Annotated in this window: 106 protein-coding genes, 1 tRNA gene and 1 other RNA gene (2 of these 108 only partly in view); 73 read left to right on the top strand and 35 right to left on the bottom strand. The window is 73.3% G+C overall.

Going from position 1 to position 113,617, the window contains the following annotated elements; genetic code table 11:
* The 7 genes in view from GA0074696_RS28120 to speB are tightly spaced (at most 58 nt apart) and all read left to right on the top strand, a layout consistent with a single transcriptional unit that may run on beyond the window.
* A protein-coding gene (locus tag GA0074696_RS28120; protein WP_088963874.1) for an ABC transporter substrate-binding protein crosses the window boundary here: on the top strand, window positions 1–895 show its 3' portion. The gene continues 290 nt to the left of window position 1, outside the view; only the last 895 of its 1,185 coding nucleotides appear in the window; the start codon falls outside the window, past its left edge; the stop codon is at window positions 893–895.
* Window positions 896–900: 5 nt separating this feature from the next.
* Entirely contained in the window at window positions 901–2,052 is a 1,152-nt protein-coding gene (locus GA0074696_RS28115) for an ABC transporter ATP-binding protein (RefSeq protein ID WP_088963873.1), read from the top strand.
* A complete protein-coding gene (locus GA0074696_RS28110; protein WP_088963872.1) occupies window positions 2,049–2,963 on the top strand; it encodes an ABC transporter permease in 915 nt (304 codons plus the stop codon). The genes GA0074696_RS28115 and GA0074696_RS28110 overlap by 4 nt, the downstream gene beginning before the upstream one ends.
* A gap of 58 nt (window positions 2,964–3,021) precedes the next feature.
* Window positions 3,022–3,864, top strand: coding sequence for an ABC transporter permease (locus GA0074696_RS28105; RefSeq protein WP_172894488.1), 843 nt, complete (start codon window positions 3,022–3,024; stop codon window positions 3,862–3,864).
* Window positions 3,861–5,282 (top strand): NAD(P)/FAD-dependent oxidoreductase, encoded by a 1,422-nt coding sequence (locus GA0074696_RS28100; protein ID WP_088963870.1) that lies wholly within the window; start codon window positions 3,861–3,863, stop codon window positions 5,280–5,282. Before GA0074696_RS28105 ends, GA0074696_RS28100 begins: the two co-directional genes overlap by 4 nt.
* Entirely contained in the window at window positions 5,282–6,484 is a 1,203-nt protein-coding gene (locus GA0074696_RS28095) for a saccharopine dehydrogenase family protein (protein WP_088963869.1), read from the top strand. Before GA0074696_RS28100 ends, GA0074696_RS28095 begins: the two co-directional genes overlap by 1 nt.
* The gene (gene speB, locus GA0074696_RS28090; protein ID WP_088963868.1) at window positions 6,481–7,494 is read left to right on the top strand and encodes an agmatinase; all 1,014 of its coding nucleotides are present in this window, start codon (window positions 6,481–6,483) and stop codon (window positions 7,492–7,494) included. The genes GA0074696_RS28095 and speB overlap by 4 nt, the downstream gene beginning before the upstream one ends.
* Window positions 7,495–7,647: 153 nt before the next feature.
* Here speB and GA0074696_RS28085 read toward each other — a convergent pair whose 3' ends face one another.
* The 3 genes from GA0074696_RS28085 to GA0074696_RS28075 are packed head-to-tail and all read right to left on the bottom strand — an operon-like array spanning window position 7,648 to window position 10,825.
* Window positions 7,648–7,995 carry a DUF779 domain-containing protein gene (locus GA0074696_RS28085; RefSeq protein ID WP_088963867.1) on the bottom strand — a complete coding sequence of 116 codons (348 nt, stop codon included), beginning with the start codon at window positions 7,993–7,995 and terminating at the stop codon, window positions 7,648–7,650.
* Window positions 7,995–9,500 (bottom strand): aldehyde dehydrogenase, encoded by a 1,506-nt coding sequence (gene adh, locus GA0074696_RS28080; protein WP_088963866.1) that lies wholly within the window; start codon window positions 9,498–9,500, stop codon window positions 7,995–7,997. The genes GA0074696_RS28085 and adh overlap by 1 nt, the downstream gene beginning before the upstream one ends.
* Window positions 9,501–9,538: 38 nt before the next feature.
* Window positions 9,539–10,825: a GAF domain-containing protein gene (locus GA0074696_RS28075; RefSeq protein ID WP_088963865.1), complete on the bottom strand. Its 1,287-nt coding sequence runs from the start codon at window positions 10,823–10,825 to the stop codon at window positions 9,539–9,541.
* Between the two features lie 140 nt (window positions 10,826–10,965).
* On the opposite strand from GA0074696_RS28075, the gene GA0074696_RS28070 reads away from it, so the two are divergent.
* The 3 genes from GA0074696_RS28070 (at window position 10,966) to GA0074696_RS28060 (ending at window position 12,997) form a co-directional block, all read left to right on the top strand.
* Window positions 10,966–11,184, top strand: coding sequence for a hypothetical protein (locus tag GA0074696_RS28070; protein WP_172894486.1), 219 nt, complete (start codon window positions 10,966–10,968; stop codon window positions 11,182–11,184).
* A 124-nt stretch (window positions 11,185–11,308) separates the two neighbouring features.
* A complete protein-coding gene (locus GA0074696_RS28065; protein WP_197700789.1) occupies window positions 11,309–12,178 on the top strand; it encodes an SCO6745 family protein in 870 nt (289 codons plus the stop codon).
* A gap of 138 nt (window positions 12,179–12,316) precedes the next feature.
* Entirely contained in the window at window positions 12,317–12,997 is a 681-nt protein-coding gene (locus GA0074696_RS28060; protein ID WP_231925180.1) for a septal ring lytic transglycosylase RlpA family protein, read from the top strand.
* 104 nt (window positions 12,998–13,101) lie between these two features.
* Here GA0074696_RS28060 and GA0074696_RS28055 read toward each other — a convergent pair whose 3' ends face one another.
* The 5 genes from GA0074696_RS28055 to GA0074696_RS28035 all read right to left on the bottom strand — a co-directional run bounded on the left by GA0074696_RS28055 (window position 13,102) and on the right by GA0074696_RS28035 (window position 18,306).
* Window positions 13,102–14,091, bottom strand: a complete 990-nt coding sequence (locus tag GA0074696_RS28055; protein WP_088964857.1) for an ABC-2 transporter permease — start codon at window positions 14,089–14,091, stop codon at window positions 13,102–13,104.
* Entirely contained in the window at window positions 14,088–14,978 is an 891-nt protein-coding gene (locus GA0074696_RS28050) for an ABC transporter ATP-binding protein (protein WP_088963862.1), read from the bottom strand. The genes GA0074696_RS28055 and GA0074696_RS28050 overlap by 4 nt, the downstream gene beginning before the upstream one ends.
* A gap of 20 nt (window positions 14,979–14,998) precedes the next feature.
* Window positions 14,999–15,406: a GntR family transcriptional regulator gene (locus GA0074696_RS28045; RefSeq protein ID WP_088963861.1), complete on the bottom strand. Its 408-nt coding sequence runs from the start codon at window positions 15,404–15,406 to the stop codon at window positions 14,999–15,001.
* 129 nt (window positions 15,407–15,535) lie between these two features.
* Window positions 15,536–16,807 (bottom strand): 4-aminobutyrate--2-oxoglutarate transaminase, encoded by a 1,272-nt coding sequence (gene gabT / locus GA0074696_RS28040; RefSeq protein WP_088963860.1) that lies wholly within the window; start codon window positions 16,805–16,807, stop codon window positions 15,536–15,538.
* Window positions 16,808–16,869: 62 nt separating this feature from the next.
* On the bottom strand, window positions 16,870–18,306 hold the full coding sequence (locus tag GA0074696_RS28035; RefSeq protein WP_088963859.1) for a gamma-aminobutyraldehyde dehydrogenase: 1,437 nt from the start codon (window positions 18,304–18,306) through the stop codon (window positions 16,870–16,872).
* Window positions 18,307–18,446: 140 nt separating this feature from the next.
* On the opposite strand from GA0074696_RS28035, the gene GA0074696_RS28030 reads away from it, so the two are divergent.
* Window positions 18,447–19,886, top strand: coding sequence for an aldehyde dehydrogenase family protein (locus GA0074696_RS28030; protein WP_088964856.1), 1,440 nt, complete (start codon window positions 18,447–18,449; stop codon window positions 19,884–19,886).
* A 133-nt stretch (window positions 19,887–20,019) separates the two neighbouring features.
* Here the strand turns inward: GA0074696_RS28030 and GA0074696_RS28025 are convergent, their stop codons facing one another.
* Window positions 20,020–21,243 carry an SUKH-3 domain-containing protein gene (locus tag GA0074696_RS28025; RefSeq protein WP_231925500.1) on the bottom strand — a complete coding sequence of 408 codons (1,224 nt, stop codon included), beginning with the start codon at window positions 21,241–21,243 and terminating at the stop codon, window positions 20,020–20,022.
* A gap of 172 nt (window positions 21,244–21,415) precedes the next feature.
* Between GA0074696_RS28025 and GA0074696_RS28020 the strand changes: the two genes are divergently transcribed.
* The 14 genes from GA0074696_RS28020 to ahcY all read left to right on the top strand — a co-directional run bounded on the left by GA0074696_RS28020 (window position 21,416) and on the right by ahcY (window position 36,985).
* Window positions 21,416–21,751: a YbaB/EbfC family nucleoid-associated protein gene (locus GA0074696_RS28020; RefSeq protein WP_231925179.1), complete on the top strand. Its 336-nt coding sequence runs from the start codon at window positions 21,416–21,418 to the stop codon at window positions 21,749–21,751.
* Window positions 21,744–22,088 (top strand): hypothetical protein, encoded by a 345-nt coding sequence (locus tag GA0074696_RS28015; RefSeq protein ID WP_088963857.1) that lies wholly within the window; start codon window positions 21,744–21,746, stop codon window positions 22,086–22,088. Before GA0074696_RS28020 ends, GA0074696_RS28015 begins: the two co-directional genes overlap by 8 nt.
* Before the next feature lie 18 nt (window positions 22,089–22,106).
* Window positions 22,107–26,555 carry a toxin glutamine deamidase domain-containing protein gene (locus tag GA0074696_RS28010; protein ID WP_088963856.1) on the top strand — a complete coding sequence of 1,483 codons (4,449 nt, stop codon included), beginning with the start codon at window positions 22,107–22,109 and terminating at the stop codon, window positions 26,553–26,555.
* Window positions 26,552–26,989, top strand: coding sequence for a hypothetical protein (locus GA0074696_RS28005; RefSeq protein WP_088963855.1), 438 nt, complete (start codon window positions 26,552–26,554; stop codon window positions 26,987–26,989). Before GA0074696_RS28010 ends, GA0074696_RS28005 begins: the two co-directional genes overlap by 4 nt.
* 77 nt (window positions 26,990–27,066) lie before the next feature.
* Window positions 27,067–27,651 (top strand): DinB family protein, encoded by a 585-nt coding sequence (locus GA0074696_RS28000; RefSeq protein WP_088963854.1) that lies wholly within the window; start codon window positions 27,067–27,069, stop codon window positions 27,649–27,651.
* 73 nt (window positions 27,652–27,724) lie between these two features.
* The gene (locus GA0074696_RS27995; RefSeq protein WP_157746133.1) at window positions 27,725–27,922 is read left to right on the top strand and encodes a hypothetical protein; all 198 of its coding nucleotides are present in this window, start codon (window positions 27,725–27,727) and stop codon (window positions 27,920–27,922) included.
* A gap of 143 nt (window positions 27,923–28,065) precedes the next feature.
* Window positions 28,066–28,737 (top strand): deoxyribonuclease V, encoded by a 672-nt coding sequence (gene nfi / locus GA0074696_RS27990; protein ID WP_231925178.1) that lies wholly within the window; start codon window positions 28,066–28,068, stop codon window positions 28,735–28,737.
* A 203-nt stretch (window positions 28,738–28,940) separates the two neighbouring features.
* Window positions 28,941–30,059 carry a hypothetical protein gene (locus GA0074696_RS27985; protein ID WP_088963851.1) on the top strand — a complete coding sequence of 373 codons (1,119 nt, stop codon included), beginning with the start codon at window positions 28,941–28,943 and terminating at the stop codon, window positions 30,057–30,059.
* Window positions 30,060–30,129: 70 nt separating this feature from the next.
* A complete protein-coding gene (locus tag GA0074696_RS27980) occupies window positions 30,130–31,512 on the top strand; it encodes a phosphomannomutase/phosphoglucomutase (RefSeq protein WP_088963850.1) in 1,383 nt (460 codons plus the stop codon).
* Window positions 31,513–31,574: 62 nt separating this feature from the next.
* The gene (locus GA0074696_RS27975) at window positions 31,575–31,760 is read left to right on the top strand and encodes a Trm112 family protein (RefSeq protein ID WP_088963849.1); all 186 of its coding nucleotides are present in this window, start codon (window positions 31,575–31,577) and stop codon (window positions 31,758–31,760) included.
* A complete protein-coding gene (locus GA0074696_RS27970; RefSeq protein ID WP_088963848.1) occupies window positions 31,757–32,953 on the top strand; it encodes an SIS domain-containing protein in 1,197 nt (398 codons plus the stop codon). Before GA0074696_RS27975 ends, GA0074696_RS27970 begins: the two co-directional genes overlap by 4 nt.
* Window positions 32,954–33,026: 73 nt before the next feature.
* Complete coding sequence (locus tag GA0074696_RS27965) at window positions 33,027–34,034, top strand: cation diffusion facilitator family transporter (RefSeq protein WP_088963847.1); 1,008 nt, start codon at window positions 33,027–33,029, stop codon at window positions 34,032–34,034.
* 2 nt (window positions 34,035–34,036) lie between these two features.
* The gene (gene manA / locus GA0074696_RS27960; RefSeq protein WP_088963846.1) at window positions 34,037–35,200 is read left to right on the top strand and encodes a mannose-6-phosphate isomerase, class I; all 1,164 of its coding nucleotides are present in this window, start codon (window positions 34,037–34,039) and stop codon (window positions 35,198–35,200) included.
* 297 nt (window positions 35,201–35,497) lie between these two features.
* Window positions 35,498–36,985, top strand: coding sequence for an adenosylhomocysteinase (ahcY, locus tag GA0074696_RS27955; RefSeq protein WP_088963845.1), 1,488 nt, complete (start codon window positions 35,498–35,500; stop codon window positions 36,983–36,985).
* A gap of 165 nt (window positions 36,986–37,150) precedes the next feature.
* On the opposite strand, the gene GA0074696_RS31275 is transcribed toward ahcY, so the two are convergent.
* Window positions 37,151–37,303, bottom strand: coding sequence for a hypothetical protein (locus GA0074696_RS31275; RefSeq protein ID WP_172894484.1), 153 nt, complete (start codon window positions 37,301–37,303; stop codon window positions 37,151–37,153).
* Window positions 37,304–37,587: 284 nt separating this feature from the next.
* Here GA0074696_RS31275 and efeU point away from each other — a divergent pair, with 284 nt between their 5' ends.
* Genes efeU through efeB form a run of 3 tightly spaced genes read left to right on the top strand, consistent with a single transcriptional unit; the run spans window position 37,588 to window position 41,059 of the window.
* Window positions 37,588–38,559: an iron uptake transporter permease EfeU gene (gene efeU / locus GA0074696_RS27950; protein ID WP_088963844.1), complete on the top strand. Its 972-nt coding sequence runs from the start codon at window positions 37,588–37,590 to the stop codon at window positions 38,557–38,559.
* A 29-nt stretch (window positions 38,560–38,588) separates the two neighbouring features.
* Window positions 38,589–39,722, top strand: coding sequence for an iron uptake system protein EfeO (gene efeO / locus GA0074696_RS27945; protein ID WP_088963843.1), 1,134 nt, complete (start codon window positions 38,589–38,591; stop codon window positions 39,720–39,722).
* A gap of 23 nt (window positions 39,723–39,745) precedes the next feature.
* Window positions 39,746–41,059 carry an iron uptake transporter deferrochelatase/peroxidase subunit gene (gene efeB, locus GA0074696_RS27940; RefSeq protein ID WP_088963842.1) on the top strand — a complete coding sequence of 438 codons (1,314 nt, stop codon included), beginning with the start codon at window positions 39,746–39,748 and terminating at the stop codon, window positions 41,057–41,059.
* Between the two features lie 81 nt (window positions 41,060–41,140).
* Here efeB and GA0074696_RS27935 read toward each other — a convergent pair whose 3' ends face one another.
* Window positions 41,141–42,133 (bottom strand): RDD family protein, encoded by a 993-nt coding sequence (locus GA0074696_RS27935; protein ID WP_231925177.1) that lies wholly within the window; start codon window positions 42,131–42,133, stop codon window positions 41,141–41,143.
* A gap of 41 nt (window positions 42,134–42,174) precedes the next feature.
* Here GA0074696_RS27935 and GA0074696_RS27930 point away from each other — a divergent pair, with 41 nt between their 5' ends.
* Entirely contained in the window at window positions 42,175–43,218 is a 1,044-nt protein-coding gene (locus tag GA0074696_RS27930) for a stage II sporulation protein M (RefSeq protein ID WP_088963841.1), read from the top strand.
* Window positions 43,219–43,269: 51 nt separating this feature from the next.
* Here GA0074696_RS27930 and GA0074696_RS27925 read toward each other — a convergent pair whose 3' ends face one another.
* Genes GA0074696_RS27925 through GA0074696_RS27905 form a run of 5 tightly spaced genes read right to left on the bottom strand, consistent with a single transcriptional unit; the run spans window position 43,270 to window position 48,494 of the window.
* Window positions 43,270–44,580: a DUF58 domain-containing protein gene (locus GA0074696_RS27925; RefSeq protein ID WP_088963840.1), complete on the bottom strand. Its 1,311-nt coding sequence runs from the start codon at window positions 44,578–44,580 to the stop codon at window positions 43,270–43,272.
* On the bottom strand, window positions 44,577–45,569 hold the full coding sequence (locus GA0074696_RS27920; protein WP_088963839.1) for an AAA family ATPase: 993 nt from the start codon (window positions 45,567–45,569) through the stop codon (window positions 44,577–44,579). Before GA0074696_RS27920 ends, GA0074696_RS27925 begins: the two co-directional genes overlap by 4 nt.
* Window positions 45,566–46,975, bottom strand: coding sequence for a DUF4350 domain-containing protein (locus tag GA0074696_RS27915; RefSeq protein ID WP_088963838.1), 1,410 nt, complete (start codon window positions 46,973–46,975; stop codon window positions 45,566–45,568). Before GA0074696_RS27915 ends, GA0074696_RS27920 begins: the two co-directional genes overlap by 4 nt.
* Window positions 46,972–47,646, bottom strand: coding sequence for a DUF4129 domain-containing protein (locus GA0074696_RS27910; RefSeq protein ID WP_088963837.1), 675 nt, complete (start codon window positions 47,644–47,646; stop codon window positions 46,972–46,974). The genes GA0074696_RS27915 and GA0074696_RS27910 overlap by 4 nt, the downstream gene beginning before the upstream one ends.
* Window positions 47,643–48,494 carry a hypothetical protein gene (locus GA0074696_RS27905; protein ID WP_088963836.1) on the bottom strand — a complete coding sequence of 284 codons (852 nt, stop codon included), beginning with the start codon at window positions 48,492–48,494 and terminating at the stop codon, window positions 47,643–47,645. The genes GA0074696_RS27910 and GA0074696_RS27905 overlap by 4 nt, the downstream gene beginning before the upstream one ends.
* Before the next feature lie 225 nt (window positions 48,495–48,719).
* Between GA0074696_RS27905 and mtrA the strand changes: the two genes are divergently transcribed.
* The 5 genes from mtrA (at window position 48,720) to hpf (ending at window position 54,687) form a co-directional block, all read left to right on the top strand.
* The gene (mtrA, locus tag GA0074696_RS27900; protein WP_088963835.1) at window positions 48,720–49,409 is read left to right on the top strand and encodes an MtrAB system response regulator MtrA; all 690 of its coding nucleotides are present in this window, start codon (window positions 48,720–48,722) and stop codon (window positions 49,407–49,409) included.
* 72 nt (window positions 49,410–49,481) lie between these two features.
* Complete coding sequence (gene mtrB / locus GA0074696_RS27895; RefSeq protein WP_231925499.1) at window positions 49,482–51,164, top strand: MtrAB system histidine kinase MtrB; 1,683 nt, start codon at window positions 49,482–49,484, stop codon at window positions 51,162–51,164.
* A 174-nt stretch (window positions 51,165–51,338) separates the two neighbouring features.
* Window positions 51,339–53,102: an LpqB family beta-propeller domain-containing protein gene (locus tag GA0074696_RS27890; protein WP_088964852.1), complete on the top strand. Its 1,764-nt coding sequence runs from the start codon at window positions 51,339–51,341 to the stop codon at window positions 53,100–53,102.
* Between the two features lie 7 nt (window positions 53,103–53,109).
* The gene (locus GA0074696_RS27885; protein WP_088963834.1) at window positions 53,110–53,817 is read left to right on the top strand and encodes a ComF family protein; all 708 of its coding nucleotides are present in this window, start codon (window positions 53,110–53,112) and stop codon (window positions 53,815–53,817) included.
* A 246-nt stretch (window positions 53,818–54,063) separates the two neighbouring features.
* Window positions 54,064–54,687: a ribosome hibernation-promoting factor, HPF/YfiA family gene (gene hpf, locus GA0074696_RS27880; protein ID WP_088963833.1), complete on the top strand. Its 624-nt coding sequence runs from the start codon at window positions 54,064–54,066 to the stop codon at window positions 54,685–54,687.
* Between the two features lie 74 nt (window positions 54,688–54,761).
* On the opposite strand, the gene GA0074696_RS27875 is transcribed toward hpf, so the two are convergent.
* Window positions 54,762–55,871, bottom strand: a complete 1,110-nt coding sequence (locus GA0074696_RS27875) for a GNAT family N-acetyltransferase (protein WP_088963832.1) — start codon at window positions 55,869–55,871, stop codon at window positions 54,762–54,764.
* On the bottom strand, window positions 55,868–57,028 hold the full coding sequence (locus tag GA0074696_RS27870) for a GNAT family N-acetyltransferase (RefSeq protein WP_088963831.1): 1,161 nt from the start codon (window positions 57,026–57,028) through the stop codon (window positions 55,868–55,870). Before GA0074696_RS27870 ends, GA0074696_RS27875 begins: the two co-directional genes overlap by 4 nt.
* 169 nt (window positions 57,029–57,197) lie before the next feature.
* Between GA0074696_RS27870 and secA the strand changes: the two genes are divergently transcribed.
* Window positions 57,198–60,125 carry a preprotein translocase subunit SecA gene (secA, locus tag GA0074696_RS27865; protein WP_088963830.1) on the top strand — a complete coding sequence of 976 codons (2,928 nt, stop codon included), beginning with the start codon at window positions 57,198–57,200 and terminating at the stop codon, window positions 60,123–60,125.
* A gap of 151 nt (window positions 60,126–60,276) precedes the next feature.
* On the opposite strand, the gene GA0074696_RS27860 is transcribed toward secA, so the two are convergent.
* Window positions 60,277–60,861: an Rv3235 family protein gene (locus GA0074696_RS27860; RefSeq protein ID WP_088964851.1), complete on the bottom strand. Its 585-nt coding sequence runs from the start codon at window positions 60,859–60,861 to the stop codon at window positions 60,277–60,279.
* A gap of 104 nt (window positions 60,862–60,965) precedes the next feature.
* A complete protein-coding gene (locus GA0074696_RS27855) occupies window positions 60,966–61,193 on the bottom strand; it encodes a helix-turn-helix domain-containing protein (protein ID WP_088963829.1) in 228 nt (75 codons plus the stop codon).
* Window positions 61,194–61,389: 196 nt separating this feature from the next.
* Here GA0074696_RS27855 and GA0074696_RS27850 point away from each other — a divergent pair, with 196 nt between their 5' ends.
* Complete coding sequence (locus tag GA0074696_RS27850) at window positions 61,390–61,899, top strand: DUF6912 family protein (RefSeq protein WP_088963828.1); 510 nt, start codon at window positions 61,390–61,392, stop codon at window positions 61,897–61,899.
* Window positions 61,900–62,040: 141 nt separating this feature from the next.
* Here the strand turns inward: GA0074696_RS27850 and GA0074696_RS27845 are convergent, their stop codons facing one another.
* Window positions 62,041–63,066 (bottom strand): hypothetical protein, encoded by a 1,026-nt coding sequence (locus tag GA0074696_RS27845; RefSeq protein ID WP_088963827.1) that lies wholly within the window; start codon window positions 63,064–63,066, stop codon window positions 62,041–62,043.
* A gap of 355 nt (window positions 63,067–63,421) precedes the next feature.
* On the opposite strand from GA0074696_RS27845, the gene pruA reads away from it, so the two are divergent.
* The 9 genes from pruA to GA0074696_RS27800 all read left to right on the top strand — a co-directional run bounded on the left by pruA (window position 63,422) and on the right by GA0074696_RS27800 (window position 71,494).
* Window positions 63,422–65,053: an L-glutamate gamma-semialdehyde dehydrogenase gene (gene pruA, locus GA0074696_RS27840; protein WP_088963826.1), complete on the top strand. Its 1,632-nt coding sequence runs from the start codon at window positions 63,422–63,424 to the stop codon at window positions 65,051–65,053.
* 243 nt (window positions 65,054–65,296) lie between these two features.
* Complete coding sequence (locus GA0074696_RS27835) at window positions 65,297–65,812, top strand: PadR family transcriptional regulator (protein ID WP_088963825.1); 516 nt, start codon at window positions 65,297–65,299, stop codon at window positions 65,810–65,812.
* A gap of 64 nt (window positions 65,813–65,876) precedes the next feature.
* Window positions 65,877–66,998 (top strand): peptide chain release factor 2, encoded by a 1,122-nt coding sequence (prfB, locus tag GA0074696_RS27830; protein ID WP_088963824.1) that lies wholly within the window; start codon window positions 65,877–65,879, stop codon window positions 66,996–66,998.
* A gap of 118 nt (window positions 66,999–67,116) precedes the next feature.
* Window positions 67,117–67,797 (top strand): cell division ATP-binding protein FtsE, encoded by a 681-nt coding sequence (gene ftsE / locus GA0074696_RS27825; RefSeq protein WP_088963823.1) that lies wholly within the window; start codon window positions 67,117–67,119, stop codon window positions 67,795–67,797.
* A gap of 70 nt (window positions 67,798–67,867) precedes the next feature.
* Window positions 67,868–68,743, top strand: coding sequence for a permease-like cell division protein FtsX (gene ftsX / locus GA0074696_RS27820; RefSeq protein ID WP_088963822.1), 876 nt, complete (start codon window positions 67,868–67,870; stop codon window positions 68,741–68,743).
* 138 nt (window positions 68,744–68,881) lie between these two features.
* Window positions 68,882–69,361, top strand: coding sequence for an SsrA-binding protein SmpB (smpB, locus tag GA0074696_RS27815; protein ID WP_088964850.1), 480 nt, complete (start codon window positions 68,882–68,884; stop codon window positions 69,359–69,361).
* Between the two features lie 106 nt (window positions 69,362–69,467).
* Window positions 69,468–69,843: a transfer-messenger RNA gene (ssrA, locus tag GA0074696_RS27810) on the top strand.
* A 167-nt stretch (window positions 69,844–70,010) separates the two neighbouring features.
* Entirely contained in the window at window positions 70,011–70,475 is a 465-nt protein-coding gene (locus GA0074696_RS27805; RefSeq protein ID WP_088963821.1) for a hypothetical protein, read from the top strand.
* Between the two features lie 41 nt (window positions 70,476–70,516).
* Window positions 70,517–71,494, top strand: coding sequence for a hypothetical protein (locus tag GA0074696_RS27800; protein ID WP_088963820.1), 978 nt, complete (start codon window positions 70,517–70,519; stop codon window positions 71,492–71,494).
* On the opposite strand, the gene mdlC is transcribed toward GA0074696_RS27800, so the two are convergent.
* Together mdlC and GA0074696_RS27790 are read right to left on the bottom strand one after the other, a co-directional pair.
* Complete coding sequence (gene mdlC, locus GA0074696_RS27795; RefSeq protein WP_088963819.1) at window positions 71,495–73,090, bottom strand: benzoylformate decarboxylase; 1,596 nt, start codon at window positions 73,088–73,090, stop codon at window positions 71,495–71,497.
* 138 nt (window positions 73,091–73,228) lie between these two features.
* Window positions 73,229–74,032, bottom strand: coding sequence for an S-methyl-5'-thioadenosine phosphorylase (locus tag GA0074696_RS27790; RefSeq protein ID WP_088963818.1), 804 nt, complete (start codon window positions 74,030–74,032; stop codon window positions 73,229–73,231).
* 150 nt (window positions 74,033–74,182) lie between these two features.
* Between GA0074696_RS27790 and GA0074696_RS27785 the strand changes: the two genes are divergently transcribed.
* Together GA0074696_RS27785 and GA0074696_RS27780 are read left to right on the top strand one after the other, a co-directional pair.
* On the top strand, window positions 74,183–74,773 hold the full coding sequence (locus GA0074696_RS27785; RefSeq protein WP_088963817.1) for a YqgE/AlgH family protein: 591 nt from the start codon (window positions 74,183–74,185) through the stop codon (window positions 74,771–74,773).
* Between the two features lie 90 nt (window positions 74,774–74,863).
* Window positions 74,864–74,936, top strand: a tRNA-Ala gene (locus GA0074696_RS27780).
* 279 nt (window positions 74,937–75,215) lie between these two features.
* On the opposite strand, the gene GA0074696_RS31540 is transcribed toward GA0074696_RS27780, so the two are convergent.
* Complete coding sequence (locus GA0074696_RS31540; RefSeq protein WP_197700788.1) at window positions 75,216–75,677, bottom strand: hypothetical protein; 462 nt, start codon at window positions 75,675–75,677, stop codon at window positions 75,216–75,218.
* Window positions 75,678–75,863: 186 nt separating this feature from the next.
* Complete coding sequence (locus GA0074696_RS27770; RefSeq protein WP_231925175.1) at window positions 75,864–77,102, bottom strand: CapA family protein; 1,239 nt, start codon at window positions 77,100–77,102, stop codon at window positions 75,864–75,866.
* A 46-nt stretch (window positions 77,103–77,148) separates the two neighbouring features.
* Here GA0074696_RS27770 and GA0074696_RS27765 point away from each other — a divergent pair, with 46 nt between their 5' ends.
* Together GA0074696_RS27765 and GA0074696_RS27760 are read left to right on the top strand one after the other, a co-directional pair.
* Entirely contained in the window at window positions 77,149–77,649 is a 501-nt protein-coding gene (locus tag GA0074696_RS27765; RefSeq protein ID WP_088963814.1) for a GNAT family N-acetyltransferase, read from the top strand.
* A 127-nt stretch (window positions 77,650–77,776) separates the two neighbouring features.
* Complete coding sequence (locus GA0074696_RS27760) at window positions 77,777–78,688, top strand: lytic polysaccharide monooxygenase auxiliary activity family 9 protein (protein ID WP_088963813.1); 912 nt, start codon at window positions 77,777–77,779, stop codon at window positions 78,686–78,688.
* A 65-nt stretch (window positions 78,689–78,753) separates the two neighbouring features.
* Here the strand turns inward: GA0074696_RS27760 and mgrA are convergent, their stop codons facing one another.
* Window positions 78,754–79,743 carry an L-glyceraldehyde 3-phosphate reductase gene (gene mgrA, locus GA0074696_RS27755; protein ID WP_088963812.1) on the bottom strand — a complete coding sequence of 330 codons (990 nt, stop codon included), beginning with the start codon at window positions 79,741–79,743 and terminating at the stop codon, window positions 78,754–78,756.
* Between the two features lie 67 nt (window positions 79,744–79,810).
* Between mgrA and GA0074696_RS27750 the strand changes: the two genes are divergently transcribed.
* The 5 genes from GA0074696_RS27750 (at window position 79,811) to GA0074696_RS27730 (ending at window position 84,493) form a co-directional block, all read left to right on the top strand.
* Window positions 79,811–80,779 carry an aldo/keto reductase gene (locus GA0074696_RS27750; RefSeq protein WP_088963811.1) on the top strand — a complete coding sequence of 323 codons (969 nt, stop codon included), beginning with the start codon at window positions 79,811–79,813 and terminating at the stop codon, window positions 80,777–80,779.
* A gap of 5 nt (window positions 80,780–80,784) precedes the next feature.
* Window positions 80,785–81,282 (top strand): hemerythrin domain-containing protein, encoded by a 498-nt coding sequence (locus GA0074696_RS27745; protein WP_172894482.1) that lies wholly within the window; start codon window positions 80,785–80,787, stop codon window positions 81,280–81,282.
* Between the two features lie 113 nt (window positions 81,283–81,395).
* Complete coding sequence (locus GA0074696_RS32365) at window positions 81,396–82,697, top strand: sensor histidine kinase (protein WP_088963809.1); 1,302 nt, start codon at window positions 81,396–81,398, stop codon at window positions 82,695–82,697.
* Window positions 82,694–83,344 carry a response regulator transcription factor gene (locus GA0074696_RS27735; RefSeq protein WP_088963808.1) on the top strand — a complete coding sequence of 217 codons (651 nt, stop codon included), beginning with the start codon at window positions 82,694–82,696 and terminating at the stop codon, window positions 83,342–83,344. The genes GA0074696_RS32365 and GA0074696_RS27735 overlap by 4 nt, the downstream gene beginning before the upstream one ends.
* 72 nt (window positions 83,345–83,416) lie before the next feature.
* A complete protein-coding gene (locus GA0074696_RS27730; protein ID WP_088963807.1) occupies window positions 83,417–84,493 on the top strand; it encodes a hypothetical protein in 1,077 nt (358 codons plus the stop codon).
* Window positions 84,494–84,503: 10 nt separating this feature from the next.
* Here the strand turns inward: GA0074696_RS27730 and GA0074696_RS27725 are convergent, their stop codons facing one another.
* Window positions 84,504–84,710, bottom strand: coding sequence for a hypothetical protein (locus GA0074696_RS27725; RefSeq protein WP_088963806.1), 207 nt, complete (start codon window positions 84,708–84,710; stop codon window positions 84,504–84,506).
* A 226-nt stretch (window positions 84,711–84,936) separates the two neighbouring features.
* On the opposite strand from GA0074696_RS27725, the gene GA0074696_RS27720 reads away from it, so the two are divergent.
* From GA0074696_RS27720 to GA0074696_RS27705, 4 genes are all read left to right on the top strand, one after another.
* Window positions 84,937–85,179, top strand: coding sequence for a GntR family transcriptional regulator (locus tag GA0074696_RS27720; protein ID WP_231925174.1), 243 nt, complete (start codon window positions 84,937–84,939; stop codon window positions 85,177–85,179).
* Between the two features lie 98 nt (window positions 85,180–85,277).
* Entirely contained in the window at window positions 85,278–86,741 is a 1,464-nt protein-coding gene (locus GA0074696_RS27715) for a magnesium chelatase (RefSeq protein WP_088963804.1), read from the top strand.
* Between the two features lie 2 nt (window positions 86,742–86,743).
* On the top strand, window positions 86,744–88,696 hold the full coding sequence (locus GA0074696_RS27710) for a vWA domain-containing protein (protein WP_088963803.1): 1,953 nt from the start codon (window positions 86,744–86,746) through the stop codon (window positions 88,694–88,696).
* Window positions 88,697–88,766: 70 nt separating this feature from the next.
* On the top strand, window positions 88,767–89,282 hold the full coding sequence (locus GA0074696_RS27705) for a hypothetical protein (protein WP_088963802.1): 516 nt from the start codon (window positions 88,767–88,769) through the stop codon (window positions 89,280–89,282).
* A gap of 109 nt (window positions 89,283–89,391) precedes the next feature.
* On the opposite strand, the gene GA0074696_RS27700 is transcribed toward GA0074696_RS27705, so the two are convergent.
* A complete protein-coding gene (locus GA0074696_RS27700; RefSeq protein WP_088963801.1) occupies window positions 89,392–90,384 on the bottom strand; it encodes a GlxA family transcriptional regulator in 993 nt (330 codons plus the stop codon).
* 1 nt (window position 90,385) lies between these two features.
* On the opposite strand from GA0074696_RS27700, the gene GA0074696_RS27695 reads away from it, so the two are divergent.
* Window positions 90,386–91,735, top strand: a complete 1,350-nt coding sequence (locus GA0074696_RS27695; protein WP_088963800.1) for an MFS transporter — start codon at window positions 90,386–90,388, stop codon at window positions 91,733–91,735.
* Between the two features lie 4 nt (window positions 91,736–91,739).
* Here the strand turns inward: GA0074696_RS27695 and GA0074696_RS27690 are convergent, their stop codons facing one another.
* The 3 genes from GA0074696_RS27690 to GA0074696_RS27680 are packed head-to-tail and all read right to left on the bottom strand — an operon-like array spanning window position 91,740 to window position 93,377.
* Window positions 91,740–92,456, bottom strand: coding sequence for an RICIN domain-containing protein (locus GA0074696_RS27690; RefSeq protein ID WP_088963799.1), 717 nt, complete (start codon window positions 92,454–92,456; stop codon window positions 91,740–91,742).
* Between the two features lie 57 nt (window positions 92,457–92,513).
* Window positions 92,514–92,798 (bottom strand): DUF427 domain-containing protein, encoded by a 285-nt coding sequence (locus tag GA0074696_RS27685; RefSeq protein ID WP_088963798.1) that lies wholly within the window; start codon window positions 92,796–92,798, stop codon window positions 92,514–92,516.
* Window positions 92,799–92,849: 51 nt separating this feature from the next.
* Window positions 92,850–93,377 (bottom strand): aminoacyl-tRNA deacylase, encoded by a 528-nt coding sequence (locus GA0074696_RS27680; RefSeq protein WP_088963797.1) that lies wholly within the window; start codon window positions 93,375–93,377, stop codon window positions 92,850–92,852.
* A 36-nt stretch (window positions 93,378–93,413) separates the two neighbouring features.
* Here GA0074696_RS27680 and GA0074696_RS27675 point away from each other — a divergent pair, with 36 nt between their 5' ends.
* The 4 genes from GA0074696_RS27675 (at window position 93,414) to GA0074696_RS27660 (ending at window position 97,639) form a co-directional block, all read left to right on the top strand.
* The gene (locus GA0074696_RS27675; RefSeq protein ID WP_088963796.1) at window positions 93,414–94,796 is read left to right on the top strand and encodes an FAD-binding oxidoreductase; all 1,383 of its coding nucleotides are present in this window, start codon (window positions 93,414–93,416) and stop codon (window positions 94,794–94,796) included.
* Entirely contained in the window at window positions 94,793–96,139 is a 1,347-nt protein-coding gene (locus GA0074696_RS27670; protein WP_088963795.1) for a class I SAM-dependent methyltransferase, read from the top strand. The genes GA0074696_RS27675 and GA0074696_RS27670 overlap by 4 nt, the downstream gene beginning before the upstream one ends.
* A 92-nt stretch (window positions 96,140–96,231) precedes the next feature.
* Window positions 96,232–96,792: a winged helix-turn-helix domain-containing protein gene (locus tag GA0074696_RS27665; RefSeq protein ID WP_088963794.1), complete on the top strand. Its 561-nt coding sequence runs from the start codon at window positions 96,232–96,234 to the stop codon at window positions 96,790–96,792.
* Window positions 96,785–97,639 carry an SRPBCC family protein gene (locus GA0074696_RS27660; protein WP_088963793.1) on the top strand — a complete coding sequence of 285 codons (855 nt, stop codon included), beginning with the start codon at window positions 96,785–96,787 and terminating at the stop codon, window positions 97,637–97,639. The genes GA0074696_RS27665 and GA0074696_RS27660 overlap by 8 nt, the downstream gene beginning before the upstream one ends.
* A gap of 543 nt (window positions 97,640–98,182) precedes the next feature.
* Here the strand turns inward: GA0074696_RS27660 and GA0074696_RS27655 are convergent.
* Window positions 98,183–99,388: an RNA polymerase sigma factor gene (locus tag GA0074696_RS27655; protein WP_088963792.1), complete on the bottom strand. Its 1,206-nt coding sequence runs from the start codon at window positions 99,386–99,388 to the stop codon at window positions 98,183–98,185.
* 5 nt (window positions 99,389–99,393) lie between these two features.
* On the bottom strand, window positions 99,394–99,726 hold the full coding sequence (locus GA0074696_RS27650) for a YciI family protein (protein WP_088963791.1): 333 nt from the start codon (window positions 99,724–99,726) through the stop codon (window positions 99,394–99,396).
* 188 nt (window positions 99,727–99,914) lie between these two features.
* Between GA0074696_RS27650 and GA0074696_RS27645 the strand changes: the two genes are divergently transcribed.
* From GA0074696_RS27645 to GA0074696_RS27600, 9 genes are all read left to right on the top strand, one after another.
* Entirely contained in the window at window positions 99,915–100,208 is a 294-nt protein-coding gene (locus GA0074696_RS27645; protein WP_088963790.1) for a hypothetical protein, read from the top strand.
* Window positions 100,209–100,249: 41 nt separating this feature from the next.
* Window positions 100,250–100,483, top strand: coding sequence for a zinc-ribbon domain-containing protein (locus tag GA0074696_RS27640; RefSeq protein ID WP_088963789.1), 234 nt, complete (start codon window positions 100,250–100,252; stop codon window positions 100,481–100,483).
* Between the two features lie 268 nt (window positions 100,484–100,751).
* On the top strand, window positions 100,752–102,155 hold the full coding sequence (locus GA0074696_RS27630) for an MFS transporter (protein WP_088963787.1): 1,404 nt from the start codon (window positions 100,752–100,754) through the stop codon (window positions 102,153–102,155).
* Window positions 102,152–103,240: a hypothetical protein gene (locus tag GA0074696_RS27625; protein ID WP_088963786.1), complete on the top strand. Its 1,089-nt coding sequence runs from the start codon at window positions 102,152–102,154 to the stop codon at window positions 103,238–103,240. Before GA0074696_RS27630 ends, GA0074696_RS27625 begins: the two co-directional genes overlap by 4 nt.
* A 49-nt stretch (window positions 103,241–103,289) precedes the next feature.
* Window positions 103,290–104,807: a hypothetical protein gene (locus tag GA0074696_RS27620; protein ID WP_088963785.1), complete on the top strand. Its 1,518-nt coding sequence runs from the start codon at window positions 103,290–103,292 to the stop codon at window positions 104,805–104,807.
* 303 nt (window positions 104,808–105,110) lie between these two features.
* A complete protein-coding gene (locus tag GA0074696_RS27615) occupies window positions 105,111–107,390 on the top strand; it encodes a putative bifunctional diguanylate cyclase/phosphodiesterase (protein ID WP_172894480.1) in 2,280 nt (759 codons plus the stop codon).
* A gap of 147 nt (window positions 107,391–107,537) precedes the next feature.
* Entirely contained in the window at window positions 107,538–108,176 is a 639-nt protein-coding gene (locus tag GA0074696_RS27610; RefSeq protein WP_088963784.1) for a hypothetical protein, read from the top strand.
* A gap of 162 nt (window positions 108,177–108,338) precedes the next feature.
* Complete coding sequence (locus GA0074696_RS27605; RefSeq protein ID WP_088963783.1) at window positions 108,339–109,097, top strand: MerR family transcriptional regulator; 759 nt, start codon at window positions 108,339–108,341, stop codon at window positions 109,095–109,097.
* Between the two features lie 85 nt (window positions 109,098–109,182).
* Entirely contained in the window at window positions 109,183–109,467 is a 285-nt protein-coding gene (locus tag GA0074696_RS27600; RefSeq protein ID WP_088963782.1) for a putative quinol monooxygenase, read from the top strand.
* A 151-nt stretch (window positions 109,468–109,618) separates the two neighbouring features.
* Here the strand turns inward: GA0074696_RS27600 and GA0074696_RS27595 are convergent, their stop codons facing one another.
* The gene (locus tag GA0074696_RS27595) at window positions 109,619–111,142 is read right to left on the bottom strand and encodes a GntT/GntP/DsdX family permease (protein WP_088963781.1); all 1,524 of its coding nucleotides are present in this window, start codon (window positions 111,140–111,142) and stop codon (window positions 109,619–109,621) included.
* A 48-nt stretch (window positions 111,143–111,190) separates the two neighbouring features.
* Window positions 111,191–112,729, bottom strand: a complete 1,539-nt coding sequence (locus GA0074696_RS27590) for a gluconokinase (protein WP_231925173.1) — start codon at window positions 112,727–112,729, stop codon at window positions 111,191–111,193.
* Between the two features lie 349 nt (window positions 112,730–113,078).
* Between GA0074696_RS27590 and GA0074696_RS27585 the strand changes: the two genes are divergently transcribed.
* Window positions 113,079–113,617 carry the 5' end (the start) of a hypothetical protein gene (locus GA0074696_RS27585; protein ID WP_088963779.1) on the top strand. Its footprint extends 589 nt past the window's final position, so 539 of the gene's 1,128 nt are visible here — the first part of the coding sequence; its start codon is at window positions 113,079–113,081; its stop codon lies off the right edge, out of view.

Genomic DNA, 113,617 nt, shown 5'->3' with positions numbered 1-113,617 from the left:
CGACAACAACGAGTTCTTCGGCAAGGTGCAGAACCAGCTCGCGAGCTGCCAGAGCACCGACCGGGACATCATCGTCCTCACCGACTGGATGGCCGCCCGGATGATCCGGCTCGGCTGGATCCAGAAGCTCGACCCGGCGAAGCTGCCGAACGTGGCGGCCAACCTGCTGCCGTCGCTGCTCAACCGGTCCTTCGACCCGGACAACCAGATCGCCATCCCGTGGCAGTCCGGCCTGGCCGGCCTGGCCTACAACGGCAACGTCACCAAGGAGCTCCGCACCGTCGACGAGCTGCTGACCCGCCCCGACCTGAAGGGCAAGGTGACCGCGCTGTCCGAGATGCGCGACACCATGGGCCTGCTGCTCCAGTCCAACGGGCACGACCCGGCCAACTTCACCGGGGCCCAGTTCGACGACGCGCTCAACAAGCTCAAGAAGGCCGTCGACTCCGGGCAGATCCGCAAGTTCACCGGCAACGACTACGCCCCGGACCTCGCCAAGGGCGACATCGCTGCCTGCATCGGCTGGTCCGGCGACGTCATCCAGCTCACCGGCGAGGACGAGAAGATCCAGTTCGTCTCGCCCGACTCCGGCGTGATGCTGTTCAGCGACAACATGATGGTGCCGAACAAGGCCACCCACAAGGCCAACGCCGAAGCGATGATCAACTACTACTACGACCCGGCCGTCGCCGCGCAGCTCGCCGCGTACGTCAACTACATCTGCCCGGTCAAGGGCGCGCAGGCCGAGATGGAGAAGATCGATCCGGAGCTGGCGGCCAACCCGCTGATCTTCCCGGACGAGGCCCTGCTGTCGAAGTCCAAGGTGTTCATGGCCCTGGACGAGAAGCAGGAGAAGGAGTACGAAACGAAGTTCCAGCAGGTCATCGGGGCGTGAGGACGATGGGACACGAGTCACCGGCCGGCGACCTGAGGCTGGCCAACCTCACCAAGCGGTTCGGCGTCTTCACCGCGGTGGACGACCTCAGCCTGACCATCCCGCAGGGCTCGTTCTTCGCCCTGCTCGGGGCGTCCGGCTGCGGCAAGACCACCACCCTGCGGATGATCGCCGGACTGGAGGAACCGACCAGCGGGCAGGTGCTGCTCGGGGACCGGGACATCGCCCGGTTGCGGCCGTACAAGCGGCCGGTGAACACCGTGTTCCAGAGCTACGCGCTCTTCCCGCACCTGAACATCTTCGAGAACGTGGCGTTCGGGCTGCGCCGGCGCGGCATCCGCTCGGTCGATGACGAGGTCATGCGGATGCTGTCGCTGGTGCAGCTCGACGACTACGGCAACCGACGCCCCGCGCAGCTCTCCGGCGGGCAGCAGCAGCGGGTCGCCCTGGCCCGCGCGCTGATCAACCGCCCGCAGGTGCTGCTGCTCGACGAGCCGCTGGGCGCGCTCGACCTGAAGCTGCGGCGGCAGATGCAGATCGAGCTGAAGCGGATCCAGACCGAGGTCGGGATCACCTTCGTGCACGTCACCCACGACCAGGAGGAGGCCATGACCATGGCCGACACGGTCGCGGTGATGAACGCCGGCCGGATCGAGCAGCTCGGCGCACCGGCCGACATCTACGAGTTCCCGGCCACCGCGTTCGTGGCGAACTTCCTCGGCCAGTCCAACCTGCTGGCGGCCGAGGCCGCGGGCACCGCCGGCACCGAGGTGCCGGTCACCGCCCACGGCGCCCGCTTCTCGGTGCCCGCCGACCGCGCCCGCTCCGACCGGGGCGCGGTCTACCTGGGGGTACGCCCGGAGAAGCTGCATCTGGTCGGCTCCGCCGACCAGGTGCCCGGCGGACACCAGCACATCGAGGGTGTGGTCACCGACGCCTCCTACGTGGGCGTCAGCACCCAGTACCTGGTCCGCACCGGCTGGGGGAGCGAGATCTCCGCGTTCGCGGCGAACAGCGGGGCCGGCGGCCAGTTGCCGGTCGGCACCCGGGTGGTGGCGCACTGGCACCCCCGGCACGCCTTCCTGCTGCCCCGCGAGCCGGGCCAGGACGACAGCACCGCCCCGCTGCTCGACGAGCCGGTGGGTGCGGCCTCATGACCGCGTTGGCCCACGTACCGACCCCGTCGGGGCAGGCGGCCGCCGCGCCGCCACCGCCCCGGCGGGGGCGGCACCGGCTGCTGCCCTACCTGCTGCTGCTGCCCGGCGCGGCCTGGCTGTTCGTCTTCTTCGGCCTGCCGCTGCTGCAACTGGCCGCGGCCAGCCTCTACGACCCCAGCGGCTCGCTCTCCACCGGGTACGCGCTGACCTGGGCGTTCGGCAACTACCCGGACGCGCTGCAGGCGTACTGGCCGCAGTTCGCCCGCTCCTTCGGCTACGCCGGGATCGCGCTGGTGCTGGCCCTGCTGATGGGCTACCCGCTGGCGTACGCGATCGCGCAGAAGGCCGGCCGGTGGAAGAACCTGCTGCTGGTCTGCGTGGTCGCCCCGATGTTCACCAGCTTCCTGGTGCGCACCCTGGCCTGGAAGACCATCCTGTCGGACAACGGCGCGCTGGTGGGCCTGCTGCGCGACCTGCACCTGCTCGCGCCCGACGGCCGGCTGCTCGCCACCCCGGTCGCGGTGATCCTCGGCCTGACCTACAACTTCCTGCCGTTCCTGGTGCTGCCGTTGTATGCCAGCCTGGAGCGGCTGGACTACCGGCTGCTGGAGGCGGCGAACGACCTGTACGCCAGCCCGGTGCAGGCGTTCCGCCGGGTCACCCTGCCGCTGTCGATGCCCGGCCTGATCGCCGGCACGCTGCTCTTCTTCATCCCGGCCACCGGCGACTACATCAACGCCGAACTGCTCGGCACCCCGAACGAATACATGATCGGCAACGTCATCGACTCGGCGTTCCTGGTCCGGCTGGACTACCCGCAGGGCGCGGCGCTGTCGTTCCTGCTGATGGCGGCGATCCTCGCGGTGGTCTTCGTCTACCTGCGCCGCGCCGGCACCGAGGAGGTGCTCTGATGAGCGCGAGGAGTGCAGCGGAGCGGAGCCCCGCAGTCGCGAATGGAGGTGGGCTCTGATGAGGCTGTCCCGTTGGCTGGCCGACCGCTGGGTGATGGGCGTGGCCCTGCTGGTGCTCGGCTACCTCTCCCTGCCGATCCTGGTGGTCGCCGGCCTCTCCTTCAACCGCCCGTCCAGCCGGCTGTCGTACGACTTCCACGAGTTCACCCTGGACAACTGGCGGCAGCCCTGCGCGACCGCCGAGATGTGCGACGCGGTGGTCCGCAGCGTGCAGATCGGCTTCATCGCCACGGTGGTGGCCACCGTGCTCGGCACGCTGATGGCGTTCGCGCTGGTCCGGCACCGGTTCCGCGGCCGGACCGGGCTGAACGTGCTGATCTTCCTGCCGATGGCCAGCCCGGAGCTGGTGATGGGCACCTCGCTGCTCGCCCTCTTCGTCTCCGCCGGCGTGCCGCAGGGCTTCTGGACCATCGTCATCGCGCACGTCATGTTCTGCGTGTCGTTCGTGGTGGTGACGGTCAAGGCGCGGCTGGCCGGGATGGACCGGCGGCTGGAGGAGGCCGCGATGGACCTCTACGCCAGCGAGTGGCAGACGTTCCGGCGGATCACCCTGCCGCTGGTGCTGCCCGGCATCGTGGCCGCCGCGCTGCTCGCCTTCTCGCTCAGCTTCGACGACTTCATCATCACGAACTTCAACGCCGGCACCACGGTCACCTTCCCGATGTACGTCTGGGGCGCCGCCCAGCGGGGCATCCCGCCGCAGGTCAACGTGATCGGCACGGCGATGTTCGTGATCGCGCTGCTGCTGGTCGGGGCCAGCTCGCTGCGCGGACGCCGGGCCCGGCGCAGTCACCTCGCGGCCGCCCCGGCGGCCGGCCGGCGGGCGAAGAGCCCGTCATGATCCTCCCGCATACCGGCCGGGCGCTCGCCGAGGCGGCGCCCGTGCCCTACTGGCTCGACCGCCCGGAACGCCCCGACCCGCTGCCGCCGCTGCACGGTACGCACACCGCCGACCTGCTGGTCGTCGGCGGCGGCTACAGCGGCCTGTGGGCGGCGCTGCTCGCCAAGCGGGACGATCCCGCGCGGGACGTGCTGCTGGTCGAGGCGGGCACCTGCGGCTGGGCGGCGTCCGGGCGCAACGGCGGGTTCTGTGCCGCCTCGCTGACCCACGGGCTGGCCAACGGCGTGGACCGCTTCCCCGGCGAGATCGACGAGCTGGAGCGGCTCGGCCGGGAGAACCTGGCCGCGATCGCGGCGACCGTCGAGGCGTACGGGATCGACTGCGAGTTCGAGCGCACCGGCGAGCTGGCGGTGGCGGTCGAGCCGTACCAGCTCGCCGGGCTGGCCGAGGAGGCCGAGCTGGCCCGCCGGTACGGCCACGACGTGCGGCTGCTCGACCGCGACGAGGTGCGCGCGGAGGTGAACTCGCCGACGTACCTCGGTGGGCTGTGGGACGCCGACCGGGTGGCCATGCTGGACCCGGCGAAGCTGGCCTGGGGCCTGCGCCGGGCCTGCCTCGACGAGGGGGTGCGGATCCACGAGCACACCCGGGTGACCGGCCTGCGCCGCGACGGTGCGGCGCTGCGGGCGGCGACCGCCGGCGGGCCGGACGCGGCGCCGGGGGCGGTACGGGCCCGGCAGATGGTGCTCGCCACCAACGCCTTCCCGCCGCTGCTGCGCCGGCTGCGCGCCTGGCTCGTGCCGGTCTACGACTACGCCCTGATGACCGAGCCGCTGACCCCGGCGCAGCGGGACGCGATCGGCTGGCGCAACCGGCAGGGCCTGGCGGACACCGCCAACCAGTTCCACTACTACCGGATCACCGGCGATCAGCGGATCCTCTTCGGCGGCTACGACGCGGTCTACCACTACGGCAACCGGGTCGCCCCGGAGCTGGAGCAGCGACCGGCCACCTTCACCGCCCTCGCCGACCACTTCTTCACCACCTTCCCCCAGCTGGAGGGGGTGCGCTTCAGCCACCGCTGGGGCGGGGTGATCGACACCTGCACCCGGTTCTGCCCGTTCTTCGGCACCGCCTACGACGGCCGGCTGGCGTACGCGGCCGGCTACACCGGGCTCGGCGTCGGCGCGACCCGGTTCGGCGCGCGGGTGATGCTCGACCTGCTGAGCGGCGAGGAAACCCCGCTGACCCGGCTCGACCTGGTCCGCAGCACGCCGCTGCCGTTCCCGCCGGAGCCCGTCCGGGCCGCCGGCATCAACCTCACCCGCTGGTCGCTCGCCCGCGCGGACGCGCGCGAGGGTCGGCGCAACGTCTGGCTCCGTACTCTCGATCGTCTTGGTTTGGGGTTTGATTCCTGATGCGCATCCTGCTCGTCGGCGCCGGTGGCGTCGGCTCCGCCGCTGTCGCCATCGCCGCCCGCCGTTCCTTCTTCGAGACCGTGGTCGTCGCCGACTACGACCTCGGCCGCGCCGAGCGTGCGGTGGCCGGGCACGGTGACCGGTTCGTCGCCGCCAAGGTGGACGCCTCCTCGGCCGACGCGGTCGCGGCGCTCTGCCGGGAGCACCGGATCACCCACGTGCTCAACGCGGTCGACCCGCGCTTCGTCATGCCGATCTTCGACGGCGCCTTCGCCGCCGGGGCCGACTACCTCGACATGGCCATGTCGCTGTCCCACCCGCACCCGTCCCGCCCCTACGCCGAGACCGGGGTGAAGCTCGGCGACGACCAGTTCGCGGTCGCCGACCGGTGGGCGGCGGCCGGCCGGCTGGCGCTCTGCGGCATCGGCATCGAGCCCGGCCTGTCGGACGTCTTCGCCCGCTACGCCGCCGACGAGCTGTTCGACGAGATCGACGAGATCGGCGTCCGCGACGGCGCGAACCTCACCGTCGACGGCTACGACTTCGCGCCGTCGTTCTCGATCTGGACCACCATCGAGGAGTGCCTGAACCCGCCGGTGATCTGGGAGGCCGACCGGGGCTGGTACACCACCGAGCCGTTCAGCGAGCCGGAGGTCTTCGACTTCCCGGAGGGGATCGGCCCGGTCGAGTGCGTCAACGTCGAGCACGAGGAGGTGCTGCTCATCCCGCGCTGGGTGAAGGCGAAGCGGGTGACCTTCAAGTACGGCCTGGGCGACGAGTTCATCGAGGTGCTGAAGGCCCTGCACAAGGTCGGCCTCGACTCGACCGTTCCGGTCTCCGTCCGGGGCGTCGAGGTGTCGCCCCGGGACGTGGTGGCCGCCAGCCTGCCCGACCCGGCCACCCTGGGCGACCGGATGCGCGGCAAGACCTGCGCCGGCACCTGGGTCACCGGCACCGGCAAGGACGGGCGGTCGCGCGAGGTCTACCTCTACCACGTGGTCGACAACGAGTGGTCCATGCGGGAGTACGGCCACCAGGCCGTCGTCTGGCAGACCGCGGTGAACCCGGTGGTGGCCCTGGAACTGCTCGCCACCGGCGCGTGGTCGGGGACCGGGGTGATCGGCCCGGAGGCGCTGCCGCCCCGCCCCTTCCTCGACCTGCTCACCGGGTACGGCTCGCCGTGGGGGATCCAGGAGCGATGAACCGCTACGGCCCGATGTACGGCCCCGACATCACCTTCCTCGGGGTGGACCGCTGCACCCTGGACGACACCGCGTCGTACGCGGACGCCGACGTCGTCATCGTCGGTGCCCCCTTCGACGGCGGCACCTCGCACCGGCCCGGCACCCGCTTCGGCCCGTCCGCCATCCGGCAGGCCTGCTACCTGCCGCACGACGGCTCCCGCCCGTCCCTGGCGATGCGCGTCGACGGGCTGCGCGACCTGCGGGTCTACGACGCGGGCGACGTGGAGATGTTCGCCGGCGACATCGAGCGGTCGCTGGCGTCGCTGGAGGCCGCCGTGTACGCCGTCGCCGCCGCCGGCGCGATCCCGATCGTCCTCGGCGGGGACCACTCCATCGCCCTGCCCGACGCCACCGGGGTCGCCCGGCAGCACGGGCTGGGCCGGGTGTCGCTGGTGCACTTCGACGCGCACGCCGACACCGGACACATCGAGTTCGGTTCGCTGCACGGGCACGGCCAGCCGATGCGCCGGCTCATCGAGTCCGGCGCGGTACGCGGCGACCGGTTCCTCCAGATCGGCCTGCGCGGCTACTGGCCCGACCCGCCCACCCTGGCGTGGATGGCGGCCCAGCGGATGCGCTCCTACGAGATGACCGAGCTGGTGTCGCGCGGGCTCGACACCTGCCTGTCGGAGGCCTTCACGATCGCGACCGACGAGTGCGAGGGGGTGTTCCTCTCCGTCGACGTGGACGTGGTCGACCCGGGCATGGCACCGGGCACCGGCACCCCCGAGCCGGGCGGCCTGACCTCCCGGCAGCTGCTCGACGCGGTCCGCCGGGTCTGCTACGAGCTGCCCGTGGTCGGGGTGGACGTGGTCGAGGTCGCCCCGCCGTACGACCACGCCGACATCACCGCGTACCTGGGCAACCGGGTGGTCCTGGAGGCGCTGTCGGCCATCGCCCGGCGGCGCCGGGACGCGGCCGGCGGGCCGCCGTGGGATCCGCGACAGCCGCTGCTGGACGGCCGCTGACCGGCCCTCCCCGCCGGTGCGGGACAGCGGATCTCCCGGCGACAACGACCACCCGGTCCGCTCGGGGCGGACACACGTGCGGCGGTGATACCTCTGAGGCATCAAGATGCCTCAGAGGTATCACGCTCGCACCGACACCTGCCTCCGGCGTCGTCAGTCGGCCAGCCGGGAGCGGATGAGGAACCGGACCCCGTCGGGCGCCTCCAGCGAGAACCCGCTGCCCCGCCCCGGCACCACGTCGACCGTCAACCTCGTGTGCTTCCACAACTCCCACTGCGCCGACGACATCCAGAACTCGACCGGCTCGGGCACCCCGTCGACGGCGAGCGACGCCAGCAGGACGTCCGACGATCCGGTGCGGAACTCGCCGGCCGGGTAGCACATCGGGGCGCTGCCGTCGCAGCAGCCGCCGGACTGGTGGAACATCAGCGGACCGTGCCGCCCCCGCAGCGACCGGAGCACCTCGGCCGCCGACGGGGTCACCGTCACGGGGTCGGCCATCAGAAGAAGCCGAGCTTCTTGGTGGAGTAGCTGACCAGCAGGTTCTTGGTCTGCTGGTAGTGCTCCAGCATCATCTTGTGGTTCTCCCGCCCGATGCCGGACTGCTTGTACCCGCCGAACGCGGCGTGCGCCGGGTACGCGTGGTAGCAGTTCGTCCAGACCCGCCCGGCCTGGATCGACCGCCCGGCCCGGTACGCGGTGTTCATGTCCCGGGTCCAGACGCCCGCGCCCAGCCCGTACAGGGTGTCGTTGGCGATCTTCACGGCGTCGTCCAGGTCGGCGAAGGAGGTCACCGAGACCACCGGGCCGAAGATCTCCTCCTGGAAGATCCGCATCGAGTTGTCGCCCTCGAAGATGGTTGGCTCGACGTAGTATCCGCCCGACAACTCGCCGCCCAGCTCCGCCCGGGCCCCGCCGGTGAGCACCTTCGCGCCCTCCTGGCGACCGATGTCCAGGTAGGACAGGATCTTCTCCAGTTGGTCGTTGGAGGCCTGCGCGCCGACCATCGTGTCGGTGTCCAGCGGGTGGCCCTGCACGATCCGGCCGGTCCGCTCCACCGCCGCGGCGAGAAAGTCGGAGTAGTGGCCCTGCTGGATCAGCGCCCGGGACGGGCAGGTGCAGACTTCGCCCTGGTTGAGAGCGAACATGGTGAAGCCTTCGAGTGCCTTGTCGTGGAAGTCGTCGTGGGCGGCGCTGACGTCGTCGAAGAAGATGTTCGGGCTCTTGCCGCCCAGCTCCAGGGTGACGGGTTTGATGTTCTCACTGGCGTACTGCATGATCAGCCGCCCGGTGGTGGTCTCGCCGGTGAACGCCACCTTCGCCACCCGGGGCGAGGACGCCAGCGGCTTGCCCGCCTCGACGCCGAAGCCGTTGACGACATTGAGCACGCCCGGCGGGAGCAGGTCGGCGACGAGCGACAGCAGGTGGTGGATCGACGCCGGGGTCTGCTCGGCGGGCTTGAGCACCACCGCGTTGCCGGCGGCCAGCGCCGGGGCGAGCTTCCAGACCGCCATCAGGATCGGGAAGTTCCACGGGATGATCTGCCCGACCACGCCGAGCGGCTCGTGGAAGTGGTACGCCACGGTGTCGTCGTCGATCTCGCCGAGGGTGCCCTCCTGGGCCCGAATCGCCCCGGCGAAGTACCGGAAGTGGTCGATCGCCAGCGGGATGTCGGCGGCCAGCGTCTCGCGTACCGGTTTGCCGTTCTCCCAGGTCTCGGCGATGGCGAGGGATTCCAGGTTCTCCTGCATCCGGTCGGCGATCTTGTTGAGGATCAGCGACCGCTCGGCGACCGAGGTGCGCCCCCAGGCGTCGGCGGCGCCGTGCGCGGCGTCGAGTGCCTTCTCGACGTCCTCGGCGGTGCCCCGGGCCACCTCGCAGAAGGTCTGGCCGGTCACCGGGGTGGGGTTCTCGAAGTACTGCCCACCGTGCGGCTTGACGTACTCGCCGCCGATGAAGTGGTCGTAGCGGGACTGCCAGTGGGTGGGGGCGTCGTAGCGCGTCATGGGTACCTCCGCCGTCCGTCAGGGGTGATGGCGGGACGCTAGTTTCCGCGACGTTGCAGCAACGTTGCGCGCTCCAGGTCGTACTCGGCGCAGAGCTGGCCGATGCGGGCCAGGGCGAGCGGCCGGCGCGGCGCGCCCGGCGGCAACGCCCGCGCCAGGGCCTGCCAGGCGGTGAGGTCGTCGGCGCCGGCGGGCGTCGCGGTCCAGGCCGCGAGCAGCGCCGGGTCGCCGGCGGCCAGCACGGCGGCGCGCAGCTGCCCGTCGACCAGCCGGCGCAGCCGGGCCACTCCAGGCGCGTCGGAGGCGGGCAGCAACGGCCCCGGGTACGCCCGGAGCGCGCCCGCCGCGTCGCCGCGTTCCAGCAGCTCGCCGACGGTACGGAAGTCGGCGCGCACGGTGCCGCGCAGCCGGTACGGGCGGGAGTCGAGCAGTTCGGGGCCGAGCGCGCGGCGCAGCCGGGACAGCTCGGCGCGCAGGGTGACCGGGTGCAGCCGGTCGTCGCCGTAGAGGTCGAGGCCGAGCTGTTCGCCGGTGCGCCCCTCGGGGTGGTCGAGGAGCAGCACCAGCAGTTCGCTGTGCCGGCGGCCGAGCCGGATCCGCCGCCCGCCGACGCGCAGCTCGGCCTCGTCCCGGCCGAGGGCGGCCACCGAGATGACGTCGGGTTCGGCCGGCGCGGCGCTGGCCAGGAACGCCTCGGCGGCCCGCGCGGTGGCCCGGACCAGGGCGAGGCTCTGCGGGGTGGCCAGGTGGTCGCCGCCGGTGATGTCGATGGCGCCGAGCAGCCGGCCGGTGGGGTCGTGGATGGGTGCCGCAGCGCAGGTCCAGCGCTGCACCGGGCGGACGAAGTGTTCGGTGGCGAAGATCTGCACGCTGTGGTCGACGGCGAGGGCGGTGCCGGGGGCGTTGGTGCCCGCGTGGGCCTCGTCCCAGCGGGCGCCGGGGACGAAGTTCATCCGTTCGGCGTGCCGGAGCACCCCCGGATGCCCCTCCACCCAGAGCAGCCGCCCGCCCGCGTCGCAGACCGCCATCAGGTGCGCGCCGTCGTCGGCGATGCCGCCGAGCAGGTCGCGGAAGAGCGGCAGCACCCGGGCGAGGGGGTGGCCGGCGCGGTAGCTCTCCAGCGCGTCGTCGGTGAGGTCGACCGGGGCGGTGGCCTCCGGGTCGAGCAGGGCGCCGACCGACCGCCGCCAGGACTCGGCGACCACGTCGCGGACCCGGGGCGGCAGGTCACCGGCGGTGAGGAACGCTTCGTGGGCGGCACCGACCTGCGCGATCCGCTCGGCCGGATCGGCACCGAATTCCAGGGCGAGCCACGGGTCGGCCATCGGCGACCTCCTCGCGCCCATCGTGACGCAGCCCACCCCTGATCGCCAATACCCGGTTGCCGCGCCGATCGACGCCGCTCATCCTGGTGCCTCGGTCGTCGCCGGCAGGGCGCGGCGTCGGGAGTGGAGAAGGGGCGGTCGTGATGGTCGGGACGAGGGAACGGATGCTGGTGCAGCTCCAGCTGGTCAGCGGCGACCGCCACCTGGTGGCCTGGGTGCGCGACGACCGCCGGGTACGCGTCGGCGTGGAGCTGTCGTTGCGCGACCACGCCGAGCCGGACCGGTTCTGGCGGGTGGTCGCCAAGGGTGAGCCGCGTCCGGCCGGCGAGATCCACCGCGGCTGGCACAACGACATCTGACCTTCCGCGTGGTCCCGGGTTCTCCCGGGCCCCCGCCTTTGCTCGAAACTTGTCATTGACAAGTTGGTCGACCCGACGCAAACTTGACGACGACAAGATGAGCGGTCCGGTCGGGGAGGTCGGGATGGAACCCATGATGGTGCGGCGGTTGTGGCAGCTGGTCGAGCCCGTGCACGCGCTGGTCTACTACGCGCCGGAGCTGACCGAGGAGGCCGCGGCGCTCGGCCTGGCAACCGACGAGCGGTGGCCCGGCTACTTCGCCCTGCGCTCCGCCCCGCTGGGCGCCGCCGGCCCCGAACTGGTGACGGCCACCTACTACAGCTTCAGCCCCCGGATGGTCGCCGAGTACGTCCCGGCGATCTGGTCGGTCGCCGACCCGGCCAAGGTGCTCGACGCGCGCCTGTCCGGCGTGGACCGCGCGCTGCGTGCCCTGCTCGGCGACCGGGTCGACTCACCCGAGCTGGCCGAGGCGGCCGCACTGGCCCGGCGGGCCGCCGAGGCCGCCGACCTGGCCGGGCGTCCGCTGGCCGCCGCGAACGCCGACCTGCCCTGGCCGGACGCCCCGCACCTGGCGCTCTGGCAGGCCGCCACCGTCCTGCGCGAGCACCGCGGCGACGGGCACGTGGCCGCGCTGCTCACCGCCGGCCTCGACCCGACCGAGGCGCTGGTCTCCTTCGCCGCCGTGGGCGCCGCGCCGGTCGAGGTCTTCGCCAGTCGCCGCTGGTCGGCCCAGGAGTGGGCCGCCGCCCGGGACCGGCTCGCCGGCCGCGGCCTGGTGGACGCCGACGGCGTGGCCACCGACGCCGGGCGCCGGCTGCGCGACGAGGTGGAGCGGCGTACGGACGAGCTGGCCGCCGCCCCGTGGCGGGCCCTCGGCCCGGCCGTCGGGCGGCTCGCCCAACTCCTCGCGCCGGTCACCGGGGCGGTGGTCGCCAGCGGGATGCTCCCGGCGCGGAGCACGCTCGGAATCCGCCGGGACGCGCCCGCTTCGTGACCATCGGTGTCGGCGCCGGTGTCACCGCGTCACCAAATCGCCGTTCCGGAAACTCTCCTGCCAGACCCGCTGAACCGCGCAGCGCTCCCATGCCGTACCAGGCGGCGTACGGAGATCACCGGACGACGGGAGACAAAGGTGCAGCGCAAGCATGTGTTGGCGGCAGGGGTGGCGGTGGTCGCCGCGGCGGTGGTGGCGGTCGGGACCGGGTTCGGCTTCGCCGACACCACCCCCGCCCGGCAGAGCGCCTGCCAGGGCTCGGTGACGTTCTCGGCCGAGGGCGGAGCGCCCGCCGCGACCAGCGACCGGTTCCCGGTGGGCACTCGGCTGCGGGTGACCAACCTGGACAACAACCGGGCGGCGACCGTGACGGTGACCGGCCCGTCCGGGAGCTGCGTGCTGCTCAACGCCGCCGCCATGGAGCTGGTCCGGGAACCGGGCAAGAACGTGATTCGGCGCAACCTGGTGGAGCGTCTGGACGGTGCCGCCGCGCAGCCCGGGGGAGCGGCCCAGCCGGGCGGTCAGACCCGGCCGGGCAGCGCGCAGCCGCCGGCGCAGCCGGGTGGCGCGCCCGCGGCGAGTGTCTGCGCCGGTGCGATCACCTTCTCCGCCGAGGCCGGGGCGCCCGCCGCGACCAGCGGCCAGTTCCCGGTCGGGACCCGGCTGCGGGTGACCAACCTGGACAACAGCAAGGTGGTGACGGTGACGGTGACCGGCCCGTCGGGCAGTTGCGTGCTGCTCAACGCCGCCGCGATGGAGGCGATCCGGGAGCCCGGCAAGAACCTGGTCCGCCGCAACACGGTCGAACTGCTCCGCTGACCCGCCGGCCCGCTGGTGCGAAGCGGGCCGGATGAGTGGAACACCATGGGTGTCACGCGGAGGGTGTGACACCCATGGTGTTCCACCGGGGGCCCGGGCGGCGATCAGGCGATGCGGCGGACGCGGCGGACGGCCAGGTAGAGCAGGAGTGCGGCGAGGGCGACGAAGATGCCGGTCTCGATGCCCTGGAACAGCCAGAACCTGTCCGCCGGCTGGTAGAGCTGCCAGTTGTACGCGCCCGGCTGGAGGCCCAGCTCGGCACCGCAGGCTCGACCCTCCGGCCCCTTACCGCCGGGCGGGCACATGATCCGGGTGTCCTCGGCCATCATCGTCCCGTCGGGGTTGCGGATGCCCTGGCTGAGGATCCAGTCGCCGCGGCTCATGGCGGCCTCCGTGACCCCCTCGATCGGGAAGGTGAGGGTGCGGGCGGGCTGGTAGTGCGGGCGGGCCAGGACCGCCACCGCCGCCCGTACGCCGATGAACCCGGCCAGCGTGATGCCCATGGCGGGCAGCATCCGTTTCCACACGGTGCCGGCGAAGATGCCCAGCGCCACGGCGAAGAGGGTGTATCCGATCGGGACGACGCCCTGCAGGTCGAAGACGATCATGCCTAGCCGGCCCTCGTACGCGACCTGGGTGAGCGGTTCGACCCACCACGACATGCCCAGCCCGTAGCAGACCGCGAGGACCATCACGGCCCCGCCGACCAGCCCGAACTTCACCAACGCCCACCGGGTCCGGCCGACGCCCTGGGTCCAGACGAACCGGTGCGTGCCGTGCTCCACCTCGCGGGCGACCAGCGGGGCGCCCCAGAACAGGCCGACCAGCACCGGCAGGGTGAGCAGCAGCACGGCCACCAGGTTCAGGCTGCCGTACCGGTTGGTGAAGCGGCGGAAGCCCGCGTCGCAGGTCTCCCGGGTCGCCGCCGCCACGTCGGTGCCGGCGAGCTGGCGTACGCAGTCCGCCAGCCCGAGGTCGGCGAAGGTGTGCCGCATCGACAGGCCGATCGGCACCATCAGGGCGGCGAGCGCCGCGAACCCCAGCAGGGTGAAGAACGCCTGCTTGCGGTGTTGCCGCCAGGTCAGCCAGATCATGCCGGCACCCCCCACTCGCTGTGACTGGTCTGCGCGGCGCCGTCGGCAAGGTAGGCCAGGACGACGTCCTCCAGGCCGACCTCGCGTGCCGTCCAGGCGGGATCGGTGACCGGACCGTCGGTGCGGACCAGCAGCGTGGACTGCCGGTCGGTGTGACTGGCCCGGACCACCTCGGCGACGCCGCCGATCGGGCCGTCGTCGTGCCGTGGGCCGACCAGCTGCCGGTGCCCGGCCACCAGGTCGTCGACCGAGCCGGCGAGCTGCACCTGGGCGGCGTTGAGCACGATCAGGTAGTCGCAGACCCGTTCCAGGTCGGCCAGCAGGTGCGAGGAGAGCAGCACGGTGGTGCCGGCGTCCGCGACGCTGCCCATCAGCGACTGGAGGAACTCCCGGCGGGCCAGCGGGTCGAGGCTGGCCACCGGCTCGTCGAGCAGCAGCAGCCGGGGTTGCTTGGCCAGCGCCAGGGCGAGTGCCACCTGGGCTCGTTGCCCGCCGGAGAGTTTGCCGACCGGTCGGTCCGGCGGTATGCCGAGCTGGGCCAGCCGCTTCCGGGCGAGCTCGGCGTCCCACCGCCGGTTCAGTTTGCCGCCCGCGGTGACCAGTTCGGCGGCGGTGAAGTCCCGGTACAGCGGGGTGTCCTGTGCGACGAACCCGATGTCGGCCAGGCCCTCCGTGTCGCCGTACGGCGACCTGCCGAACACCCGTACCGCGCCCGCGTCGGGCTTGAGCAGCCCGACGGCCAGGTGCAGCAGCGTGCTCTTGCCCGCACCGTTCGGCCCGACCAGTGCGGCGATCCGGCCGGCCGGCAGGTGCAGCGAGCAGTCCCGCAACGCCCAGGTTCTGCCGTACCGCTTGCCCAGCCGGTCGGCTTCCAAGACCACGTCCATCCTCTGTCCTCTCATTCCGCTCACGCGGGCTCCTTCTGCGGGGCATCGTCGGCGAGGGTGGCTCGTAGCGTGGTCTCCACCAGGGCGACGACGTCCTCGGCCGTGAGGCCGGCGGCCTGCGCCCGGTGCAGCCATGCGACCAGGTCTTCGCGTAGCTCGGCCTGATTGGGCAGGGAGGCGCCGGCGAGGGTGCGTCGGACGAAGGTGCCCACCCCGGGGCGCCCCTCGACCAGTCCCTCGATCTCCAGCTCTCGGTACGCCTTGAGCACGGTGTTCGGGTTGATCGCCAGCGACTGCGCGACGTCGCGGACCTTCGGCAGTTGGTCGCCGGGTGTCAGCAGCCCGACCCGCAGAGCCTGTCTGACCTGCTGAACCAGCTGCATGTACGTGTTCACCTTGGACCGGCCGTCCAGCACGAACTCGATCACCCAAGCAACCCTTCCATTGTCCTACGACAGTAGGACTATAGGACAGGATTGGGCGTCCGGTGGACCCGTGACACGAAAAAGCGCCACGGGTGTCGTCGACACCCGTGGCGCTCTTTGCCAGACGGTGGCTCAGCCGAAGGCGGCGTCCAGGATGTCCAGACCCCGGGCCAACTCGTCGTCGGAGATGACCAGCGGCGGGAGGAAGCGCAGCACGTTGCCGTAGGTGCCGCAGGTCAGGGTGAGCAGGCCGGCGGCGTGGCAGGCCGCCGAGATCGCCGCCGCGGCGGCCGGGTCCGGGACGAGGGTGCCGGGCTGCACCAGCTCCACCGCGAGCATCGCGCCCCGGCCGCGTACCTCGGCGATGCGCGGGTCACGCTCGGCGATGGTGCGCAGCCGCGCGGCCATCACCGTCTCGATCCGCTGCGCCGCGCAGGTCAGGTCCAGCTCCCGCATGGTCTCGATGCTGGCCAGCGCTGCCGCGCAGGCGATCGGGTTGCCGCCGTAGGTGCCGCCGAGGCCACCGACGTGCACCGCGTCCATCAGCTCCGCCCGGCCGGTCACCGCCGCCAGCGGCAGCCCGCCGGCGATGCCCTTGGCCAGGGTGATCAGATCCGGCACGACCTCCTCGTGCTCGCAGGCGAACCACTGCCCGGTCCGGCAGAACCCGGTCTGGATCTCGTCGGCGACGAAGACCACCCCGGCCGCCGTCGCCCACTCGCGCAGCGCCGGCAGGAACCCCGCCGCGGGTACGACGAAGCCGCCCTCGCCCTGGATCGGCTCGATCAGCAGCGCGGCGACGTTCTCCGCGCCGACCTGCTTCTCCACCATCTCGATGGCCCGGGCCGCCGCCTCGGCCCCGGAGAGGCCCCCGTCGCGCAGCGGGTACGACATCGGCACCCGGTAGATCTCCCCGGCGAACGGCCCGAACCGGTGCTTGTACGGCATGTTCTTCGCGGTCAGCGCCATGGTCAGGTTGGTCCGACCGTGGTACGCGTGGTCGAAGACCACCACCGCCGGTCGCCCGGTGGCGTGCCGGGCGATCTTCACGGCGTTCTCCACCGCCTCGGCGCCGGAGTTGAACAGCGCCGAGCGCTTCTCGAAGTCCCCCGGGGTGATCGCGTTGAGCTGCTCGCAGACCGCCACGTACGACTCGTACGGCGCGACCATGAAGCAGGTGTGGGTGAAGCGTTCGACCTGCGCCTTCACCGCCTCGACCACCCGGGGCGCGGAGTTGCCCACGTTGGCGACCGCGATGCCCGCCGCGAAGTCGATCCACTGCCGGCCCTCGACGTCGGTGATGGTGCCGCCGCCAGCATGGTCCACGTAGGACGAGATGGTGCTGCCGACGCCGCGGGCCACCGCCGCGCCGCGCCGCTTGTGCAGTTCCTCTGACGACGTCACTGGGCCGCCTTTCGTTCGCGACTGCGGGGCTCGCAAACCCGACTCACTCTCGCGCTCACTGGTCAGCCCTCGATGTTGTGCATGACGTGCTTGATCCGGGTGTAGTCCTCCAGGCTGTAGACCGAGAGGTCCTTGCCGTGCCCGGAATGCTTGAAGCCGCCGTGCGGCATTTCGGAGACGAACGGGATGTGGGTGTTCACCCAGACGCAGCCGAAGTCGAGCCGGCGGGTCATCCGCATCGCCCGGCCGTGGTCCCTCGTCCAGACCGAGGCGGACAGGCCGTAGTCGACGCCGTTGGCCCAGCGCACCGCCTCGTCCTCGTCGGAGAAGCGCTGCACGGTGATGACCGGGCCGAACACCTCGTCCTGGATGATCTCGTCGGCCTGCCGTACCCCGGAGACGACGGTCGGGGCGTAGAAGTAGCCGCGCTCGCCGAGCCGGGAGCCACCCGTCTCCACGCTGGCGTGGTCCGGCAGCCGCTCGACGAAGCCGCTGACCCGGGCCAGCTGGTTGGCGTTGTTCAGCGGGCCGTAGAGCACGTCCTCGTCGTCCGGCGCGCCGGTCTTCGTGTTGCGGGCCTGCTCGGCGAGCGCCGCGACGAAGTCGTCGTACACGCGAGGGCCGGCCAGCACCCGGGTGGCGGCGGTGCAGTCCTGGCCGGCGTTGAAGTAGCCGCCGACCGCGATCGCCTCGGCCGCCGCCGCGACGTCCGCGTCGTCGAAGAGCACCACCGGGGCCTTGCCGCCCAGCTCCAGGTGGGTCCGCTTGAGGTCCGGCGCGGCCGCGGAGGCGACCTCCATGCCCGCGCGGGTCGAGCCGGTGATCGACACCAGCTGCGGGGTCGGGTGCGAGACGAGGGTACGACCGGTGTCGCGGTCGCCGCAGACCACGTTGAACACGCCCGGCGGGAAGAACTCCGAGGCGATCTCGGCCAGCAGCAGCGTCGACACCGGGGTGGTGTCGGACGGCTTGAGCACCACCGTGTTGCCGGCGGCGAGCGCCGGGGCGATCTTCCAGACCGCCATCATCAGCGGGTAGTTCCAGGGCGTCACCTGGGCGCAGACGCCGATCGGCTCGCGCCGCACGTACGAGGTGTGCCCGGCCATGTACTCGCCGGCCGAGCGGCCTTCGAGCAGGCGGGCGGCACCGGCGAAGAAACGGAACTGGTCGACCGCCGGCGGCAGTTCCTCGTCGGCGGTGAGCTGGCGCGGCTTGCCGGTGTTGCGCACCTCCGCGTCGACCAGCTCGGCGGCGCGGGCCTCGACGGCGTCGGCGAGCTTGAGCATCGCCTTCTGCCGCTCGCCGGGGGTGGTGTCCCGCCAGGTCTCGAAGGCGGTGGCGGCGGCCTTCATCGCCGCGTCCACGTCCGCCGCACCGGAGACGGGGGCCTGGGCGAAGACCTCACCGGTGCACGGGTCGATCAGGTCGGCGTACCCGCCGTCCGCCGGTTCGACGTACTGGCCGTTGACGAAGTTGCGCAGCTGCTGCTGGTCGCTCATGGGGATGTCTCCGAGGGGTGGCCGGGAGTCTGGTCGCGGAGGTATTCGGAATCTCGCTGCCATCTTCGCTACTGAATTCGCGGCAGACAAGGCCTGTGGCGACTGTTTCCGTGCGGGCGGTCGTCGTCTACGCTGCCGACGTGGAGCCGAGAGCCTTCTATGTCGCCGGTCGCCCCGTCCACGGCGAGGGCGAGCTGACCGTCACCCACCCGTACGACGGCCGGACGGTGGGGCGTACCACGCTCGCCACGGCCGACCAGGTCGAGGCCGCCGTCGCGGCGGCGGCCGGCGTGGCGGCGCAGGCCGCGGCCCTGCCCGCGCACGTGCGGGCGGCGGCCCTGGACCACGTCTCCCGGCGGCTGGCGGAGCGGGCCGAGGAGGTCGCGGCGCTGATCACCGCCGAGAACGGCAAGCCGGTCAAGTGGGCGCGGGCCGAGGTGGGGCGCGCGGTGTCGACGTTCCGCTGGGCGGCGGAGGAGGCGCGGCGCTTCTCCGGCGAGTTGCAGCGCCTGGACACCGACCCGGCGGCGACCGGGCGGATCGCCCTGGTGCGCCGGGTGCCCCGTGGCCCCGTGCTGGGGATCGCGCCGTTCAACTTCCCGCTGAACCTGGTGGCGCACAAGGTCGCCCCGGCGATCGCGGTGGGCGCGCCGATCATCGTGAAGCCGGCCCCGGCGACGCCGCTGTCGGCGCTGCTGCTCGGGGAGATCCTGGCCGAGACCGAGCTGCCCGAGGGCATGTTCTCGGTGCTGCCGCTGCCCAACGAGCGGGCCGCCGAGCTGGTCGCCGACCCGCGCCTGCCGGTGGTGTCGTTCACCGGCTCCGGCCCGGTGGGCGCGGCGATCCGCCGGTCCGCGCCGGAGAAGCACGTGACGTTGGAGCTGGGCGGCAACGCGGCGGCGGTGATCTGCGAGGACTGGGCCGCCGACGAGGACCTGACCTTCGCCGCGCACCGGATCGCGATGTTCTCCAACTACCAGGCCGGGCAGTCGTGCATCGCCGTGCAGCGGGTCTTCGTGCACGAGTGGCTGTACGACGGCTTCCTGCCCCGGCTGGTCGCGTCGGTGCAGGAACTGCGGGTGGGCGACCCTGCCTCCGGGTTGACCGACGTCGGGCCGCTGGTCTCGGTGGAGGCGGCGCAGCGGGTGGAGGCGTGGGTGGACGAGGCGGTCATGGCCGGGGCCACCATCGAGGTGGGCGGCCGGCGCGACGGCGCCACCTACCCGCCGACCGTGCTCTCCGGCGTGCCCGCCGACGCGAAGGTCTGCACCGAGGAGGTCTTCGGGCCGGTCCTGGTGGTCGCGCGGGCCACCGACGACCGCGCCGCGTTCGCCGCTGTCAACGACTCGGCGTACGGGTTGCAGGCGGGGGTGTTCACCCACCGCCTGGACGTGGCGTTCGAGGCCGCGCGGGTGCTGGAGGTCGGCGGGGTGATCGTCGGGGACGTGCCGTCTTATCGCGCAGACCAGATGCCGTACGGGGGCGTCAAGGGGAGTGGCGTGGGGCGTGAGGGGCTGCGCAGCGCGATGGAGGACTACACCGAGCCGCGGGTGATGGTGCTGACCGGCGTGGCGCTCTAGCCGGTGTCAGCCGGCTTGGCGCGGTGCCGGCCGGGCGTGTCGGTGCCGGAAGCGGTCACCTCGTTGAGCGGTATGCCTGTCAGGCATATTTATGCCTCTCAGGTATATCGCTCAGCCGGCATATGCCCGCCGCTCACCAGGTGCCGTCGTCGCGGACCCGGGCCGGGGCCAGGCCGAGCAGCAGCGTGGTGAGCGCGGCGTCGATGTCGTCGCCGAGGAACCACTCGCCGGCCTGATCCAGGGCGAAGATCCGGCCGTGCTCGTCCACCGCGAGGATGCTGTCCTGCCGTTCGGAGCCGATCGGGAACAGTCGAACGCCGAGGACGGCACCGAAGTCGGCGAGGGTGTCGGCGGTGTGCGCCGCATGGAGTGGATCGATGCCGAACCAGGAAATCCACACCTCTCGTCCCGGGCCGCGACGGCCGGACGTCAGGCCCGGAAACCGCGTGAGTGCTTCCTGAGCAGCCGGAAGGTCCGGATGGCCGCTGACTCGCTCCTGTGTCTCAAGGATCGCGATCCGCGCGATGTCTGCGTCTCCGCGGCCGGGCCGCCAACCGCCATCCACAAGCGCACTCGCCACCTCAGCTGGGAAGCGGCCCGGCTCCGGTGAGGTGTGCGTCTCCGGTCGCAACTCCCGCGTGTATGCCAGATCCGACCACCCGACCACTGCGAAGTGAACCAGGAAGTTCAGGCAGAAATCGCATGCTCGATCGGCCGGACCGGCGGCCGGATCTCCTGGTTCCCGCACGCGGAAAATCTGGAACGGGGATTCGAAGAGAAGCAGCTCCGCCTCCCGCATCGTCAGCGGAGCCTCGCCCGCTGCGGCGCGTCGGTGGTCGTACTCGTGGAGGACGTCGGAGACGACGATCAGCTCGGCGTGGCGGTCGCCGCCCCGCACCAGGTGCCCGGCCGGCAGGTCGTCCAGGTACGCGCGGACCAGCGGGTGGTGGTGCAGCTCGACGTCGCCCTTGGCGCCGTGGCCGAGGTACGTGCGGCCCTCGACGGTGAGGTGGGCGACCGTGGCCGGCGTCGGCAGCCGCCGGATCTCGCGGAGCAGCTGGCTGGCCGGGTCGACCGTGCGTGGCGCCGGGCCACCGGTGGGGCGACTGCGCCGGTACATCTGCTCGACCGCGGCGACCGGCACCCGCGGCCAGGTGGAGACCTCGCCGGTCTCCTTGTCCACCACGGTCGTGGGCAGGTCACCCGGCACGGTGTCGATGTCGGGGCTTACGACCGAGCGGATCACATACCCCAGGTCGAACTCGTCGATCCTCGGGCGGCACTCGTAGCCGAGGCGCTGCGAGTCGCGGCGAGCCCACACCGTGGCGAGTTGCTCGGCCTGCTGGCGATCGATCACGAGCTGAAAACTACCGGACCCCCACGACTTCGTGGCACCCGGTATGGTTCGCCTGACTGAACGTGACCGGGGGAGGGTGGCGTTGGCCGAAAGTGTCGACCGGGAGGCCAATCGCGCGCTCCGGGCGCGGTTCGACGAGGTGTACGGGCAGTACCGGCGGCTTCGGTCCGGTTTGGACGAACTGCAGACCAAGCTGGCGGAGCTGCGGATCACCGAACGCTCCGACGACGGTCAGGTGACCGCCACCGTGGGAGCCCGGGGCGAGTTGATCGCCGTGGAGCTCAGTCCGGCCGTTTACCACGCCCGGGACGCGAGAGATCTGAGCCGGAAGATCACCACGACGGTCCACCGGGCCACCGCTGCCGCCGTCGCCGCCACCCAGGAGTTGGTTGCCGGTTACCTGCCGGCGGGGTCCGGCTCGGTGGACTTCATCCGCAGCGGTGACTTCGGTGCGCTGCTCGGCCGGGCCGACGCGGCCCTTCAGGGCGAAGGGGAACGGCGTGGCTGAGGGGCAGCTCTGGCTCGACCCGGACCGGGCCCGGCGGGGCGGCACCGACCTCCACCTTGCCGGCGAGGCGGTCGGCACCCGACGTGAGCAGGTCGGCGGTCGCATCGCGGCGGCGAGCGCCCAGCGCCCATGGGGTCGCGACGACATCGGCGCCGCGTTCGAGAAGAGCTACCGCGGTTACGAGGAGACGCTGCTGCGCGCCTGGGAGGGGGTCGGCCGGGCGTTGGCCGGGCTCGGTGCCGACGTCGTGGCGTCCGTCGACGCCACAGTGGAGACCGACGCCGCGAGCGGCCGGCGCCTCGACGGGGTGTCCGGCCAGCACGACTACCGGCGCTGACCTGCGGAGGACCGAGCCGTGAGCCTGCTGCCCAGCCCGATCCCGCACCCGCTCGAATACAGCCCCTGGGACCTGCCGGGCTGGGTCTACGAGGCACTCGACTGGGTCATCGGGGTGGAGTGGCCGGAGGGGGACGAACGCGCCGTCTGGGACCTCGCCGACCAGTGGTACGGCGTCGCCGCGGCGCTCGCCGGTCCGCGCGACGACGCGATCACCGCCGCGGCCGAGGTGCGCAGTGGGTACGGCGGCATCGGCCTGGTGGCCGAGGCGTTCGACACCGCCTGGCGGCGGGTTGCCGAAGGCGACGAGGCGCCCCTGCCCGTCCTGCTCGCGGTCAGCGGCGACCTCGGCCGGCTGGTCGAGGAGTGCGGCTGCGACATCGAGGGCGCCAAGCTCGAGGTCTGGATCGAGTTGGGCATCCTCGTCGTCGAGCTGCTGGCGATCGCCGTGGCCAGCGTGGTGACCGCCGGTGCCGCGTCACCCGCCGTGGGGGCGGCGACCACCGCCAGCCGGCTGGTGGTCCAGCAGATCTTCAAGCGGCTGCTGGCCCAACTCGCGAAGAAGGAACTGAAGCAGGGCCTCAAGGAGGCCGGGGAGCGGGCCGCCAAGGAGGTGGCCCGGGGCGGCATGCGTGGGCTGGGCAAGCGCGCCGCCAGGGGCGGGCTGGAGGAGGCGGCCGAGGAGTCCGGGATCAGCCTCGCCACGCAGGCGTACCAGAATTCCACCGGACGTCGCCACGGCCTGGACCTGGCCGACCTCGGCACGTCGGCGGTCGGTGGGCTCGCCGGCGGCGCGGTGGCACCGCTGGCGGGGCTCGGCCGGCACGCCCACGGTCGCGGCGCGCGGATCGCCGAACACTTCGGGCGGGAGATGACCGGCGAGACCCTCGCCGAGGGCGCGGCGGGCCTGGCCACCGGCCAGGGCGTCCTGTCGCTGGAGGACGCCGCGCGGGCGGCCGTCTCCGGTGCCACCGGTTCGGCGACCGGCCAGGTCGACGCCGCGGTGCGCGCCCGCGTCGACGGGCAGTTGAGTGCGCTCGCCGCGCCGCTCCCGCCGATGGAGTTGCCCCTCGTGTCGCCGGCCGTGGCTGCGGGCGACCTCCCCTCGCCCCGCGACGGCTCGTCTGCCGAGGCGGACGCTTCGGCGTTGTCCGGTGGCTCCGGACCGGGCGCGGCGCTTGCCGCCCCCCTCGCGGACGCCGCTCCGCCGGCGCCCCCGCCGGATCGGGAGGCCGTGGCGGCGGGCCGGGGAGACACAGTTCCGGCTGCGGAGGGCGGGTCGGCGTCGGGTCCCGGGGTGTCAGTGGCCGTGACCGCGGATACCGACGCCGCCGCGTCGACTCAGGCGGCCCACGGACCGGCGTCGGGCAGCCCCACGCTCTCGTCGGTCACCACGGAACGCCCGCCGTCGCCACAGGTTGGCGATGTGCCTGCCACCGCGGCTCACTCCACCACCACACCGACGGCTGCCAACCCGGCGACCTCCACCCCGGTGACCACCGGCCCCGTGACGACCTCCGCCACCACGGCGATGCCCACCACCGTGACGAGATCGGGCACTGTGACGTCGTCCGCGACCGTGACGACGTCCGGCTCTGTGACGTCGCACGCCACCGTGACGTCGTCCGGCACTGCGGCGGTCGGCACGGCGACCAGCGTCCCTCCAGCCAGTGGGAACGGGCCTGCCTCGGCGCACCCGCCGGTGGCCGCCGCTCACGGCAGCCCTCCGACCGCCACTCCGCCACAGGTGCAGCGGCCCGGCTCGGTAGGTGCGGATCCATCGCCTCGGCAGGGTCCAGGGACACCACACCAGGACGGTGACGTCGGCACACCGAACCGGTTCCCGTCGCTGGAGGCGCTGGCCCCGGCGACCTCACCACTTCCCGAGGCGCAACCGTCGCCCGTTCCATTGGGACCGGCCACTGGACTGCCACGCCCGAGGACGCCCGAGTGGTACGCCGCGAATTGGGCGGCCGAGCGGGAAGCTCTGGAGCGATGCCGCTACCAGGGCTACTTCGAGTCACAGCGAGCCTGGTACGAGGACAAGCGGCGGTTCGACGCGGCCAGCCGCCGTAAGGATGTGGCTCGGACCCACGAGGAAAGAGCACGCCGGTCTGCTCGTCGCGCGATCGAGTTGCAGCGCGAGGGTCGCGTCGAAATGGCGGACTGGTTCCAGCGGCTTGCGAACCAGGACCAGCGTGACGCTTTCGACGAGCAGGATCTGGCCGATGACATTCTGGCCGGCAGGGTCGTGCCGGACGAGGTCTTCATCGACAACCCGGCCGACTTCCAGCGGATCAACGACGACGTCGCCGACCTGGCCCTCGGTGCGGTCGAGACGAGCGACCGGTCGGCGCTGACCGGTGCCGACGACGACCCGCCGCCGATCGACCGTTCCCGCCGGTACGGGCAGTGGGGTGGGCTGCGCCCGCCGCTGGCACTGCACCAGACCGACCTCGAACGGCAGATGCCCCGCCACCCCGACGGCAGCGTCGTGCGGACCGCCGATCCCCGGCAGGGCGGGTGGTTCGCGCTCGCCAACGACGGCGGGCCGCAGGCCGACCCCACGCGCGGCATCAACTGCCTCGACTGCACGCTGTCGCTCTTCGAGACCTGGGTACACGGCCGGCCGCGGGTCTCCGCGCCGCGTACCTTCGACGGCTACGCCGCGGGTGACATCCGCTGTCTGATCATGGGCGAGAAGAACGGCCCGCGGCGGGTGGAGCAGGTCACCGGCGGGCGTTTCCAGAAGCTGGTGGGCCGACGGGAAGGGGCGACGGACAGTCCGACCCTGCACGACGCGGTCGACCGTGGCTTCGAGAACCTGCGCGTCCAGCTGAAGATCGGCGGCCACGGCAGCTACGCGTTCCTCATCACCGAGTGGGAGAACGGCGGGTCCCACGCCTGGGTCGCCCTCAACCAGAACGGCACCATCCTCTACCTCGACCCGCAGAGCGGCGCAGTCCACGACCAGCCCCTCTACCGCCATCAGGGTGTCGCCGACCCGGACAACGTCATCAGCGTCGACGCCCTCGTGCTCGGCGGTGACGGCCGGCCGATGCCGCTGGGTGGGCTGGCCCGGGGACGGTTCAGCGTCCTCCCCGATCTGCCCGACTATCCGTCGACGCCGGAGGACGAGGCCGGGTACCGCGACCCGTACCTGAACCGCCTCCACCTGCTCGACGGTCCGGGCATCGCTTCCCCTGGAAACGGTCCTCCGGCAAACGGCGTGCCACCTGCCGCGCCCGACCCTCCGCCGGATCCCGATGAGCCGCCCGGCGAAGCGGAAGAACTGCGGCGAGCACGTCAACTCGCGTACCGCGAGCGCCAGGCTGCCGGGCTGCCGGCTCGTGAGGTCGTCGCGGTGAGCGCCGGTCTCGACGCGGTGTTCGAAGCAGGCGTCACCCCTGCCGAGGTGGCCGCCCAGCTCGAGGGTCCGACGCTTCGGCGGCTCGCCCCGCACCTCGACGAGGCGGCGGCCCACGACGTGGCGCGGTTGCTCGCCGATCCGCGAGTTGCTCGCATGCTCGACGAAACGTGGCAGACGCCCCCGTACGGCGAGCCGATGCTCGCCGAGACGCTGGCTAGGCAGTTGACGCAGCATCCGGATCTGGCTCGGATGGTCCTGGCCACGCCGGAGCTCGCGAACTCGCTGACGGCGCGTCCGCTGACGCTGCACCACCTCGCGGCCGATCAGCGGGCCATCGACGTCCTGGGGTCAGTGCTCGACGACATCTCCGCGACGGGGCGGGCACGTGGCACCTCTACTGCGTCGTCCGTACATGCGACGCCACTGACTACTGAGCAGCGGCAGATCTCAGAAGCCATCAAGGCCCGTAAGCAACCCGTGTACCAGTCCGACTTCGATCTGTCGAGGCAGCACGATGAAGAATATCGGCTGGCGTACCTCAAGAACCTCTACCAGGCTGCCGAGGTGGCGCAGCGCGAGTTGAATCAGGTCGCCTCGTCCCTGGCGGCTGGCAATGGCCGCCCTGGCTGGCGGCGCCAACGCAAGGGCTATCGCCGTGTTCTGGACAAACTCATTGAGTACGATAACGACGCATCCAAGTTGAAGGACCTGGCCGCAGCCAAGGTGCAATTTGATCGCCTGGAAGACGTATACGCAGCGCTTGCTGCGTTGGGCCGGCGCACCGACGCTGTGGTGCTTAACATCAAGGATCGTTTCATCAAGCCCCTGACGAGCGGATATCGCGATGTGCTGCTCAGCTTGCGGATGTCCAACGGCCACGTCGCCGAACTGCGCCTGCATCTTGCCGCAATGGACGATGTTGCGGTGTGGGAGCATCCTCTTTACGAGGTTCGGCGAGACCTGGAGGCGATTGCCGAGGCTGAGGGTCGCGAGCTGACAGCCGCAGAGGTTCGGATCATGGACGGTTTGCTCTGCAGGGAGCGGGAAGCCTTCTGGTCGGCACTGAACCGGGGCGAAAGTGAGAGTGGACGGCGTTGAGACGGGCAGAGGGTCTTGAGCTCCCAGCATTCTTCAACTACTACGACACGCCGGTGAAGGTCGTCGGTACCCCTGATGGCGGCATGCTCGCTTGGAAGTTGGTCAGAGAGACCGGCGGCTGGCAGTCGGCGGACCGGCTGATTGACAAGATTTTGTTGGTGGGCGGCGATGGCGTGGAGGCTCTGAGTCGCAGTGAGTTCATAGAGTTGACCGAGTACGAGAGGGGGCGTTATCTCAGGGGAAGTGGCCCGGTCTTCGCACTCTATGAAACCGTCAGCGCTATTACCGACGCATTGGCCCGAGAGCGGAGGTATCCGACTCCCGAGGAGACAGCCCTGATCCGCGGGATCCATCAGAAGACCTTCGTCATGTTCGAGGAAGAGCTCCAGCGCGCGGGCGAGGAAGGTGCCGATCCCTTGCTTACGGACAGTTGATGAGGGTTGCGGAGAAGCGTCTTTCGTAGCTCCAGAATTCTCTTGCCACCCGCGCGCAGGTGGGTCAGGGTCGCGACATGACGGACCCTCACGCCGACGCCCCCGCTGACCTCCCCACCCGCTCCTTCGGCTGGTCGGACATGTTCCTCAAGCCCGAGGACGACCCCCGGTCCGACGGTGGCTTCGACGACGAGCGCAGCATCCTGGTCGGCTACCTGCGTGATCACCGGCTGACCCTGGAACTCAAGTGCGCCGACCTCGACGCCGAGGCGCTGGCCCGGCGTAGCGTGCCGCCGTCGACGATGTCGCTGCTCGGCCTGGTCCGGCACATGGCCGAGGTGGAGCGGGGCTGGTTCCGCCGCACCATGGCCGGCGAGGACGCGCCGCGGATCTGGTGCACCGAGGAGGAGCCCGACGCCGACTTCGACGGCGCGGTCGCCGATCCGAAGGTCGTCGAGGAGGCGTGGGCGGCGTGGCGTGCGGAGGTCGCCTACGCCGAGCGGTTCGTTGACGAGGCTGCCGACCTGGGCGTCAAGGGGCACCGGGGTGACCTGAGCATCTCGCTGCGCCAGCTGCTGGTGCACATGATCGAGGAGTACGCCCGCCACAACGGCCACGCCGACTTCCTTCGCGAGCGCATCGACGGCCGCGTCGGTCAGTGACCTGGACGAGCGGTGCGGGCGGCCCGCTCAGCAGGCACGGCAGCGGGTTGTGAGATCCACATAGGCTCGGGTCATGACGAACTCCGGCATGTCCCAGCGGCAGTCGACGGCATGGGCCAGCGGCCTTCTGCTGGGCCTCGTCATCGGCCTGGCCCTCTTCCGGGACACTGGCGGGGTGGCCTTCGGCGTCGCGATCGGTGTCGCCTTCGCGGTCGCCTTCGGTGGCACCCGTACGGACGAGCGGCCGGACGCGGCCGACAGCGGCGAATAGGGACGGCCGCCGGTTCCCGCCACACGGTGTGAGTCTGGGTGATCCACATCATGTGCGCGATGTTGCGGTGTCCGTGGCTGGGGACACCGCAACGTCGCGCAAGTGGAGTCGATGACGACCAGCGGGGACGGAGAGAGGCGCCGGTGCAGGTGGACACGCCGAGGACGGTCGCGGAGGCGGTGGCCGTACAGGATCGGTTGCGGCCGCTGGCGGACCTGGTCGGGCCCGGCCCCAGCCGGCCCGCGACGGTGGCCGGCCTCGACGTCGCGTACGCGGAGAGCGGTGACCTGCTCGCGGCGGCCGTCACCGTGCTCGACGCCGCGACCCTGGCGGTGGTCGACCGGTCGGTCAGCGTGGGCCGGCCCGCCTTCGACTACGTGCCGGGGCTGTTCGCCTTCCGTGAGCTGCCGGCGTTGCTGGCTGCCCTCGACGGGCTGACGGTGCAGCCGGAGCTGCTGCTCTGCGACGGGCACGGGCTGGCTCACCCGCGCCGGTTCGGGCTCGCCTGTCACCTGGGGGTGGTGACCGGGCTGCCGGCGATCGGGGTCGGCAAGACGCGGCTGGTCGGCGAATCGGCGGAGCCGGGGCTGCGGCGCGGTGACAGTACGCCGCTGGTCGACGGGGGCGAGACCGTCGGGCGGGTGCTGCGGACCCGGGACGGCGTCAAGCCGGTCTTCGTCAGCGTCGGGCACCGGATGAGCCTCGACAACGCCGTCGAGCAGGTGCTCGCGCTCACGCCGCGCTACCGGCTGCCGGAGACCACTCGCACCGCCGACCGGCTCTGCCGCGACGCCCTGGCCGCCGCCCGCACCTGACTCTGCGCGACAACCCTGCCGGCTCCCCACCGTCATCGCGATCGCCCCAGCCGCACCCCGGCAGAGAAGGCGACCGGCGTGATCCGGGACACGGTCGGCAGGGTAATGCGGCACACATCTGGAGCGCTCGATGGCGAGAGCACCCCCCGACCCGGTAGTAGCCTGACGCCGGACTTCAGCGGGGGAGAGACGGTGAGGTGGAGATGTCCGTGCGTCGGCAGTTCGTACGGCTGGTGACGGCTGCTGCGCTGCTCGGCGGCCTGCTCGTCGTCGGCGCCGCCCCCGCGTACGCCGACTCCGACCGGGTCGGGGTCCACGCGGCGAGCAGCTTCAGCGCGGGTGGTTCCGCGGGCGGCGTCTCGATGGAGGTGCGCAAGCGCACGGAGGGTTGCGTGTTGCTGCGCAGTTCGCTCGGGTTGCAACTGACCGGGTTGAATCCGGACCAGGTGCGGGTACAGGTGAACATCGGCGGCCGCTGGTTCCCGGTGCCGGTCTCCGGCGGCGGTGGCAGCGTCGCCACCGGCCGTACCTCGCCGGTGAATGCCACGTTGTGCAAGGGGAAGAGCATCACCGTTCGCTACCGGGTCGCGTTCGTCGCGGGCGCGCCGGCGGGCAGGTTGGAGGTGGTCGGCGAGGCGACGACCGCCGTCGGCCGGTTGATCGGCCGGGGCGCCGACACCTCCCGGGTGGGCGGCAGCCTCGCCGGGAGCCCGTCGACCCGCAAGCCCACCCCGACGCCCACCCCGAGCGCGACCGGGACCCCGGCCGCCGTCACGGACGAGCCGACCCAGGCCGTCCTCGCCGCCCCGACCACCGGCCAGGCCGTCGCCGCTGCCGAAGAGTCCTCCGGAGGATCCATGATCATGTGGTTCGGCATCGCCCTGGTAGCCATCGGCGCCGGGTTGATCGCTCTGCTCATCCGCAACAACCGCAAGGACCGCGGGCCCGCCGACGAGCAGGCGTACCCGGCCGTCCCGCTGCCCCGCAGCTCCGGTCCGACCACCTACCGCTCCGGCGGCGGGGTGCCGGGCGCGACCCCCGCGCCGAACCCCCAGGTGTACGGCCAGCAGCCCGCCCCCGCGCGCCCCAGCGGCCTGTACGGCGGCGCCGGCGCGTACCCGACCGTCCCGTCCACCCCCCGCCCGTCCGGCGGGGTGTACGGCGCGCCGACCTCGGCCCCGCCGGCCGCCACGCCCCCGGCGCCGCAGCGACCCGCCACGCCGCCGGCCGCCACGCCCCCGGTGCCGCAGCGACCCGCCACGCCGCCGGCCGCCCCGCCCGACGGTGAGGCGACCACCTTCATGCCCCGCCTCCCCGGCTAGGACGGGGCGGACCCGGTCGCTCCGTTAGGCTCAGGTTCGTTGACGACCTGCTGTCGAGGAGTGAATCCCGGTGTCTGACCTGTCCCAGATCGTGAAGGCGTACGACGTCCGGGGGACGGTGCCGGACCAGTGGGACGAGCGCACCGCCGAGGCGCTCGGGGCGGCCTTCACGCAGGTGCTCAACGACAGCGGCGAACCGGGCGACGCGGTGCTGATCGCGCACGACATGCGGGCCACCGGCCCCGCCCTGGCGAGCGCCTTCGCCACCGGCGTGCGCGCCGAGGGCCGTACGGTGATCGAGCTGGGGCTGGGCTCCACCGACATGCTCTACTACGCCTCAGGCGCGCTGGGCCTGCCCGGCGCGATGTTCACCGCCAGCCACAACCCGGCGCAGTACAACGGCATCAAGATGTGTCGCTCCGGCGCCCGTCCGATCGGGCAGGACAGCGGCCTGGCCGACATCCGGGACCGGGCGCAGGCGCTGCTCGACGCCGGTGAGCGGGTGGCCGGCGAGCAGCCCGCTCCGGCCCGGCGGCGCGACCTGCTGCCGGACTACGCCGCCCACCTGCGCAAGCTGGTCGACCTGTCGAGCATCCGGCCGCTGAAGGTGGTCGTCGACGCGGGGAACGGGATGGGCGGCTACACCGTGCCCACCGTGCTCGGCGAGGCCGCCCTGCCGGCCCTGCCGCTGGAGATCGTGCCGCTCTACTTCGAGCTGGACGGGACCTTCCCCAACCACGAGGCCAACCCGCTCGACCCGAAGAACCTGGTCGACCTCCAGCGCGCGGTGGTGGCGCACAGCGCCGACATCGGGCTCGCCTTCGACGGCGACGCCGACCGCTGCTTCGTGGTCGACGAGCGCGGCGAGCCGGTCTCCCCTTCCGCGATCACCGCCCTGGTGGCGGCCCGGGAACTGGCCAAGCATCCCGGCTCCACGGTGATCCACAACCTGATCACCTCCCGCGCGGTGCCGGAGATCATCCGCGAGCACGGCGGCCAGCCGGTGGTGACCCGGGTCGGCCACTCGTTCATCAAGGCCGAGATGGCCCGCACCAACGCCGTCTTCGGCGGCGAGCACTCCGCGCACTACTACTTCCGGGACTTCTGGTTCGCCGACACCGGCATGCTCGCCGCCATGCACACCCTGGCCGCCCTCGGCGAGCAGTCCCAGCCGCTGTCGATCCTGGCCAGCATCTACGAGCGGTACGCCGCCTCCGGTGAGATCAACTCCACGGTGGCCGACCAGGCGGCGAAGGTCGCCGAGGTGCGCGCCGCGTACCCGGACGCGGAGGTCGACGAGCTGGACGGCCTCACCCTGCGCTTCCCGGACGGGGCCTGGTTCAACCTGCGCCCCTCCAACACCGAGCCGCTGCTGCGGCTCAACGTGGAGGGCCCGACCGAGGAGCGGATGATCGCGCTGCGCGACGAGGTGCTGGAGCGCGTTCGCCGATAAGATCGCCTGCGCCGGTCGGCACCGCCGACCGGCGAGACCGCACACGTGGAAGGAGCCGCACCGTGGCCCTGGACCCGCAGTTGCTCGAGATCCTCGCCTGCCCGGACACACACCACGCCCCGCTGGACTACGACGCGCAGGCGCAGACCCTCACCTGCACCGAGTGCGGTCGCGTCTTCGAGGTACGCGACGACGTACCGGTGCTGCTGCTGGACGAGGCGCGCGGCGGCCCCGAGGCGCAGCGGTGATGGACGGTACGGCCGGGGTCAGCGGCCGGCGGGTGGCCGACGAGTCGGTGCTGGACAACCCGGACACCTTCAGCGAGCAGGACCCGGGCGGCATGCTGCGGTTCACCGCCTCGGCCGGCGCCCAGGTGCGCGAGTCGGCCGCCCTGGCCGCCGAGGCCAACCTGTCGCTGCTGGAGGACGACCTTCGCCCCCGGGCGGTCGTCATCGCCGGCATCGGCACCGCCGGGCGTACCGGTGACGTACTCGCCACGGTCGCCGGGCCGCGCTGCCCGGTGCCGGTCATCCCGCACCGCAGCGCCGGCGTGCCCGGCTGGGTCGGCGCGGCCGACGTGGTGATCGCGGTCAGCGCCTCCGGTCGCAGCCCCGAGGCGCTCGGCGCCGCCGAGGCCGCGCACCGCCGGGGTGCCCGGCTGGTCGCGGTGGGCGCGCCCGACTCGCAGCTCCAGGCGGTCGCCGAGCGGGCCCGCGCCCCGTTCATCCCGGTGCCCCGGCGCGCGCCCGCTCGGGCGAGTCTCTGGGCGCTCACCGTGCCGGTTCTGCTCGCCGCCCGTACGCTCGGCCTGGTGAAGGTCAACGAGGCGGATCTGGCGGAGACCGCGGCCCGGCTGGACGCCGACGCCGACCGGTGCCGTCCCACCGCCGAGTCCTTCGTCAACCCGGCGAAGTCGCTGGCCCTCGGGCTGGCCGGGTCCATCCCGATCGTCTGGGGGTCGTCCCCGCTGGCCACCGTCGCGGCCCGGCGCTTCGGCGACACGCTGTCGGCCAACGCCCGCTACCCGGTGGTCACCGGGGCGCTCGGCGAGGCCGGCCGGGGGCGCGTCGGCCTGCTCGACGGCGTCTTCGGCGGCCTGGTCGAGTCGGCGCGGGACATCTTCGCCGACCGGGACGAGGCCGAGGGCGACCCGACCCGACTGCGGCTGGTGCTGCTGCGCGACGGCGGGCTCAACGCCGAGGACGACACCGACGAGCCGCTCGCCGTCGAGGAGCGCCGCGCCGCGGCCGTGCAGACCCTCGCCGAGCAGCGCGGGGTGCGCTGCGACGTGGTGACCGCCGAGGGCGGCTCCGCGCTGGAGCGGCTCGCCTCGCTCGTGGCCGTACCCGACTTCGCCTCGGTCTACCTGGCACTGGCCCACGGCCTGGACCCGATGGCGGTCCCGGCGATCACCGAAATGAAGGAGCTGTCGAACCAGTGAGCGAACGCAAGGGGCGAACCGTCCTGCTCAGCGGCGTGGCGACCGATGTCGCGCAGCGGAATGGGGCGGGAGCGTGAGCGCGAACGGCGGAACCAAGGCGGTCGTCGCCGCCCTGCTGGCCAACGTGGGCATCGCCGTCACCAAGTTCATCGCGTTCCTCCTGACGGGTTCCTCGTCGATGCTGGCGGAGTCGATCCACTCGGTCGCCGACTCCGGCAACCAGGGCCTGCTGCTGCTGGGCGGCAAGCGAGCCAAGCGCGAGGCCACCCCGCAGCACCCCTTCGGGTACGGCCGGGAGCGCTACGTCTACGCGTTCATCGTCTCGATCGTGCTGTTCAGCGTCGGTGGTCTCTTCGCGCTCTACGAGGCGTACCACAAGTGGCACGACAAGGAGGGCATCCACGAGTACCAGTGGGTGCCGGTCGCCGTGCTGGTGATCGCGATCATCATGGAGTCGTTCTCCTTCCGGACCGCCATCAATGAGTCCAACCACATCCGGGGAAACCAGTCCTGGGTGAAGTTCGTCCGCCGGGCCAAGGCCCCCGAGCTGCCGGTGGTGCTGCTGGAGGACCTCGGCGCGCTGATCGGTCTGGTCTTCGCGCTCTTCGGCGTCGGCATGACGCTGATCACCGGCAACGGCGAGTGGGACGCGGCCGGCACCGCCATGATCGGCGTGCTGCTGGTGACGATCGCGATCATCCTCGCCATCGAGACCAAGAGCCTGCTGCTCGGTGAGGGCGTCGAGCCGCCGGATCTGGCGAAGATCGAGCAGGCGGTCACCGGCGGTCCCGAGGTCGAGCGGATCATCCACATGAAGACGCTCTACCTCGGCCCCGAGGAGCTGCTGGTCGCGGCGAAGATCGGCGTGCCGCCCTGTGACAGCGCCGAGGAGCTGGCCCGCGGCATCAACGCCGTCGAGGCGCGGATCCGCGCGGCCGTGCCGATCGCTCGGGTGATCTACCTGGAGCCGGACGTCTACAGCGCCGCCGCCGACCGCGCCGGCACCGGTGCGGCCTCGCACACCGCCGTACCCGGGCCGGAGGCTGAGCCCGGCGAGGCGTCCGGGCGGGCCGGAGGCTGAGCATGGAGCTGCTGCACGGCTCGATCCGCGACTACGCCTGGGGGTCCCGCTCGGCCATCGCCGAGTTGCAGGGGCGCCCGGTGCCCAGCGACGGGCCGGAGGCGGAGCTGTGGCTGGGCGCCCACCCGGGCGCCCCGGCCACGGTCGACCGCGGCGGCGAGCGGACGAGCCTGGTCGACCTGGTCGCCGCAGAGCCGGGCCACTGGCTGGGCGATCAGGTGGTCGACCGGTTCGGCACCCGGCTGCCGTTCCTGCTGAAGGTGCTCGCCGCCGACGCCCCGCTGAGTCTGCAGGCCCACCCCGATTCGGAGCAGGCCCAGGCCGGGTACATCGCCGACGGCGCGCGCGTCCAGGGGCGGCGCAACTACGTCGACCCGTACCACAAGCCGGAGCTGCTGGTCGCGCTCGCGCCGATGGAGGCGCTCTGCGGGTTCCGCGACCCGGCGGACTCGGCGGACGTGCTCGCCGCGTTCGGCGTACCCGCACTGGAGCCGGTGGTGGCCGCGCTGCGCACCGGGCCCACGGGCCTGCGGGACGCCGTGCGCCTGCTGTTGACCTGGCCGGCGGCGCAGCGCGCCGGGCTGGTCGACGCGGTGGTGGCGGCGCGCGTCGCCGGCCCGGACGCCGAACTGGCCCGGTCGCTGGCGGCCGACTACCCGGGTGACCCGGGGGTGCTGGTGGCGTTGCTGCTCAACCACGTGCGGCTGGCGCCGGGGGAGGCGATCTGGATGCCGGCCGGCAACCTGCACGCCTACCTGCGCGGCACCGGGGTGGAGATCATGGCGGCCAGCGACAACGTGCTGCGCGGCGGGCTCACGCCGAAGCACGTCGACGTCGACGAGCTGCTGCGGGTGCTGCGCTTCGAGGTGCTGGCCGAGCCGGTGGTCATGGCGCGGCCGGTGGCGCCGGGCGTGGTCTGCTGGCCGGTGCCGGTCGAGGACTTCGCCCTGCACCGGGTGACGGTGGACGCGGCCACGCCGGACGTGCGGTTGCCGCTGCCCGGGCCCCGGGTGGTGCTCTGCCGGGCCGGCCGGGTCTCGGTGGACGACGGGACCGGCCCGGTCACCCTCGCTCCCGGCCAGGCCGCCGTCGGGCCGGCCGCGGCGGGCCCGCTGGTCTTCACCGGCACGGGTGAGGCGTTCGTCGCCACCGCCGGCCTCCGCTGACGCCTTGTCGAGCTGACTCCCGGCCCGCGCGCCCGCGACACGAGTCCGACTTTTCCGAAATAGCTTGACTCGCCTCTGGCGCAGTGTGACTCTATGGGTACGCAGCGTTGTCGCGACGAAGGTCCGGTAGCGCGCGGGGAACCAAACCGGGGGGATGCACGGGGCGGCCGGCACGTGGACGGAAAGTCTGTCCATCACCGACCGCCCCGTGCGCTGTCTCCGGCGGCCGCCCGTGCGGGGCTGGGCCATGCGCGTAAGGTGGAAGGTCGTGCAGCACACCGTTCGACAGGAGCTTCCATGACCAGCACCCTCCCGGCGTCCACCAGTGGCGCGCGGCCGAGCACCCTCGCCGAGGGCGACTACAAGGTGGCGGATCTGTCGCTCGCCGAGTTCGGGCGCAAGGAGATCCGGCTCGCCGAGCACGAGATGCCCGGCCTGATGGCGATCCGCCGCGAGTTCGCCGGCGCCCAGCCGCTCGCCGGCGCCCGGGTCACCGGCTCGCTGCACATGACCATCCAGACGGCCGTCCTGATCGAGACCCTGGTCGCGCTCGGCGCGCAGGTCCGCTGGGCGTCCTGCAACATCTTCTCCACCCAGGACCACGCCGCCGCCGCGATCGTCGTCGGCCCGGACGGCACCCCCGAGGCCCCGGCCGGCGTACCGGTGTACGCCTGGAAGGGCGAGAGCCTGGAGGAGTACTGGTGGTGCACCGAGCAGGTGCTCGCCTGGCCCGACGGCGCCGGCCCGAACATGATCCTCGACGACGGTGGTGACGCCACCCTGCTCGTCCACAAGGGCGTCGAGTTCGAGAAGGCCGGGGTCGTCCCGCCGGTCGAGTCCGCCGACTCCGAGGAGTACGCGGTCATCCTCGGGCTGCTGCACCGCTCGCTCGCCGAGGACGGCCAGCGCTGGACCCGGATCGCCGCCGCCATCAAGGGCGTGACCGAGGAGACCACCACCGGCGTGCACCGGCTCTACGAGATGCACCGCGCCGGCACCCTGCTCTTCCCGGCCATCAACGTCAACGACTCGGTGACCAAGAGCAAGTTCGACAACAAGTACGGCTGCCGCCACTCGCTCATCGACGGCATCAACCGGGCCACCGACGTCCTCATCGGCGGCAAGATGGCGGTCGTCATGGGCTACGGCGACGTGGGCAAGGGCTGCGCCGAGTCGCTGCGCGGCCAGGGCGCCCGGGTCGTGGTGACCGAGGTCGACCCGATCTGCGCGCTGCAGGCGGCGATGGACGGCTACCAGGTCGCCACCCTGGACGACGTGGTCGAGCAGGCCGACATCTTCATCACCGCGACCGGCTGCTTCGACGTCATCACCAACGAGCACATGGCCCGGATGAAGCACCAGGCCATCGTCGGCAACATCGGCCACTTCGACAACGAGATCGACATGGCCGGTCTGGCCAAGCGCTCGGACGTCACGCGGGAGAACATCAAGCCGCAGGTCGACCTCTGGAAGTTCGACGACGGCCACGCCATCATCGTGCTCTCCGAGGGCCGCCTGCTGAACCTGGGCAACGCCACCGGCCACCCGAGCTTCGTGATGTCGAACTCGTTCGCCAACCAGACGATCGCCCAGATCGAGCTGTTCACCAAGACCGACGAGTACCCGGTCGGCGTGTACGTGCTGCCGAAGCACCTGGACGAGAAGGTCGCCCGGCTGCACCTGGGGGCGCTGGGCGCCAAGCTCAGCCAGCTCACCAAGGAGCAGGCCGCCTACCTCGGTGTCGCCATCGAGGGCCCGTTCAAGCCGGAGCACTACCGCTACTGAGTTCCGCCTCGACGAGGACCGGGTCGGCCGCCGCGCGGCCGGCCCGGTCCTTTTCGCGTACGCCCACGGCCGGGTCCCCCCGGCGCTCCGCGCCGGCTCCCGCCGCCCCCGTCCCCCCTCCCGCCCGCTGCGGGATGGCGCTCGGCGCTGGGGCGTGGTGGGGGGTCAGTGTGGGGTGCGGCGGGTGGGTCGGATCCAGGTCCAGACGCACCAGGCCAGCCAGGCCAGTGACACGGCGGCGGCCAGCGGGCGCAGCCGCAGCTCGCTGAGCACCACGACCAGCGCCAGCACCGCGAGCCAGGGCAGCAGGCCCCTCACGGTCGGCGTCCGGTGGCGTGCGGCCGAGCGGTGGTGGACCGCCGCCGGTGTGCGGGGTCGGCGGCCGCCGGCGCGGGGGCGGAAGGCCCTGGCGGCGGTGGATCGGCCGGCGTGCTGGTGGAAGTGATCAAGGAGACCTCGTCCCGTCCGTGAACGTCCGGCCGATCCTGTCACGGGACGCACAGGTGAACTCGTGGCGATCGACTTGACGGCACCCCGGGAGCAGGAGGAAGGTAAGTCTGCCCTAAGTTAACTGAGGCAACCCTCATCAACTCGGAGTGTCGATGTTCGCCACGTACCTGATCGGCCTGCGTGAGGGCCTGGAAGCGACCCTGGTGGTCAGCATCCTGGTCGCCTTCCTGGTGAAGTCGCAGCGCCGGGACCGGCTGCCCCAGGTGTGGGCCGGCGTCGGTCTGGCCGTGGTGCTGTCGGTGCTCTTCGGCTGGTTGATCGAGTACACCTCCACCTCGCTGCTCGCCCGCTCGGAGGACCGCGAGCTGTTCGAGGCGGTGACCTCCGTCGCGGCCGTGGTCTTCGTGACCTGGATGATCTTCTGGATGCGCAAGGCCGCCCGGACGATCGCCGGCGAGCTGCGGGGCAAGCTCACCGAGGCGCTGGCGGTCGGCTCGCTCGCGGTGGCCGGCATGAGCTTCCTCGCGGTGATCCGGGAGGGGCTGGAGACCGCCCTGATCTTCTACTCCGCCGCCCGGGGCGCGGCCGGGGACAGCGGCCCGCTGCTGGCGCTGATCGGCGGCATCGCCACCGCCGTGGTGATCGGCGTCCTGCTCTACGCCAGCGCGCTGCGGATCAACCTGTCGAAGTTCTTCACCTGGACCGGCGCGCTGCTCATCCTCGTCGCCGCCGGCATCCTCAAGTACGGCGTGCACGACTTCCAGGAGGCCGGCGTCCTGCCCGGCCTGAACGACCTGGCCTTCGACATCACCTCGGTGCTCGACCCGAGCACCTGGTACGCCGCCCTGCTCGCCGGGATGTTCAACATCACCGCCACCCCGAGCGTGCTCGAGATGGTCGCCTGGGTCGCCTACGCCGTGCCGGTGCTGTTCCTCTTCCTCCGCAAGCCGTCGACCGCCGGCAGGCCCACCGCCCCGGCCGCGACGCCGACTCCGCCCACGACCACCCCGACCGGCGAAGCGACCCCGGCCGGCGAAGCCGCCCCGGACACTGACGCCGCCCCGGCCGGGACGCCCGCCGGGTCCGACACCGACCGCCCGGCCTCCGCGCCGCAGCGCGCCTGAACCCACCTGCTCCGAGGAGACAAGAACTGATGCGTACCACCCGCTTCCTGGTGCTCGCCGCCGCCGGCGTGCTGGCCGTCACCGGTGTGACCGCCTGCAGTGACGGCAAGGAGCAGGACGGCGCGAAGGGCGCCGACGCGGTGAAGGTCAAGGCCAGCGACACCGCCTGCGAGGTCGACGTCACCGCCCTCGACGCCGGCCAGGCGACCTTCACCATCACCAACTCCGGCAGCAAGGTCAACGAGTTCTACGTGTACGCCGCCGGTGACCGGGTGATGGGCGAGGTGGAGAACATCGCCCCGGGGCTCAGCCGCGAGCTGCGCGTCGAGCTGCCGGCCGGGACGTACGAGACGGCGTGCAAGCCGGGGATGAGCGGCCGGGGCATCCGGGGCGCGCTGAAGGTCAGCGGCACCGCCGCGACCGTCGCGCCGGACGCCGCGCTGGCCCAGGCCACGGCCAGCTACCAGCGGTACGTGGCCAGCCAGACCGGCGCCCTGCTGACCAGGACCGAGGAGTTCGTCGCCGCGGTCAAGGCCGGCGACGTGGCCAAGGCCAAGGCGCTCTACCCGGTCGCCCGCACCTACTGGGAGCGGATCGAGCCGGTGGCGGAGATCTTCGGCGACCTCGACCCCAAGATCGACGGCCGTGAGGAGGTCATCGAGGAGGGCATGGAGTTCACCGGCTTCCACCGGATCGAGAAGGACCTCTGGCAGTCCGGCGACATCAGCAAGGACGGCCCGATCGCCGACCGGCTGCTCGCCGACGTCAAGGAGATCGTGGCCAAGGCCAACGCCGAGAAGCTCAACCCGCTCCAGCTCGCCAACGGCGCCAAGGAGCTCCTCGACGAGGTCGCCAGCGGCAAGATCACCGGCGAGGAGGACCGCTACTCGCACACCGACCTCTGGGACTTCAGCGCCAACCTGGAGGGTTCGAAGGCCGCGATCGCCGCGCTGCGCCCGGCCCTGGAGCAGCGCTCGCCCGAACTGGTCACCCAGCTCGACACGGAGTTCGCCAACGTCGAGAAGGCGCTCGGCCAGCACCGGGCCGGTGACGGCTGGAAGCTGCACACCGAACTGAGCAAGGCGCAGCTCAAGGAGCTGTCCGACAGCATCAACGCCCTCGCCGAGCCGATCAGCAAGGTCGCCGCCGTCGTCGCCCGATGACGGCCGGTCCCACAGGAGAACTGATGAGCGAGCAGAGCAGCGCGTCCACCACGTCCACCGAGGCTCCCCGGGGCGGGCTGTCCCGGCGGCGGGCCATCACCCTCGCCGGGGTCGGGGTCGCCGGGGTGGCCGGCGTCGCCGCCGGCGCCGGCGCGCTGCTCCGCGACGCCGACCAGGCGGTGGCCGGCGACGTGGCGGCCGGCGCGGTGCCGTTCCACGGCGAGCACCAGGCCGGCATCACCACCCCCGCCCAGGACCGGCTGCACTTCGTCGCGTTCGACGTGATCACCAAGGACCGGGCCCGGCTGGTGGCGCTGCTCCAGGAGTGGACGGCCGCCGCGGCCCGGATGACCACCGGCCGGGACGCCGGGGTGATCGGCGCGGTCGACGGCATGCCGGAGGCCCCGCCGGACGACACCGGCGAGGCGCTCGGCCTGCCGCCGTCGCAGCTCACCCTCACCATCGGCTTCGGCCCGACGCTGTTCCGGGACGCGCAGGGCCGGGACCGGTTCGGCATCGCCGACCGGCGCCCCGCCGCCCTGGCCGACCTGCCGCACTTCGCCGGGGACGCGCTGCGCCCGGAGATCTCCGGCGGCGACCTCTGCGTCCAGGCCTGCGCCAACGACCCGCAGGTGGCGGTGCACGCCATCCGCAACCTGGCCCGGATCGGCATGGGCGTGGTCAGCGTCCGCTGGTCGCAGCTGGGCTTCGGGCGTACCTCGTCGACCTCGCGGGACCAGGCGACGCCGCGCAACCTCTTCGGCTTCAAGGACGGCACCGCCAACCTCAAGGCCGAGGACGCCGGGCTGCTGCGCGAGCAGCTCTGGGCCCAGCCCGGTGACGGACCGGACTGGATGACCGGCGGGTCGTACCTGGTCACCCGGAAGATCCGGATGCAGGTCGAGACCTGGGACCGCACCTCGCTGGTCGAGCAGGAGCAGATCGTCGGGCGAACCAAGGGCGTCGGCGCGCCGCTGGGCCGCCGGGACGAGTTCGACGAGCCCGACTTCGCCGCCAAGGGCGACGACGGGGCGGCGGTGATCGCCGACACCGCGCACGTGCGGCTCGCCCACCCGAGCCGCAACAACGGCGCCCGGCTGCTGCGTCGGGGCTACAACTTCGTGGACGGCTCCGACGGCCTGGGCCGCCTCGACGCCGGGCTCTTCTTCATGGCGTACCAGCGGGACCCGCGCAAGCAGTTCGTGCCGATCCAGACCCAGCTGGCGCGCAACGACGCGATGAACGAGTACCTGCGGCACGTCTCCAGCGCGCTCTTCGCCTGCCCGCCCGGCGTCCGGGACGCCGCCGACTGGTGGGGCCGCTCGCTCTTCAGCTGACCGTTCCCGCCGCCGTCCGGCCGAGCGGGCCATCGGTGCCCGTAGCCGGTCGTGCCGGCGTCGCGGGCCGGTGACCCGCCGTCAGGCCGGGGGTGCCGGCGGGCCCGACGCGGGTCGGGGGGCCGGGACCGCCGGCCGGAGGCCGGCCGCGGTGGCGTCCGCGATCGCCCCGACGGGTACGGCGGGTGCGGCCGGGGCCGGTGACAGCTCGGGCCAGAGGCTGGCGGTGAGCGTGCGGGCCCGACGCAGCCGCAGCGCCCCACGGCGGTTCCGTTCGGCCAGCACGGCGGCGAGCAGCAGCGGCTCCGGTACGCGGGCCGGCGGGGGCGGCGTCGTCACCGCGGCCACCTCGCTCCACAGTGCCCGCGCCAGCAGGGTCCGCGACGGCTCGGCGAACCGGTGCGCCCGGGTCAGGTACTGCCGTAGGGCCAGGGCCAGCGGGTCGTCCAGCCGGGTCAGGTCCAGGCTGACCGCCCAGCCGGTCAGCGGCGGAATGATCATCGGTGCCGCCAGCCAGGGCTGCTGGGTGCGGGTGTGCACCACCATCGTGCCGGCCACCAGGTCGCCCAGGCGCCGGCCGCGCCGGTCGCTGAGCATCACCGCCACTCCGGCGACCCAGCTCAGCAGCGGCAGCACCAGACCGGGCCACTCCACCGCAACCCCGACCAGCGCCCGGCTCAGCGACTGCCGTACCCCGACCGGGCCGCCGTCGGCACTGACCACCCGCAGCCCGACGGCCATCTTGCCCGGCGTACGGCCGTGGTTGAAGCGTTCGAAGAGCACCGGGTAGCCGACCAGCAGCAGCACCAGGAAGACGGTCGCCAGCGCGCTCATCAACGCCTCGTCGACGCCCGGCAGCGCGTTCAGCGCCAGGCCCGCCAGCGCCATCCCGAGCAGCACCACCAGCACCAGCTGGACCGCGACGTCCAGCAACAGCGCCAGCACCCGGGAGCCCAGCCGGGCCGCCCGCACGTCCAACTCGACGGCCTCGCCGCTGACCAGGCCGGCGTCGGCGCCCGTCGGGGAACGGTCGACCGCGCCGATCGCGGCGGGCACCGGTGGTTGCGCTCTCACCCGCACAGTGAACACTATGAGCGCCGGACGGGGGAGGACGAGTGGATCTCGACGCGTACGTCGCCGAGCACCAACACGAGTGGCGGCGGCTGGAACAGCTCTGCGACCGGCGTCGGCTGGACGCCGACGAGGTCGACGAGCTGGTGGCGCTCTACCAGCGCGCCGCCACCCACCTGTCCGCGCTGCGCAGCCGCTCACCCGACCCGGGTCTGGTCAGCCGGCTCTCCCAGCTGGTGCTGCGCGCCCGGGCCCGGGTGACCGGGCGGCGCGGCGCGTCCTGGTCCGCGGTGGCCCGGTTCCTCACCGTCGCCTTCCCGGGTGCCGTCTACCGCGCCTGGCCGTGGTGGTGCGCGGTGGCGACCGGGTTCAGCCTGCTCAGCGGCTTCCTCATCTGGTACGTCGCGGGCCACCCCGACACCGCCGCGGCGTTCATCGGCCCGCAGGCGGCGGCCGACCTGGTCGAGTCGGGCTTCGCCGGCTACTACACCGAGTTCTCCGCGCCGACCTTCGCCTTCCACCTGTGGACCCACAACGCCTGGATCGCCGCCCAGTGCCTGGCGTCCGGCGTGCTGGTGGTGCCGGTGTTCTACCTGCTCTGGCAGAACGCGCTCAACGTCGGCGTGGTCGGCGGCGTGATGGTCTCCTACGGCCGGGCCGACGTCTTCTTCGGACTGATCACCCCGCACGGCCTGCTGGAACTGACCGGGGTCTTCGTCGCCGCGGGGGTGGGCCTGCGGACGGCGTGGGCGTGGATCTCCCCGCCGGCGCACCTGACCCGGGGCCGGGCCGTCGCCGAGGCGGGCCGCTCGGCCATCCTGGTCGCCGTCGGCCTGGTCGGGCTCTTCGCGGTCTCCGCGCTCCTGGAGGCCTTCGTCACCCCGGCGCCGGTGCCGATCGCGCTGCGCGTGGCGCTCGGGGCCACGGTCTGGCTGGGCTTCCTCGGGTACGTCGTGGTCCTCGGCCGGCGGGCGGTCGCCGCCGAGTCGGTCGCCGCCGACCCCTGGCTGGCCGAACTCTGGCCCTCCACCGACCCCGCCCGCGCCTGGCACCCCCCGACCCCTACCGCCGACCCCGCCGGTCGCTGACCTGACCCACACCACCCGGACCGCACCGAGCGCCGGCAGCGCCGGGTGGGGTCACAGTTGGCCGAGGGCCTTGAGGCGGAGGTAGGTGTCGGCGACCGCGGGGGCGAGGCGGTCCGCCGGGGCGTCCACCACGGTCACGCCGTACCGGGCGAGGGCGGCGCGCACCCGGTCCCGCTCGGCCAGCGCCCGCCAGCCCGCCGCCGCCGCGTAGGCGTCCTCGGGCCGGGTCGGCGCGGCGGTGGTCAGCCGGGTGAGTACCGGGTCGTGCACGGCGGCCACCACCACCCGGTGCCGGGCGGCCAGCCGGGGCAGCACCGGCAGCAGGCCCTCGCCCAGCGCGCCGGCCTCCAGGGCGGTGAAGAGCACCACCAGGCTGCGCTGCCGCTCCCGGCGGAGGATCTCCCCGACGATCAGCTCGAAGTCCGTCTCCACCAGCGCCGGTTGCAGCGGCGCCAGCGTGGTCACCAGCCGGCCGAGCAGGGCGGGGCGTCCGCTGCCGGTGACCGTGGCCCGGATCGCGGCGTCCGCGGCGATCAGGTCGACCCGGTCGCCGGCCCGGGCGGCGAGCGCGGTGAGCAGCAGCGCCGCGTCGATCGCGGTGTCCAGCCGGGGCTCGTCGCCGACGCGTACCGCCGAGGTGCGGCCGGTGTCCAGCACGCAGACCAGCCGGCGGTCCCGCTCCGGCCGCCAGGTGCGGACCAGCACGTCGGCCCGCCGGGCACTGGCCCGCCAGTCGATCGAGCGGACGTCGTCGCCGACCACGTACTCGCGCAGGGTGTCGAACTCGGTGCCCTGGCCGCGTCCCCGGGTGACCTGCATGCCGTCGATCACCCGCAGCCGGGAGAGCTTCTCCGGCAGGTGCCGCCGGGAGTCGAAGCGTGGCAGCACCCGCAGCGCCCAGGCCGGGGTGACCGGCCGCCCGGCGCGCTGCCGGAAGGCCAGCCCCAGCGGGCCGAGCGAGCGCACCGCCAGGGCCACCGCGGGCCGGTCGCCGCGCCGGGTCGGGGTGAGCCGGCTGGGCAGCAGCGCGTCGCCGCCCGCCGGTACCGGCACGACCCGCTCCGGCGGTACGTCCGGCCGGGCCCCCGCCGAGGGCACCCAGGCGTCGCGGACCTGGGCGCGCAGCGTACGGCCGGAGGTGTTGGTCAGGCGCAGCGCGACGGTGGCGGTGCCGCCGAGCCGGACGGTCCGGTCGCCCTCGCGGGTGGCGGTGACCGTGTGCAGCGGCGCGGCCAGCGCCCAGTCCAGGGCGCAGAGCAGCAGCACCGCGCCGGTCATCACGACCACCCCGAGGAACGGGTCCGGCCACGCCGGCAGGGTCAGCGCGCCCGCCAGCAGCAGGACGGCCGCCCGCCAGGTCATCGCGGCGTCGGCACGGTGGCGAGCACCGTGTCCAGCACCGCGTCCACGCCGACGCCCTCCAGCTCCACCTCGGGGCGCAGCCGCAGCCGGTGCCGCAGCGTCGGCCGGGCGGTGGCCTTGACGTCGTCCGGGGTGACGTGGTCGCGCCCGGCCAGCCAGGCCCACGCCTTCGCGGTGTTGAGCAGGGCCGTCGCGCCCCGGGGCGAGGCGCCCAGCTCCAGCGCCGGGGTGGCCCGGGTGGCCCGGCACAGGTCCACGATGTAGCCGAGGACGGCCTCGGCGACGTACACCCGGCCGACCGCCTCCCGGGCGGCGGCCAGGTCGGCGGCGGTGGCGACCGGTCGTACGCCGGCGGCGGCCAGGTTCCGCGGGTCGAAGCCGGCGTGGTGGGCCCGCAGCACGCCCAGCTCCTCGTCCCGGGTGGGCAGCGGCACGGTGAGCTTCAGCAGGAAACGGTCCAGCTGCGCCTCCGGCAGCGGGTACGTGCCCTCGTACTCGATGGGGTTCTGGGTGGCGGCGACGATGAACGGGTCGGGCAGCGGCCGGCGGGCGCCCTCGACGGAGACCTGCCGCTCCTCCATGACCTCCAGCAGCGCCGACTGGGTCTTCGGCGGGGTCCGGTTGATCTCGTCGGCGAGCAGCAGGTTGGTGAAGACCGGCCCCTCCCGGAAGGTGAAGGCGGCGGTGTGCGGGTCGAAGATCAGCGACCCGGTGACGTCGCCCGGCATCAGGTCGGGGGTGAACTGCACCCGCTTGGAATCCAGGTCCAGCGCCGCGGCGACCGTCCGGATCAGCAGCGTCTTGGCCACTCCCGGTACGCCCTCCAGCAGCACGTGTCCCCGGCAGAGCAGCGCGATCACCAGCCCGGTGACCACGGCGTCCTGCCCGACGACCGCCTTGGCCACCTCGGCGCGCAGCCGGTGCAGGGCGGCACGGGCGTCGTCCGCGTCGGCGGTCGCGGTCGCGGCGGATGCGACGGGGTGGGTCACCGGAGGTCTCCTTCGGTCGGGTGGTCGGGGGGTGCCGCGACCGTACGGGTCACCCGGTCCAGCGACCGGGCCAGTGCCAGCAGTTCGGCGTCGGAGGACGGCTCCCCGCCGTACAGCAGCTCGTACGCCTCGTCGGTGCTGCCACCGGTCCGCGCGGCGACCAGCGCGGCCACCTCCGCGGGCGGGCTGGTGGCGGGCAGGTTGAGCCGGGTGGCGAGCCGGTCGAGCGCGGCGGCGCGCAGCGTCTCGGCGGCCGGGCCACGGGCGCGGGCGCGCTGGTAGAGCCGCGCCCGGCCGAGGACCGTCTCGGCGGAGCGCACCCGCACCGGCAGCGGCTCGGCGACCGGCGGGCCGAGCCGGCGGGCCCGCCAGAGCACCACCAGCAGCGCCGCCAGCGCGAGCTGCACCAGCAGCGCCCAGAACCAGGCGGGGAACGCCGCCCAGAGCGGGTTTTGCCGGTCCGGCGGTTGGGCCTGCCCCTGGTCCTGGTCGTCGTCGGCGGACGGGTCGCCGGAGTCGCCGGAGTCGCCCGGGTAGCCGTCGCCGGGCTGCCCGCCGTTGCCGTCACCGCCGCCGTAGGTGGTCGAGCCGCCGGGGGTGGGCGACCAGGCGGGTTCGCCGCTGCTGCCGGTGCCGAAGTGCGGGGGCGGGGCGGGGCCGTCCAGGTCGAGCCAGACCACCCGGCCGTGGCCGCCGAGCAGCCCGGTGGCCAGCGCCTGGTTGCCCCACTCGCCGATCCGGTCGTTGCGGAACGGGTCGCCGGCGCCGATCACCACCACGTCGGCCGCCCAGGCCAGGTGCACCAGCCCGCCGGAGTAGCAGGTGTGCAGGGGGGCCGCGAAATCGGCCCGCGGGGCGTACCGCTGAAGCTGGGCGGCGGCGGTGCCGGCCCGGGCGGCCTCGGGCAGCGGGCAGGGCACCCCGTCGGCGTCCGGGGCGACGGCCCGGGTGGCCCAGCGTCGGTCGGCCCGCACCACCGGCAGGTCCACCGACTCCAGTACCCGCAGGGACGGGTCGACCAGGACGAGCCGGCGGCCGGCCGGCAGCTCGCCCAGCGCGCCGACGGTGTCCGGGTGCAGCAGCTCCGGCGCCGGCACGAAGAGCGTCGCCGGCCCGTTGTCGAGCGCCAGCAGGGCGCGCAGGGTGTCCGTCTCCCGCTGCACGGTGACGCCCTGCCCGCGCAGCGCCTCGGCCAGCCGGCTGCCGCCGTCGTCGCCGGTCGCCACCGGGGAGAGGTAGCCCCGCTCGGTGGCGTCGGGCTGGTCGACCGAGTGGGTGACCACGGTGATCGTGAGCAGCGCGGCGGCCAGCGCGAACGGGATCACCAGCCGGGGCCAGCGGCGTCGCCGCCGGGGCGGGGGCGGGGCGGTCGAGGGGGCGGCCGGCGGTGCGGCGGTGGCGGTCATCGCGGCTCCTCCGGAGCGCCGGCGAGCACCCGGTCCAGTTCGTCGGCGAGCTCCCGCATCCGCCGGTCGTGTTCGGCGGAGGCGGTACGCCGGGCGTACCAGAGCTCGGAGAAGATCGTGCCCGCCGCGCGGAGCGTCGGGTCGACCGGGGGCCGGTTGCGGGCCGCCGCCTCGGTCAGCTCGGTGACGGTCATGCCGGGGCGCTGCTCGACCGCCCCGGTGGCGACCAGCCGGCGGACCATGCCGCGCAGCCGTTCCCGTACCGCCTCGGCGAAGCGGCCCTCGGCGGCCAGCCGGTCGGCCAGGGAGAGCGCCGGCCCGGGGGCCGGTGCCGCGTCGCCCGCCCGGGGCCGGGGCAGCTCCGGGGTCTCGGCAGCGGGCCGGGTCCGGCGGCGTCGCCGCCAGCGGGGCAGCCGGAAGCGGAGCCGGGGCAGCCGGAAGCGGAATCGGGGTAGCCGGAAGCGGAGTCGCGGCAGCCGGAGACGGAGTCCGGGCAGCCGGAGGCGGCGTCGGCGGAGCCGGGGCAGCCGGCGCGGCACCCACGCCGGCCAGTGGTACCAGGCCAGCGCGGCCAACCCGGCGGCCAGCAGGAGCAGCAGCGCCGCCAGCGGCAGCGGCAGCAGGTCGCCGAGCGCGGCGGTTGCCTCGGTCCACCAGCGGCTGAAGCTCATCGGTCGGCCGCCAGCAGGACGGGCTCGGCGAGGCCGGCCGGGGAGCGGGCGAGCCGGATGTCGAGGCCCTCGGTGCGCATCCGGTTGTCCAGGTGGATCACCGCGTCCAGGCAGGCCAGCGCCGGGTAGGCGACGGTGTTCACGCCGGCCCAGACCGTGATGGCGGCGACCTGGGCCAGGGCCGGGTCGCCGAGATCGATCAGGTCGAGGGAGTCGAGCCCGGTGAGGACGCCCAGGCCGAGGCCGACCCGCAGGATCCACCAGCCGAGGTAGCCGAGCAGCCGGACGGCGCCGGCCTGCCCGCCGCCGCGCGCGGCGAGCCGCGCCGCGCGGCCGACCGCCCGCTCCACCGGCACCCGGTCCACCGCCAGCGCGGCCGCGACGGAGCCGAACAGGGCGTACGCGAAGAACCAGAGGGGGCCCATCAGGCCGGCGAGCATGACGACGAGGCCGACCAGGAGCGCGAGGAGCAGGGTGGCGCCGTAGCGGGCATTCCGGGGCCGGAGCAGCTCGCGTACGCCGGCGCGGCGGCCGAGCAGGGCGGCGCCGGCGGCCCGGGCGGCCGGGTTGCCGAGCAGGGTGACGATCGCCGCCTCGCTCGCCGCGCCCACGGCCAGCAGGAACCACAGCGCGGCGATCCCGTCGCCGCCCAGCAGCCAGCTCGGCGGTTCGACGCCGGCGGCCAGCCGCAGCGGGTGGAGCAGGAGCTGCTCGCCGACGGCGAACAGGGCGCCCAGCGGGAGCAGCAGCCGGCCCTGGGTACGCAGCAGCAGCACGGCCGAGTCGAGCAGCTCGCCGACGGTGAGCGGGCGCCTCGGGAGCACGGCGGTCGGGCCGACGTCGGGCACGCGTACTCCTGCTCCTGACGGGTCTCGGTGGCGGGCGGCGGGCCACCCGGGGGATCATGGTGACACGGCCCGTCCGATCGGGTGGACCCGCACGCCGCGCGGCCCTCGCGGATGACCTTCGGCGGCGATCTTCCGCGTGGGACGTGCGGTGACACCACCCACGGCAGTACCGTGCCGGGTGACGCCGATCCCACCGAACTGAACGGGGATGGAAACATAAATCCCATGAGAGCCCGGGTACTGGTGGTCGACGACGACCCCGCGCTCGCCGAGATGCTCGGCATCGTCCTGCGCAGCGAGGGTTTCCTGCCCTCGTTCGTCGCCGACGGGGAACGGGCGTTGGCCGCGTTCCGGGACAATCGACCCGACATCGTGCTGCTCGACCTGATGTTGCCCGGTATGAGCGGTATCGACGTGGCCCGGGCGATCCGCACCGAATCCGGCGTGCCGATCGTGATGCTGACCGCCAAGAGCGACACCGTCGACGTGGTCCTCGGCCTGGAGTCCGGCGCCGACGACTACGTGGTCAAGCCGTTCAAGCCCAAGGAGCTGGTCGCCCGGATGCGGGCCCGGCTGCGCCGCGGCGAGGACGTCGCCCCGGAGATGTTGACGATCGGGCCGCCCGGCAACCAGATCACCATCGACGTGCCGGCGCACACGGTCAGCCGGGACAGCGAGGAGGTGAAGCTGACGCCGCTGGAGTTCGACCTGCTGGTCGCGCTCGCCCGCAAGCCGCGCCAGGTCTTCACCCGCGAGGTGCTGCTGGAGCAGGTCTGGGGCTACCGGCACGCCGCCGACACCCGGCTGGTGAACGTGCACGTGCAGCGGCTGCGCGCCAAGATCGAGCCGGACCCGGAGCGCCCGGAAATCATCCTCACCGTTCGGGGCGTGGGCTACAAGGCGGGTACCGGATAGCCTGGTCGCACCGTGACCAGTTCCCCGACCCCCCACTCCCGGACCCCCGCCGGCTGGCGACCCGCCGCGCGGGTGCTCTGCCGTGCCCTGGTGGTTCAGGGCCTCGGCCTGCACCAGACCTGGCGCCGGTCGTTGCAGGTGCGGGTGGTCACCATCACGCTGGTGGCCTCCAGCCTGCTGGTCGGCGGCTTCGCCTACCTGATCGCCGACAAGATCACCAACATCCTGGTGGAGAACGCCCAGACCGACGTGCTGCTGCGGCTGCGCAGCGGCAGCGACTACTCGGCGAAGCAGTTCAACCTCTACAGCCAGCCGCAGGAGGCCCAGCTCCAGGACACCATCGAGGGCACGGTCAACTACCTGGCCGGGGGCGACCCGCAGCAGACCAGCGGGGTGGTCGTGGCGATCACCGCGGACAGCTACGCGGGGATCATCGGCACCCGGACCTCGCCGGCGACGGATGTCCGGCCGCTGATCAGCCGGGAGCTGCGGGCCGCCGTCGCGGACGGCAAGGTCGCCCACCAGATCCGCACCGGCCGGCTCGGCGGCCCGACGACCAAGTACCTGGTGTACGGCTCGCCGGTGCCGACCCGCTTCGGCCAGCTGGAGCTCTACTACCTGGTGCCGCTGACCCGACAGGACGCCACCGCCGCCGACGCCCGGGCCACCGTGCTCGCCACCGGGGTGGCCCTGGTGCTGCTGCTCGGCCTGCTCGCCGCCCTGGTCACCCGCCTCGTGGTGACCCCGGTACGGGTGGCCGCCCGGACCGCCCAGCGACTCTCCGCCGGCCTGCTCGACCAGCGGATGGTGGTCAACGGCGAGGACGACCTGGCCCTGCTGGCCGCCTCGTTCAACCAGATGGCGACCAACCTGCAACGGCAGATCCTCCGGCTGGAGGAGATGTCCCGGCTGCAGCGCCGGTTCACCTCGGACGTGTCGCACGAGCTGCGTACCCCGCTCACCACCGTCCGGATGGCCGCCGACCTGATCTTCGCCGAGCGCGACGAGTTCGACCCGGCCGTCGCCCGCAGCGCCGAGCTGCTCCAGGCCGAGCTGGACCGGTTCGAGGAGCTGCTCACCGACCTGCTGGAGATCAGCCGCTTCGACGCCGGCTTCGCCATGCTCGACGCCGAGCCGACCGACCTGGTGCCGGTGGTGCACCGGGTCGCCGACCGGCTGGCCGGCCTGGCCGAGCGGGCCGGCGTGCCGATCCACCTCGATGTGCCGACCACGCCGGTCATCGCCGAGGTCGACCCCCGCCGGGTCGAGCGGGTGCTGCGCAACCTGGTCGGCAACGCGGTCGAGCACGGCGAGGCGAAGCCGGTGCTGATCACCCTCGGCATGGACCAGACCGCCGTCGCGATCACGGTGCGCGACCACGGCGTCGGGCTCAAGCCGGGGGAGGAGAAGTTGGTCTTCAACCGCTTCTGGCGGGCCGACCCGTCCCGCGCCCGGCAGACCGGCGGGACGGGCCTGGGCCTGTCGATCAGCCTGGAGGACGCCCGGCTGCACGGCGGCTGGCTGGAGGCGTGGGGCGCGCCCGGGCAGGGCGCCCAGTTCCGGCTCACCCTGCCGGCCCGCGCCGGGGACCGACTCACCACCTCGCCGCTGCGGCTGGTGCCGGCCGACGCCGCGCTGCCCTTCGGCGGCCCCCGCCCCGGCGAGCTGCTGGCGATCGGCCCCGTCGGCGAGGGCACCCTGGCCATCGGGCCGGCCCCGGCCGCCGGCGACGACCGGGCGGAGGTGCGTTCGTGAGCGCGAGGAGTGAGCCGGTTTTGCGAGCCCCGCAGTCGCGAGCCGAGGTGACGCCGTGAGCGCGAGGAGTGAGCCGGTTTTGCGAGCCCCGCAGTCGCGAGCCGAGGTGACGCCGTGAGCGCGGCGCCGCGCGGGCGGACGCTGGCCGGGGCGCTCTGCGCCGCGCTGCTGGCCATGGCCGGCTGCGGCATCCCGGAGCACACCGAGGTGCAGGTGGACGGGTCCGGGCCGGCGGTGGCGGCAGGCTCGTCCAGCTTCCGCCGCAGCGAGCCGCCCGCCCGCGCGGCCGCCGGCAACGACCGGGAGACCTTCGTCCGCAACTTCCTCTCCGCGGCGGCGGGCGAGCCGGACCGGGCGTACGCGCGGGTCAAGCAGTTCATCGCGCCGGAGAACAAGAGCCGCCTCCAGGACAAGCAGGGCAGCGAGGTCGCGGTCAACGTGGTCCGGCTGACCGAGCGCCCGGTGATCACCGAGAACGCCAACGGGCTGTTCTTCGTGCTCCTGCGGGTGCAGCAGATCGGCGTGCTGCGGTCCAACGGCGTCCTGGCGCCACCGCTGGCGACCGAGCGGGATTACCGGTTCACCCTGCGCGGCGCCGTCTCGCCCGGGCAGCAGGGCACCGAGGAGGCCGGCCTCTTCGTCACCGACCCGCCGAACGTGCTGCTGCTCAGCGAGGGGGCGCTGCGGGAGTACTACCAGACCAGGGCGGTCTACTTCTGGAACTCCGACCAGACCCGCCTGGTCGCCGACCAGCGATACCTGCCGCTGGCGGTGCCGGACGAGCGACGGGTCAGCGAGGTGGTCAAGTGGCTGCTCGCCGGCCCGTCGGAGTGGCTGCGTCCGGCTGCCCGCCCCCTGCCGGACCGCACCGCGCTGATCAACAACGCGATCGAGACGGACGGCCGCTGGGAGGTCACCCTCGAACTGCCGGGTGACGACAACCGCAAGCTGGGCAGGATCGGCATCCAGCTCGCCTGGTCGCTGCCGGAGCTGGACGGCCAGCTCCAGCTCACCACCCGCAACCAGTCCCGGGTGGCGATCGCGGACCTCGAGCAGCACCGCCTGGCGCACCCGCTCTACCCGGTCGACGACACCCCGCAGCGGTTCACCGTCTACGACGGCGCGGTCCACGCGCTGAGCTTCCCGGGCGAGGCCAGCGGGGTGGTGCCGCTCCTGCCGGCCGACAACCGCAACGTCGTCTCGGCCGGGCTCAGCCGGGTCGAGGACAGGACTTTCGCCGCCCTGGTGGTCAGTGCCCCGGGCGGCCGGCAGCGGCTGGCCGTCGGATCCGGCACCGACACGGTCGAGGGCGTCCACCGGGGCACCCAGACCTTCGGCGCGATCGGGCGCCCGGTGTGGCTGCGCTCGCTCGACCCCGGCCAGCCGTACGGGCTGGTGGTCGCGGACGGCCAGCTCTACCGCTTCGACGACCGGGCCCGGACGGTTCCGGTGCCGTTGACCGCCCTCGGCCGGGTGACGGCGGTGGCCGGCTCACTGGACGGGCACCGGCTCGCGCTGGTGATCGGGGGCAAGCTCCACCTGGCGGCGGTGAACCTGGCCGGCGGCCTGGTCTCGGTCGGCCCGGCCCGCGCGGTGGCCACCTCGCTGCGCGACCTGTCCGCGGTCGACTGGGCGGCGGAGAACACCCTGGTCGTGGCCGGTACGGCGGACCGTTCGGCGGTCTACTACGTGAGCACCGACGGCGCGCTGGAGACCGCGCTGGTGGCCGACGTGGGCGCCCGGGTGACGCACCTGGCCGCGTACCCGACGAACCCGGTGGTGCCGCTGCCCAGCGCGCTGATCATGTACGAGGCGAACGGGGTCGCCTACCGGTATCCCTCGCCGGACACCATCCGGCGCGACCAGGTGCTGGAGGTGACGCCGCCACCGGCCGGCGTCCGCCCGGGCAGCCCGACCGCCCCCTTCTTCCTGTACTGAGGGTGTCGTGCGGGCGGTCGGCGGGCTCTGGGCGGACCTGACCGACCTGGTGCTGCCGAGCGGGTGCGCGGGCTGCCGGCGGACCGGTTCGGCGAGCCGGCGGGGGTTCTGCCCGGCCTGCGCCGACGCGCTCCAGGCGCTGTGTCCCGCCCCGGTACGCCCCACCCCCGCCCCGCCCGACCTGCCGCCCTGCCACGCCCTCGGCCCGTACGCCGGGCCGTTGCGGGAGGCGCTGCTGACGTACAAGGAACGGGGCCGGCACGGCCTGGCCGGGCCGTTGGGCGCGCTGCTGGCCGAGGTCGTGGCTGACGCGGTGGAGCCGGCGCGACCGGTGCTGCTGGTGCCGGTGCCGGACACCGCGGCGGCGGCCCGGTCCCGCTACGGCGATCACCTGGGGCGGTTGACCCGGCACGCGGCCCGGCGGCTGCGCGGGGCGGGTTGGGACGTGCGGACGGCCCGGCCGCTGCGGGCGCTGCCCCGGGCCGATTCGGTGGCGCTGGACAGCGCCGGGCGGGCCGCCGCGGCGGCGTCGGCGTTCCGGGCCCGCGCGGGCCGGGGTGGGCGCGAAGCCGCCGGCCGGAGCGTGGTGGTGCTCGACGACATCCTCACCACCGGGGCGACCCTGGCCGCGGTCGCCCGCGCATTGCGGGGCCTGGGAATAACGCCAAACGTCGCGGCGGTGCTCGCCGCAACGCAAAAACGGCGCCATTGGTGACGCTTCGTGTTTCCGTTTCACCCCATGGTGTATGAGGTGTGAAATCTCAGAGCGTCTTCGACAACTGGGGGTGACTGCCGGCCGAACAGGAGTTAGCGTTTTCCTGTCGGGGGTAGGAGGTTTCAAACCCACCCCCGACGGTGGAAGGAGGCGTAGCCGTACCTGACCGGTCGACGCCGCAGGGATGCTCCCAGGGTCGGTCGACCGGAATGAAGATCAGACGACCATCCGAAAAAGGGAGGTCACGTGGACATCGTGGTCAAGGGCCGAAACGTCGAAGTGCCGGACCATTACCGGGTGCACGTAGCTGAGAAACTCGCAAAAATCGAACGCTACGACCACAAGCTCATCCGAGTCGACGTGGAGTTGTTCCACGAACGCAATCCCCGCCAGTCCGACACCTGCCAACGCGTGGAGATCACCTGTGTCTCCCGGGGGCCGGTGATCCGGGCGGAGGCCTGCACGAACGACTTCTACAGCGCGCTCGACGCGGCCATCGCCAAGCTGGACACCCGGCTGCGCCGGGCGGCAGACCGCCGCCGTGTGCACCGGGGCCGGCACGCGCCGCTCTCCGTCGCCGCCGCCACCGCCGACCTGCCGGTGGCCGAGCTGGCCGCCCCGTCCGGCGGTACGGCCACCGCGGTGGCCGAACGGGTCGAGGAGCCCGTCGACGAGTACGACGACCAGCCATGGCACATCGCCCGGGCCAAGGTGCACCCCGCCGAGCCGATGACCGTGGACGACGCCCTGTTCCAGATGGAACTGGTGGGGCACGACTTCTACCTGTTCCACGACAAGGAAAGCGGCCGGCCGAGCGTCGTCTACCGGCGGCACGCGTACGACTACGGCATCATCTCGCTCGACATCTGAGCCCTGTCCACCCCTCGCAACCGGTCACGGAGCCGGGTGGTCCGCCCATCCCGGCTCCGGTGGCCGGCGCGCGCTCAACGCGGGTCGTCGGCTAGCAGCGCGTAGAGCACGATGTCCGCCCGGACTCCGTCCCGGCCGGGGAGCCGACCCCGCATCAGCCCCTCCCGTAGGAACCCGGCCCGCTCCAGCACCCGCTGGGAGCCGACGTTCTCCGGCGCGGTACCGGCCCAGAGCCGGGCCAGTCCGACCGGCCCGAACGCCCACTCGGCGAGGAGCCGCACCGCCCGGGTGGCCAGCCCCCGGCCGCGCGCCTCGGGCAGCAGGCTGTAGCCGAGCATCGCCTGGCCGGTGGCCGGCTCGTCGTAGATCATCGCGCAGCCGCCGGCCAGTTCCCCGGTGCGCGCGTCGCAGAGCGCGACGTCGGCCGAGCTGCCGACCAGCCATTCGCTCTCCGCGACGGCGCAGCGCCGCGCGATCCCCGCCCGGGTCGGCGGGACCTGCCGTACCCGGCTCGCCACCACCTCGGGCAGCGTGTGCAGCCGGTACAGCGCGTCGGTGTCCGCCGGGGTGAGCCGGCGCAGCGTCACCACGTCGTCGGTGAGCCGGCCGTCGGGCAGGTCCGGCAGCGCCCGGGGCGTCGGGCCGGCGGGGTCGTCGGCGAGGCGTACCCAGGCCCACAGGTCGTGCCGCCCGCCGCCGCGCGTCGGGTTCGCGCCCCGGCGGACCCCCTCGTACCGGAAGCCGGCGGCGAGCGCCACCCGCATGCTCGCCGCGTTCTCCTCGTGGGTGAGCAGTTCCAGCCGGGCGGCGCCGGCGGCGAAGGCGTACCCGGCCAGCGCCCGGGTGGCGGCGGTGGCCACGCCCCGGCCGCGAGCCCACGGCGCCACCCAGTAGCCGATCTCCGCCTGGCCCCGCGCCGGGACCGGCTGGCTGAGCCCGATCCCGCCGAGCAACCGGTCGGAGGCCGGGTCGGCGATCGCGTACGCGGCGCCACCGGTGGCCCAGGCGGCCGGCGCGCCCTCGGTGATCCACCACCGGGCGCTCTGCTCGGTGTACGGGTCGGGCATGCCGGAGATGAACCGTCGGGTGAGCGGGTCGGCGCAGGCGGTGGCGGTGTCCGCGACGTCGTCGAGCCGGAACGGGCGCAGCCGGACCTCGTGGGACTCGACGATCTCGGGGGTCACGAGGTCAGGTCCTCGGCGAGCAGCGCGGCCACCCAGGCGTCGCCCCGGCCGCCGTCGCGGCCGGTCAGTCGGGCCCGGGCGGTGCCCTCGAACGAGAACCCCGCCTTCTCCGCCACCCGACGGGAGGCGGTGTTGCCGACCAGCGCCAGCCACTCGATCCGGGCCAGGCCCAGGGTGGTGAAACCCCAGGCGGCCAGTGCGGCCACGGCGGCGGGCAGGTAGCCCCGGCCCCGGGCGTGCGGGGCGGTCATGAAGCCGACGTTGCCGCCGAGCGGGTCGGGGCCGAGGCGCAGGTCGACCGAGGCCACGTACCGGTCGTCGGAGTCGGCAACGGTGTAGTACGCCCCGGTGCCCCGGGCCCAGGCCGCCTCGGCGAAGTCCCGCAGGAAGCCCTCGGCGTGCTCCCGCTCGTACGGGTGCGGCACGGTGGTCCAGCGGACCGTGTCGGGGTCGCGGCAGGTCTCGACGACGGCGTCGAGGTCGCGTTCCTCCATCGAGCGCAGCCGCAGCTCGGTGTCGCCCGCTGTGGCGAAGAGGACGGGCTGCGGCCGACCGAAGACGGCGGCCCGGCGGGCGTCGAGGGTGTCCGGGCCGGCCGGCCCGGGTTCTCCCGGCGCGGGCACCTCGCCGGGCAGCAGCGAGCCGATCCAGCCGGCCGTCCGGCCGCCCTCGGCCGGGTGGGCCAGCCGCAGCTCGCCGGAGACCCGGAAGCCGGCGCGCAGCGCGACCAGCCGGGAGTAGTGGTTGCCGACCTCGGCCTGCCAGACCAGCCGGCGCAGCTTCAGCGCGTCGAACGCCCAGCGGGCGACCGCCCGGGTGGCCCGCACGGTGACACCCCGCCCGCGCGCCCAGGGCGCGGTCCAGTAGCCGATCTCGGCGGAGTCCAGGCCCCGGTCGATCGAGACGAGGCCGCAGGAGCCGAGCAGCTCGCCGGTGCCGGCGTCGCAGACCGCGAACGGGGCTCCGGTGCCCTCGACCCAGGCCGTCGCGGCGATGCCGGTGACGAACCCGTGGGCGTGTTCCGGCAGGTACGGGCGCGGTACGGTGGTCCAGCGCTGGATGTCCGGGTCCTGGCAGGCGCGGTGCACGGCGTCCGCGTCGGTGGCCCGCCAGGGGCGCAGCAGCAGGCCGTCCTCGATGATCTCCACGGGCTCCATCCGAGTCATCGTGCCGGATCGTTCGCGGTGGGCGTAACCGGATAACCGCCGGTGGCGGCACTGCCTGCGCGATATGTCGGGTTCGCCGGGCCGGACCGCCGCCACCAGTGACCATCGCGCCGACGGAGCGCCTACGATGGTTCGAGACTGTCTAGGGGAGCGTTGATCCGTGTCGATTCTGGAAAAGGTCCTTAGCGCGGGCGAGGGCCGTATGGTGCGCCGGCTCAAGGCCATCGCCGCCGCCGTCAACTCGATCGAGGACGACTACGTCGACCTCACCGACGACGAGCTGCGCGGCCTGACCGAGCAGTACAAGGAGCGGCTCGCCGACGGTGAGACTCTCGACGACCTGCTGCCCGAGGCGTTCGCCACGGTGCGCGAGGCGGCTGCCCGGGTGCTCGGCCAGCGGCCGTACGACGTCCAGGTGATGGGTGGCGCGGCGCTGCACTTCGGCAACATCGCCGAGATGAAGACCGGTGAGGGCAAGACCCTGACCTCGGTCATGGCGGTCTACCTGAACGCGCTCTCCGGCAAGGGCGTGCACGTGATCACGGTCAACGACTACCTGGCCCAGCGCGACGCCGCCTGGATGGGCCGGGTGCACGAGTTCCTCGGGCTGACCGTCGGCGTGGTGCTGCCCAACCGGCCGAGCAGCGAGCACCGCGCCGCGTACGAGTGCGACATCACCTACGGCACCAACAACGAGTTCGGCTTCGACTACCTGCGCGACAACATGGCCTGGTCGAAGGATGAGCTGGTGCAGCGCGGCCACAACTTCGCCGTGGTCGACGAGGTCGACTCGATCCTCATCGACGAGGCCCGGACCCCGCTGATCATTTCCGGCCCGGCCGAGCACTCCGCCCGCTGGTACCAGGAGTTCGCCGGCGTGGTGGCCCGGATGCAGCCGGGCACCGACGGCGAGGGCGACTACGAGGTCGACTACGCCAAGCGGACGATCGCGGTCACCGAGCGCGGCGTGGCCAAGGTCGAGGACCGGCTCGGCATCGACAACCTCTACGAGTCGGTGAACACCCCGCTGGTCGGCTACCTGAACAACGCGATCAAGGCCAAGGAGCTCTACAAGCGCGACAAGGACTACATCCTCAGCGACGGCGAGGTCCTGATCGTCGACGAGTTCACCGGCCGCATCCTGCACGGTCGTCGCTACAACGAGGGCATGCACCAGGCGATCGAGGCCAAGGAGGGGGTGGAGATCAAGCAGGAGAACCAGACCCTGGCCACCATCACCCTCCAGAACTACTTCCGCCTCTACGAGAAGCTCTCCGGCATGACCGGCACCGCCCAGACCGAGGCGAGCGAGTTCAACAAGGTCTACAAGGTCGGCGTCGTGACCATTCCGACGCACCGGCCGATGGTCCGCCTCGATCGGGCCGACGTCATCTACAAGACCGAGCGGGCCAAGTTCAATGCGGTCATCGAGGACATCGCCGAGCGGCACCAGGCCGGCCAGCCGGTGCTGGTCGGCACCGTGTCGGTGGAGAACTCGGAGATCCTCTCCCAGCTGCTGCGCCGCCGCGGCATCCCACACTCGGTGCTGAACGCGAAGTTCCACGCCCGGGAGGCGGAGATCGTCGCCCAGGCCGGCCGCAAGGGCGCGGTCACCGTCGCCACCAACATGGCTGGCCGTGGCACCGACATCCTGCTCGGCGGCAACCCCGAATTCCTCGCCGCCAGCGAGCTGCGCCAGCGCGGCCTCGACCCGCTGGAGAACGACGAGGAGTACGCCAAGGCGATGGAGGAGGTCCTCCCCGCCTGGAAGCAGGCCTGCGAGGCCGAGGCCGAGGAGGTCGCCGAGGCCGGTGGCCTCTACGTGCTCGGCACCGAGCGGCACGAGTCCCGCCGGATCGACAACCAGCTGCGCGGTCGGGCCGGCCGGCAGGGTGACCCGGGCGAGTCCCGCTTCTACCTGTCGCTGCAGGACGAGCTGATGAAGCGCTTCCGCGCGGGTGCGGTCGAGGCGGTGATGGAGCGCTTCAACATCCCGGAGGACGTGCCGATCGAGTCGAAGATGGTCACCCGCCAGATCAAGAGCGCCCAGGCGCAGATCGAGGGCCAGAACGCCGAGATCCGCAAGAACGTCCTCAAGTACGACGAGGTGCTCAACAGGCAGCGCCAGGTGATCTACGCCGAGCGGCTGCGGGTGCTCAACGGCGAGGACCTCTCCGACCAGGTCCGCAACATGATCGACGACGTGATCACCGCGTACGTCACCGGCGCCACCAGCGACGGCTACGCCGAGGACTGGGACCTGGAGCAGCTCTGGTCCAGCCTCAAGCAGCTCTACCCGGTGGGCATCACCATCGAGGAGATGGAGGAGGAGGCCGGCGGCGCCCGCGCGGGCATCGACGCCGACTTCCTGCTGGCCCGCCTCAAGGAGGACGCGCACACCGCGTACGACCGGCGTGAGGAGCAGCTCGGCGAGGAGGCGGTACGCCAGCTGGAGCGGATGGTGCTGCTCCAGGTGATCGACCGCAAGTGGCGCGAGCACCTCTACGAGATGGACTACCTCCAGGAGGGCATCAGCCTCCGGGCGTACGCCCAGCGCGACCCGGTCATCGAGTACCAGCGCGAGGGCTTCGACATGTTCGCCACCATGATGGACGGCATCAAGGAGGAGACGGTCGGCTTCCTCTACAACCTGGAGGTGCAGGTCCAGGAGCCGGAGCCGGAGGCCGAGGAGGTCCAGCTGCTGGAGAAGCCGGTCGAGATCCGGGCCAAGGGTCTCAACCGCGCGCCGCAGCAGCAGGGCCTGCAGTACTCCGCGCCCGCCGTCGACGGCGAGGCCGGCCGGGGCACCCCGGTCATCGAGCACCCGGAGCAGCAGGCGCCCGCCCTGGGCGTCGGTCGTTCGGAGACTCCGGCCCGTCCGGCGGCGCCGGGGGCGTCCGGCACTCCGCGTCGTCCGGCGGCCACCGGGGCGAGCGGTCAGGCCGTCGCGGCCAGCACCGCCCGCCGCGGGTCGGTGCCGGCGGAGCGTGCCGAGGGCGGCAACGGCCCGTCCCGCAACGCGCCCTGCCCGTGCGGCTCCGGCCGCAAGTACAAGCGCTGCCACGGCGCGCCCAACGGCGGCGCCTGATCCTGACGCGGGGCCCCCGCCCCGCCGAGTCGGTACGACGAGAGCCGCAGTCCTTCGGGACTGCGGCTCTCGCCGTCCTGCCGCCCGTCCGGCGGATCCTCGTGAGATGCCGACGGACCCGACGGCGGGCCGGCGAAGGCGGGCGAGGTGGTCAGAGCACCTGGAGGGCGGTGCAGAGCCAGCCGCCCCGGCGGTGTTCGAGGCGTACCGCCAGGGCCCAGGTGCGGCCGGCTCCGCCCAGCACCGCGGCCGCCTCGACGGCCGCCGACCGTGGCTCGCACACCCGGAGCCGGCGCAGGTGCACCACCGGCCGGCTCGCCCGACGCCGGTGCCGGCCGGTGCGGGCCGACGCCCGGGCCAGCTGCTCGGTGACCTCGGCGGCCCGGCCGGGCTCGACCAGGGACCGGAGCTGCCCGGGCGGGCGGTAGCCGTTGAGGATCTCCAGGAAGGTGGCGACGAACCGCTGGGCGGCACGGCCGGCCTCGGGCGTCGCCGTGGCGAGGGCGCCGGGCGGCGGGCCGGAGCGGGGCCGGGGCGGCCCGGGGTGGGAGTCGTGCCGCCGGCCGGGCGGGCGGCCGGCGGGCTGGTGCGCGGCACCGAAGAGGTCGAGGGCGAGCTGGCCGCTGGGGCAGGGCCAGAGATCCGGCGACTCGTCGACGTAGGGCGGATCGCTGACCGGGGCCGGGCGCAGCCGGATCGGGGGCCGGGAGGGGCCGGGACGACGGGAGTCGGTCATGTCGTTCACCTCTGATCGTTGCGTTTGCCTTCGTTTGCCTCCGGCACGCTTCGATACTCGGGCATGGCAGTGTCCGCCGTCAATGGCGTTCAGCGTCGGGACGGCTACTCGGTGTCGCGGTCGGCGAGCGGGTTGCCGCGTACCCACTCGGCGGTTTCGGTGTACTTGCGCTGGATGTACTCCTCCAGTTGGGCGCGCTCGACGCGCCACTGGCCGCGCCCACCGATCTTGATCGCCGGCAGCTCTCCGCTGCGCACCATGTGGTAGACCTGCGAGTCCGACACGTTCAACTCGGTGGCCACGTCGGAGAGCAGGAGAAACCTCGGCTCCACGGATACCCCCGGTGTTGGCGTCGTTTGCCTCAGTTTGCCACCGCCGGCCGGGCCCGCCCAGCACCCACCCGGCCGGCGGTGCGGTGCGGCAACTTCCACCGGGCCGGTGCGGGGTGTATGACGGTCTCGGCGTACGGCATGATCGGCGCCCGGACCGGCGGACCCGCCGGTCCGCGAACGATCGGGGGATACGACGGTGAGCGACGAGCTGGTCCGGGTGTACGTCCCGGCGACGGTGCCGATGCTGGCCCGGCTGCGGGAGCAGGGGCTGTCGGCCGACCAGGCGCACGCCGTCACCCCCGCCCTGCGCGAGTGGTACGCCGAGGGCGACGAGGAGGAGCTGGAGTACGTCGCGTTCACCCGCGCCGCCCAGGACGCCCTCCAGCTGCTGCGGCAGGATCCGGCCGCGCCGCGGCGCCGGGTGGTGGTCTCGGTGGACCTGCCCCCGTCGGCGGTCGGCCGGGGCGACGGTGACCTCGGCTCCAGCACCGTGCGGCTCGACCAGCCGGTGCCGGTGCGGTCGGTGGCCGCGCTGCACGTGGACGGCGCGGACGCGGTGGACGACGTGGCCGCCGCCGTCGAGGTGGTCGCCGAGGCTCTGGCGGGCGACCCGGACGCCCAGTTCACCGTCGACAGCGCCGAGGACCACGAGCTGGAGTGGTACGACCCCTCCGAGCTGGACCTGCTGCTCCGCGCCGCCTCCTGATCCGGCCCGCCGGCGCACTCGGGCCGCCTTTGCGGCATGTCGCGGTGTTCCAGGCGGCTGACACCGCAACTCGCCGCAAACGGAGTGGATCACGTCCACCGGCCGAGCGGGCGAGCGGGCGAGGACGAGCCTCAGCCGGCCTCAGTCGTCGACCGGGTCCGGCTCGTCGTCGTCGTGGGGCGCCGGGCCGAGGGTGCGGCCGAAGGCGACGAGCGCGGTCAGCGCGCCGACGAACAGCACCCAGATGCCGTTGTCGACGCGGGAGGTGCCAAGGCTGGTCTGGGCGACCGCGTCCGCCTCGCTCAGCGCGCCGGCCAGGTCGAGCAGGGTCCGGCCACCGATCCGGATGATCACCTCGGCGAGCAGCAGGAGCAGGCCCGGTCCGGCCCCGGCGACCAGGTACGCCGGCCAGCGCAGCGCCGGCGTCGCCGGGTCGCGGCGCAGCGCCCGGCGGCGGGCCCAGGTCAGGTAGCCGAAGGCGAGCAGGCCGGCGAGCAGGCCGGCGAGCAGCGACTCGGTGCGGGAGACCCACTTGGCGGCGCTGAGCAGCGACACCTGGGAGCCGTCGGCGCCGAAGAGGTCGAACAGCGGGTCGCGGGCGCGGCTGAACGCCACCACGAAGACCAGCGTGCCCAGGGCGGCGGTGACCACGGCGCCGACCGGGGCGGCGTCGCGGGCTCCGGCCAGTGCCCCGCCGATGATGGCCGCGGCGGCGCTGGTGCCCGCGATGGTGTTGGTGGTCGCGTTGTCGGCGTAGGTCAGGTTGATCGCGAGGGCGGCGGCGAGCCCGACCAGCAGGCCGGTGCCGACCGCCACCACGAAGCGCAGGGTGGCCCGGTCGACGCCCCGCCGGGCCAGCAGTCCGGTCACCGCCAGGGCGACGGCGGCCCCGGCCACCAGGGCGGCCGAGATGACCCCGGGCAGGGCGAAGGCGGAGAGGCTGATCGCGGTGAGGCCGGCCGCCGCCGAGCTGATCGCCTCGCGGGTCGACCAGAGCATCGCCGCCAGCCACCCGACCGCCAGCAGGGCCAGCACGGGTGCGCCCGGGGCACGCGCCGGGCGGGGGGCCTCGGCCACCGGCGCCACCTGGTCGGCCTGGTCGGCCGGGTCGGTGGTGTCCGGCCGGTCCGACTCCGCGGCCGTCGAGCTGCCGGGCTGCTTGCTCATCGTGTCCCCTTCGACGGGCGCCCGACCGCAGCGGCGGGCCGGGGCAGGTCACCGGCCATCCAGCGTACGCGCCCGGCCCGGCCGGCTCCGCGCGCCCGCGCCCGCACCGCCGGCCTGCTTTCCTTCGGCCGAAAGGGCCGTTCGGGTACGGATCACCGCCCGGCCCGCACCCGCACTTCTCGATCTATGGTTTTGGGCCGGGCGGGGCGCGATCGGCGGGGAGCGGGCGTGGGAGAATCGCCGGAGGTCCCGCCGCCGCGACGCCCCACCCGCGCGGTGCCCGGCGTCCGGCCGTCCGGTCGGTGCCCGCGGGTCCGATTTCGCCACCGCCGTCGAGATCGCACAGGAGCCTGTGATGGACGCCGTGTTCTCCGTACCCGAGCCGCGCAACGAGCCGGTACGCACCTACGAGCCGGGCAGCGCCGACCGGGAGCGCCTGCAGCGGCGGCTGACCGAACTCGCCGCCGAGCGGATCGACCTGCCGATGACGATCGCCGGCGAGCAGCGGATGGCCGGCGGTGAGTCGATCGACGTGGTCCAGCCGCACAAGCACGCCCACGTGCTCGGCGTCACCGGCCACGCCACCCACGACGACGCCCGCGCCGCCGTGAAGGCCGCCAAGGACGCCGCGCCGATGTGGCGCGCGCTGCCGTTCGAGGAGCGGGCCGCGATCTTCCTGCGCGCCGCCGAGCTGCTCGCCGGCCCCTGGCGGGACACCCTGAACGCCGCCACCATGCTCGGCCAGTCCAAGACCGCCGTCCAGGCGGAGATCGACTCGGCCTGCGAGTTCATCGACTTCCTCCGGTTCAACGTGCACTTCGCCCGGCGGCTGCTCGAGGAGCAGCCGATGTCGTCGCCCGGGGTGTGGAACCGCTTCGACCACCGCCCGCTGGAGGGCTTCGTCTACGCGGTCACCCCGTTCAACTTCACCGCGATCGCCGGCAACCTGCCCTCGGCGCCGGCCCTGCTCGGCAACACCGTGGTCTGGAAGCCGGGCCCGACCCAGCAGTTCGCCGCGCACTTCACCATGCGGCTGTTCGAGGCGGCCGGCCTGCCGCCCGGCGTGATCAACATGGTCACCGGGCGCGGCGAGGAGGTCTCCGACGTCGTGCTCGCCGACCCGGACCTGGCCGGCATCCACTTCACCGGCTCCACCAAGGTCTTCCAGCACCTGTGGCGGACCGTCGGCGAGAACATCGCCGGCTACCGGGGCTACCCGCGGCTGGTCGGCGAGACCGGCGGCAAGGACTTCGTGGTCGCGCACCCCAGCGCCGACGTCGACGCCCTGCACACCGCGCTGATCCGGGGCGCCTACGAGTACCAGGGCCAGAAGTGCTCGGCCGCCTCGCGGGCGTACGTGCCGCGTTCACTGTGGGAGGGCGGCGGGCTGCGCGACCGGCTGGCCGCCACCACGGACTCGCTGACCTACGGCGACGTCACCGACTTCGGCAACTTCGGCGGCGCGGTGATCGACGAGAAGGCGTTCAGCCGGCACACCGCCGCGCTGGAGCTGATCTCCGGCGACGACACCTGCCTGATCCTCGCCGGCGGCACCGCCGACGACTCGGTCGGCTACTTCGTCCGGCCCACCCTCTTCGAGTGCAGCGACGCCGCGCACGAGACGTTCACCACCGAGTACTTCGGTCCGATCCTCGGCGTGCACGTGTTCGACGACGCCCGCTTCGACGACGCGGTCGCCCAGGCCGAGTCGATCGCGCCGTACGCGCTGACCGGTTCGATCTTCGCCAACGACCGCCGGGTGGTCGAGGCGGTCGCCGAGCGGATGCGGTACGCGGCCGGCAACTTCTACATCAACGACAAGCCGACCGGCGCGGTGGTCGGGCAGCAGCCGTTCGGCGGCGCCCGGGCCAGCGGCACCAACGACAAGGCGGGCTCCTGGCTCAACCTGGTCCGCTGGCTGTCGCCGCGGACGATCAAGGAGACGTTCGTGCCGCCGACCGACCACACGTACCCGCACATGGGCTGAACCGGCGACGGCCGCCGGTGGCGCGCGCAGCGTCACCGGTGGCCCGGCCGGCCCGCGGGCGGGTCGCCGGCTGCGCGGCGGAGCCCGACCGGCCGTCCGGTGGGGCCCGGACACCCTCCGGCCGGTAGGCATCGATAGTCCTGGCACCACTGTCGTCCGCCGACAGTGCACATTGGAAATCCTCCCGGGTGGCAAATCCGGAAATCCTGGACGCTGCGACGGCAAAGTGGCAGCTTAGAGGGCATGGCGGAATCCGGAGTCAACCCCACCGCGGCAGCTCTGCTGGGGCTGCTGCACGAGGGCCCGATGACTGGCGGCCAGCTGATGGCCGCCGCTGAGCGCCGACTGGCGCCGTACTGGTCGATGACCCGCAGTCAGGTCTACCGCGAGTTGCCGGTGCTGGCCGAGCGGGGTTTCGTGCGGCTGGGCAAGCCCGGGCCGCGGATGAGCCAGCCGTACGCGATCACCGCCAGCGGGAAACGGACATTTTCCCGCTGGTTGGCGGAGAACCCGGGTCGGGACACCATCCGCAACCCGATCGCCCTGCGGATCGCGTTCGGCGACCTGCACTCGGCCAGCCAGCTGAAGAACCTCTACGCCTCGGCCAACGAATACCACACCGAGGCCCTGGCGCACGTGCGCGAGCAGGTGAAGAACGCCAAGAAGGAGGGCGACACCTACGACGCCAGCGCGCTGGAGTTCGCCGTCGCCTACCACAAGGCGGCGCTTTCCTGGCTCAAGACCGCCCCGGTCGGCTGATCATCTGCCCGGGTCGGCGGTGTGACGTGAGCGGACCGCCGCACGCACAGTACGCTTGTCTGTCGTGACCGCTGCCGATTACGCCGAACAGCTCAAGGAACTCGACGCCACCCTGCGCAACATCGAGGCCGTGCTCAACCTCGACCGCCTGCACGAGGAGAAGGCCCGGCTCGAGGAGCAGGCGTCCGCGCCCGACCTGTGGGACGACCAGGCGAAGGCGCAGCAGGTGACCTCGCAGCTGTCCTACGTCAACGGCGAGATCAGCAAGCTGGGCAGCCTCCGCTCCCGGCTCGACGACGCCGGGGTCCTGCTGGAGCTGGCCGAGGCCGAATCCGACCCGGGGGTGCTCTCCGAGGTCGAGACGGAGATCGGTGGGCTGCGCAAGGCCATCCAGGACATGGAGGTCCGCACCCTGCTCTCCGGCGAGTACGACTCCCGGGAGGCGCTGGTCGCCATCCGGGCCGGCGCCGGCGGGGTGGACGCGGCCGACTTCGCCGAGATGCTGCTGCGGATGTACCTGCGCTGGGCCGAGCGGCACGGCTACCCGACCGAGGTCTACGAGACCTCGTACGCGGAGGAGGCCGGCCTGAAGTCCGCCACCTTCACCGTCAAGGTCCCGTACGCCTACGGCACGCTGAGCGTCGAGTCGGGCACCCACCGGCTGGTCCGGATCAGCCCCTTCGACAACCAGGGCCGCCGGCAGACCAGCTTCGCCGGTGTCGAGGTGCTGCCGGTGGTGGAGCAGACCGACAGCATCGAGATTCCCGAGAACGAGATGCGGATCGACGTCTACCGCTCCTCCGGCCCCGGTGGGCAGAGCGTCAACACCACCGACTCGGCGGTCCGGCTCACCCACATCCCGACCGGCATCGTGGTGACCTGCCAGAACGAGAAGTCCCAGCTGCAGAACAAGGCCTCCGCGCTGCGGGTGCTCCAGGCCCGGCTGCTGGAGCGCAAGCGGCAGGAGGAGCAGGCCAAGATGCAGGGCCTGAAGACCGAGGCCGCCGGCTCGTGGGGCGACCAGATGCGCTCGTACGTCCTGCACCCGTATCAGATGGTGAAGGATCTCCGAACCGAGCAGGAGACCGGCAATCCGTCCTCGGTCTTCGACGGGGACCTGGACAGCTTCATCGAGGCCGGCATCCGCTGGCGCAAGCAGCAGCAGCTCGCCAACGACGCTGCGTGATCAAGCGGCGGCGGAGCGCGTCGTCGATCTCCTGGTGGGAGGGGTAATCGATGACGCGCCTCGCACAGGTGGGGCGTAGGACTTGGCTCAGCGGTTACACCGCGTAGACTCACCACCCGTGATTCAGCTTGAGCAAGTGACGAAGACGTACCCGAAGGCGTCCCGGCCTTCGCTCGACAACGTGTCCGTCTCGATCGAGAAGGGCGAGTTCGTCTTCTTCATCGGTCCATCCGGCTCCGGCAAGTCCACCATCATCAAGATGCTGCTCCACGAGGTCAGCCCAAACAAGGGCCGGGTCGTCGTGAACGGCAGGGACGTCACCGCGATGCGCTCCTGGAAGCGACCCCACTTCCGGCGCTCGATCGGCTGCGTCTTCCAGGACTTCCGGCTGCTGCCGAACCGCACCGCCTACGAGAACGTGGCGTTCGCTCTCGAGGTGATCGGCAAGACCAAGGCGGTCGCCCGCCGGGTCGTGCCCGAGGTGCTGGAGCTGGTGGGGCTCGGTGGCAAGGAGCACCGCTACCCGCATGAGCTCTCCGGTGGTGAGCAGCAGCGGGTGGCCGTCGCCCGGGCGTTCGTGAACCGTCCGCTGATCCTGCTGGCGGACGAGCCGACCGGAAACCTCGACCCGGACACCTCGATCGAGATCATGCGCCTGCTGGACCGGATCAACCGCACCGGCACGACCGTCGTGATGGTCACCCACGACTCCAACATCGTGAACCAGATGCGCCGTCGCGTCGTCGAGATCGAGAGCGGCCGCATCGTGCGCGACCAGGCCCGCGGCGTCTACGGGTGAGCCGGCGCTCCACCCCTGCCGTACACCCTGACGACGAACACCTCATGCCGGAGAGCCGGAGGAACACCCGATGCGGATGAAATACGTCCTGTCCGAGGTACTGGTCGGACTGTGGCGCAACGTCACCATGACCATCGCCATGATCATCACCATGGCGGTGTCGCTGTTCATGCTGGGCGGAGCCGGCCTGCTGTACCAGAAGGTCGGCGACATGAAGGACCTCTACTACGAGAACGTCGAGGTCTCGATCTTCCTGGCGACCGACGTCAGCGAGCAGCAGCGCAACGACCTGGACGCCAAGCTCAAGAGCGACCCCCTGATCAAGGAGGTCCTCTACGTCAACAAGGACGAGGCGTACAAGCGGTTCCAGGAGATGTACCAGGACGCCCCGGACCTGGTGAACGCCGTCAAGGCGGACCAGCTGCCCGAGTCGTTCCGGCTCAAGCTGGTGAACCCGGAGCAGTACAAGAACATCTACGACCAGTACAAGGACGCCGAGGGGGTCGACGAGATCGTCGACCAGAGCCGGCTGCTGGACAAGGTCTTCGGCGTCCTCACCGGCATCCAGACCTTCGCGCTGGTCATCGCGGTGTTCATGGCCGCCGCCGCGCTGCTCCTGGTGGCGAACACCATCCAGGTCGCCGCGTACAGCAAGCGGCGTGAGGTCGCGGTCATGAAGCTCGTCGGCGCGTCCAACTGGTTCATCCAGGCGCCGTTCGTGCTGGAGGCGGTGGTCGCCGGTGTGATCGGTTCGTTCCTCGCGCTGGTGTTCATGGCGCTCGGGAAGTACTTCGGCGGCAGCGGCTCGCTGTCCGCCCTGGAGGGCCTGATCACGCCGGTCTCGTGGGGCGACATCCTGCTGATGTTCCCGATCATGGCGGGCGTCGGCGCCCTGTTCAGCGCGATCACCGGCTGGATCACGCTTCGCTTCTACCTGCGGGTCTAGTTACCCGCCGGCTCCGCCGAGGGCCCTTCCGCGCCGGAATAAACGGCGCGGGAGGGTCCTTGTCATTCGGGTAGCATGATCTCCGCCCCGCGGCCGGTCGCACCGGTCGTGGGTTCACCGGGAAAGGGGGTGGCGCCGATGCCACGGGAAAAGGGTCGCAAGGTGGTCGCCTCCAACAAGAAGGCGCGCCACGACTACGCCATCCTCGACACGTACGAGGCGGGCATGGCGCTGACCGGCACCGAGGTCAAGTCGCTGCGGGCCGGTCGGGCCTCCCTGGTCGACGCGTTCGCCCAGGAGCGCAACGGCGAGCTCTACCTGCACGGCATGCACATTCCGGAGTACACCCAGGGCACCTGGACCAACCACGAGCCCCGGCGTACCCGCAAGCTGCTGCTCAACCGGCTGGAGATCGACCGGCTGATCGGCAAGACCCGCGAGGGCGGGTTGACCATGGTGCCGTTGCAGGTCTACTTCTCCGACGGCTGGGCGAAGGTGGAGATCGCCCTGGCCAAGGGTAAGAAGTCGTACGACAAGCGGCAGGACCTCGCCAAGCGGGACGCCGACCGGGAGATCGCCCGGGTGGCCGGCCGGCGCGGCAAGGGCATGGACGACTGATCTGTCGCCTTTGTCCGAGTCGGTGAATCCGGCCCGGGGCTCGGGATGAAACCCGTTGCGGCAGGCGTTAGTCTTGTACGAAGCCGCCGGAAGGGCGGCCCACCGAGGGGGTGACTGGTTTCGACTTCGTACGTTGCGGCAGGGGAAGCGAGCCGAGGAAGCCGACGTCGTCTCGAGAATCGTTCGTCGGAAACCAATAAGCGCCAAGAACAATCGCGCTGACTTCGCTCTCGCCGCCTGAGGCGAGTAGTGAGTCTGTCGGCCTGGGAACGCCTTCGTCCCAGTCAGCCGGCATCAGCTAGGAGGCTGGCCAATCGGACCCGGTCGCGGGGTCCGTGCGGCGAGATCAATCAGCGACTGGGCCCGTCACACCAACTTGCTCGCGTGAGCGGTGGGGCCGAGTAGAGGCATAGCGAGCTGCGCTCGGAGAAGCCCTGACAAACCGGCGAAGGACCCGGGTTCGATTCCCGGCACCTCCACCACCTCATGTGCGCCCCGGTCCATCGGACCGGGGCGCACAGTCGTCTCCGGGCTACTTCTGAGGCCGTTGGGACCGATGGGGCCAATGAGGCTTTCCAGCCCCCTGGACAGCGCCCGAACAGGGGTTCACCATCGCTGTACGCGGTAGCACGCAGCGCGGGAGGTGCCCATGGCCACCGGTCCGATCCAGCAGCCGTCCGTCGCCCCGCCGGCGGTCCGCCCGCCCGCAGCGCGCGGGCCCAGCCCGCCCGGCGACCTGCCCGCCCTGGCCCGGGCGCTCGCCGTACCGCCGGGGGAGCCGCGCTGGCGGGAACGGGTCATCGTCCACCTCGCCCCGGTCCGCCGGGGCTTCGCCGAACACGTCCGGATCACCGAGGGCCCGGCCGGCCTCTACGCGGAGGTGCTCGCCCAGGCGCCCCGGCTGCACCGCGGCGTCCGGCTGCTCACCCGGGAGCACGCGGCCATCGTCGCGGCGCTGGCCGACCTCCAGCGGACCGTGGAACGGCCCGGGGTGTGCGCCGAGGAGCTGCGCCGGCGCACCGACGACCTGCTGCGGGCGCTGTCCCGGCACCGGCAGCGCGGCGCGGACCTGCTCTGGCAGGCGTATCAGACGGACCTCGGCGGGGAGACCTGACCGGCGGGAACCGGCCCGTGCCGGGCGGCGTCCAAGTGCGTATGCGTCGACTCCTCGCCCTGCTGGGCCTGCCCCTGGTGGTCACCGCGGCCGGCTGCGCGCCGGCCGGCTCCGACCCGGCCGGGCCGACCGCCGGCGGCAGCCCGTCCGCCGGCGGTTCGTCGGCGAGTGCCCCGGACCACCGATGGGAGGCCTTCGACCAGCGGGCCGCCGAGGTCGCGGGGGCGTGGCGCCCCGACCCGGTCTGGTCGACAGGGTACGTGCCGTTGCAGCACGCGACCGTGCTCACCGGCGATCCGGGCTTCAACGCCCACACGAAGGCGGCGTTCCAGGCCGGGTGGTACTCAGACCAGGTCGAGCTGCCGGCCAACCGACCGGCCGCCGGCACGATCCGGTTCCCCGACGGCACGATGACCGTGCCGCTGCTCAGCGCGGCGGAAGCGTACCGGCAGCTCGACCAGGGGGACCCGCCACCGTGCGAGGGCCGGCCCAAGGTCCCCGGGCCGACCGTCGAGCCCGGCCCCGACGGGTCGGTCGGCAGCCCGGTCGCCACGGCCTGCATCCCGCTCACCGTCACGGCGGTGAAGCTCGGCACCGCTTCGGTGCGGACCAGCCGGGGCGTGGCCGACGTGCCGGCCTGGCTCTTCACAGTGGAGGAGTTGACCGCGCCGGTGGCCCGGCTCGCCGTTGCGCCGAGCGCCGTGACCGCGCCGAAGGACCCGCAGCCGCCGACCGGCCCCGCGCCCGGAGACATCGTCGGCGCGGTCGACCTGGTCGCCGTCGAGGACGCCCGCCTGACGGTGCGGCTCGGCGTCGGCGCCTGCGACACCGGGATCACCCCGCTGGTCCAGGAGCGCCCGGACGTGGTCGTCGTGGGTGGTCGGGTCATCCGGTCCACCGGCGCCTGCATCGCCATGTTGAAGCTGGAGCCGGTCACCGTGACGCTCAAGGCGCCGCTCGGCGCCCGCCCGGTGCTGGACGTGGTGAGCGGTGCGCCGCTGCTGCTCGACGGGCGGTGACTACAGGATCCTCGGCAGCTCGCCGCTGATCGGCGCCGGGAGCACCGTCGGGCCCTCCGCGCGCAGCGCGTCGGCCAGCGCGGCGGGCAGCTCGTCCGGCGTGCCGACGACCCTGGTGGCGCAGCCGTACCCCTGGGCGATCGCGGTGATGTCCAGGCCGGGCAGCTCCAGCCCGGGCACGCCGGGGGTGTGCTTCAGCTCGGCGAACGACTTGAGGATGGCGTACTGCCGGTTGACCGGCACCAGCACGACCACCGGCAGGCGCAGCCGGGCGGCGGTCCAGAGCGCCTGCACCGAGTAGTGGAACGAGCCGTCGCCGATCACCGCGACCACCGGCCGACCGCGACCGGTGTCCCGCTCGGCGAGGGCGATGCCGACCGCCGCCGGCAGGCCGTACCCGAGCCCGCCGCTGGCCATGGTGAAGTACGACGCCGGCCGGACCATCGGCAGCCGGCGGCGCAGCGCGGCCAGGTTGGACGGTGACTCCTGGACCAGCACCCCGTCGGTGGGCCAGCAGGCGGCCAGCGCGGCGAAGAGCGTGTCCGCGTCCGGCGGGTCGGCCGGCTCCGGCGGCTCCACGGCCGGCCGGGGCTCCGGCGCCGGTCGGTCGGCCGCCGGCAGCACATCGAGCAGCGCGGCGAGGGTCAGCCCGGCGTCGCCGAGCAGGCTGTCGCCGACCGGCGCCCGGGCGGCCTCGTCCGGGTCGTCGGTGACGTGCAGCAGCCGGGTGCCGTCGGGCAGGTGCGCGCCGGGGACGTGCGGGTAGTACCGGAACACCGGGGCGCCGACGACCAGCACCGTGTCGTGCCCGCGCAGCTTCTCCGCCAGCGGCGCGATGGCGAACGGCAGCACCCCCCGGTAGTGCGGGTGCCGCTCCGGGAACGTGGCCCGCTCGGGCGCCGGGGCGGACCAGACCGGGGCGGCCAGCCGCTCGGCGACCGCCACCGCCAGCGGCCAGGCCGCGGCCCGGTCCACCGCCGCGCCGAGCACCAGCACCGGGGAGCGGCTGGCGGCCAGCAGCGCGGCGAACTCCCGCAGCCGCCGAGGGTCGGGCCCGAACCGGGTCGCCACGGTACGCACCTGGGGCGGCGGGTCCGCCGGCTGGTCCCAGTCGTCCAGCGGCAGGGAGAGGAAGACCGGCCCGGCCGGCGGCTGGGCGGCGCTCGCGTACGCCCGCATGAACGCCGCCGGGACGTCCTGCGCGCGGACCGGCTCGTAGCTCCACTTCACGTACGGCTGGGGCAGCTCGGTCGGTGCCCGGCTGGTCAGTCGGGGCTCCGTCAACAGCATCTCCCGGCTCTGCTGGCCGGCGGAGACGATCAACGGCGTGCGGTTGTGCCAGGCGGTGACGAGGTTGCCCATGCCGTTGCCGGTGCCCGGCGCGGTGTGCAGGTTGACGTGCGCCGGGCGGCCGGTCGCCTGCGCGTACCCGTCGGCCATCGCCACCGCGGATGCCTCCTGCAGGGCGTGCACGTAGCGAAAGTCCGCCGGGAAGTCCCGCAGGAACGGTTGCTCGGTGGAGCCGGGGTTGCCGAAGACGGTGGTCAGGCCGAGGGCGCGGAGCAGCTCGTACGTGGTGTCCCGGACGGTCGCCATCGCCCCCCGCCTCCCTGTCCCGGCGCGTGCCGGCGCCCGCCCTGACAGAGGTCCCCGACCTGCCGAATCTATCGGGGGAAGGCGGACAAGTCGGGCGCTTTCCCGCTCACCGGGCTCGGCGCACCCGGCCGGGGACGGTCAGGGCAGCGGGAAGGGGGTCTTGATGCCGTCCAGGGCGTGCCCGCACGGGCAGTCCCGGTCGGTCGGCAGCGCGCCCACCGCGTCCAGCAGCACCCCGCGCAGCCGGTCGGTGTTCTCGGCGAAGACCCGGAACACCTCCTCCTGGGTGACCGACTCGCCGGCCTGCACGCCGGCGTCCAGGTCGGTGACGAGCGCGATCGAGGTGTAGCAGAGGGCCAGCTCGCGGGCGAGCACCGCCTCCGGGTGGCCGGTCATGTTGACCACCGTGCCGCCCATCGAGGCGTACCAGCGGGACTCGGCGCGGGTGGAGAAGCGCGGACCCTCGACCACCACCACCGTGCCGCCGTCCACCGCCGCCACGTCCCGGCCGGCCGCGGCGGCCAGCAGCGTACGCCGCCCGACCGGGCAGTACGGGTCGCCGAACGGCACGTGCACCGCACCCCGGTCGTAGTAGGTCTGAGCCCGGCCGCTGGTCCGGTCGATCAGCTGGTCGGGGACCACGAAGGTACCCGGGCCCAGCTCCGGACGCAGACCGCCCACCGCGCACGGGGCGACGACCTGTCGTACCCCGAGCGACCGCAGCGCCCACAGATTCGCCCGGTACGGGATCAGGTGCGGCGGGTAGCGGTGGTCGCGGCCGTGCCGGGGGAGGAAGGCCACCGGCCGCCCGCCCACCTCCGCGAGGGTGATCGGGTCCGAGGGCGCCCCGTACGGCGTCTCGACCACGTGCTCGGTGGCGCCGTCCAGGAGCGCGTAGAGCCCCGACCCGCCGATCACCGCGATGTCCGCCGTCGGCCCCATCGACCCTCCCTCGTTTCCGCTCGATCACCCGCCGGTCAGACCTTAGCCACCGCCCCGGGCGCAGGCTATGGTGCCAGGCATGGCGGTGACAGCGCGGATGGCCGACGGCAACCGGTTCCACGACCCGGCGCGCGGCTGACGGTGTCCGAAATGCAGGAGGAGGGACGGGCGATCGGCGGTCGAGCCATGGAGTCGATGACCGGGCGGCTGCTGGTCGCCACCCCGGCCCTCAAGGATCCGAACTTCGACCGCACGGTGGTGCTGCTGGTCGCCCACGAGGCCGGCGGGGCGCTCGGCGTGGTGCTCAACCGGGCGACCGAGGTGCCGGTCGCCGACGTGCTGGGTGACTGGAGCGACCTGGCCCGGCACCCCGCTGTGCTGTTCGAAGGCGGCCCGGTGCAGCCGGACTCGGCGATCTGCCTCGCCCGGATGCGGCACCCGATGCGCCGGCTGAAGGGCTTCCAGCAGATCTCCGGCGCGGTGGGCACCGTCGACCTGTCGGCCGACCCGGAGAAGCTGCGCGACGGCATCGGCGGCATCCGGGTCTTCGCCGGTTACTCGGGGTGGGGGTCGGGCCAGTTGGAGCAGGAGATCGCGGACGGCTCCTGGTTCGTCTTCGACGCGCTGCCGGGCGACGCCTTCGTCGACCGGCCGGACGACCTGTGGCCGATGGTGCTGCGGAGGCAGGGCGGAATGATGGCGGCGGTCGCCCACTTCCCGCCCGACGTGGCACTGAACTAGCCGCGGCGGGGTGGTGACCCCGCGAGATGACCATGCCGGGCGGCGTGTGTATAGTTCTCTGCGTGCCCGGGACATCGGGGACGACAGCAAGGGGCCGTGGCGCAGCTGGTAGCGCACCACACTGGCAGTGTGGGGGTCAGGGGTTCGAGTCCCCTCGGCTCCACCCTTGAGACCAGGGCGTTCGTCAGAGATGACGGGCGCCCTTCGTCGTATCCGATGCGAGAAGTAGCCGACCTTACCGGCCCGCGCCCCACAGCGCGCTCTCCATCGCACCAACGGCCTGCACGAGCTGGGTGGGCACGACGTGACGTCGATCTGCCAGTGACCGACGAGTTCCATGAGCACCCTGGCCGGCAAGCCCGGGCGAGCAGCAGCGTGGCCGCCGTGTGCCGCAGGTCACCGGACGTGGCCGAGGCGGTGCCGCCCCGGCACCGGCGGACCGTCAGCGGTTGGTCTTGCGGGCCGTGCGCCGGTTGCCGAAGGACTCCATGGTGGTGGCCTTCCTCGCCGGCGCCGGGGTGGCCGTGGTCGTCCGCGCGCGGGCAGCCGCGGCCTTCTTCGCCGGCGCCTTCTTCGTCGCCGCCCTCGTTCCGGGTGCCTTCATCGCGGGGGCTGCCTTCTTGGCGGCGGGCGCCTTCTTGGCGGCGGCCGCCTTGGCGGTCGGGGTGCGGGTCGGGCCGGCCGTCGCGGAGGTCGCCTTCTTCCGGGCCACCCGCGCCGTCGTCGGGGTGGGCTTCTCACCCGGGCTCTTGGCCACGCTCGCCCCGGTGGCCCGCTTCGTGGCGGCCGCGACCTTCTTCGCCGCCGCCTTGCGGTTCATCGGGGCCTTGCTGGCCCCGGTGGCCTTCCGGGCGCTGGTGGGCCTGGCGGTGGCCCCGGTCGTGCTTCGTCGAGCGTCGGCCATCGTCGCTCCTCCTCGGGTGTCCTGGCGAGGCCCGCACCGACGGTGCCGCTGACGGGACGGGCCGGTCCAGCCGGGTCGAGCCGACCGGCCCGCTCGGCGCTCGTGTCTTCCCCCACCCCCGGCACCCAAACTCTCCCTACGGCGGGGACCGGCTCGGCCTACCGACCGGGCTCTCCACAAGGGGGGTCAGCGGGCGATCTGCAGGCCGTCGTTGATGCCCCCACGGGCGTCGAGGTAGCCGCTGATCCGGTCGATGGCGGCCCGGTACGTCTCTCGCCGCCGGTCGACGGCCGGGAGCCGGGCGAGGTCGAGGACCCGGATGGTGGGCTTGAGGGAGAGCCAGATGGGGATTGCCTCGGCCCGGGTGACGGTCCATCGGCGGTCGGCCTGTTCGGTGAAGGTGAACTTGGCCAGGACGCCTTCGCGGTTGGCGTCCTTGGGAAAGTCGTGCCGGGCGAGGGTGTTGCCGACGCCGTAGGTGATCCACTTGCCGCCGACCTTCTCGAAGGGCTGCACGACGTGGGCGTGGTGTCCGATGATCAGGTCGATGTCCGGGTCGCCGATCAACTCGTTGGCCCAGCGCACCTGGTCCCGGTCGGGGGTGTGTTCCATTTCGGTGCCCCAGTGGACGGACAGGACGATGATCTGCGCGCCGGCCTTGCGGGTTGCTGCGGCGGCCTTTTTGATGGCGGGCACGTCGATGCGGTTGGCCAGCCATGGTTTGTCCGGTGGCGGCGGGTGGCCGTTGAAGTGCGCAGCCCAGGACAGGTGCCCGATCTTGACGCCCTTCACCTGGTAGATGGTGGGGGTGGCCTGTGCGGCGCTGCTACGGAAGGTGCCGGTGTGCTTCAGCCCGGCGGCGTCGAGCGCGTCGAGGTTGGCGTAGACGCCCTGCTCGCCCTGGTCGAAGGAGTGGTTGCTGGCCGTCGAACAGGTGTCGTAGCCGGCGGTTCTGATGGCCGGTCCCAGGTCGGTGGGGGCGCGGAACCGGGGAAAGTCCGCCGGCGCACCGGGACCCATGGGCGCTTCCAGGTGGCAGATGGCCAGGTCGGCGGACTCGACCGCGGGCCGGATGGGGGCGAATATCGGGTCGAAGTCGTAACCTGGCCGACCGGCCTTGACCGCGTCGGCGCCGGCCTGCTGCCAGGTGGGTGGGTGCACCAGGATGTCGCCCGAGCCCAGGATGGTGACCTGCCGAGCCCCCGCCGGAGCCGTCGACGTGACGGTGCCGGCCAACCGGTCGTGGATCGTCTCTTCACGGGCTGCCCCGGCCGCGGTAGGCGAGGCCACCAGCGCGGCGACGAGCAGCATGCGGATGACGGAAAGGCGCACGCCCGGCTCTTCCCGATCAGCGGCGGATGATGCCGCACCGCCGCCGACGGAGGTGGCCGCCGGCCGACAGGGCCGGTCGGCACACCTCGTCACCGGATACCGGGTTGCCCGCTCCCCGCACCCACGGCATCCTCCCCGCATGATCGAGATCGAGACGCGGGTGCTCAGCGAGGGCGACTGGAAGATGTGGCGGGAGCTGCGGCTCGCCGCGCTGGCGGAGGCGGCGTACGCGTTCGGCTCCCGGCTGGCGGACTGGCAGGGCGAGGGCGACCGCGAGGAACGCTGGCGCGGTCGGCTGGCCATCCCTGGCTCGTACAACATCATCGGGATGCTCGACGGGCAGCCCGTCGGAATGGCCAGCGGGGTGCCGACCGCTCAGGACGGCGTCGTCGAGCTGATCTCGATGTATGTGGCGCCGGTGGGACGTGGCCGGAGCGTGGGCGACCACCTCGTCCGGGCGGTCGAGCAGTGGGCTCGGCTGGTGGGCGCGGAGACCCTGCGCCTGGCCGTGGTGGAGGGCAACCGGAACGCCTGGGCGCTCTACCGGCGCAACGGCTTCCGTGACACCGGTGAGCTGGGCGACCTCATGCCCGACGGCGTGCGCCGTGAGCACATCATGGCCAAGGCTCTCGTGGCCTGACCGTCGGCATGCCGGGGCTGGCTAGTCCAGGTTGGAATGGCGATGGCGGACCGTGATCCCCGGCACCCCCGGCCGCCGGTCGAACCTTTGGCGTCTCCCGCCCGTACCAGTGCTCGGGAGGTCCATCATGACCGTACGCCGAGTGCTCGCCGTCCTCGCGGCCGTCGCCGCGAGCGTCCTGCCGACCGCGACCCCCGCCGCCGCGCACGGCGCGCCCACCAGCCCGCTGAGCCGGTCCGCGGCCTGCGGCCCGGAAGGCCCGCACGCCGCGACTCCGGCCTGCCGGGCCGCCGTCCGGGCCGGAGCGGCGGTACGGGAGTGGGACAACATCCGGGTCTTCGGCGTCAACGGCCGGGACCGGGAGCGGATCCCGGACGGGGAGCTGTGCAGCGGCGGGCTGTCGGCGTACCGGGGGTTGGACCTGCCGCGCACCGACTGGCCCGCGACGGAGCTGACCGCCGGGGCCAAGTTCACCTTCCGCTACCGGGGGACCATCCCGCACAAGGGCACCTTCCGGCTCTACGCCACGCGCCCCGGCTACGACCCGCAGAGCGCGCTGACCTGGACGGACCTCTCGCCGCGCCCGTTCCTGACGATGACCGACCCGCCGCTGCGCAACGGGTCGTACCAGCTGGCGGGCCGGCTGCCGGCTGGGCTGACCGGGCGGCACCTCATCTACACCGTGTGGCAGAACTCCGACACCCCGGACAGCTACTACTCCTGCTCCGATGTGGTGTTCCGGGACGCCGAGCGGGCCACGCCCACCGCAGCGGCCAGCCCGGCCGTCGCGCCGCGCGCCGCCAGCACGGCCGTGCCCGGGTTCACCGCGGCGCCGGTGCCGGGCGATCCGGGCGTACCCGTGGCGTCGGTGACCCGCCTCGGCGGTGACAGCCTCCGGCTGGTGGTCGGCGCGGCGGCGGCGGTCACCGTGCTGCTCGCCGCGCTGGTCGCCATGCGGTTGCGCCGGGCCGGCACCGTTCCGACCGGCCGCGCCTGCGACGTGCGCAACCACCGCGCCGGCCGCCGCCGCATCTGGTGACCCCCATGCCGCCGCGCCCCGGCCGCGCCACCTGAGGTGGACGGCGGCCGGGGCGCCTGGGCGGCTCAGCCGAGCAGGCCGTCGATCTCGGCCAGCTCCTCGGCGGTGAAGTCGAGGTTCTGCACCGCGGCGACGTTCCCCTCCAACTGGGCCACGCTGCTCGCGCCGATGATCAGGCTGGTCATCCGCGGGTCACGCAGCGCCCAGGCGAGGGCGAGCTGGGCGAGGGTCTGCCCCCGCCGCTCGGCCACCCGGCCCAGGCCGCGGATGGTGGCCAGCTTCTCCTCGGTCAGGTCGCTCTCGTTGAGGAAGACGCTGGTGCGCACCCGCGAGTCCTCGGGAATGCCGGCGAGGTAGCGGTCGGTGAGCAGGCCCTGGGCCAGCGGGCTGTACGCGATGCAGCCCGCGCCGGCCTCCGCCAGCGTGTCGAGCAGGCCGTCGTCCTCGGTCCACCGGTTCAACATCGAGTACGACGGCTGGTTGATCAGCAGGGGTGTGCCCAGGTCACGCAGGATCGCCGCGGCCCGGGCGGTCTGCTCCGAGTCGTAGTTGGAGATGCCGACGTAGAGCGCCTTGCCGGAGCGGACGACGGCGTCGAGCGCGCCCATCGTCTCCTCCAGCGGGGTGTCCGGGTCGAACCGGTGCGAGTAGAAGATGTCGACGTAGTCCAGCCCCATCCGGCGCAGCGACTGGTCCAGCGAGGAGACCAGGTACTTGCGGGAGCCCCACTCGCCGTACGGGCCGGGCCACATCAGGTAGCCGGCCTTGGTGGAGACGATCAACTCGTCCCGGTAGGGCTTGAGGTCGGTCGCCAGCAGCCGGCCGAAGGCCTCCTCCGCCGCGCCGGGCGGCGGGCCGTAGTTGTTGGCCAGGTCGAAGTGGGTGACCCCGAGGTCGAACGCGCGTCGGACGATGTCCCGCTGCCGCTCGAAGGGCCGGTCCGGCCCGAAGTTGTGCCACAGGCCGAGCGAGATGACGGGCAGCCGCAGCCCACTGCGCCCGGTCCGTCGGTAGGTCATCGAGTCGTAACGCTGATCAGCGGCGAGGTAGGTCACGACGCCGACCCTATCCGCGTCCCGGAACGGGCGTGCCGTCCCGGTCTGCGGGGGTAGCTTCGAGCCCATGCGCTTCGTCCCGCTCGACACCCCCAAGCCCATCTCCAAGATCGGTCTCGGTACCTGGCAGTTCGGCTCCAAGGAGTGGGGCTACGGCCCCGACTACGAGCGCCGGGCGGCGGACATCGTGCGGCGGGCGCTCGACCTGGGGGTCACCCTCTTCGACACCGCCGAGCTGTACGGCTTCGGCCGCAGCGAGCGGATCCTCGGGGCCGCTCTCGGCGCCGACCGGGAGAAGGTCGTGGTGGCCAGCAAGATCTTCCCGATCCTGCCGGTCGCCCCGGTGGTGCAGCAGCGGGCGGTCGCCTCGGCGGCCCGCCTCGGCGTGCAGGGCATCGACCTCTACCAGGTGCACCAGCCCAACCCGGTGGTCGCCGACACCACCACCATGCGCGGCATGCGCGCGTTGCAGGACGTCGGCCTGGTCGCCGAGGTCGGCGTCAGCAACTACAGCCTGCGCCGCTGGCGGTTCGCCGAGGCCGCGCTGGGCCGGCGGGTGCTGAGCAACCAGGTCCGCTACAGCATGATCGACCGGGGCCCGGAGGAGGACCTGATCCCGTACGCGGAGCAGGCCGGCCGGATCGTCATCGCGTACAGCCCGCTCGCGCAGGGCTTCCTCTCCGGGCGGTACGACGCGAAGCACCCGCCGAGCGGGGCGGTGCGCCGGGCCAACCCGTACTTCCTGCCGGAGAACCTGGAACGCGGCACCGCCCTGATCATGACGCTGCGCGAGGTGGCCGACGCGCACGACGCCACCCCCAGCCAGATCGCGCTGGCCTATCTGCTGCACCACCCCAACGTGGTGGCCATCCCCGGCGCGTCCGGTGTGGAGCAGATGGAGCGCAACGCGGCCGCCGCCGAGATCGACCTCGGCGCCGACGAGTACGCCGCCCTGGTCACCGCCGCCCGGCAGTTCCGGCCGGTAACCGGCCTGGCCGCGGTGCCGAGGCTGATCCGCGCCCGAGTGGGAAAGTGAGCATCATGGACGACATTACCGCGCTGATCCTGGACGACCACGCCGCCTTCCGGCGCGGCTTCGCCCGGCTCGACGACGCCCGCGACGAGACCGAACTCCTCGCCGTCTGGGAGGCGCTCGCCCTGCACCTGGACATCCACGCCGAGGCGGAGGAGACGATCCTCTATCCGCACCTGGTGCGGCACGGCGACGACGGCGAGGACGAGACGACCGACGCCATCGGCGACCACAACGAGATCCGCGACGCCATCGCGGAGTCGAAGCTGCACCCGGTGGGCTCCGACCAGTGGTGGGCGGCGGTGTGGAAGGCCCGCCGGGAGAACAGCGAGCACCTCGCCGAGGAGGAGGACGGGGCGCTGCCGGACTTCCGCCGGCACGTCGGCGTCGAACTCCGCGCCGAGCTGGGCGCGCGCTGGCTGACCTTCTACGGCGAGCACAAGAACGGCCGCAACCTGACCTTCGACGACAAGGACCCGCAGAAGTACGTGCAGGAGCACCGCTGAGCCGGCGGCGGACGGGACACCGCCGCGCCCGGTGATCCGCCTGCGACGAGGCGGCGCCGGAATCCCCGACACGGGGGAGTCGGCACGGCGTGCCGGGGCGGGAGAATGGCCCGGTGACTCCCCGGGCGCTGATCGCGCCGCTGGTCCGGGCGAGCACCTGTCGCCGTGGCGTGTTCCTCCTGCTCGGCGGGGTGCTGGCCCTGCCGTACGCGCTGCTGGCCGGCACCTTCGTCCAGCTCCTCACCCGCGGTGAGGTGCCCCGGCTGTTGGTCTTCGCGCTGATGGTGGTCGCCGCCGTCATCGGCGCGGTGCCGTTCTTCCTCGACGGCAGCCGGACGCTGGAGATCGCCGCCGCCCGCGCCCTGCTCGGTGTGCCGCTGCCGGAGCCCGCCGCCGGGCACCCGGCCGACCGGGAGACTCGGCTGCGCGCCGCGCTCTGGATCGCCCTGCACATGACCGTCGGCGGGACGGTGATGTTCGCGCTGATCAGCGCCCTGCCGATGGCGTTGTCGTTCATCGCGCAGCAGTTCGGCGTCGGCACCCAGCTGGCCGCCCAGGAGAGCTGGGGCCCGCTCGACGGGCGGGACACCGGCTGGCTCACCCTCACCGGGGTGCTGATGCTGCTCGGCCTCGGCTACGCGGTCGCCGGGCTGGGTACGCTCGCCGCCTCGATGGCGCCGGCGCTGCTCGGCCCCTCGGCGGCCGAGCAGCTCGCCGCCCTGGCGGCGCGGGCGGCCCGGCTCGCCGAGCGCAACCGGCTGGCCCGGGAACTGCACGACTCGGTGGGTCACGCGCTGACCGTGGCCACCCTCCAGGCCGGCGCGGCCCGCCAGCTCCTCGACGACGACCCGGAGTTCGCCCGGCGGGCGCTCGCCGCGATCGAGGAGACCAGCCGGCACGCGATGGACGACCTCGACCACGTGCTGGGCCTGCTCCGGGAGACCGAGGACGCCGCCCGCGCCCCGGCCAACACCGCCCCGCAGCGGACCCTGGCCCAGCTCGACCGGCTCGTCGCGGACACCCGGGCGGCCGGGCTGCGGGTGGACGCGCGGATCGACGGGGAGTTGGCGGAGCTGCCCCCGGCGGTGTCCCGGGAGGGCTACCGGATCGTGCAGGAGGGGCTGACCAACGCCGCCCGGTACGGCCGCGGCCCGGTGCGCCTGCGGGTGGACGTACCCGGGGAGGCGACGGTGCCCGATCCTCGCGGGCCGTCGGACGCGCCGAGGCGGCGGTGGTTGGCGATCGAGCTGGAGAACGTGCTGGGCGGCGCGGCGCGGCCGGGACGCGGCGGCCGGGGCCTGGACGGCATGCGGGAACGGGTGCTGCTGCTCGGCGGGCGGATCACCGCCGGTCCGGAGGATGGTCACTGGCGGGTCCGGGTGCGGCTGCCGGTGCCGAGGGGGGAGGCGCGGTGAGCACGGACGTGCTGATCGTCGACGACGACGAGCTGATCCGGGTCGGGCTGCGGGCGATCATCGACGCCCAGCCGGACCTGCGGGTGGTGGGGGAGGCCGCCGACGGCGCCGAGGTGCCGCCGCTGGTCGCGAAACTGCGGCCCCGGGTGGTGCTGATGGACGTGCGGATGCCCGCCATCGACGGCATCCAGGCCACCCGGCTGCTGCTGGCCGCCTCCGCCGACCCGCCCCGCGTCCTCGTGGTCACCACCTTCGAGAACGACGAGTACGTCTACGAGGCGCTGCGCGCCGGCGCGAGCGGTTTCCTGCTCAAGCGGGCCCGCCCGGCGGAGGTGGTCAGCGCCGTCCGGGCGGTCGCCGCCGGTGACTCGCTGCTCTTCCCGGCCGCGATCCGCCGCCTCGCCGGAGCGTACGGGGGGCGGGGCGGGGACCGGCTGCGCGCGGCCCGGCTGACCGAGCGGGAGGCGGAGGTGCTGCGGTTGATGACCACCGGGCTCTCCAACCCGGAGATCGCCGGGCAGCTCGTGGTCGGGGTGGAGACGGTCAAGACGCACGTCGGCAACGTGCTGGCCAAGCTCGGCGTGCGGGACCGCACCCAGGCCGTGATCGCCGCGTACGAGTCGGATTTCGTCGTCCCCACCGGCTGATCCCCCCGCCGGGGGAGCGGGTTCGTCACCGCTCGGGAGGGCGGCGCCGGCGCCGCCGCCGAGGCTGAGAGCATGACGACGACCACTGTTCCCACCCACCGTCCGGCCTCCCGCCGGCCCGACCGGCTCGCCCCGCTGGCCGCCGGCTGGCTCGGACTCTGGGGCGTACTCGCCCTGCTCTGCACGCTGACCGGCGCCGGCTACCCGTTCGGCGCGAACGACCAGGACGGCGGCGGGGCGAACCTGCTCCGGTTGGTTCCCGTCGACGTCGCGCCGCCGCTCTTCGCCGGGACGCTGCTGGTCGCCGCGGTCGCCGCCCTCGCGATGAGCAGCCAGGGCGCCCGTACCGCCGGCCCGCTGCGCGCGCTGCTGCTCGGCTACGGCTGGACGGTCGCCTTCGTCCTGGCCGTGGTGGTGCCCGATGCGCGGGTGCTGGTGATCCTCGGCTACGCGCCGATGCTGATCCTCGGCGCCCCGTTCGGCTGGCCGCCGGTCGACTACGCCGACGTCTTCACCTGGTCGCTCGGCGTCAAGGTGGCCGCCATGGCGGGCGGAGTGCTGCTGGCCGGGGCGCTGCTGGTCTGGCAGCGGCGGACCGCCGACGCCTGCGTGGCCTGCGGCCGGGGCGGTGCCGACCGGGGCTGGACCACCCGGGCGGCCGCCGCCCGCTGGGGACGCTGGGCCGCCGGGACCGCCGCGGCCATCCCCTTCGCGTACGCTTTGACCCGGTTCGCCTGGGCGGCCGGCATCCCGCTCGGCATCTCGCCCGAGCTGCTGGACGACATGCAAGAGACCGGACAGGTCTGGGCCGGCGCCGGGCTGGGCGCCTTCGCCACCGTGGGCGCGGTCCTCACCCTCGGGCTGGTGCAGAGCTGGGGCGAGCGGTTCCCGCGCTGGATGGTCGGTCTGGCCGGCCGGCCGGTGCCCGTGAAGCTCGCGGTCGTCCCGGCCACCCTGGTCGCGCTCGCGGTCACCGCGGCCACTCTCGGCCTGGTCACCACGCCCGAGTTCTGGCGGCTCGGCGGCGGCTTCACCATGGCCAGCGCGCCGATGCTGCTCTGGCCGTTCTGGGGCGCCGCGCTCGGCGGCGCCACGTACGCGTACCACCTGCGCCGCCGGGGCGGCTGCGCCCGCTGCGGTCGAAAGTAGGAGCCGCAGCTCATCGCTTCTGAAACATCACCGAGGCAACGTCGGCCATCATCCCTAGAGCCCAATCAAGCTGTGGGCAGTTGTCCCGATCTCGGCACTCCAGGCAACCACCTGCTCGCCACGGAATGTCCAGTGCCCGAGTCCAGTGGGCGTCGATGATCCTCATCATCGCGAACAGTTCGTCTGCCGACGTGATGTCGCCGTCATCCATCGGCATGGTCGGGCACCCTCCGCACTAGATGAGTAGGCACGCCCAAGGGGGGCAGAGCCAGTGCGTCCGTGCTCCCCTTGGGCGGCTTCGTGGCCCGGCTCACCGCTTGCCGAACGAAGGAACCTGGCCACATCCGCAACCTTAGAGACCTTTAGTACCTAAGGCAATGTTGGTCTTGAAGCGGGGTGAGCGGCGTGATCCGATGGATGGGCCGAACGAAGGAACCTCCCGCATGCCCATACCAACCGGCGGATACCGCGAGGTAGCCGAAGACCTCGCGGCCCGCATCAAGACCGGCGAGTACGCGCCGGGCGAACGTCTGCCGACCTACAAAGAGCTTGCGGACCTCTACAAGGTCAGCGTGACCACCGTGCAAAGAGCAATCATTGTTCTCCAGACTCAGGGGTTGGTGGTTGGGCTACAGGGTCGCGGTCTGTGGGTTGCCGAGGAGCTACCGCGCCGATCTCCTTCTTGATCAACCTTTTTTGAAGGTTGCATCAACCGAAGCCGACAACACCCGTACGACACTTCTTCACGGGCGACGAGAGCAGGTTCAGCGGACAGCGCGCTAGCGTGGGTCGGGTGACTGCGCCAAACCAGGTTCTCCCGGTCCCGCCCGCCGACCTGCCGGGCACGCTCGGCGAGCTGCGCGCGGCCGGGCACCGGCACCGCACCGTCAAGCAGGAGCTCCGCGACAATCTCCTCGCCCGGATGCGTTCCGGCGAGGATCGCTTCCCCGGCATCGTCGGCTACGACGACACCGTCCTCCCCGAGGTCGAGCGGGCCCTGCTCGCCGGCCACGACATGGTGCTGCTCGGCGAGCGCGGCCAGGGCAAGACCCGACTGATCCGCTCGCTGGTGGCGCTGCTCGACGAGTGGACCCCGGTGATTCCCGGCTCCGTGCTCAACGAGCACCCGATGCACCCGCTCACCCCGGCCTCCCGCGCGCTGGTCGCCGAGGCCGGCGACGATCTGGCGGTCGGCTGGCTGCACCGCTCGATGCGCTACGGCGAGAAGCTGGCCACCCCGGACACCAGCGTCGGCGACCTGATCGGCGACGTCGACCCGATCCGGCTGGCCCAGGGCCGTACCCTCGGCGACCCGGAGACCATCCACTTCGGACTGGTGCCGCGCACCAACCGGGGGATCTTCGCGGTGAACGAGCTGCCCGACCTGGCCGAGCGGATCCAGGTGGCGCTGCTCAACGTGCTGGAGGAGCGGGACATCCAGGTCCGCGGCTACCAGCTGCGGCTGCCGCTGGACCTGTTCCTGGTGGCCAGCGCCAACCCGGAGGACTACACCAACCGGGGCCGGATCATCACGCCGCTCAAGGACCGCTTCGGCGCGGAGGTCCGCACCCACTACCCCGTCGACCTGGAGCTGGAGCTGGCGCTGATCCGGCAGGAGGCCGAGCTGGTCGCCGAGGTGCCGGAGCACGTGCTGGAGGTGCTCGCCCGGTTCGCCCGCGCCGTGCGGGAGTCGCCGTCGGTGGACCCGCGCTCCGGCGTCTCCGCCCGCTTCGCGATCGCCGCCGCCGAGACGGTCGCCGCCGCCGCGCTGCGCCGATCCGGCCTGCTCGCCGCCGGTCCCGCCGCCCACGGGGTACGCCCCGAGGCCCCGGTCGCGCGGGTCGGCGACGCGGTGTCGGTCACCTCGACCCTGCGCGGCAAGGTCGAGTTCGAGAGCGGCGAGGAGGGGCGCGAGATCGAGATCCTGGCCCACCTGCTGCGCACCGCCACCGCCGAGACGTTCCGGGCCCGGCTGGCCGGGCTGGACCTGTCCGGCTTCACCGGCCTGGTCGCCGAGGGCACCGCGATCGAGACCGGTGAGCTGGTCTCCTCGGCCGAGCTGCTGCGCCAGGTCGGCACCGTGCCGGGCCTGGCCAAGGCGCTGGACCGGCTCGGGCTGGGTGACGCGCCCACCCCGGAGGAGGCCGCCGCCGGGATCGAGTTCGTCCTGGAGGGGCTGCACCTGACCCGCCGACTCGGCAAGGACGTCACCGAGTCGGGCCGTACCGTCTACGGCGGCCGGGGCTGAGCGTGGCCGGCAACCGGTTCCGGTACGGCCAGTGGCGCGGCGGGCCCGACCCGCTCGCCCCGCCGTACGACGTCCGGGCCGCGGTGGACGCCGTCGGCGCGGAGGTGCTGGCCGGCGGCAGCCTGCGGGACGCGCTGCGCGACCTGCTGCGCCGGGGCCCGCAGGGGCGCGGCGGCCTGGACGACCTGGCCGCCCGGGCCCGCCGGCTGCGCCGGGAGGCGCTGCGCCGGGGCGACCTGGACGGGGCGGTGACCCGCTCCCGGGCGCTGCTCGACCAGGCGCTGGCGGCGGAACGCGACGAGCTGCGCGGGCGCGCCGACGACGACGCCCGCTTCGCCGAGGCGGTGCTGGACAACCTGCCCCGCTCCACCGCCCGCGCGGTGCAGGAGCTGGCCGGCTACGAGTGGGCCAGCGACGAGGCACGGCAGACGTACCAGCGGATCCTCGACGGGCTCCGCGGTGAGGTGCTGGAGCAGCGTTTCGCCGGGCTGCGCGACGCGGCGCGGGCCGCCGGCGACCCGGCGGTGCAGCGGCAGCTGGCCGAGATGATGCGCGACCTCAACGACCTGCTGGCCCGGCACGCCCGTTCCGAGGACACCACCGACGCGTTCGCCGAGTTCATGCGCCGGCACGGGGAGTTCTTCCCGGAGCAGCCGAAGGACGTCGACGAGCTGGTCGACGTGCTGGCCCGCCGGGCGGCGGCCGGGGAGCGGCTGATGCGGTCGCTGTCGGACCGGCAGCGCGAGGAGCTGGCCGGGCTGATGCGCCAGTCCCTCGGCGACCGGCTGGCCGGCGAGCTGTCCGCGCTGGACGGGCACCTGCGGGCGCTGCGCCCCGACCTGAACTGGCAGCGCGGCGAGCGGGTCCGCGGCGACCAGCCGCTCGGCTACGGCGAGGCGGCCGGCGCGCTCGACGAGATCGGCGAGCTGGACGACCTGCTCGACTCCCTCGACCAGGAGCACCCCGGCGCGACCCTCGACGACGTGGACGTCGAGGCGGTGGCCCGGACGCTGGGCCGCGAGGCCGCCGCCGACGTCCGCCGGCTGCGGGAGCTGGAGCGGGAACTGCGCCGGCAGGGCTGGGTGAGCCGGGACGCCGACGGGCTCACCCTGAGCCCGAAGGCGCTGCGCCGGCTCGCCGGTACCGCGCTGCGGCGGGTCTTCGCCGACCTCACGGCCGGGCCGCGCGGCCAGCACGACCTGCGCTCGGCGGGCGCGGCCGGCGAGGTCAGCGGGGCGTCCCGGCCCTGGGAGTACGGCGACGAGCAGCCGCTGGACGTGGTCCGCACCCTCACCCGGGCGGTCCGGCGGGCCGGCCCCACGGTGCCGGTCCAGCTCGACGTCTCCGACTTCGAGGTGGTGGAGACCGAGCGCCGGGCCTCGGCGGCGGTGGCGCTCTGCGTCGACCTGTCGTACTCGATGATCTCGCAGGGGCGCTGGGGCCCGATGAAGCAGACGGCGCTGGCGTTGTCGCACCTGGTGGCGACCCGCTTCCCGCAGGACGCCCTGGAGATCGTGGGCTTCGGCCGGGAGGCGCTGACGCTGACCCAGCAGGAGTTGGCCGCGGTGGAGCCGGACATGCAGCAGGGCACCAACCTCCAGCACGCGCTGCGGCTGGCCGGGCGGCACCTGCGCCGGCACCCCGGCGCGGAGCCGGTGGTGCTGGTGGTCACGGACGGGGAGCCGACCGCTCACCTCGACCCGGAGGACGGGGAGGCGCTGTTCCACTGGCCGCCGCTGCCGGAGACGATCGAGGCGACCATCCGCGAGGTGGACAAGCTGACCCGCTACGGCGCCACGCTGAACCTCTTCATGCTCGGCGACGATCCGGGGCTGCGCCGCTTCGTCGACGCGGTGGCCCGCCGTTCGAAGGGCCGGATGTTCACCCCCGACCTCGACGACCTCGGCGAGTACGTCGTCTCCGACTACCTGCGCGCCCGGCGGGGCCGGCGCTGAACCGCCCGTCCGGGTGATCCCGGTGCGGTAACGCCCCGGTCCGCGCCGGTCGGCGGGGTTGACTGGGGACGTGGAGAGCGCGAGGCTGCGGCGGAGCTACGACGAACTGCTCGCCGAGGTGGAGGCGGGCGGCTTCGGCGAGCCGCCGTACGGACAGCTGACCGCCGAGCAGATCGTGGCCCACCTGGCGGCCAACGACGAGCTGATGAGCGAGGCCACCGAGGCGGTCCTCGCCGGCTCGCCCTTCGCCTACTACGACCTGGAGACCATCCACCGCCCCCAGGTGGATGCGCTGGTCGTCGACTGCGGCGGGCTGGACGGGCTGGCCACCCTGCTGCGGGCCACCAGCCAGAAGCTCTGCGCCCTGGTGGACCGGCTCGGCCCGGCGGCGGACACTCCGGTCGACACCCACCTGCGGGAGGGCTTCGACCTGGTCGTCGACGACACCCTGCCGTGGTCGCGCACCCTGGACCTGCACGCCCGCGTCCACCTGCCGAAACACCTCGCGCAGCTCCGGGTCCTGCGGACACCGCCGGGGGCGCCCACCGTCGACCGGCCGACCGTCGACCGGTCGATCGGGTCATGAGCCAGCCGGCGCGGTGAGCCGGCGCGGGGCGGGCCCGCGTAGAGCGGCCCGCCGCCCCACCCTGACCCCGCCGTCCGCGCCCTCCTCGCCCGCGGCGCGGGAACGCGGATCAGGGGTGCCGGTGAAACGCCCGGCGGTACGCGCTCGGCGCGACGCCGATGCGCTGGCGGAGCTGCTGGCGCAGGGCGGCGGCGGTGCCGAAGCCGCAGCGGTGGGCCACCTGGTCGACGGTCAGGTCGGTGGTCTCCAGCAGCAGCCGGGCGTGGTCGGTGCGCTCCTGGAGCAGCCACTGGGCGGGGCTCAGCCCGGTCTCGGAGCGGAAGTGTCGGGTGAAGGTGCGCACGCTCATCCGCGCGTGCTCGGCCAGGTCGCGCAGGGTGACCGGCTCGTGCAGCCGTTGCCGGGCCCACTCCCGGGTGCCGGCGGTGCCGGTCCCCGCCCGGTGGGGCACCGGCCGCTCGATGTACTGGGCCTGGCCGCCGTCGCGCCACGGCGGCACCACGCAGCGCCGCGCCGAGCGGTTCGCCACCTCGCTGCCGTGGTCGGTGCGGATGACGTGCAGGCACAGGTCGAGGCCGGCGGCCACCCCGGCCGAGGTGAGCACGTCGTCGGAGTCGATGAAGAGCACGTCGGGGTCCAGGTCGACCGCCGGGTGCAGCCGGCGGAACTCCTCCGCGTACGCCCAGTGGGTGGTGGCCCGCCGGCCGTCGAGCAGCCCGGCGGCGGCCAGCACGAACGCGCCGGTGCAGATCGACATGATCCGGGCACCCCGCTCGTGGGCCGTCCGCAGCGCCGCCGCCACCTCGGGGTCGAGGACGCCGTCGGTCAGCGCCGGACCGCCGTGGATGCCGGGTACGACCACCGTGTCGGCGGCCTCGACCAGTTCGAGCCCGTGGTCGGGTAGCACCTGGTACCCGGCGGTGCTGCGCACCGGGCGGCCCCCCGGCGTGCAGGCGTCGACCGTGTAGAGCGGCTGCAGGTCCTTGGTGCGGGCGGTGCCGAAGACCTGGGAGGGGGTACCGAGGTCGAGGCCGACCACCTGGTCGATGGCGAGCACCGCCACCCGGTGCGGGACGATCGTCATGGCCCGATTATTGCGCATGATGGCTTTCCGGCCACTCGTCGGCCGCGGGCCCGCCGTCGAGACTCGTATCGTGAACCGAACCCGCCGTCTCCACCCCGCCTGGCTGGTCGCCGCCGTCGCGTTCGTCGCGCTGGTCGGCGCCGCCGGCTTCCGGGCCACCCCCTCGGTCCTGCTGCACCCGCTGCACGCCGAGTTCGGCTGGCCGCTGGCCACCGTCTCCGCCGCCGTCTCGGTCAACCTGCTGCTCTACGGGCTGACCGCGCCGTTCGCCGCCGCGCTGATGGACCGGTTCGGCGTCCGGCGGGTGGTGGCCGGCGCGCTGGCGCTGGTGGCGGCCGGCAGCGGCCTGACGGTGTTCATGACGGCCAGCTGGCAGCTGATCCTCTGCTGGGGGGTGCTCGTCGGGCTGGGCACCGGCTCGATGGCGCTCGCCTTCGTGGCCACGGTCACCGGGCGCTGGTTCGTCCGCCGTCGCGGGCTGGTCACCGGGGTGCTGACCGCCGGCGGGGCGGCCGGGCAACTGGTCTTCCTGCCGCTGCTCGCCGTGCTGGTCCGCGACCACGGGTGGCGCACGGCGGCGCTCGTCGTCGCCGGGGCGGCGCTGGCGGTCGTACCGCTGGTGGCCTGGCTGCTCCGGGAACACCCGGCGGATCTCGGCCTGCCCGCCTACGGCGCGGCGGAGGTGGTGCCGCCCGCGCCGACGACCGGCGGCGCCGCCTCCCGGGCGGTCGGCGCGCTGGCCTCGGCCGCGCGGACCCGGCCGTTCTGGCTGCTCGCCGGCGGGTTCGCGATCTGCGGCGCGACCACCAACGGGCTGGTCGGCACGCACTTCGTGCCGGCCGCACACGACCACGGGATGCCGGAGACCAGCGCCGCGGGGCTGCTCGCCCTGGTCGGACTTTTCGACATCGTCGGCACCATCGCCTCCGGCTGGCTCACCGACCGGGTGGACAGCCGGCTGCTGCTCGGCGCCTACTACGCGCTGCGCGGCGGGTCGCTGCTGGTGCTGCCCGGCCTCTTCGCCGGCACGGCCGAGCCGAGCATGCTGGTCTTCATCATCTTCTACGGCCTGGACTGGGTGGCCACCGTGCCGCCGACCGTCGCGCTGTGCCGGGAGTACTTCGGCGCGGCGGGCGCGGTGGTCTTCGGCTGGGTCTTCGCCGCCCACCAGTTCGGCGCGGCGATCGCCGCGACCGGGGCGGGCCTGGTCCGCGACCGCCTTGGCGACTACGCCATGGCCTGGTACGTCGCCGGGGCGCTGTCGATCGGCGCGGCCGGGCTCTCGCTGCTGCTGCGCCGCCGGGAACCGGTGCCGGTGCCGGTGCCCGTGGTGGCGCCGCCGGCCCGGGCCTGGAGCTACCGGGGCTGAGGGGTCAGCCCACCGTCCACTGCTGCTGGGCGGCGCCGGTGCAGGGGACCTGACGGATCTCGTCGCCGGCCTCGGTGCCGCCGTCCTCGACCTCGGCGCACTTGCCGGAGTGCACCGCCACCAGCAGCACCGGGCCGGTGCCGACCGGGGTCAGCCGCCACTGCTGGTTGGCCTGCCCGTGGCACGGATACTGCTGGAGCTTCGCGCCGTCGTCGCCGCTGCCGCCCTCCACGTCCAGGCACTGGCCGTGCGCCGCGTTGGTGAGGGTGACCAGGTCCGGGGCGACCGGGTTGGCGACCCACTGCTGTTCCGGCCCGCCGGTGCAGGCGGCCAGCTCGGCGGCGGCCTTCTCGTCGTCGCCGTCGGTGCCGACGCAGAGGCCGGAGGCCACCGCCCGGAACACCTTCGGCCCGGCCACCGGTGCGGGCGGGGTGGTGGGCGCGGCGGTCGGCGAGGGCGCGGCGGGGGTGGTCGCGGCCGGCTCGGTGACCTCCGGCGACGGCGGCTGAGCCGGAGGCGCGGAGGCGGCCGCCGCCGGCACCACCGGCTGGTCGCCGCCGCCGAGCACGCCGGTGGCGAAGAAGACCCCCACCAGTACGCCGACCAGCCCGGCGGCCAGCGCGAACCGCATCAGCGGGTCCCGGGGCAGCCCGGGTCGGGCGGCCCGGCGGGCGCCGTAGACGGTGCCGGCCGGGTCGTGGTGTTCGTCGGGGACGGACATGAGGGAATCCTGACCCACCGGACCGGTCGATGGCCACCCGGCCCGGCCGGCGGTGACTCAGTCGACGACCGTGACGTCCTTCCAGAACGCCACCCGGTCGCGCACCATCTCGGCGTCGGGCTTCGGGTCCGGGTAGTACCAGACGGCGTCGGCGCTGGTCCGGCCGTCGTGCTCGAGGGTGTAGTAGGAGGCGGTGCCCTTCCACGGGCAGAACGTGTGGGTCGCGGACTCCCGGATCAGGTCGTCGCGCAGGGCGCTGCGGGGGAAGTAGTGGTTGCCCTCCACCAGGACGGTGTCGTCGCTCTCGGCGATCACCAGGTCGTTCCAGACGGCTTTCGGCATGGGTCCACGCTATGCCGTCCGCCCCCGGACCGACCACCGGTCGGCGGCGGGTCAGCGGGTCGGATCCGGGTCGGTCACGTCGGCGACCGTCGCCCCGAGCGTGGTGATCGCCGCGTCGGCGTCCAGCGCGACGGCGACGCCGTGCTCGCCCGCGCCGAGGGTGATCTCCCGGGCGCGCAGCCGCTCGTCGGCGACGACCGGCCAGGCGGTGGTCGCGCCGAACGGGGTGATCGTGCCGCGTTCGTAGCCGGTGGCGTCGCGGGCCGCCGCCGCAGCGGGCATCGAGAGCCGGTTGACGCCGAGCAGCGCGCGCAGCTTGGGCCAGGAGATCACCCGGTCGCCCGGGGTGAGCACGAAGAGATGGTCGTCCGGGCCGCGGCGGACCACGATCGTCTTCACCACGTCCGGCACCGCGACGCCGCGGGCGGCGGCGGCCTCGGCGAGGCTGCGCACCGGCCCGTGCCGGATCACCCGGTACGGCAGACCGGCGGCGTCCAGGGCGGCAAGGGCGGGCGACGGCACGTCCGCCACCGTAACGGGATCGTCCGATGGTGGTGGCGAAAAGGCCACCGTGGACATCCCACGCGCGGGCCGTTCGGCGCGTAAGGTGATCTCATGCGCGCGCTGCGTGATCATGAGCTGGCGGTGGACACGTTGCGGCGGTCGTACGCCGCGGTGCCCCTCGGGGAACCCGTCCGCCTCGCCAAACGCACCTCGAATCTGTTCCGCCCCCGGGCGGCCACCAGTTCACCGGGCCTGGACGTGTCCGGGCTGGACGGCGTGCTGTCGGTCGACCCCCGGGCCGGTACCGCCGACGTGCAGGGCATGTGCACGTACGAGGATCTGGTCGACGCCACCCTCCCGCACGGACTGATGCCGCTGGTCGTGCCGCAGTTGCGCACGATCACCCTGGGCGGCGCGGTCACCGGCCTGGGCATCGAGTCCACCTCGTTCCGCAACGGCCTGCCGCACGAGTCGGTGACCGAGATGGACGTGCTCACCGGCGCGGGCGAGATCCTCACCGCCCGCCCGGAGGGCGAGCACGCCGACCTCTTCGCCGCCTTCCCCAACTCGTTGGGCAGCCTCGGCTACGCCACCCGGCTGCGCATCGAGCTCCAGCCCGTACGCCACGCCGTGGCGCTGCGCAACGTGCGCTTCAGCCGGCTCGAGGAGCTGACCGAGGCGATCGCCGACGTGGTCGTCAAGGGCGAGTGGGAGGGGCAGCCCGTCGACGCGATGGACGGGGTGATGTTCAGCCCCGGCGAGGCGTACCTGACCCTGGGCACCTTCACCGACGACGCGCCGCAGCTCAGCGACTACACCGGCCAGGAGATCTACTACCGGTCGCTGCGCCGGCGCACCCGCGACGCGCTGACCTCCCACGACTACCTCTGGCGCTGGGACACCGACTGGTTCTGGTGCTCGGCGGCGTTCGGGGTGCAGCACCCGGTGGTCCGCCGGCTCTGGCCGGCCCGGTGGCGGCGCAGCGACTTCTACCACCGGCTCGTCCGGCTGGAACACCGGCACCAGGTCGCCGCGCGAATCGACCGCTGGCGCGGGCGCCCGGCCCGCGAGCGGGTGGTGCAGGACGTCGAGATCCCGCTGGCGGCCACCGCCGACTTCCTCCGCTGGTTCGCCGCCAACGTGGGCATGAACCCGGTCTGGCTCTGCCCGCTGCGGTTGCGCGAGCCGACCGGGCCGGGCTCGGCACGGTCCTGGCCGCTGTATCCGCTCCGGCCGGGGCAGACCTACGTCAACATCGGTTTCTGGGGAAGTGTGCCGATCGCCGACGGTGCGGCCGACGGCGACGTGAACCGCTCGATCGAGCGGGCGGTGTCCGACATGGGTGGTCACAAGTCCCTCTACTCGGACGCGTACTACGACCGGGCGGCCTTCGACCGGCTCTACGGCGGGGAGACCTGGCGCGCCGTGAAGGACCGCTACGACCCGGATCACCGGCTCACCGGACTCTACGAGAAGGCGGTTGCACGAAGATGAGCCTGACCGACCGAGAACAGGGGGCGAGCAGTTCCCCCGCCACACCACCGCCGGCCGGGGGCCGGCGCGGCGGCCCCACCGTCGCCGACGTCGTCCGGGCGCTGACCACCGGTGAGCTGCCGGTGCGGGTCACCGGGTACGACGGCAGCGCGATCGGCCCGGCCGACAGCGGGATCACCCTGTCCATCTGCTCCGAGCGTGGTCTGACGTACCTGCTCACCGCCCCCGGTGACCTGGGCATGGCGCGGGCGTACGTCAGCGGCGACCTCCAGTTGCACGGAGTGCACCCCGGCGACCCGTACGAGGCGTTGCGGGTGCTCAAGGACGAGCTGCGGGTGCGTACCCCGTCGCTGGCCGAGGGGCTGGCGCTGGTGCGCGGGCTGGGCTGGGAGCGGCTGCTGCCCCCGCCGCCCCCGCCGCAGGAGGCGCAGCCGCGCTGGCGGCGGGTGATGAACGGGCTGCGCCACTCCCGCCTGCGGGACAGCACTGCCATCTCACACCACTACGACGTCTCGAACGCCTTCTACGAGAAGGTGCTCGGTCCGTCCATGACGTACACCTGCGCGGTGTTCCACAGCCCGGGCGACACGCTGGAGCAGGCCCAGGCGGCCAAGTACGACCTGGTCGCCGGCAAGCTGGCGCTCAAGCCGGGGATGCGGCTGCTCGACGTGGGCTGCGGCTGGGGCGGCATGGTCCGGCACGCCGCCCGGGAGTACGGCGTGAAGGCGCTCGGCGTCACGCTGTCCCGGGAGCAGGCGCGGTGGGCGCAGGCGGCGATCGAGCGGGAGGGGCTGACCGAGCTGGCCGAGGTGCGCCACCTGGACTACCGGGACGCCCCGCGGCAGCAGTTCGACGTGGTCTCCTCGATCGGGCTGACCGAGCACATCGGGGTGCGCAACTACCCGGCGTACTTCGGGGCGCTGCGCGACCGGCTGCGGCCGGACGGCCGGCTGCTCAACCACTGCATCACCCGGGCCGACAACCGGGCCCCGCACCGCTCCGGCGCCTTCATCGACCGGTACGTCTTCCCGGACGGCGAACTGGCCGGGCCGGGCCGGCTGATCAGTGAGATCCACGACGTGGGGCTGGAGGTGCACCACGAGGAGAACCTGCGGCAGCACTACGCGCTGACGCTGGCCGCCTGGTGCCGCAACCTCGTCGAGAACTGGGACTTCTGCGTCTCGGAGGTGGGGCAGGGCACGGCACGGGTGTGGGGCCTCTACATGGCCGGGTCCCGGCTGGCCTTCGAGACCAACGGGATCCAGCTGCACCAGGTGCTGGCCACCCGCAACGGGCCGGCCGGGGAGACGTCGTACCCGCTGCGCCCCGACTGGACGCCCTGACCACCAAACCGAGAAGAGCCGCGCCGGAGTCGGCGCGGCTTCTCTCGACTCTATTGACAAAGAGAGTTTTTACGTACAAGCTCATTTGTGCGATGAGAGACGTCATGTACCTGGAGCAGATCGAGCAGGCCGAGGTCCTGCTCAAGCCGCAGCGCGTCGAGGTGCTGCGGCAGTTGGCCGAGCCCCGCACCTGCACCGAGGTCGCCACCCGGCTGGAGCAGACGCCGCAGCGCGTCTACTACCACGTCAAGCAGTTGGTGGCGGCCGGGCTGGTCGAGCAGGTGTCCAGCCGGAAGGTGCGCGGCATCAGCGAGGGCATCTACCAGGCCGCCGCCCGGTCGTACTGGCTCTCGCCCCGCCTGGTGGGGCGGGTCGGCGGGGTGCGCCGGGCCCGGGACGAGCTCAGCCTGGGCTACCTGCTCGACCTGATGGAGGAGGTCCAGGCGGACGTCGCCGCCCTCGACCGCTCCGCGCCGGAGCTGCCCTCCATCGGGGTGTCCGGCGAGATCCGGGTGCCGGCCGAGCGCCGGCAGGAGTTCCTGCACGACCTGCAGTCCACGCTGCGGGACCTGTTCACCCGCTACGGCGGCGCCGAGGGAGACGCCTTCAAGCTCGCCGTGGCCTGTTACCCCAAGGGGGACGACCGTGAGTGAATTGTTGACGCTGGGTGCCCGCCTCGCCGCGCCGGTCGAGGCCGTCCGGCGCGCCCTGACCGACCCGGCCGAGCTGCGCGTCTGGTTCGCCGAGCACGCCGAGGTGGAGCTGCCCCGACGGTACGAGTTCTGGGGCCGCTTCACGCCGGAGGGCGACGCGCCGCACCAGCGCCTGCTGCACGCCGACGAGGACACGCTGCGCTTCGCCTGGCTCCTCGACGGAGTGGAGACCACCAGCGAGATATCCCTGACGCCCGAGGGCCCGGGCAGCACCCTGTTGACCCTCACCCAGAGCCACTTCAACTTCGCCGAGGCGCTGGCCGGCGGCACCATCCGGGGAGTGCTCCAGACCTGGTGGAGCCTGTCGATCGCCAACCTCGCCGGGCACCTGGAGGGGCGACCGCTGCTGCCGAAGACCGACTTCACCTCCGCCGACCTGCGCGGCGAGCTGCTGATCGGCGCGCCGGTCGACCGGGTCTGGCAGTCGCTGACCGACTCCGCCCAGGCCAGCGCCTGGTTCGGGTACCCGATCGGCATCGAGCCCTGGGTCGGCGGCCGGTACGCGATGGGCGGCTTCGAGACCGGGTACGCGGCCAAGGTGGTCGACCTGGAGCCCGACCACCGGATGTCCATCGACTGGGGACCGACCGGCATCAGCACCTGGGAGCTGGCCGAGTCCGACGGAAAGACCAAGCTGACCTTCGTGCAGAGCGGCTTCGACGAGGGCAACCCGCCGTACGCGGCCTGGAGCGGGTCGGTGGCCGGCCTGTCCGAGCTGCGCCGCTACCACGAGATGGCCGACTGGCAGCCGATCTGGGTGATGGCGGAGCTGCCCACCGGCGCCTGACTATCCCGCCCTCTCCACCGGCGCGGGCCGCACCCTTGGTGGTGCGGCCCGCGCCGTCCGTGCAGCCTGAGCCGGGTCCGGCGTGCCCCTTGGCGCGTCGACCGGCGGTGGTCTGGCGGGGTGCCGCTCCGGGCGCTCGTGCTTGTGCGGGGGTGCCCGCCCGAGCGCCTCAGGCGGGACGGGTGATCGGGTGTGGCCGGCGGCAAGGGCGCTGTTGGTGCCCTTTCGAGCTGATGACGCAAACGATTCATCCGGCACCGGCACCAGCACCGGCACCGGGCGGCCCGCGGTGTGGTCGCCTCGCTAGCCCCGATTCGTTTACGACATCAGCTCGAAAGGGCTCGCTGACACGATGTGACGGTGGCGGCGGCCTGGTGACGTCTGCTCCTGCGTTGGGCCAACAGGTGTGCCTGGGCGGCTGCTGGTCGATCACCGACGGCCTCGCGGCCGGCAGGCACCTTCGCGCTGGTCGGACCGCCGGCCATCCCGCCGGTGCCCACCGGCCCCGAGCCCGGTGGGTGCCGACGGGACAGGGCCGCGCCGTCAGCGGTCCAGCTCGCCCGCTCGGCGCAGCAGCGCCCGGCGTTCCGGATCGGAGCCGACCAGCTCGGCGGCGGCGCGGAACAGCGCGGCGGCGCGTACCGGGTCGCCGTGGCGGGCGGTCAGCTCGGCCTGCGCGGCGAGCGCCGGCGGGTAGCCGTCGAGCTCGCCGCCCGCGCGGGCCTCGGCGACCAGGGCCAGCCCTGCCGCTGGACCGTGGGCGTAGCCGTGCGCCACCGCCCGGTTCAGCCGGATCACCGGGGTGGGCCGGATCCGGGCGAGTTCGTCGTAGCAGTCGGCGATGGCGGCCCAGTCGGTGTCGGCGGCGGTCGGGGCGGTGGCGTGCGCGGCGGCGATCCTGGCCTGGAGCGCGTACGGGCCGTGGCCGGCGCGGTCCAGGGCGGCCAGACCCTCGACGATGGCGGCGTGGTCCCAGCGGGAACGGTCCTGCTCATCGAGGGTGAGCAGGTCACCGGCGGCGTCGCGGCGGGCGGCGCGGCGCGAGTTCTGGAACAGGAACAGGGCCCGCAGCCCGGCGACCTCCGGCTGGTCGGGCATCAGCCGGTCGAGCAGCCGGGCCAACCGGATCGCCTCGTCGGCGAAGGCGGGCTCGCCGTCGGCGTCGTACCCCCGGGTGAAGAGCAGGTAGAGCACGGCCAGCACGCCCGGCAGCCGCTCGACCAGCGCGGGCCCGGTCGGCACCCGGTAGGGGATGCCGGCCGTGGCGATCCTGGTCTTCGCCCGGGTGATCCGTCGGGTCATGGTGGACTCGGTCACCAGGAAGGCGCGGGCGATGTCCGCGGTGGGCACCCCGGCCACCGTGCGCAGGGTCAGGGCGACCCGTGCCTCCAGGGCCAGGGCCGGGTGGCAGCAGGTGAAGATCAGTCGCAGCCGGTCGTCCACCACGTCCCCCTCCGTCCCGGTCTGCGGTTCGAAATCGGTCAGCAGGGCCAGGTCCCGCAGCCTGCGCCGCTCCACCTCGGCGCGGCGCAGCACGTCCACGGCCCGGTTCCGGGCGGCCGTCATCAGCCAGCCGCCCGGATTGCCGGGCACGCCGTCGCGGGGCCACCGCTGAAGCGCCGAGGCCAGCGCCTCCTGGGCGCAGTCCTCGGCGAGCGTCCAGTCGCCGGTGACCCGGATCAGCGCGGCGACGATCCGCGGGTACGCCTCGGCACCCGCGTCCGCCACCGCGTCGGCCGCGTCGACCACCCGCGTCAGTCCAGGTCGGCGAAGGGGCGCAGCTCGATCCGCCCGCCGTACGCCATCGGGTGGGCCCGGGCGACCTCCACCGCCTCGTCCAGGTCGGCGCACTCCAGGATGTCGAACCCGACGATGACCTCCTTGGTCTCGGCGAACGGGCCGTCGCTGAGCAGCAGCTCGCCGCCGCGTACCCGGACCGTGGTCGCCCCCGAGGGCGGGGCGAGCACGCTGCCCTCCAGGCGCTGGCCGCGGGCGTCCCGCTCGGCCACCCACCGCTCGATGTCGGGCGCGGCGTCCGGGTCGGTGTCCGGCTCGGTGTCGGTGCAGACGAACATCATGAACTTCATCGGTCGGGCTCCTCGGTGTCGTGGTTTCTCACCAGGGTGACGAACGCCGGACCCGGATCCGGACACCGCCGAGCGGAAATTCTTCGCCGATGCGCCGGTACGGCGGGTCCACCGGGTCGGGGCCGGACACGGGTGGATCATCTCATCGGCACCGCTCACCGGCGACGGAGTTACCGAGGAGGACCGCGATGCCCCGCGACGACTGGAAGGGTCTCGTCAACCAGATCCTCTACGGGCTGATCTTCACCGCTGAGCTGGACGACGCAGCCGCCGCCCGGATGGCCGAGGCGATGGTCGAGCGCCGGTCGTTCGGCGCCGGTCCGCGCGTCTACGCCGCGGCGATCGCCCGGGCCCGGCGGCATCGCGGCCCGCTGACCGACGAGCTGCCCACCCCGCATGACGAGGAGCCGTTCCGGGAATTCCTGGAGCTGCTCGCCGTCCAGCTCGACGCGCGTCGGCCGTGGCGACGAACCACTTCCTGAAAACGGGTGTGTGAGCGCCCTCCCGTGGGTACAGGCCGGCGATGTTCTTCATCTTCGGACTGCGCACGTCCGTCAACCGGTCCGGCGTGGTCACCGCGGTCTGCCGCAACTGCGGCAACCGGGCCGCGCAGGTGATCACCCGCCGGTCGACGAAGTTCACCCTCTTCTTCATTCCGCTGTTCCCGGTCCGCACCCGCTACGTGCAGCAGTGCTCGTTCTGCGGGGCCGAGTACGGCATCTCCAAGGACGAGGCCCGCAGCCTCCCGGTCGGCTGACCCGACAATGGCCCGCTTCCTCTGCTGGCTGATCGGCCGGCAACCGGTCGTGCCGGCCCCCGCGCCGGTGCACACCGTCTCCCGTCCGCCCTGCACCCCGGGCCGTCGGCGGCACCGCCGCCGCAGCCGGCCGCTGGCCGGGGCCCGCTCGCCCCGGTCACCCTGGAACCGGTCCGCCGAGCGCTGACCATGTGATCTTCCGCCCGTACCGGATGCCTGCCCACCTCCGCGTTCTAGGCTGGGGCCGCCGTCCGAACGGGGAGAATCTTTGCGTAACCACCCGGCCGTCGTGCTGGTCGCCGTCCTGCTGTCCACCCTCTCGCTGCCGGTCTCGCTGACCGGCGCGTCGGTCGCGCTGCCGGACATCGGGCGGGACCTCGACGCCGGGCTGGCCGGCGTGCAGTGGGTGGTGAACGGCTACAACGCCACCTTCGCCAGCTTCATGCTGGCCACCGGGGCGCTGGCGGACCTGCTCGGCCGGCGCCGGGTCTTCGCCACCGGCGTCGCGATCTTCGCCGGCTCCGGGCTGCTCGCCTCGGTCGCCGGGAACATCGTGCTGCTCGACCTGCTGCGCGCGCTGGCCGGCGTCGGCGCGGCCGCCGCCGCGACCAGTGCCTCCGCCCTGCTGGCCCACGCCTTCCCGGGCCGGGCCCGCGCTCGGGTGTTCAGCATCTTCGGCACGACCATCGGCGTCGGCCTCGCCTTCGGGCCCTCCATCGCCGGCCTGCTGATCTCCGCGTTCGGCTGGCGGGCGGTCTTCGCCGCGCCGGCGCTGGCCGCCGTGGCGGTGCTGGCGCTCACCCCGCTGCTGCCCGAGTCCCGCCAGCCGCACGCCGGGCGGATCGACTGGCCCGGAACGGTCACCTTCACCGCCGCGCTGCTGCTGCTCATCTTCGGTTTCGTGCAGGGCCCCGAGCTGGGCTGGTCGGCCCCGGTGATCGTGGCGGCCTTCGCTGCGGCGGTGGCCCTGCTGGTGGCCTTCGTCCGGGTGGAACGCCGGCGGCCCGAGCCGATGTTCGACCTGGCCCTGCTGGCGAGCCCCCGCTTCCTCGGCATCTGCCTGGCGGCGGCCACCATCGTCGCGGTGCTGGTGCCACTGCTGGTCTACCTGCCCTCGTACCTGACCACGGTGGTCGGGATGAGCCCCGGCGCGGCCGGCGCCACGCTCATCCTGCTGACCGCGCCGACGCTGGTGCTGCCGTTGCTCAGCGGTGCGCTGACCCGGCTGGTGCCGGCCCCGGCGGTGATCGTCACCTCGGTGGCGGTGGTCGCGGTGGGCGCCGCCTGGGCCACCGTGCTCGCCCCGGACAGCGGCACGGCCGCCCTGGCCGGCCCGTTGCTGACGATCGGCGTGGGGGTGGGATTGTCGATCGGCCTGCTCGACGCCATGGCGATCGGCAGCGTCGCAGCGCACCGGGCGGCCACCGGCGCCGGGATGATCAACACGGCTCGGCTGGCCAGCGAGACGGTCGCGATCGCGGTGGTCGGCGCGGTGCTGGCCACCACCACCGCCGGCCGGCTCGCCGACCCCGGCTTCACCGGCGGCCTGCACACCGTGCTCTGGGTGATGGCCGGCGTGGCCCTGCTCGCCGCGGTGGCGACCGCCGTGCTGGTCCGCCGGGCCCGCGTACCGGCCGAACCGGCGCTGAGCGCCTATCCTGGCGGATCGTGACGAGCACCGCGCAGCGCCTGGCCGCGATCCGCGGCGACCTGCCCCCGAAGCGGCACAACGCCCGGACCATCGCCGCGCTCACCGGTAACCCGGGCTGCGCCCGTCGGGCGGTGCTGGACGGCGCCGGGGTGGACAAGCCGAGGCTGGCGGAGGCGATCGGCTTCCCGGCCCGCTTCGGGCAGTCGCGGTTCGCCATCACCCGGGGCAACGCCTTCGAGGCCCAGGTGAAGGCCGACGGCGGGGCGGAGCTGCTGCGGCTGGTCGCCGAGCGGCTCGGCGTACCGGTGCCGGAGCGGGCCGGCTGGACGGACCTGGGCGGCGCGGACGACCTGCCGGACCGGCACGAGCGGTCCCGCCGGGCGCTGACCACCCAGGGGCCGGAGGCGGCGTTGTTCGACCACCCGCTGCTCGGCCTGGACGTCGCCGGCCGGCGGGTGCACCTGGAACCCGACCTGGTCGCCGCCCGGCTCGGCGGCCGGTTCCACGTGGTGGAGATCAAGTCCTTTCCGGTGGTCGACGGGCAGGCCGACCCGGCGAAGGTGGCCGCCGCGGCCATCCAGTCCGCCGGCTACGTGCTGGCGCTGCGCGAGCTGCTCGCCGCCGAGGGCCACGCCGAGGAGCTGGTCTCGCACGATGTGGTGCTGATCTGCCCGCGGGACTTCGGCAACCGGCCGGTGGCCAGCCTGCTCGACGTCCGCAAGCAGCTGCTGGTGCTGCGCCGGCAGCTCGACCGGATGGCGAAGCTGGACGCGCTGCTCGACACCGTGCCGGCGGACTTCACCGCCGACCCGACCGCCGACCCGGCGACGCTGGTCGCGGGCCTGCGCACCGTGCCGGCCCGCTACGCGCCGGAGTGCCTGGCCAGTTGCGAGCTGGCGTACTTCTGCCGCAACGAGGCGGCCGGGCACACCGGGGCGCTGGGCCGGCCGGTCCGCGAGGCGCTGGGCGCCGCCGCCACCGTCGCCGAAGTGCTGGCGCTGGCGACCGGCGAACGCGCCCCCGAGCCCGAGCAGGAGGAGGCCGCCGCGCTGCTGCGGGCCGCCGCCCGGCTGCGCGCCGACGCCCTCGCCGGAAACCCCGCATGAGTACGCCCCGCGCCCGCCGCTCGCCGGCCGCCCCGATCCGGCGGCCCGAGTGAGTACGCTCCGGGCTCTCGCCAGGGCGCAGGCGCTGGCCGCCGGGGTGGCCCAGCCGGTCGCCACCGTCCGGCACCTGCACCTGTCCGAGCGTCCGCTGGTGGTGGTGCCGCTGGCCATGGCCGGCGAGGCGAACGCGCCACTGGCGATGCTGGTCGGCGCGGCCCCCGACGAGGCGCGGCTGCTGATCGTGCCGCAGCCCCGCAACCGCGACCAGCGCTTCCGCTTCGCCGCCGAGCTGGCCGCCACCGTGCTGCCGTACCTCGACGAGTTCCGCGACGGCACCGAGGCGGTGCCGGTCGACCGGGGTCGTGACGTCCGGCACCGGTACGTCGACGCGCCGCAGGTGCTGGTGCCGAACCCGGCCGGGATCACCTTCCTGCGGCTGCTGGGCCGCTCGACCCGGTTCCGCCGCCCGGACGGCGACTACCCGGTGCACCCGTCGGTGCCGCTGCTCGGGCGCTGGCTGACCTTCTTCGCCGAGCGGGCCGAGCACCCCGGCTCGTCGGCGCTGGTGGCGATGACCGACGCGCTGAGCCTGCACTGGGCCACCGGCCAGAGCGTGGTGGAGGACCTGCACCTGCCGGCGCTGCTCGGCTGGATCGATCCGCCGGCCGGGCTGACCGGGGCGCAGGCGGCTGCCCGGGCCGAGGACCCGGCGGTCTGTCCGCCCGCCGGCCCGGCCACCGACCCGGAGTTCGACAACCGGGTGCTCGCCCCGGCCGTCGCCGCGTACGCCGACGCGGGGGACGACCCGGTGGCGCGCGGCGCGGCGTACGCGGAGCTGGAGCGGGTGCTGCGCGACCAGCTGGCGCCCACCTGGGAGCTGATGTGGCGCGGCGTCGGGCTGCTGCGGACCCTGCCGCCCGGGGCCCGGGTGGCCGGCCGCTGGAACGGCGACAAGGACGCCTTCACCGGCCACGCCGAGCACGTCGACGCGGGCGGCGGCCCGCAGCCCCGGCGCGACGGCGCGGTGGTGGCCGCCCAGCGGCTGCACCGGCTGGAACGCGCCCTGACCACCTACGCGGTGCAGCGCGCCTACGACGACCCGCTGGTGATGGCCGAGCACCGGCTGACCGGGGAGGCGTTCGTCGGGGACGTGACGCTGGCCGACCCGAAGCGGGTCGACGACACGGGGAAGCGGCCGGTGCTGCGCCCCCGGATCCAGCTGGTCACCACCGAGCCGGTGCTGGTGCCGGTCGGCACGACGCTCTACTCGCCGGCCCGGCCGGCGCAGAAGGCCAGGGTGGTCTTCCTGACCCCGGCGGCGGACGGCAAGACCGAGGTGGTGCTGGAGCTGTCCGGCGCGATGGGCCGGGGGCTGACCGCGCCGCCTGGCAGCGTGCCGGAGGTGGGGGAGCGGCTCTGCTACACCACCCTGTCCGAGGCGTTCCTGCCCGCCGGGGCCTTCCCGACGCCGGAGGAGACCCCATGGACGCACGGCGGCCCGCCACCCACCCGCGCCGACGACACGCCCGCCGCGAGCGACGCCGACCCCGCCGAGGACTGGGCCTGAGCAGCGGCGGCCCGGGCGCCACCACCGGTTACCCGCCCGGCCCGGGTACGGCCGTCGACCACCCGCCCGGGTCGGCCCACGCCGACGGCGGCGGCTGACCACCGCGACGCCCCGCGTCCCTCCTGACCGGACAGCCCGCCGCGCCCGCCGTCGCGCCGGCCCGACCGTCCTGGACGGACGGTCCTGCCCGGTCCATCGGCCCTGGCGGGCCGCTGCCGTGCTGGCTAGGCTTCGGTGGTTCGCCGCCCGTGACCGGTCCTCACCGTCGAGGTGCGCCCAGGAGAGAGAGCCGGAGCGACCATCGTGCTGCCCGATGACGCCCGCCGAGAGGCCGTCGCGCCGCCCCGCTCGACCCGCGCCGGACGGGCCGGCGCGGTTGCCGCGGCGCTGGTCGTCTTCGCCGAGGCGGTCTGGCTGGCCGCCGCGCTGCCCGGCGCCGCCCTGGCCGGCGACCTCGGGGCGATCGCGGTGGCCGGGTGGTCGACCCTCGCCTGCGTCGGCGCGGCCCGCCGGCACCCCGCGAGGCTGCGCCGGTTCTGGACGCTGCTGGCGGTCACCATGGCCCTCGCCGCCGCCGGCCGTACGCTGTGGACCGTCGAGCGCCTCGGTGGCGAGGCACTGCCGCACACCCCGCTGATCGGGGCCGTCTTCACCGCCGGCATCCTCACCGGCACCGCGGCTCTGCTCTGCTCGCTCGCCGCCCCGCGCAGCGCGGTGGGCCGGGCCCGCACCCTGCTCGACGGGGTGATCGTGGCGCTGGCCCTGATCCCGATCGGCTGGGTGGTGGTGTTCCGGGACGTCGCCGACGCCGACCTGGCCGACCCGCTGCGCACCTTCGGCCTGCTCTATCCGATGCTAAACCTGATGCAGCTGACCATCCTGGTGGCGGTGGCCGGCCCGTCCCGCCCGATCTGGCGGCCGCTGACCCTGATCGGCGCGAGCCTGGCCACCCGGGCCGGCGCCGACGCGGTCTACGTCTCGCTCGTCGCACACGGCAGCTACGCCCCCGGGCACGTGATCGACGTCTGCTGGCCACTGAGCTACCTGCTGATCGGCGTGGCGACCACGTACCCGCCGCCGCCGGCCGGCGAGGGCGGCGACGAGGGCGTCGAGTCGCCGCTGCCGCCCTGGTGGCGGGTCGCCCTGCCGTACCTGCCGGTGGGCGGGGCGATCATCGCGGTGGTGCTCGCCCGGCACCCCACCGGCCAGACCCCGCACCTGGTCTTCATCGGCATGATGGCGCTGCTCGGCGCCCTGGCGCTGCGGCAGGGACTGGCCGCCAACGAGAACCTGCGCCTGGTGGCGCGGCTGCGCCGGCTCGCCTACGCCGACCAGCTCACCGGCCTGCCCAACCGGCTGATGTTCAACCGGCGGCTGCGCCGGGCGCTGCGCGACGGGCCGCCGGTCGCCGTCCTGCTGCTGGACCTGGACGGGTTCAAGCAGGTCAACGACCGGTTCGGGCACGCCACCGGGGACACCCTGCTGACCAGCATCGCCGACCGGATGCGGGATGCGGTCGGCGACGACGGCACCATCGCGCGGCTCGGCGGGGACGAGTTCGCCGTGCTGGTCGACGGGGACGGCCCGGTCGCGCCGGAACGGCTCGCCGAGCGGCTGCTCGCCGCCCTGCAACCCGCCGCGGGCGAGGAGGACATGGGCGTCCACCCGTCGGCCAGCATCGGCATCGCCGAGTACGGCCCGCAGCACGCCTCCCACACCGACCTGCTGCGCGACGCCGACATCGCGATGTACGCGGCCAAGGCCGCCGGGAAGTCGGCGTACCGGACCTGTACGCCGGGGCTGCGCGAGTCGGCGGTGACCCGGGCGGAGCTGATCGCCGACCTGCGCCGGGCGGTCGACGAGCAGCAGCTGCAACTCGACTATCAACCGATCGTCGACCTGGCCACCGGGGCGGTCCGCAGCGCGGAGGCGCTGGTCCGTTGGCGGCATCCCCGGTTGGGGCTGCTCGGGCCGGCCGCGTTCCTGCCGCTGGCCGAGGAGACCGGCCTGATCGTGCCGATCGACCGCTGGGTGATCCACGAGGCCTGCCGGGCCGCCGCGACCTGGCGGGAACGGGCGCCGGAGGCCACCGTGGCGGTGAACATCGCCGCTGACCACCTGCGCCGGCCAGACCTGATCGCCACCGTCACTGCGGCCACCGCCAGCGCCGGGCTGGCCCCCCGCGCGCTGACCCTGGAGCTGACCGAGTCGGCGCTGATCGACGGCAGCGAGGCGGTGCTGGAGCGGCTCGGCCAGCTGCGCGAGCTGGGCATCCGGATCGCCATCGACGACTTCGGCACCGGCTACTCGTCGCTGAGCTACCTGCATCGCATCCCGGCCACCGAGCTGAAGATCGACCGGTCGTTCGTCTCCCGGCTCGACACCGACACCCGGGCGTACGCGACCGTGGAGATGGTGACCCGGCTGGCCGGCGCGTTCGACCTGGCGGTGGTGGCCGAGGGGGTGGAGACCGAGGGGCAGCACGCGGCGGTCATCGCGATCGGCTGCGTGCACGGGCAGGGCTACCGCTACGGCCGGCCCGGCCAGCTGGCCGACCTGCACCCGGTATCCGCCCCGGTCTGACCGGCCGGCCCGGCCGGACGGCCCCCGCCGGTGGGAGTCGAAGGTCCCGGAAGGGACAGGGGGTTCGGCCCTGACCGAGACCGCCCGAGCCGCCGCAGGATAAGAGCCGACACCAACGACGCCCCCACCCCCACCGGGAGATACGACATGAAGCGACGCACCCTGGACCTGCTGTTCAGCATCGGCGGACTGGGCCTCACCGTCCTGCTGCTCGTCGCCGGCATCGTCCTCACCTCGAACGCGAACTTCGCCAACGACTACGTACGCGACCAGCTCGGCGCGCAGCACATCACCTTCAAGCCGGCCGACAAGCTGACGGACGAGGAGAAGAAGGTGGACTGCCTGGTCGAGTACGCCGGCCAGAAGATGACCACCGGCAAACAGGCCGAGTGCTACGCCAACGAATTCATCGGGCTGCACCTGAAGTCCATGGCGGGTGGGAAGACCTACGCCGACCTCGGCGCGCCGGAGAGCGAGCTGCGGGCCAAGGTCCAGCAGGCCACGACGACCAACGACCCGGCCCTGGCCGACCTGCAGAAGCAGCTCGCCGAGGTCAGCGGCCAGCGGGACACCGTGTTCAAGGGCGAGACGCTGCGCGGCCTGCTGCTCACCTCGTACGGCTTCAGCGAGTTCGGCCGCAAGGCCGGGCAGGCGGCCCTCGTGACGTTCATCGGGGCGGGGCTGCTCCTGCTGCTGTCGATCGCCGGCCTGGTGCACGCCTTCCGCACCCCGGCCACCGAGGCCTTCGCCGCCCCGGAGCGGGCGAAGGACCGAGCCACCGCCTGACCGATCCGGACGCCCCCGGCCTCTCCACCCCCTCGGAGGCCGGGGGCGTTCGCGTGTGCCGCCGCGCCGATCCCCGGCGAGGGTGTGACGCGACGCGCAGAATCGGGCTTGACCCTCACGCAACGGCAGGCGGGAGCCTTGGTCGCGGAAGGGAGGGAAACCATGGCGTACACGGTGGGTCAGGTGGCTAAGGCGGCCCGGGTGACGGTCCGGACGCTGCACCACTACGACGAGATCGGGCTGCTGTCGCCCAGCGGACGCACCGCGGCGGGCTACCGCCGCTACGACGACGCGGACCTGGAGCGCCTGCAGCACATCCGGTTCTACCGGGAGCTGGGGTTCCCGCTGGAGGAGATCGCGGCGATCCTCGACGACCCGACCGCCGACCCGGCGGCGCACCTGCGCCGGCAGCACGAGCTGCTCAGCGGGCGGATCGGGAAACTCCAGGAGATGGTCACCGCGATCGAGCTCGCGATGGAGGCGAGAAGGATGAACATCAATCTGACCCCGGAGGAGCGGTTCGAGGTCTTCGGGGACTTCGACCCGGACGCGCACGCCGAGGAGGCGGAGCAGCGCTGGGGCGGCACCGACGCGTACCAGGAGTCGAACCGGCGGGTGGCCAGCTACTCGAAGGAGGACTGGCTGCGCAACAAGGCGGAGAACGAGGAGTGGGGGCGGCGGTTCGTCGAGGTGATGGCGTCCGGGGCGGCGGCGGACTCGCCGGCGGCGATGGCGCTGGCCGAGGAGCACCGGCAGCTGATCAGCCGCTGGTTCTACGACTGCTCCTACGAGATCCACACCGGGCTGGCCGACATGTACGTGGCGGACCCGCGGTTCACCGCGCACTACGAGGCGGTCGCGCCGGGGATGGCCGCGTACCTGAACGAGGCGATCCACGCCAACGCGATCACGCGCGCCTGAGCCGGTGTGGGCGGTGCGGGTCCCGCCTGACAGGCATATTGGTGCCTGTCAGGCGGACCGCCCCACCACACCACCGGAGGTCACCGTGCTCATCGTCGCCGGCAGTCTCTACGTCGACCCGGCCGGGCGGGACGCCTACCTGGCGTCCTGCGCCGAGGTCGTGCGGCAGGCGCGTTCCGCGCCCGGCTGCGTCGACTTCGCGATCAGCGCCGACCTGGTCGAGCCGGGCCGGATCAACGTCTACGAGCGCTGGGACAGCGACGACCAACTGCTCGCCTTCCGCGGTTCCGGCCCGGCGGAGGAGCAGGTGGCGGCGATCCTCGGCGCCGAGGTGCACCGCTACCGCATCTCCGGCGTCGAAGCCCCCTGACGCGCCCGCCGCCCCGCCGCCCCGCCGCCCCGCCGCCCGGTCGCCCCGCCAAGATCCGGGCACTTTCTGGGAAAGAGTGGCTGTTCCGCGCCGGATGAGCCCTCTTTCCCAGAAAGTGCCGGCCCGGCTCGGGGCGGGGGTGGGTGGGGCGCTACAGGAGGAGGTCGAGGAGGAGGACGCCGAGGAAGCCGACCACCGAGATGATCGTCTCCATCACCGACCAGCTCTTGATGGTCTGTCCGACCGTCAGTCCGAAGTACTCCTTGACCAGCCAGAAACCCGCGTCGTTGACGTGCGAGAAGAACAGCGACCCGCAGCCGATGGCCAGCGCCAACAGCGCCACCTCCGGCCCCTGGAGGGTCTCCGCCAGCGGCGCGACGATGCCGGCGGCGGTGATGGTGGCGACGGTGGCCGAGCCGGTCGCCACCCGGATGCCGACGGCCACCAGCCAGCCCAGCAGCAGCGGCGAGAGGTTCGCGCCCTCGGCCGCGTCGGCGACCAGGTTCCCCACGCCGGCGTCGACCAGCACCTGCTTGAAACCGCCGCCGGCGGCGACGATCAGCAGGATGCCGGCGATCGGCGGCAGCGACCCGCCGAGGAAACCGGAGACCTGCGCGCGGCTGAAACCGGTCCGGTAGCCGAGGAAGATCATCGCGAAGATGACGCCGGCGAGCAGGGCGACGATCGGGGTGCCGACGATGTCCAGCGCCTTGCGGCCGGCGGTGCCCTTGTCCAGGGTCAGCTCGCCGATCGCCCGCAGCAGCATCAGCACCACCGGCAGCAGGACGGTGATGACCGCGGCCCACAGGGCCGGCGCGCGGCGCGCCCGCACCCGCTCGGTGGCGGCCTCGTCGATCGGCTCACCCGGGCGGCCGGCGCCCGGGTTGGCCAGGTCGTCCTCGGTGACCAGGTCGCCGTCGGCGTCGAGCGGGCCGCGACCGGTGGCCGCCGGACCCCGCCCGCCGGCGAGCGCGACCGGTCGCCGGGTGGGCAGCAACGCCTCCGGTGCGGTGGCGGGCACGTAGCGGGCGATGAAGTTGCCGAAGATCGGACCGGCGACGATCACCGTCGGGATGGCGACCAGCAGTCCCAGCGCGAGGGTCTGGCCGAGGTTGGCGCCCAGGGCGTCGATCGCGACCAGCGGGCCCGGGTGCGGCGGCACCAGGCCGTGCAGCACCGACAGGCCGGCCAGCGCCGGAATGCCGATCTTCATCAGCGGTACGTCGGTGCGCAACGAGACCAGCAGCACGATCGGCACCAGCAGCACGACGCCGACCTCGAAGAAGAGCGGCAGCCCGATGAGGGCGGCGACCCCGGCCATCGCCCAGGGCAGCGCCGTGCCGGAGACCCGGCCGACCACCCGTTCGACGATGCCGTCCGCGCCGCCGGATTCGGCGAGCAGGCCACCGATCATGGCCCCGAGCGCGATCAGCAGGCCGACCCCGCCCACTGTGGAGCCGACGCCGCCGCTGAACGAGGTGACGATCTTGTCCGGGGCGACGCCGGCGACCACGCCGAGCACCGCCGCGCCGAGGATCAGGGACAGGAACGGATGGACCTTGCCCCAGGCGATCAGGAGCACCACCGCGGCGATGCCCAGCAGGGCCGCGACGATCAGTTGGGCGTCACCGGCGTCGGTGAGCGGCTCGGCCGGTGCGGCGAGGAGAGTGGTCACGGTAATCACGACCTTCGGACGGCGTCCGGTCCCTTGCGGGACGGGCGATCACATGGGTGCGGGAGTGGGTGACGGCTCCGGCGGCAGGCTCGGAGCCAGCCGTCGCAGCGACGCGAAGGTCGGGACCAGCGCGTCGTACAGCTCGGAGAAGAGCGGGAGCAGCGCGGCGTAGGTGGCGGCGGCGGCCGGGTCGGGGGTTACCGTCTCGTCGATCTCCACCAGGTCGGCGGCGACGTCGATGGACGGGATCAGCCCGAGCGCCTGCATGCCGAGCAGTGCCGCGCCGAAGCTGGAACCCTCGTGCCCGGCGGGGAAACGCACCGGCATGCCGAGCGCGTCGGCGAGGATCTGCCGCCACAGCGGGCTGCGCGCGAAACCGCCGCTGGCCCGGATCTCGCGGACCTCGTTGCCGGCCGCCCGCACCGAGGCCAGCACCAGGGCGAGCTGCTGGCACACCCCCTCCAGCGCCGCCCGGATCAGGTGCTCGCGGCGGTGGCCGTGGGTCAGCCCCACGTACGCCCCGCGCGGCAGCGCGCTCCAGTGCGGCGCCCGCTCGCTGAGCAGGTACGGCAGCATGATCAGCCCACCGGAGCCGACCGGCGCCCGCTCGGCCAGCGCCAGCAGCTCCTCTTCGGAGTCCTCGCCCAGCTCCGGAGCCAGCGCGTCGCCGGCCCACTGGAGCACGATGCCGCCGTTGTTGATCGCGCCGCCGACCACCCAGCGGTCCTCGGTCAGCGCGTAGCAGAACACCCCGCCGAGCGGGTCGACGGCCGGCCGCTCGACGGCCACCCGCATCGCCCCGGAGGTGCCGATCGAGCAGGCCACCACGCCCGGCCGGACCGCCCCCAGGCCGAGGTTGGCCAGTGGGCCGTCGCCCGCGCCGACCACCAGCGGGGTGTCGGCGGGCAGTCCGGTCGCCACGGCCGCCTCGGCGGTGAGGCCCGGCAGCACCGTGGTGGTCGCGACGAGCTGCGGCAGCTGCTCCTCGACGATGCCGGCGATGCCCAGCGCCTGTGCGTCCCAGACCAGGTGGTGGATGTCCATCAGCCCGGTGGCCGAGGCCACCGAGTGGTCGGTCACCAGCGCGTCGGTCAGGCGCAGCAGCACGTAGTCCTTGATGCCGACCCAGTGCGCGACCCGCTCGAAGAGCATCGGCTCCTGCTCGGCGAACCAGACCAGCTTCGGCAGCGGCGCCATCGGGTGCACCGGCGTACCGGTACGCCGGTGCAGCGCGAGCCCCGGCGGGGCGGCCCGCAACCGCTCGGCCTGCGCGCTGGCCCGGGAATCCGCCCAGGTCACCGACGGGGTCAACGGGACGCCCTCGGCGTCCAGGCCGATCAGGCTGTGCATGGCGGTGCTGAACGACAGGCCCGCGACCGGCCCGGGCAGCTCACCGGCCACGGTACGGACGCACTCGACGACCGCCTCGAAGATGGTCAACGGGTCCTGTTCCGCCCAACCCGGGTGCGGCTCGTCCAGCGGATAGCCCACGGAATGGTGGGCGAGCTGCTCGCCTTCGGTGTCGTAGGCGACCACCTTGGTGCTGGTGGTGCCGATGTCGACGCCGAGCACGACCCTGTCGCTCACCGGGGATTCTTCGTTCGCGACTGCGGGGCTCGCAGAACCGGCTCGCTCCTCGCGCTCACCAATCCACCTCCGCATCACGATGCCGGGTGGCCCCGTCGCCGTCCGGCTGCGGCTGACGTTACCGAGGGTTTGGGCACCTCGCACGGCGCACGGGATGATCTCGCCTCGGCCGGCATCGGCGCCGGCCTGCCTCCGAGGCGAACGTGAATCGACGCGGCCACATCCACCAATCGCCCGGATTGGTCCGCCGATCGGGTGGTTCGCGCGGTTCGGCGTGTCCGCCGGACTCGCCGCCACCGTTGATCCGGATGACACCCCGGTTGGTGGCTCGCGCGGCGAAGGAGTCGGCGTGGCAGATACTGATTCGACGGGTTCCACCTGGCGTTACACCTGGGCGCGTAAGCAGAACGAGCGCCGGCAGCGGACATTCCGCGAAGCCGAGCGGGCGTGGCGACAGCGCGACGACGAGCTGCGGCGACTGCGTACCCTCGCCGTCGACCTGCACGGCTCGGTCGCCGCCGGCCACGGCCTGCCCCTGGAACTCGCCCCCGGCGAGGTGGTCTTCTGGGCACTGCCCGCCGCGCAACTGGTCGAGGTCCGGCACGCCACGGTGCTGCCCGCACCCGACCTGACCGTCGAGCCGCTGCCGGCGCCACTGCGCCACCGGCTCCCCGACGGCGTCCGGGCCACCGACGCCGGCGTGGCCCTGATCACCAACCGCCGACTGGTGCTGCTCGGCGGACGCGGCCGGCGCGACTGGGCGTACGGAAAGATGACCGGCCTGTCCCACGACCCGGCGGCCCCGGTGTCGCTGATCCAGGTCCTCGACCGGCGGCGCACCTGCGGCCTGCTGGTGCCGCCCACGGCGGCGGCCGACTTCCGGTTCAC

It is taken from the genome of Micromonospora purpureochromogenes (assembly GCF_900091515.1).
Lineage (GTDB): Bacteria > Actinomycetota > Actinomycetes > Mycobacteriales > Micromonosporaceae > Micromonospora > Micromonospora purpureochromogenes.
This window is presented reverse-complemented; position numbering and strand designations above follow the sequence as displayed.

Excerpts from the sequence above, each read along its gene's own strand:
- GA0074696_RS28115 (WP_088963873.1), top strand. The coding sequence starts at position 901 with ATGGGACACGAGTCACCGGCCGGCGACCTGAGGCTGGCCAACCTCACC.
- GA0074696_RS28110 (WP_088963872.1), top strand. The coding sequence starts at position 2,049 with ATGACCGCGTTGGCCCACGTACCGACCCCGTCGGGGCAGGCGGCCGCC.
- GA0074696_RS28105 (WP_172894488.1), top strand. The coding sequence starts at position 3,022 with ATGAGGCTGTCCCGTTGGCTGGCCGACCGCTGGGTGATGGGCGTGGCC.
- GA0074696_RS28100 (WP_088963870.1), top strand. The coding sequence starts at position 3,861 with ATGATCCTCCCGCATACCGGCCGGGCGCTCGCCGAGGCGGCGCCCGTG.
- GA0074696_RS28095 (WP_088963869.1), top strand. The coding sequence starts at position 5,282 with ATGCGCATCCTGCTCGTCGGCGCCGGTGGCGTCGGCTCCGCCGCTGTC.
- speB (WP_088963868.1), top strand. The coding sequence starts at position 6,481 with ATGAACCGCTACGGCCCGATGTACGGCCCCGACATCACCTTCCTCGGG.
- GA0074696_RS28085 (WP_088963867.1), bottom strand. The coding sequence starts at position 7,995 with ATGGCCGACCCCGTGACGGTGACCCCGTCGGCGGCCGAGGTGCTCCGG.
- adh (WP_088963866.1), bottom strand. The coding sequence starts at position 9,500 with ATGACGCGCTACGACGCCCCCACCCACTGGCAGTCCCGCTACGACCAC.
- GA0074696_RS28075 (WP_088963865.1), bottom strand. The coding sequence starts at position 10,825 with ATGGCCGACCCGTGGCTCGCCCTGGAATTCGGTGCCGATCCGGCCGAG.
- GA0074696_RS28065 (WP_197700789.1), top strand. The coding sequence starts at position 11,309 with ATGGAACCCATGATGGTGCGGCGGTTGTGGCAGCTGGTCGAGCCCGTG.
- GA0074696_RS28055 (WP_088964857.1), bottom strand. The coding sequence starts at position 14,091 with ATGATCTGGCTGACCTGGCGGCAACACCGCAAGCAGGCGTTCTTCACC.
- GA0074696_RS28050 (WP_088963862.1), bottom strand. The coding sequence starts at position 14,978 with ATGGACGTGGTCTTGGAAGCCGACCGGCTGGGCAAGCGGTACGGCAGA.
- GA0074696_RS28035 (WP_088963859.1), bottom strand. The coding sequence starts at position 18,306 with ATGAGCGACCAGCAGCAGCTGCGCAACTTCGTCAACGGCCAGTACGTC.
- GA0074696_RS28000 (WP_088963854.1), top strand. The coding sequence starts at position 27,067 with ATGACGGACCCTCACGCCGACGCCCCCGCTGACCTCCCCACCCGCTCC.
- GA0074696_RS27995 (WP_157746133.1), top strand. The coding sequence starts at position 27,725 with ATGACGAACTCCGGCATGTCCCAGCGGCAGTCGACGGCATGGGCCAGC.
- GA0074696_RS27985 (WP_088963851.1), top strand. The coding sequence starts at position 28,941 with ATGTCCGTGCGTCGGCAGTTCGTACGGCTGGTGACGGCTGCTGCGCTG.
- manA (WP_088963846.1), top strand. The coding sequence starts at position 34,037 with ATGGAGCTGCTGCACGGCTCGATCCGCGACTACGCCTGGGGGTCCCGC.
- ahcY (WP_088963845.1), top strand. The coding sequence starts at position 35,498 with ATGACCAGCACCCTCCCGGCGTCCACCAGTGGCGCGCGGCCGAGCACC.
- efeU (WP_088963844.1), top strand. The coding sequence starts at position 37,588 with ATGTTCGCCACGTACCTGATCGGCCTGCGTGAGGGCCTGGAAGCGACC.
- efeO (WP_088963843.1), top strand. The coding sequence starts at position 38,589 with ATGCGTACCACCCGCTTCCTGGTGCTCGCCGCCGCCGGCGTGCTGGCC.
- efeB (WP_088963842.1), top strand. The coding sequence starts at position 39,746 with ATGAGCGAGCAGAGCAGCGCGTCCACCACGTCCACCGAGGCTCCCCGG.
- GA0074696_RS27925 (WP_088963840.1), bottom strand. The coding sequence starts at position 44,580 with ATGACCTGGCGGGCGGCCGTCCTGCTGCTGGCGGGCGCGCTGACCCTG.
- GA0074696_RS27915 (WP_088963838.1), bottom strand. The coding sequence starts at position 46,975 with ATGACCGCCACCGCCGCACCGCCGGCCGCCCCCTCGACCGCCCCGCCC.
- GA0074696_RS27910 (WP_088963837.1), bottom strand. The coding sequence starts at position 47,646 with ATGAGCTTCAGCCGCTGGTGGACCGAGGCAACCGCCGCGCTCGGCGAC.
- mtrA (WP_088963835.1), top strand. The coding sequence starts at position 48,720 with ATGAGAGCCCGGGTACTGGTGGTCGACGACGACCCCGCGCTCGCCGAG.
- GA0074696_RS27890 (WP_088964852.1), top strand. The coding sequence starts at position 51,339 with ATGGCCGGCTGCGGCATCCCGGAGCACACCGAGGTGCAGGTGGACGGG.
- GA0074696_RS27870 (WP_088963831.1), bottom strand. The coding sequence starts at position 57,028 with ATGGAGCCCGTGGAGATCATCGAGGACGGCCTGCTGCTGCGCCCCTGG.
- GA0074696_RS27860 (WP_088964851.1), bottom strand. The coding sequence starts at position 60,861 with ATGACCGACTCCCGTCGTCCCGGCCCCTCCCGGCCCCCGATCCGGCTG.
- GA0074696_RS27845 (WP_088963827.1), bottom strand. The coding sequence starts at position 63,066 with ATGAGCAAGCAGCCCGGCAGCTCGACGGCCGCGGAGTCGGACCGGCCG.
- pruA (WP_088963826.1), top strand. The coding sequence starts at position 63,422 with ATGGACGCCGTGTTCTCCGTACCCGAGCCGCGCAACGAGCCGGTACGC.
- GA0074696_RS27835 (WP_088963825.1), top strand. The coding sequence starts at position 65,297 with ATGGCGGAATCCGGAGTCAACCCCACCGCGGCAGCTCTGCTGGGGCTG.
- ftsX (WP_088963822.1), top strand. The coding sequence starts at position 67,868 with ATGCGGATGAAATACGTCCTGTCCGAGGTACTGGTCGGACTGTGGCGC.
- smpB (WP_088964850.1), top strand. The coding sequence starts at position 68,882 with ATGCCACGGGAAAAGGGTCGCAAGGTGGTCGCCTCCAACAAGAAGGCG.
- GA0074696_RS27805 (WP_088963821.1), top strand. The coding sequence starts at position 70,011 with ATGGCCACCGGTCCGATCCAGCAGCCGTCCGTCGCCCCGCCGGCGGTC.
- GA0074696_RS27800 (WP_088963820.1), top strand. The coding sequence starts at position 70,517 with ATGCGTCGACTCCTCGCCCTGCTGGGCCTGCCCCTGGTGGTCACCGCG.
- mdlC (WP_088963819.1), bottom strand. The coding sequence starts at position 73,090 with ATGGCGACCGTCCGGGACACCACGTACGAGCTGCTCCGCGCCCTCGGC.
- GA0074696_RS27790 (WP_088963818.1), bottom strand. The coding sequence starts at position 74,032 with ATGGGGCCGACGGCGGACATCGCGGTGATCGGCGGGTCGGGGCTCTAC.
- GA0074696_RS27785 (WP_088963817.1), top strand. The coding sequence starts at position 74,183 with ATGCAGGAGGAGGGACGGGCGATCGGCGGTCGAGCCATGGAGTCGATG.
- GA0074696_RS31540 (WP_197700788.1), bottom strand. The coding sequence starts at position 75,677 with ATGGCCGACGCTCGACGAAGCACGACCGGGGCCACCGCCAGGCCCACC.
- GA0074696_RS27765 (WP_088963814.1), top strand. The coding sequence starts at position 77,149 with ATGATCGAGATCGAGACGCGGGTGCTCAGCGAGGGCGACTGGAAGATG.
- GA0074696_RS27760 (WP_088963813.1), top strand. The coding sequence starts at position 77,777 with ATGACCGTACGCCGAGTGCTCGCCGTCCTCGCGGCCGTCGCCGCGAGC.
- GA0074696_RS27750 (WP_088963811.1), top strand. The coding sequence starts at position 79,811 with ATGCGCTTCGTCCCGCTCGACACCCCCAAGCCCATCTCCAAGATCGGT.
- GA0074696_RS27745 (WP_172894482.1), top strand. The coding sequence starts at position 80,785 with ATGGACGACATTACCGCGCTGATCCTGGACGACCACGCCGCCTTCCGG.
- GA0074696_RS27730 (WP_088963807.1), top strand. The coding sequence starts at position 83,417 with ATGACGACGACCACTGTTCCCACCCACCGTCCGGCCTCCCGCCGGCCC.
- GA0074696_RS27725 (WP_088963806.1), bottom strand. The coding sequence starts at position 84,710 with ATGCCGATGGATGACGGCGACATCACGTCGGCAGACGAACTGTTCGCG.
- GA0074696_RS27720 (WP_231925174.1), top strand. The coding sequence starts at position 84,937 with ATGCCCATACCAACCGGCGGATACCGCGAGGTAGCCGAAGACCTCGCG.
- GA0074696_RS27700 (WP_088963801.1), bottom strand. The coding sequence starts at position 90,384 with ATGCGCAATAATCGGGCCATGACGATCGTCCCGCACCGGGTGGCGGTG.
- GA0074696_RS27695 (WP_088963800.1), top strand. The coding sequence starts at position 90,386 with ATGGCTTTCCGGCCACTCGTCGGCCGCGGGCCCGCCGTCGAGACTCGT.
- GA0074696_RS27690 (WP_088963799.1), bottom strand. The coding sequence starts at position 92,456 with ATGTCCGTCCCCGACGAACACCACGACCCGGCCGGCACCGTCTACGGC.
- GA0074696_RS27685 (WP_088963798.1), bottom strand. The coding sequence starts at position 92,798 with ATGCCGAAAGCCGTCTGGAACGACCTGGTGATCGCCGAGAGCGACGAC.
- GA0074696_RS27680 (WP_088963797.1), bottom strand. The coding sequence starts at position 93,377 with ATGTCCACGGTGGCCTTTTCGCCACCACCATCGGACGATCCCGTTACG.
- GA0074696_RS27675 (WP_088963796.1), top strand. The coding sequence starts at position 93,414 with ATGCGCGCGCTGCGTGATCATGAGCTGGCGGTGGACACGTTGCGGCGG.
- GA0074696_RS27670 (WP_088963795.1), top strand. The coding sequence starts at position 94,793 with ATGAGCCTGACCGACCGAGAACAGGGGGCGAGCAGTTCCCCCGCCACA.
- GA0074696_RS27665 (WP_088963794.1), top strand. The coding sequence starts at position 96,232 with ATGAGAGACGTCATGTACCTGGAGCAGATCGAGCAGGCCGAGGTCCTG.
- GA0074696_RS27650 (WP_088963791.1), bottom strand. The coding sequence starts at position 99,726 with ATGAAGTTCATGATGTTCGTCTGCACCGACACCGAGCCGGACACCGAC.
- GA0074696_RS27645 (WP_088963790.1), top strand. The coding sequence starts at position 99,915 with ATGCCCCGCGACGACTGGAAGGGTCTCGTCAACCAGATCCTCTACGGG.
- GA0074696_RS27640 (WP_088963789.1), top strand. The coding sequence starts at position 100,250 with ATGTTCTTCATCTTCGGACTGCGCACGTCCGTCAACCGGTCCGGCGTG.
- GA0074696_RS27610 (WP_088963784.1), top strand. The coding sequence starts at position 107,538 with ATGAAGCGACGCACCCTGGACCTGCTGTTCAGCATCGGCGGACTGGGC.
- GA0074696_RS27605 (WP_088963783.1), top strand. The coding sequence starts at position 108,339 with ATGGCGTACACGGTGGGTCAGGTGGCTAAGGCGGCCCGGGTGACGGTC.